Source organism: Parundibacterium terreum, from assembly GCF_014636315.1.
Taxonomy (GTDB): Bacteria; Pseudomonadota; Gammaproteobacteria; order Burkholderiales; family Burkholderiaceae_D; genus Undibacterium; species Undibacterium terreum.
This window is the reverse complement of sequence record NZ_BMED01000001.1, coordinates 114,473-229,815: the sequence shown is the minus strand read 5'-3', so window position 1 is coordinate 229,815 and position 115,343 is coordinate 114,473. Positions and strand designations below refer to the sequence as shown.

Here is a 115,343-nt window from a genome sequence, read left to right as displayed (position 1 = left end):
GCCGGCCTTTTCAACGATAACGCCATGTTCGGCCAGATACTTGGTCACGATGGAGGCAGGGATACCGGTTTCACCGAACTGGCCTTCCAGGGACAGACCAGGGGTGATGATGGTTGCCTTGATCGGGTCCAGCATATTGAAATTCGGCGCCAGTTTGCCGAAGCCATGCCAGTCGTCCTCAGCACGGATAACCCAGTCTTCGCGCGAACCTATGCCGTCTTCGGCAAAGGTGTCCGGGCCCCAAACCTGGAACCACCAATCCTTGCCCCACTCCTGATCGATCTTGCGCATCGCGCGGCGGAAGTCCAGCGCTTCCAGGATCGATTCCTCTACCAGCGCGGTACCGCCCGGCGCTTCCATCATCGCCGCAGCAATGTCGCAGGAAGCGATAATCGCATACTGCGGAGAGGTGGACGTATGCATCAGGTAGGCTTCGTTGAAGCTGTCCTTGTCCAGTTGCACTGTCTCGGATTCACGCACCAGGATTTGCGAAGCCTGCGAGATACCGGCCAGCAGTTTGTGGGTGGACTGCGTGGAGAAAATCATCGACTTCTTCGCGCGCGGCCTGTCCTTGCCGATCGCATGCATGTCCTTGTAGAAGCTATGGAAGGTCGCGTGCGGCAACCAGGCTTCATCGAAGTGCAGCGTATCGATTTCGCCGTCCAGCATATCCTTCAGCGTCTCGACGTTATACACCACGCCGTCATAGGTCGATTGCGTGATGGTCAGGATGCGCGGCTTCTTGTTTTTTGCCTGGCGTGCGAAGGGATTCGCTTCTATCTTCTTCTGGATGCTCTCCATCGAGAACTCTTCCAGCGGGATAGGGCCGATGATGCCGAGGTGGTTACGGGTAGGCATCAGGAACACAGGGATAGCGCCGCACATGATGATGGAGTGCAGGATGGACTTGTGGCAGTTACGGTCAACCACAACGATATCGCCGGGCGCAACGGTGGAGTGCCAGACCATCTTGTTGGATGTGGACGTGCCGTTGGTCACGAAGTAGCAATGATCCGCATTGAAGATGCGCGCCGCATTGCGCTCGGATGCAGCAACCGGCCCGGTATGATCCAGCAACTGGCCCAGTTCTTCTACCGCATTGCAGACGTCCGCGCGCAGCATGTTCTCACCGAAAAACTGGTGGAACATCTGGCCGATAGGCGATTTCAGAAAAGCCACGCCGCCCGAGTGTCCTGGGCAGTGCCAGGAGTAAGAACCGTCATTTGCGTAATGCACCAGCGCGCGGAAAAAGGGCGGCGCCAGGCCATCCAGATAGGATTTTGCTTCACGGATGATGTGGCGCGCCACGAACTCCGGCGTATCCTCGAACATATGGATGAAGCCGTGCAATTCGCGCAGGATATCGTTGGGGATATGGCGCGACGTACGCGTCTCGCCATACAGGTAAATAGGGATATCGGAGTTCTTGTAGCGTATTTCTTCGACAAAGGCGCGCAGTGACTTCAGCGCGTAATCGGTCTCTTCATCGGTGCCGTCGCCAAACTCTTCATCATCGATAGACAGGATGAAGGCGGATGCGCGCGACTGCTGTTGCGCAAACTGGGACAGGTCACCGTAGCTGGTCACGCCCAGCACTTCCATGCCTTCTTTTTCCATCGCGTCGGCAAGCGCGCGGATACCGAGGCCGGAGGTATTTTCTGAGCGGAAGTCTTCGTCAATAATGACGATGGGGAAGCGGAATTTCATGGAGGTCTCCAAAAAACATGAAGGGGAGACGCCTGGGCAAGTTAACCGGGAAGGGATCCAATTCAACCCCGGTTATGGCAACCGCTTGCGCGCCGAAAAATTCAAAGACCGAATTTTCTCAGATATGGGGGCGAAGATGTGAAAAAAAATCCTAAATCCGGCACTTGGACGAAAATTTCATGTTTTCGTCATATTGCGGGCAGCGCTAGCTGCCATATTGGCGGAAAATTAGTGAAATAGAAACGCCAGCCCCTGAGGCTTAGGGCTGGTTAAGGCTGAGCCCAAGGCCCGAGGCCAGGATAGCCAGCCACCCAAGGCAAACGGTTAAAAGCGATAGGTCGCAGCAGAAAATACGCTAACCGGATTCTTTTCCGACACAAACGGACTACGCGCGGCATCGCCCATCAAATGCTTCAAGGATGCGCCGGTAGTCAGGGACCAGTTGGAGTCGATGTTCCAGTTCCATGCCGCGCCCAGGCGGATATCGGTCAAGCCGGCCGATGGCGAGAACTGGGAGTAGCCGCTATTGGCCGACTGCACTGCGTTCACGCCGAAATAAGATTGTTGGTAATTGGAATTGGCCCAATTCGCTCCCACGCTGGCTGACAGCTGGTGCTTCTGGCCCAGGGATTTGTTGAACAATCCGCCTAGACTCAACTGCACGCCATTACGGTCCAGGCCTGAACCATAACGCACTGATGACACCAGGGCATAGTTGGGGCTGGGTACATAGTTGAAAAAAGCACCGGACTCCAGCGTTGTATCGCTATCCAGCACTCCGTGCGAGCGGATAGGGCGCGACAGATCACGGACCGTCTCCGCGCTCAATTGCAAACCATACTGGATGCCGGCGTCTTTGGAAAAATTGTAGCCGAAGCCGGAAAACGCCAGATAGCCAGTCGGTCGGCGCTCATCCTGCGCATTATTGCGTGAAAAACCGGGAATCGCAGCGCCCAGCGAATAGTCTGTGTTTTTTACCACGTAGTTCGGCGCCAGGAACTGGGCAAAATCCGACGTCTGCGCATGCGCAGAAAAAACGCCGAGTAAGAGAACTGAGCACAGGGAAGAACAGAGTATTTTTTTCATTTTTTATACCTCTTGTCGATCTTGTCAGATGTGCAGCCAAGCCAGCGCTGCCAGCACTACCCCCAAACCTGCTACTCCGTATGAACCAATTTGCAGCCACTTCTTCCTTGTCAGCAAGGTGATCGCCGCCAGCGAGATCGCAATTTGCAAGGCTGTTGTGGCCTGCGCCCAGCGATGATGCTGGTGCAGTGCGGCTTCCGATTTGTGCTCAAATTCTGCCGACTCCGCCTCTAAAGATTCCGCTTTCTTCTTGATGACTTCTTTTTCCGATTTATAGCGTTCCAGATCTGCCTTGTACTTGCCAGCATCAACACCCGGCAATGTCATCGCCAACTCAGCCAGATTCTGTTTATTGGATTTAGCCTGATAGTAATTCCACTGGTCTGATGCCTCGGTTTTCCGGATAGCGGCATCATTCTTGAACATGGCTGCATCATTTTGCGTGGCACCGCCCTGGAAGCCAAACAATGCGCCTACGGTCGCCATGATCGCTGTCATTACCGCGATCCTGCTGGCGAAATCATCGTTACCGTGGGCTGCGTGCTCCAGTTCATGGTCATGAGGGCCGTGTACGTGGAAACCTGATTCAGACATATATTCCTCTATTCCTTCAATTTTTGATTTATTTTTACTTGTTTATTTGCTCGCTTACTGCCAGCTTATGACCTTAAACGCGCTGATAAGTTACAAACGCATAGGTAAAATCGTTTTGCTCTGATTGCCGCGCGTCCCGGCTGACTTCCGTCCATTCTTCAGCAGAGATTTTCGGGAAAAAAGCATCGCAATTAAAGCGGCTATGAATTTCCGTTACGATCAACTTGCTGGACAAGGGCAGGGCCTGCTGGTAAATCTGGGTGCCACCGATGACAAACGCTTCTTCTCCGGCGACCAGCTTGCAAGCATCTTCCAGCGAATGCACGCATTCCACGCCTTCATGCTGCCATTCAGGGTTGCGCGAAATAACAATATTGCGCCGCTTGGGCAGCGGTCTTCCTATTGAATCGAAAGTCTTCCTGCCCATGATAATAGGATGGCCGGATGTCGTACTTTTAAAGTGCGCCATATCTTCCGACAGCTTCCACGGCAGGGAATTATTGATACCGATTCCCATATTGCTATCTGTTGCAACAATAATTGTAAGTAATGACATAGTGATGACGGTGAAACAATGCTAGCGTCGCTTTGCGACAAATGCCACCAGTTTTGCCCAGCTTTACATGATGACGACAGACAAGCTATTCAGAGACTGATGTTGCCAAAAGATCCATCCAATTAAACAGCAACAGGTGCTTTTATATGCGGATGGAATTGATAATCCGTGATCTCAAAATCTTCAAATTTATAATCAAAAATCGAATCCGGCTTACGCTTGATGAGCAGCTTGGGTGGCGCAAAAGGCGTACGCGACAATTGCTCCTGGACTTGCTCCATATGATTGGAGTATAGATGGCAATCGCCACCCGTCCAGATAAAATCACCAACCTCAAGACCGGTCTGCTGGGCCACCATGTGCGTCAGCAGCGCATACGATGCAATATTAAAAGGAACGCCGAGGAAGATATCCGCACTTCTCTGGTACAACTGACAAGACAGTTTGCCGTCAGCTACATAAAACTGGAAAAACGCATGGCAAGGCGGCAATTTCATTTGCGGAATATCCGCTACGTTCCAGGCTGAAACGATCAGGCGGCGCGAGTCCGGATTGCTCTTGATCTGTTGTATCAACTGGCTGATCTGGTCGATATGCTCGCCGTTCGGCGCCGGCCAGTTACGCCACTGCGAACCGTAAACCGGCCCCAGCTCACCATTCTCGTCCGCCCACTCATCCCAGATGGAAACGCCATTATCTTTCAGATATTTGATATTGGTTGAGCCGGCCAGAAACCAGATCAACTCATGGATGATGGACTTCATATGCAGTTTTTTGGTGGTCAGAGCGGGAAAGCCCTGGCTCAAATCAAAACGCATCTGATAGCCGAATACCGACAAGGTTCCAGTCCCTGTGCGGTCAGTTTTTTGCGTGCCATGCTGTTGAACATGGCGCATGAAATCGAGATATTGTTGCATGGCGAAAATGAAATTGGTTTACCCAGATTGTACCCCAGACGGGGTGGGCAAGGGTGTCAGCAATGCAATATTGGGATACAGAACGGGAGGATGTACGGCGCAGGCACTGATAAAGCACGCAAAATTTTCAGGATACTGTCAGGCATGTCTCAATTTTGACACGCCCAGCCTTTGTGATCCCCAGGCAAGACTGATGCTTGTCTGGGCATTGCAATTTCATCAATAACTTACTAATGGCTCAGCAGCGGGTTTCCGGATTCCTGGCTGCCCGGCGCTTTCAACGGAATGCTGATTTCAAAACGGGATCCCTGGCCGATTACGCTGGAAACCCTGATTTCCCCACCAAGCACATTGCTGATGATATTGAATGTAATACTCAGGCCCAGGCCGCTACCACCCTGACCAAACTTGGTGGTGAAGAAGGGTTCAAATATCCGGTTGATAATTTCCGGCGGTATACCCTTGCCGTTATCTTCAAACACAATCAGCACATGATCGCCCTGTTGCTGGGCAAAGCAGCGCATGTGGCCCTCGTTACGTCCATCCAATCCGTGCGCAACTGCATTGTTAACCAGATTAGTGAATACCTGGCCCAAGGGGCCCGGATAGCTATCGAGTTCGATATTGGCTGGAATATCCAGCTCCAGCGTGAATGGCGTTTTGCGCAAGCTGGAGTGGAGCAGGGCAGCCAGTTCCTGCAACATCACCAGCAGTGTGAATTGGCGGCGCTGAGCACTAGACTGATCCACTGCCACCTGCTTGAAGTCGCCGACCAGGCGCGCAGATTGCTGCAAGCCGCGCAATAGCAGCTTGGTCGATTCTGCGGCAGTGGCCGCGTAGCGGCTCAGGTCGGAGCGGCGCATTCCGCCATTTTCCAGCAGCGTCAGCAAATTCTTGGTTTCTTCTTCCAGCGTACTGGCCACCAATAGGCAGTTGCCCAGCGGTGTATTCAGCTCATGTGCAACGCCGGCCACCATGGAGCCCAATGCTGCCATGCGCTCCACGCGCGCCAGTTCATTCTGGGCGCTGTTCACGTTGGCGAGCGCGGATTCCAGATTCAGGTTGGCGTTTTCCAGCTCCTGGGTGCGCAGCTTGACCTTGGACTCCAGGGTGCCGGAATACTCCAGCAATTGCTGGTTTTTCACTTCAAGATCAGAGAAAGAACGTTGCAGAGCCTGCCTTGTAGCCTCCAGGCTGAGCGCGAGGTGCCCTAGCTCGTCTTCGCGGTTCAAAGCGATAGGCTCGCCAAGCTCGCCGTTAGCCAGCCGGTCCGATTCGCTCATCAGCACGCGGATAGGCTGGACCAGCCGCCACTGCAGCACCAGCAGGATGAATACGATGGCCATGATCAATGACAGGGCCGCGGTGATTGCATAGCGGTTACGATCGGAGCGCAGGCTTTCCAGCAACAGGTCTTCGGCCATCGTCAGCTTGACTTCGCCTATGATCTGCTCGCCGTGCTTGATTTCATGCGACAAGGTTTTGAACGGCCCGGTCTGGGTCGCCATGCGCTTGTCGTTGGTAATGAAGTTCTTGTGATCCGGCAGCGTGATGACTTCGATTTTTGCTACGCGCTCATCGGAATACACCACTTCGCTGGAAACATTGGCGATCTCCGGCGTGATCTGCCACAAGGGTTCGCTAAGAATAACCGCGAGAATATCCGCAAGGCGCTTATGATCTTCCGCCATGCGCAAGCGGGCGGCATCTTCAATCGTACGCAGATGGAAAGGGATGAGGATAGCGGATGGAAAAATCAATCCTACGCAAACCGCCGAGATAATCGCCGACCTAAGTGTAATTCGACTGCGGATAGCAGATAAGAGATGTCGAAACTGCATTGCAAGATCCTTGTGCATCACTTTCTGATGAGCGAATTTAGAAGGTCAGGTCCGGCAGAAGTATTTCCGTATTGCGCGGAAACGAATTCACAAGACGGAAACTACTCCAAACGCAATGCCACGCATGATCTGCAAAGCCTCCCGCAATATGCACAGCGTGCAATATCTTGAATTTGATAGGCCAGCTACATCTTCTCTTCATTACGGGCAAGCTTGCCAATAGTAGAAGATTTTTTACGTTTCGGCAAGTTATGCCAGCCCAAAAAAGACAAAACCCGCCTGGAAAGAGACGGGTTGTTTTTGAACAGCTATTTGGGTGCTCATTTAAGCATCAGTCGAGATGCCTATTTGGCTTCTTCTATCCAAGCCATTTGTATGGCTTCCAGGATTTTTTCGCCCGAGCGCTGCGGATCATCGTTAAAGCCATCCAGTTCACATACCCACTGATGCAGGTCGGTGAAGCGTATCGTCAGCGGGTCAATATCCGGAAACTTATCGTATAGCGCTTCGGCGATACGTGTCGAATCAGTCCATTTCATAGGATCACCTCTTTAGCCGTCAGGCTCAATGATTTTCGCGGGCGTGGTTGATCGTGTACTTGGGAATCTCTATCGTTATGTCTTCATCGCCGACTACGGCCTGGCATGACAGGCGGGAAGTCGCTTCCAGACCCCATGCTGCGTCCAGCAGATCTTCTTCATCATCGGTGGACTCGTTAAGGGATTTGAAACCTTCCCTGATCACAACGTGGCAGGTGGTGCAGGCACATGACATCTCGCAGGCGTGCTCGATCTCGACGTCGTTTTCCAGCAAGGCTTCGCACAAAGACTTTCCTTTAGGCGCATCAATCACTACGCCTTCAGGGCACAGCACGGGATGGGGCAATACAATAATTTGAGGCATTGTTTTCTCTATTCAATTTTCAGGAGTCATCTCAGACGATGTCGTCCAGTTTTTTTCCGGCCAGGGCCGTGCGCACGCTTTGGTCCATGCGTCGCGCCGCAAACTCTTCCGTTCCGTCCGCCAGGGCTTCTATCGCCTGCTTGAGCTGGGTGTGGTCGGCTGTTGCAGCCAATCCCCGCACCTGCTGCATCAATTGCGAGACGGACTCGCGCTCGGATTCAGACAGCAAATGACTATCCGCATCCATCGCCGATTGGGTCGCCAACAGAATGCGTTCCGCTTCAACCTGTTCCTCCTTTAATGCACGCAACTGCATATCGCCTTCGGCGGATTTAAAGGAATCTTGCAGCATGCGTGTCACTTCGTCGTCACCCAGTCCATAAGAAGGCTTGACGACAATCGACGCCTCGACGCCGGAACGCAGTTCACGCGCAGAGACCGACAGCAAGCCGTCTGCATCCACCTGATAGGTGATGCGGATACGCGCAGCGCCTGCCGCCATCGGCGGAATGCCGCGTAGCTCAAATTTGGCGAGTGAGCGGCAATCGCTGACCAACTCACGCTCACCTTGTACGACGTGGATTGCCAGTGCGGTCTGGCCATCCTTGAAAGTGGTAAATTCCTGCGCGCGCGCGCAAGGGATGGTGGAATTGCGTGGAATGACTTTTTCAGCCAGCCCGCCCATGGTTTCTACGCCCAAAGACAATGGAATCACGTCCAGCAGCAGCCAGTCATCGCCAGGCGCGCGGTTGCCGGCCAGCAGATTGGCCTGCATTGCAGCACCGAGGGCCACTACCTTGTCAGGATCGATATTGGCGAGCGGAGTGGTCTGAAAGAATTCGCCGACGGCTTTGCGCACATGCGGCATACGGGTAGCGCCGCCAACTAGCACGACACCGTCCACATCATCGACTGTCAACCCGGCATCGCGCAGCGCTTTTTTGGAAGGGGTAATCGTCTTGGCCACCAGATGCTGGGTAATTTCAGCAAAAACGGCTGCCTCAATGACGAGATGGACTTCCTCACCGGTGCTGAGTATGGCGTCGAAATGGGTGGAGGTCTGCGAAGACAGGATTTCCTTTGCTTCACGCGCCTTGACCATCAACAGGCTGGTATCTTCATCCGACAGCGGAGGTAACTGCGCCTGCTGCAATACCCAGCAAAACAGCCTGTGGTCAAAGTCATCGCCGCCCAGCGCGGAATCGCCACCGGTGGCCTGCACTTCAAAAACACCCTTGCTCATCCTCAGGATGGAAATATCGAAGGTGCCGCCGCCCAGATCGTAGACCGCATAAATACCCTCAGATGCATTATCGAGGCCATAGGCGATAGCAGCCGCAGTCGGCTCGTTCAGCAGGCGCAGGACATTCAGGCCGGCCAGCTTGGCCGCATCCTTGGTTGCCTGCCGTTGTGCATCATCGAAATAAGCAGGCACCGTAATCACCGCACCCACCAGATCATCGCCCAGCGCATCCTCGGCCTGCTGGCGGAGGGTGGCAAGTATCTGCGCAGAGATTTCCACAGGGCTCTTCAGGCCGGCAACGGTTTTCAACTGCACCATGCCAGGCGCGTCGTGAAAATCGTAGGGCAAGTTTTCCGCGTAGGCGATATCCTTTAAACCACGCCCCATGAAACGCTTGGCCGAGACCACTGTGTTCTTGGGATCTGTAGTTTGCGCTGCTTGCGCCTTATAGCCTATGTGTGCATGGCCATTCGGCAAATAACGCACGACAGACGGCAGCAGAGGGCGGCCTTCTTCGTCATTCAATACTTCGGGAATACTATTGCGAACGGTTGCCACCAGGGAGTTGGTGGTGCCCAGGTCTATCCCTACCGCGAGCCTGTGCTGATGCGGCGCGGTGGACATGCCTGGTTCTGAAATCTGGAGAAGTGCCATTGAATTTTTTTATGGATGTTGCAAACAATATGTGAAGTATAACGCCTGCAGGCTTTTCAGTTACCAGGCCCTGACTCGCTATTCGGCATGAACCGCGATGTCGGCGATGAATTTTTCCAGGAACATGCAGGCACGCACGATTTGCGCCGCCAGAACAAAATTGCCCGCATCCAGTGCCTGTCCGGCAGCATTCAACTCGGACTTCAACGCTGCATGTAGATCCGACTCCAGTTTGTCTAGCGCCGCGATATCGCCGGCCTGGCGCGCATCGTCAAAAGCCTCGCGCCATTCCATCTGCTGCATCAGGAAAGCGGCTGGCATCGACGTATTGGATTCCGACTGCAGGTCCACACCATTCAGCTCACACAGGTAGGTCGCACGCTTCAAAGGTTTTTTCAGCGTCTGGTAAGCTTCATTCGCACGGGTTGCCCATTGCATCGCCACTCGTTTTTCCGCATCGCCGGCTTGCACAAACTTGTCAGGATGTACCGTTGCCTGAACTTCCCGGTAAGCAATATCGAGCTGAGCAAGATCCAGCGCATATTGTTGGGGAAGGTGGAACAGCTCGAAATGATTTTGCATTATGCGTAAAGGCGGTGGAGAGAGGACCGATGGATGAGGGCGCTGGAGAGACAAAGCGCCGTCAATCCATAGTCAATGATGGCAAGCTTTGTATTGTTCCGGCGCCGGAATGGCGTTAAATCCTGAAGCTTTCGCCACACCCGCATTCGTCCTTGACGTTGGGGTTATAGAATTTGAAGCCTTCATTCAGGCCCTCGCGGGCAAAGTCCAGCTCGGTGCCGTCGATATAAGGCAAGCTCTTCGGATCGACAAATACTTTTACGCCATGCGACTCAAACACGCTGTCTTCGTTGCCGACTTCATCTACATATTCCAGCTTGTATGCCATGCCGGAACAGCCGGTGGTGCGAACGCCGAAGCGCAGGCCTATGCCTTTGCCCCGGCGCTCCATATACCGCGTCACGTGCTTCGCGGCTTTTTCTGTCAAGGTGATTGCCATGTTCAGAAGCCTAAATAAATGAAATCGAAATCAGGCAGCCTGATTGGCAACAACTGCATCACCATGCTTGGTCTTGTAGTCCAGCACAGCTGCCTTGATCGCATCTTCCGCGAGGATGGAGCAGTGGATCTTCACTGGCGGCAATGCCAGTTCTTCAGCGATCTGGGTATTCTTGATCGCCAATGCTTGATCCAGCGTCTTGCCCTTGACCCATTCTGTCACCAGGGAGGAAGAAGCGATCGCAGAGCCGCAGCCATAGGTCTTGAACTTCGCATCTTCGATCAGGCCGTTCGCGCCGACCTTGATTTGCAGTTTCATGACGTCGCCGCAGGCAGGCGCGCCTACCATACCGGTGCCGATGGTGTCGTCACCCTTGTCGAAAGCGCCGACATTACGTGGATTTTCATAGTGGTCCAACACTTTTTCTGAGTATGCCATTTTGATGCTCCTTGCCTAATTTATTTGAGTAGGATTAAAACCAGCTTCGTATCTGTCTGCACAGGATTAATGTGCAGCCCATTGGATGGAGCTGATGTCAATGCCATCCTTGTACATGTCCCACAGTGGCGACAGCTCGCGCAGCTTGCCAACTTTGGCTTTCAGTAAATCGATCGTGAAATCGATGTCTTCTTCTGTCGTAAAACGGCCTATCGTAAAGCGGATGGAACTGTGCGCCAGTTCATCGCTACGGCCCAGTGCGCGCAATACATAGGAAGGCTCCAGGCTGGCGGAAGTGCAAGCCGAACCGGAAGAAACCGCGATTTCCTTGATCGCCATGATCAGCGATTCGCCTTCTACGTAATTGAAACTCACGTTCAGATTATGTGGAACACGGTGTTCCATGTCGCCGTTGACGTAGGTTTCTTCGATTTCCTGCAGGCCTTTAGCCAGGCGGTCACGCATTGCCTTGATATGCACCAGCTCGCTATCCATTTCTTCTTTGGCGATACGGAAAGCTTCACCCATGCCGGCGATCTGGTGGGTAGGCAGGGTGCCTGAACGCAGGCCACGCTCATGGCCGCCACCGTGCATTTGCGCTTCAATACGAACACGCGGCTTGCGGCAGATGTACAGCGCACCAACACCTTTAGGGCCATAGGTTTTATGGGCGGTGAAGGTCATCAGGTCGACCTTGGTCTTTTGCAGGTCGATAACGACCTTGCCGGTTGCCTGGGCAGCGTCGCAATGGAAGATGATGCCTTTCTCGCGGCACAGCTCACCGATCTGGTCGATAGGCTGGATGACGCCGATTTCATTATTGACCAGCATCACGGATACCAGAATGGTGTCTGGGCGGATCGCCGCTTTCAACTGCTCGATCGTAATCAGGCCGTTGTCTTGCGGTTGCAGGTAAGTCGCTTCAAAGCCCTGGCGCTCCAGTTCACGCACGGTATCCAGCACAGCCTTGTGCTCAGTCTTTACCGTGATGATGTGCTTGCCCTTGGATTTGTAAAACTGCGCTGCACCCTTGATCGCCAGGTTATTGCCTTCGGTCGCACCGGAAGTCCAGATGATTTCGCGCGGATCCGCATTGACCAGCGCAGCCACATGGCCGCGTGCTTCTTCAACTGCCGCCTCGGCATCCCAGCCATACATATGGCTGCGCGATGCCGGATTACCGAATTGCGCACGCAGGAAAGGAATCATCTTGTCGGCCACGCGCGGATCTACCGGCGTCGTTGCCGAATAATCCATATAAATTGGAAAGTGCGGAGCCTTGATGGCATCAATCAAGCTTTTTTCCAGAGGGGCGTTCATGTATTGCTCCAGTAAAATAATATTGTGTATTCAGTCGTAAAGTCCGCACTAAGGCGTTGCGTGGTTGTGATGCATCACCACCACGCTCTTTTCCGCGTTCTTCTGTCTTTGCTGATTCACCAGATCCTGCAAAGACACAGAATCCAGATAATCCACCATTTTCGCATTCAGCGTTGCCCACAGCTCATGCGTCATACAACGGGCGCCGGTAGCCTGGTCTGCACCGTGGCAGTTTTCCTTGCCGCCGCATTGCGTCGCGTCCAATGGCTCATCGACTGCAATGATAATATCGGCAACAGTGACTTGCTGCGCCTTCCGCGCCAGGCTATAACCGCCGCCGGGGCCACGTACCGATTCAACAATTTCATGCCTGCGTAATTTGCCGAACAACTGTTCCAGATAAGACAAAGAGATATCCTGACGCTGGCTGATACCCGCAAGTGTCACTGGACCCTTGTCCTGGCGCAATGCCAGGTCTATCATGGCCGTTACTGCAAAACGGCCTTTAGTGGTGAGGCGCATGAGTCATTTACTCCAAGCGTTGCCGCTTTGCTATTAATCAACTAGTTGTTCTTAACAAATTAGTTACTTTTGCCCTGAGATGTTGAGCAATTTGATCAAGTATAACAAACTTGAGTGATTCTGTCAGGAATAGCCCTCGTTGCGCTATGGTGAAACCTCCAATTCCTGCCCTTCATATGACCGCTGACATAACAATAATCAACATGAGAAAAGCTTTTATTTACGCCTTAATTGTCTTGACGACAATTTTTGGCAGCATCGCCCACGCCCAGAGCTCTCGCCTGGACGAGGTTTTAAAATCAGGCAAACTCAGGATATGCATGACCGGCGACTACAAGCCATTCACGTATCAGCAGTCCAACGGGGTGTTCGAGGGCATGGATGTCGATCTTGGCCAATCCCTCGCCAAGGCCATGGGTGTGGAAGCTCAGTTCATCAAAACAAGCTGGCCCGGCCTGATGAACGATTTTCTGGAAAAGTGCGATATCGCGATGGGCGGCGTATCCATCACGCTGGACAGACTGAAAAAGGCGGGTTTTGCAGAGTCGCATATGCTGGATGGAAAATCGGCCATTGCACGCTGCACCGATACTGCCAAATTCCAATCCCTGGAAATGATAGACCAGCCAGCGACCAGGGCCATCGTCAATCCGGGTGGCACCAATGAGCGTTTCGCACGCGCCAATTTCAAACGCGCAAAGCTGATTTTACACAACGATAATGTCAGCATCTTTGAGCAGATCGTACAAGGCAAGGCCGACATCATGGTGACAGATAGCAGCGAGACCTTATGGCAAAGCAAGCAGCATACTGAGCTATGTGCGATCAATCCAGACAAGCCATTGCAGTTTGCTGAAAAAGCTTTCATGCTCCCGCGAGGGGATGTGCCCTTTAAAGCCTGGGTGGATGCCTGGATGCATATGCAAAAGGAAACCGGCGCATATCAGCAGGTATTCAATAAGTGGCTCAAATAGGAGCCCGAGCGAATGCTAGCCGGCGCCGCGCGGTTGCAAGTACAGCTCTTCCACCTTGGCCCTGGCCCAAGGGGTTTTCCTGAGGAATGTCAAACTGGATTTGATGCTGGGATCATGCGTAAAGCAGCGTATATCAATACGCCTTCCCATTTCTTCCCATCCGTAAGCTGCAACCAGGTCATTCAGGATGGCTTCCAGTGTCATGCCCTGCAGGGATAACTGCGTATTTTTTTGATTCATCATTCAAACCTTAGCGCCGCTTTGGCCAACCAGCCCTGAAAAGCAGCATACTCAAATTCTTGGCTAGCGCAAGCCTGTATGGCAAAACGCGCCTCGCCAGATTTCATTTTTTGGCATCAAGCAGTGCCTTGCGTTCTTTCGTATAAGCCCACCAAGGCAACGCCGGGGCTCCCTCCATAAAACGCACCGCAGACATGAAGGTATCCAGCACACAGGGGTCGTGCCTGGCATGGGTCCGTTCGCACAAATCCAGATATAGCTGCATAGGATCTTTCCCGACTAATTCCTGCGGGCGGAAGATACCCAGCAAACGGAGATCAGCCGCAGCCGCCTTGCCTATATTCGGCAAATCCTCCAGCTTTTGGACCTCTTCTTTCAGTATCTGAAGTTTCATAGCACTTTTAAATGTTAGGGCTTATACCAGAGCTCGGGACGCTTGCCCGGTAAACTATCCGGCCCCAGCAAAGGATTGCTGAGCTCAAGGACGCGGCGTTTCTGGATATTCGCTTTTTTGATCGCCGGAAGCAAGTGCTTCCGGAATAATCTTTCAAAGCTGCCGTCCGCCACCGCCTTTTCCAGCCCGGCATGCAAGTCTTTCGCCAGTTCAGGACGCCGGGGGCTCACAAAAAAATATAAGGCCGTAGGGTAGTGCAGCACGATGGTTTTTTCCACTTCCAGGTTATGGAAAGGGTGCTCCCTGTACTCCTGCCAGATTTCCATCACCGAGCGAGGGAAATAGTCAAAGCGCTTGCCGTCCAGCATATTGAACAAGGCCTCATAGGAAGTGGCCGTCACCACAGGCAGGCCATTGCTGCGCAGGATAGGCGTGTCCGGCCAATCATGTTCCTGGCCGGCACTGTAAGCCTGCAAATCTTTCGACTTCATGACTGTTTTAAAGATATTGCCGCGACCTCTTTTAACCAGCGCGATACGCCAGCCAAACAAGCCTTTGTCTATCGGTATCTTGACGGCCAGCAGCTGCGCCTCCCGTTCAGCCGTCGTCATGGTCCACAGCAGATCAAGCTGCCCCTGCTCGGAAAGCAGTTCCTGTATCGCGCGTGCCTGCTGCATCTTGGCGCTGCTGGCGACTCGTTGATAGTCTTTGCCGCTGTGCCTGAGTCCCAGATCAAGTGCTGCGAGCACATATTCCTGCAAGGGATCATCATCCGCCATCAGCGTGGGATAGCGCACTATGCGATTCGCGTCTGCCGCGCACGCAGCAGGCTGAAATGGCAACTGGAACGATATCAGAAGGAGGGCGTAAAAACAGCGAAGCAAAAAGGGGGAGCTCATTTTTCTCAGGGCTGGTACCACAGGTCCGCGCGGTGCAAGGGCAATCTGTCACTGCTCAGCAAAGGGTTTTTCAGTTCTATGATACGCCTGTGCTTGATATCTGCGGCGTCTATGGCAGGCTGCATGTATTGCTGGAACAGGCGCTCAAAGCTACGATCTGCGATCGCTTTTTCCAGTCCCGCACGCACATCCTCTGCCAAATCCGGCCGGCGGGGACTGACAAAGAAGTAGAAAGCAGATGGGTAATGCAGGATAACTTCCTTTTCCATAATCAATCCGTGGGCGGGATGCAATTGCAGTTCCGCCTGAATTTCCAAGACCGAGCGTGGAAAATATTCAAAGCGGCCGCCTATCAGCATGCTGAACATCGCATCTTCCGAGCTCGCGGTCACAACTTCCAGGCCATTGCTTTTCAGGATATCCGTGTCAGGCCAGCTTTGCTCCTGGCCGGCTTTGATCCCTCGCAAGTCTTTGATGGTTTTCACTCCATGGAAAAGCGGCGCCTTATCGGGTTTAATCAGCGCGATGCGCCAGCCTATCAAGCCCTTGTCCAACGGAATACGGACGGGTAGCAACTGTGCCTCGCGCTCGTCGGTAGTCATGCTCCAGAACAGATCCACCTGCCCATTGGGTGAAGTCATATCGCGTATGACGCCAGCCTGCAGCATTTTTGTTGATGTAGGAGCCAGCTCGTAGTTTTTTTTGCTGTGGCTGAGAGCCAACTGCAGCAAGGACAAAAAATATTTAACCTGGGGATCATTCGCGAGTGCAGGTTTGGGGTAGTGCACAAGTTCGTCGGCAACGGCGCCGGGGGAGAGCAGGAAACCGCCTAAAATTAAGGCAATATTCAGACAGGCCAGATAGTATGCACGTGCGGCCAGCTTCATTAAGGTCCCCCAGTTAGCCTATCTCGCCGGCTCTAAAGACCAGCGTAAGCTCCTAGTATATCCAGTGCCGCTTGTTTCAAAAAGCAAACATTCTTTAAATCACAACCAATACGTCAGTCATACCAATTCATTACCAAAAAATAAAGCCGGCCTGCTTACGCAAAACCGGCTTTCTGCCCTTGCCTAAAAACGCTCAAATTCAGATATCAAAACTGATGCCTTGCGCCAGCGGCAGTGAGTCGCTGTAATTGATCGTATTGGTGGAACGGCGCATATAGGCTTTCCATGCGTCTGAACCGGACTCACGGCCTCCGCCGGTCTCTTTCTCGCCACCGAAAGCGCCACCGATTTCAGCACCGCTAGGGCCGATATTGACATTGGCGATGCCACAGTCGCTGCCGCTATCCGACATGAAACGTTCCGCTTCACGCACGTCGGTTGTGAAGATACTGGACGACAGCCCTTGCGGTACATCGTTATTCAAGGCGATGGCTTGCTGCAGATCCGTGTAGCGAACGATGTACAGGATAGGTGCAAAGGTTTCGTGCTGCATCACATTGCTTTGTGCAGGCATTTCAACCAGGGCCGGCTGAACATAATAACCGCCCTCGGAGCCGGCTACAGCAACACGTTCTCCACCAAATACCTGGCCTTGCTCTGCGCGTGCTGCGGCCAGCGCGGTTTGCATGCAGTCAAAAGCAGCATGGTCGATCAGGGGACCGATCAGCGTGCTTTTTTGCAAAGGGCTGCCGATAGGCAAACCTGCATAGACTTTTTTCAAGCGCGGTACCAGTGTGTCGTACACGCTGTCATGCACAAACAGGCGGCGCAGGGTAGTGCAGCGCTGGCCTGCAGTGCCTACTGCGGAGAAAGTAATCGCGCGTACAGCCATTTCCAGATCGGCGCTAGGGGCGACGATCATCGCATTGTTGCCGCCGAGTTCCAGGATGGTTTTTGCAAGGCGGGTTGCGCAATCCTGAGCAACCTGGCGTCCCATGCGGGTGCTGCCGGTGGCGCTGACCAATGGAACGCGCTTGTCATTGACCATTTGCGAGCCTGCTTCGCGGTCGCCGATGATCAGCTCAGCCAGGCCAACTGGCGCATCGCTGCCAAAGCGTGCGACCGCTTTCTGGAACAGCGCATGTACGGCAACAGCCGTCAATGGCGTTTTTTCAGAAGGCTTCCAGGTCACGCTATTGCCACATACAAAGGCCAGTGCTGCATTCCAGGCCCATACTGCAACCGGGAAGTTGAACGCCGAGATCACACCTACCACGCCCAGCGGATGCCAGACTTCCATCATCCTGTGACCAGGGCGCTCCGATGCAATAGTCAAGCCATACAGCTGGCGCGACAGCCCTACGGCGAAATCGCAGATGTCGATCATTTCCTGCACTTCGCCCAGGCCTTCCTGCAAAATCTTGCCCGCTTCGAGTGTTACCAGCTTGCCGAGGGCCTCTTTATGCAGGCGCAATTCTTCACCAAACAGGCGCACCAGCTCACCGCGGCGCGGCGCCGGCACATTGCGCCATTGCAAAAAGGCCGCGTGGGCGCGGTCTATCTTGGCTTTTACCTGATCCGCGTTGTCGGCGCGCAGAACGGCGAGCACCTGGCCGTCGATAGGCGAGGTGCTGGTAATATCCTTGCCAGCGTAATCAGCAAGATTGGCTCCCATCTCGGACAGCAGGGCTGCCAGGGTAGCTTGATTTGTTTCCATGTAGGTCTCCGAAAACGGCCCAGTTTTTGCGGGTCGCCTTAAAATTCAATTTCCTTTTTAAATCAAGGTCTTGCCTGATTTAAACAGCGTAGTAACGTCCAAAGCGGTTTGCCAGGAAGTCCGACAGAGTGGCTTGCTCCTGGCGCACCAGTCCGTGTTTCGGTAGTTTACCCTGAACTACCAGATCCACCATAGCGCAAATTCCGGAAGCGGTAGTCAACTGGATCGCAGACAGCAATTGGCCATTGACAACCTGGCTGTATATTTTCTTCGCATAGGTTTCCTGTTCCAGGCGGCCTTCGCGGGTGCCGGCAACGCTGACAAAGACCAGCACTACGTCCTGCTTGGTCATAGGGATGGACGCTTCCATCACTTCTTTCAGGATATGGCGGCGGTCGGGCTGGCCCAATTGCAAGTCGCGTATCAGCATCTTGACGATGTCGCGGTGGCCGGGATAACGCACAGTCTTGTAGTTCAGGTTTTGCACCTTGCCCGCCAGGCTTTCGCACAAGGTGCCGAGGCCGCCGGAGGTGTTAAAAGCCTCGTAATCAACGCCATCCAGAGAGAAGTGCTCGATTTCTTCCAGCGCAGAGGTTTCGCGCAGATCGCCGTCCACAATCGCCTCGCAGGGATTGCAGTATTCATTGATCAGGCCGTCGGTACTCCAGGTCAGGTTGTATTTGAGTGCATTGCTAGGATAAGTCGGCAATGCGCCGACACGCATATTTACATCGCGCAGGCGGTCAAAGCGTTTTGCAACATCATTGGCGACGATAGAGATAAACCCAGGAGCCAGGCCGCACTGCGGCACGAAAGCACAGTCTGCGCCTTCCGCCAGTTGCTTGACCACGCGTGTGCTTTCCACGTCCTCTGTCAAATCGAAATAATGGGAATTCGCTGCCTTGGCCGCACCTGCAATGATGGGGGTGAGGAAGTAAGGGCAGGCGGACAAGGTTACCTGATGGTCACGGATCAATTCCGTGACTGCATTTTTGTCGGACAGATCAGCCTGCACTACCTTCACATTTGGGAACGCAGCTTGCTCGACATACTTCAGGCGCTGCGGATCGCGGTCGGCCACGGTGATCTGATAATCACCGGTGTGCGATAGCAGATTCAGGATGGCGTCGCCGATTTTGCCTGCGCCTAGCAGTATGAGTTTCGTTGTCATGGGGTCTCCAGTATGCAGTGATGAGGGTATTGGTATGTGATGCAACTGGAGTAAGTGTATTGGCAAGTTTTGTCAGATAATAGAGTGTAAAATATCGTCAAGATGACCCACATCGCAACAATATGACCAATTTTTACTACAAAATGACCAAATGAAGCCCAGCCTGGACGATATCGACAATAAAATACTGGCGTTGCTGATGGACAATGCACGCCTGCCGGTAACGACGATCGCCAAGCAGGTAGATATTGCCAGGACAACGGTCATCGCCCGCATCAATGCGCTGGAGAAAAGGGGAGTGATCGCGGGTTACGGCTTGAAGCTGAACCAGGAGATGTTCCAGCCGGCAGTACGTGCCTATGTGGGCTTGTCGGTCGAGGCCCGCTATGCACCCAGTTTGATGAAATTCCTGCAACAACTGCCGGAAGTGGAAACCTTGTGCGCAGTCAGCGGCGCCATTGACTACATGCTGACCCTGCGCTGTGCTACGACAGAAGTACTGGATCGCTTGCTGGATCAGATAGGTGCGCTGGATGGCGTAAGGCAGACCTCTACGTCTATTATCCTGAGCAAACGGATAGACCGCGGGGCTTTATAACGGCAAGGCGAAATAGGACTAATAGAGGAAAACAAGGACAACTACTGGCAGAGCAGGAAATGCTGAAGGCGGGCAGGGTGGAAGGGCAGGATAGTTCTCGCCGGCAAGGCTGTGAAGACATCGGTCCACAGCCTGTTTTTACTGCAGAAGATCAGGATTGACTGGCGGGCTTCATCACAGCACGACCGCCGCTCATTTCATCAGCGGAGTTTTTTTTATCGGGGCAGGTTTCAGCAAAATGCGTCGTCGTTTGCTGCAAAATTTGCAAGTGGATAGACGCTCTGTCTACACCTGTCCTGTCCAGATAGACCGGCTGCGCTACGGCACTGGCAGAGGCCGATGCAGCGGCGGCGCTCAGCGCCTTGCGGCTGTCGAGCTGCGTTGTTTTTTCCGGCATGGTCAGCGCCAGGGCGCTACCGACCATCATGGTGGACAAGGCAATGCCCAATAAAGCGGATTTCTTTAACATGATTATTCTGTCTTCCAGGGTATCAATGATAATAATATGCGAATCTTAGCTAAATTGCGTTGCTACTTTGGCTCTTGCGGCAGAATTCAATGAGATTAAAGAGGCTTGCTCCTGCCGCAGGCTGGCCAGTTTCTCTGATGCCGACAAGCGTTTTGCTGTAAGGACAACAGTCTGTACCTGTTGCGCAGCCTCTTGTGTCGCCATTGCCTGCTTCTGTTCGTTGGACAGGCGCTTTGCCGAAATGATCACTGTATGAACCGTATCGTCCACCATGATAGCAGGTGTTGGGGACATATTGCGAGCAGTTGATGTTGCGGTGAGAGCTATCGTCAGCAAGCTAGTGAAGAATACCGCACACAGGGCGAGCTTGGTGAGAACAGATGGGTGCAGTACAGTGCTGATTTTCATGTTTTTCTCCTGCTGGTAAGCTTGTGTCGATGTCAGCACTGTAGACAAGACTTCTTCTTGTTGCCAATGCAATGCGACGAAATGCCGGAATGCGGGAATAAAGCAGGTGAAAGCAGGGCTGAAATGCAAATAAACTGGCAGTTTTTTCATGACTTATTGATAAGCCACCTATAATAATCAGCAACAATTCTCTAGAGCCAACATGCTTTTATCCTCACAAGGCCGCTTTGCGACAGCTATATTCCTCCTGGCAAGTCTGTGCATCAATCATGTACAAGCAGCGGATTCCGCCGCTCCCGCATGGGGCAAGCCTCCGGCAAGTCCGGTACGCACCGTCGTCAACAATTACTTCGGCACCAAGGTCAATGACCCTTATCGCTACCTGGAGCAACTGACAGATGGGGAAGTCAGCACCTGGATGAAAGCACAGGCCGACTTCACAGGAAATGTGCTGCAGCATATTTCAGGGCGGACTGCCCTGATGCAAAGACTGGCCGAATTGAACAATGCTTCCGACAGCATCGCGAATCTGGTTGAAGTGCGGGGCCAGCAGTTCTACCTGCTGGCCGAGGCGGGCCGTAATGGCCGCCGCTTGTTCGTACGCAATGCCGCAACGGGCGGCCAGAAGCTGCTGCTGGACCCGGACTCAATGTCAAGCCCCGGCAAGACCTATGCGATCGACTTCCTGTATCCTTCACTGGATGCTGCAATGGTCATTGTCGGGCTGTCACAGGGAGGTTCGGAAAATAGCGTCCTGAAAATCATCAAGGTGGAAGATGCCAGCCAACTGCCGGAATCCATAGACAGAGCAGGCCTGAATCACCACGGAATGGCCTGGCTGCCGGATAGCAGCGGCTTCTTCTATAACCGCCTGCCAAAGAAGGATGCGAAAGGCGTCGGCGAGCGCTATAACAAGAGCGTGGTCTGGCAGCATATCATCGCTCAGAGCCCGGACAAGGACCAGGCTTTGATCGGTTTTGGCCTGAACGCACAACGGCCCTTTGCCACCGCTGATCTGCCTCACCTCATCACCGATGCCAACTCGACCTACGTGATAGCGGAAGTCGAGCATGGCGATGCGGTAGACCGCAGCTTGTATGTAGCAAAACTGGCGGATCTAAAAGGTAATGCCACTCCTTGGCAAAAGCTGGCAGCTCCGGCTGACCAGATTCATGCGGCGTGGCTGCATGGAGACCAGCTATATCTGCTGTCCTACCAAAAAGCGCCGCGCGGCAAGATACTGCAGCTTGATTTGAAAAAACCTTATCTCTCCACCGCCAAGACCGTCGTCAAGCCGGGCAGCGACGTGTTGCGCGGCGGTGCAGTCGCCAAGGATGCCTTGTATCTGCATGCACTGGCGAACGGCAGCAGCAAACTCATACGGCTCGATCACAGCAGTTTACAAACCAATGCGCCAGAACTGCCATTTGCGGGAACAATACGCCAGATTGGCGCCGACTCCACCGACGAGGGTGCATCGATTGCACTGGAAGGCTGGACCAGTCCCAAGGCCGTATTCAAGGTTTCGGCAGAAGGGCGTTTCAATGACGTGGGCATTGTTCAACCCTCCAGAGCAGACTTCAGCAACATCGCGACCAGGCTGGTGATGGTCAGAAGCCATGACGGCGTTCAGGTGCCAATGTCTCTGCTATACCGCAAAGACATCAAACTGGATAGCAGCAACCCCACCATCCTGAGCGGCTATGGCGCCTATGGTTTAACCATGTCGCCGAATTTTGATCCGATGCGCCTCGCGTGGCTGGAGCAGGGCGGCGTCATCGCGATTGCCCATGTACGCGGAGGTGGCGAGCTGGGCGAAGACTGGCATCAGGGAGCGCATATCCTGAACAAGGCAAACACCGCGCTGGACTTCATCGCAGCAGCCGAATATCTGATCAAGAACAATTACACATCCAGCACTAAACTGGCAGGGCAGGGGAAAAGCGCAGGCGGAATCACCATAGGCGGCGCCATCAATCGCCGGCCGGAACTGTTTGCGGCTGCCCATAGCGGGGTGGGTTTATCGGATTTGTTACGGGCAGAGCTGACGCCAAACGGGCCGCCAAATATTGCAGAATTCGGTACAGTCAAGAATCCTGCGCAGTTCAAGGCCATGCTATCGAATAGCCCCTATCACAACGTCCGTGACGGCGTGGCGTACCCGGCCGTTATCATCACGACCGGAGCCAATGATCCCCGCGTGGCATCCTGGATGTCGTCCAAGCTTGCGGCCAGACTGCAAGCTGCCTCAAGCAGTGGCAAGCCGGTACTACTGCGCATCGACTATGACGGCGGGCACGGCATGGGATCAAGTAGAGCAAAGATAATTGCCGAAACCGCCGATGTCTGGTCCTTCTTCCTGTGGCAGATGGATGCGCCGGGATACAGCTACAAATAGATCCCGGCCCAAGTGTATTGGCCTGCTTAGATGAGTAGATATTTAAACGCGCACCAGCAGTTTGCCGACGTTTTTTCCTTCGAACAGCATGTTCAACGCCTGTGGCAATTGATCGAATCCATCTACGATGGTTTCATCAAAGACGATTTCGCGGTTCTTGACCCAGGGCGCAACGATGGCGCGCATTTCATCCATCCTGGCTACAAAATCGCGTGCCAGAATGCCTTGTATCGTCGCGCGCTGGAACAGCATATGCTGCAACATGCGCGGAGCCAGGTCAGGATGGTCCAGGCCGCCGTCATACTGGCTGATGGTGCCGCAAATGATGATGCGCGCTCTCAGCTTGATCAAGGGGATGACCGCATCGGTCACCATGCCGCCCACATTGTCGAAATAGATATCGACGCCGCCGGTTTGCTTCTGGATCTCTGCGGCCAGCGCATCTGCACTGGAAAAGGCCTTATAGTCGACGGCTCCGTCCAGGCCCAGCTCATTCAACAGATACGCGCATTTTTTTGCGCCGCCGGCAATCCCTATCACGCGGCAGCCGGCGCGTTTGCCAAACTGCGTAACCAGAGAGCCCACGGCACCCGCTGCGCCCGATACAACCAGGGTTTCCCCCGGGCGAGGGCGGCCAGCCTCCATCAGACCGAACCATGCAGTCCTGCCGGGCATGCCGAGTACACCCAGTGCAGTCGAGACGGGAGCGGCTTCCGCATCCAGCTTTTGCAGATCGTTGGCATGGCATTTATCAAATAACTGCCAGCCGTTATAGCCAAGCACCCAGTCGCCAGGCTGGAAACGCTCGCTGGCAGAAGCCAGCACCTGGGCAACGACGCCTGCCCGCTGCACGATTCCCAGCGGATGCGGCACGTCATAAGTCCTGCGTTCATGCTGCTGGATGCGCATATACGGATCAACGCTGATATAGCGCGCCTGCACCAGCACTTCATTATTGGCCAAGCTATCGTCAATCGCGCTTTCTCGGAGTTCATAGTGCTCGGCGCCCACGCGGCCATCCGGGCGCCTCACATAAAACCATTGTTTATTGTTAAAGATTCTGGTTTGCATAATCACTCCCGAGATTTATCAGATGTGCAAAGTATCGGCGATATCTATATACTTTTGTTCGATAAATATTCCATAATCATGTACTAATATTCAATCATCCATGATAGACCTGAACGAGTTAAAGCATTTTTTATTGATAGCCCGCTATCAGAATCTGGCGCTGGCTGCGGAGCAGATTCATCTTACTCCCGGAGCCTTGTCAAAGTCCCTGAAAAGACTGGAGGAAGAATTGCAGGTGCGCCTGTTCGACCGCGACGGCAGGGCACTGAAACTCAATGCCGGCGGCGAGAAGCTGAAAGAGCGTGCAGCGGACCTGCTGGCAGCCGCAGAGCAATTGCAATCAGAATTTGCAGGCAAAAAGCATACCTTCAAATGCAGGATCGCCGCGCCGGCGCTGCTGCATCTGGGCTGGGGACGCGAGCTGGCAGCCAAAGTAATACACAATTATCCCAAAGCATTGGTCAGTTTTGAGCAAAAGACCGAGCACGCCGCCCTGGCCTCGGTGATCAACGGCGAGGCCGATGTAGCTGTAGTCACTACTACCGTCACAGAAAACCTGGATGCTCGCCTGCTAGGCATGCCCCTAGGCCAAACAGAGTTTAGAGTTGCGATAAGCAATAAGCATGTGCTGGCAAATGGGTATCATGCCTATAAGGCAGCCGTTGAAGAAGTGCTGAAGCATGATTTCGCGGCGCTGCTGACGCCGCCGTTTGTATCGCTGGAACGCCATGCAGCAAGCGACGGTTGGCGCGATGACATTTTTCCCAGGACCATACGCTTCCGCAGCGATGACCTGCTGCTGATCAGCCAATTGCTGGCTGACGGCCAGGCGCTGGCGTATCTGCCTGACTACGTCATCGATGCGCTGGGCATGCAAACGCTGGCAATTACAGGCTGTCCTTACTTCTGCCGGCAAAATGTAGTTCTGGTGAGCAGGAAGAGTAATAGCAGCGGATGGATAGACAAGCTGAGCACTATATACAAAAACTAAACTCTGTTTTGATAGCGCCATCCACAGAAGGGCCGAAATACCCGCAAAAGAAGCCGGCGCCATGCTTTACAATGGGGGCTGCCCGATATTGGCGTAGAACCTGCTTCCGCCTCTTCTCCGATTTTGTTCTTTTTGCATAGCTCCCCCATGAAACGCCCTCGCTTCTTACCCGATAACCTGACCCTGATGCTATTGACCGTGATCCTGACGGCCAGCTTCTTCCCCTGCACAGGCCAGGTCGCGGTCGCTTTTGACTGGCTGACCACGTTGATGATAGGCCTGCTTTTTTTCATGCATGGGGCGAAGCTATCGCGCGAAGCAGTAATTGCCGGCGCATCGCACTGGAGGCTGCACCTGACCGTGTTGCTGTTCACTTTCGCGATATTCCCACTGCTGGGGCTGTTGCTCAAACCTGCGCTGCTGCTGATCATCACGCCAGACCTGTATCTGGGAATACTGTTTTTGTGCGTGCTGCCATCCACCGTGCAATCGTCCATCGCGTTCACGGCCGTAGCGCGCGGCAATGTACCTGCGGCGATATGCAGCGCTTCGGCTTCCAATTTGCTGGGTATCTTCCTGACACCGGTGCTGGTCGGCATGATCGTTGTCGCGCATGGTGCAGGGCACTCTTCGCTGGATTCCATCCTGAAGATAGTCTATCAATTGCTGGTGCCGTTCGTGGCAGGGCAGATCGTCCGTCCCTGGATCGCGCCGTGGATAGAACGCCATAAGGATGTGCTGAAAATGGTGGACCAGAGCTCCATTCTGCTGGTGGTGTATGTCGCCTTTAGCGAAGCAGTGGAGCAGGGGCTGTGGAAGCAATTGCCCTTGTATATGCTGGTAAGCCTGATCGGCATCAGCGCCGTCATGCTGGCCATCATCATGGCGTTGGCAACCTACTCCAGCCGCCGTTTCGGCTTCAACAAGGAAGATGAAATCACCGTCGTATTCTGCGGCTCCAAAAAGAGCCTTGCCAGCGGCGTACCTATGGCCAAGGTGCTGTTTGCCAGCCAATCGGTAGGCATGGTCTTGCTGCCTTTGATGCTATTCCACCAATTGCAATTGATGGTGTGCGCAGTCATGGCGCAAAAATACGCGTCCCGGAAAGGCACGTAAAAGCTGCCCTCGAAAAAAAGCCGTACTGACTACTGATCAGTACGGCTTTTTTATTTCCGGGCTATTTAAGCGCATTTATTCCTGGGCAACCTGCAGTATCAGCTTGCCGAAATTTTTACCTTCAAACAGCATCAACAGCGTATCGGGGAAATTGTCCAGCCCCTGCACGATGTCTTCGCGCGTCTGGAATTTGCCCTGCGCCATCCACTTGCCCATTTCTGCGGCAGCCTCAGGGAAGCGCGCAGCATTGTCAAACACAACGATACCTTCCATGCGGGCGCGATTCACCAGCAGCGACAGGTAATTCGCAGGCCCTTTGACCGGGGTCGTATTGTTGTACTGCGAGATAGCGCCGCAAATAATGATACGTGCCTTCATATTGATGCGGGTCAGCACCGTATCCAGGATCTCGCCGCCAACGTTATCGAAGTAAATGTCCACGCCATTGGGGCAGTGTTCTTTCAGGCCATCCTTGACCGAGCCGCCTTTGTAATCAATGCAGGCATCGAAGCCGAGTTCATTGACGACGAAATCGCATTTGTCCTTGCCGCCTGCGATACCGACTACGCGGCAGCCTTTTTGTTTGGCAACCTGGCCCACTGTCTGGCCCACCGCACCGGCAGCACCTGAGACCACCACGGTTTCACCAGCCTTGGGCATGCCGACATCCAGCAAACCGAAATAGGCCGTCATGCCAGGCATGCCGAGCGCATTCATGAACTTGGGCAGCGGTGCCATTTTAGGATCGACTTTGTAAAATGCCGCAGTCTTGTCGTCAGCCGCGCCCACCCAGTAATTTTGCACGCCGGTAGCACCAGACACATAGTCGCCTACCGCAAATTTGGTAGATTTGGAGGCAACAACCTTGCCTATGCCGCCTGCACGCATTACCTCATTGATGGCAACCGGACGGATGTAAGATTTACCTTCATTCATCCAGCCGCGCATGGCCGGGTCCAGCGACAGATAAATGCTTTGCACGACGATCTCGCCATCGACGATGTCGCGCACCGGTTCAGTGGTCACCGACCAGTCACTGTTTTTAGGCATGCCTACGGGGCGGGCTGCAAGGCGGAACTGCTTGTTGACGAGGGCGCTAGTCATATTGTCTCCTGGATGGTTTTATTAATTGCTACCGGTTTTACGACGCGTTTGCGGCACATAAAGAAGCGCCAAAGTGTGCAACTATACATTATTTAGAACGATCGTGCTTTTTACTTGTGCTTATATTTTTAATCTGCCCGCCATCTTTATGCCTATCTGCAGCCCTCGTGCTAGTCCAATGCGCTCCAGCGTGAGATAATGAGAAGTTAAGTATTTGCTTCATTCTGCAAAACAATATTCGCTTTCAACGCCGAATCAGCCAATGAAGCAATGGCGATTTAAAACAAGAATTCCAAAGCTCCTTCTTTATCATTATGCATCCAGAATACATACTCACCTTGTCTTGCCCTGATCAACGAGGCATAGTTCATAAGGTTTCCGGCTTTTTGGCACAGCATGGCTGCAATATTATCGATTCCGCCCAGTTTGGCGACGGACAATCGAAGCTTTTCTTCATGCGCGTGCATTTCTCGGCGGAAGACTCCCAGATAAGTGATGAAGCGCTGCGTGCCGAGTTCGCGAGCCTGGGCGGCGATATGCAGATGCAATGGCAATTGCACGATGCCCATCACAAGCCACGCGTGATGCTGATGGTATCCAAGATCGGCCATTGCCTGAACGATCTGCTGTTCCGCTATAAGAGCGGCCTGCTACCGGTGGAAATTCGTGCCATCGTGTCCAACCATACTGACTTTTACCAGCTAGCGGCCAGCTACAACATTCCTTTTCATCACTTGGCGCTGGCGGCCGGCGCATCGGCAGAAGCCAAGCGTGTGCAAGAACAGAAGGTGCTGGAAATCGTTGCCGACAACAATATCGAGCTGGTCGTTCTCGCGCGCTATATGCAGATCCTGTCGCCGGAAATGTGCAATGCGCTCAAGGGCAAGGCCATCAATATCCACCATTCCTTCCTGCCCAGCTTTAAAGGTGCAAAACCCTATTACCAGGCGCATGAGCGCGGCGTAAAACTGATAGGCGCGACCGCCCATTTCGTCACCGGCGATCTGGATGAAGGCCCTATCATCGAGCAGGATGTGGAGCGCGTGGATCATGCGATGGAACCGGATACCTTGACGGCGATAGGCCGCGATGTCGAGTGCGTGGTGCTGGCCCGCGCAGTCAAATGGTTTGTCGAGCACCGGATACTGCTGAATGGCCACAAGACCGTGGTCTTCAAATAAGGCTGCTCCAAAACATCCGCTCTAGACATCAATTCAGCATCACAACAGCAAGTCGAACAAAGTAAAAACGAATAGAACATGGCATTAAAATCAATTATCTACAAAGCAGATCTGAGCATCTCCGACATGGACCGCAATTACTATGCGGAACACAATCTGACGATCGCGCGCCATCCCTCTGAAACCGATGAGCGCATGATGGTCAGGGTGCTGGCCTTTGCCATCCACGCCAGCGAAACCCTGACCTTCGCCAAGGGTCTCTCCGATGTGGAAGAGCCAGACCTCTGGCAAAAAGACTATACCGAAGCCATACAATTGTGGGTAGAAGCCGGCCAGCCGGACGACAGGCGCCTTTTGAAAGCCTGCGGTAGATCCGAGAAGGTCGTGGTCTACAGCTATTCCAGCACCAGCGATATCTGGTGGAAGCAAATGAATAGCCGCCTGGACAGAGCCAAGAACCTGAAAGTGATGAATGTGCCGGCAGCCACCAGCGCCGCCCTGGAAAAGCTCGCACAACGCAATATGCAATTGCAATGCACGATACAGGATGGGCAAATCTGGCTGACAGCGGGTGAAGAATCGGTACAGATAGACCTGGAAACCTTCAAGGCGGAAGGCTGATCTTAACTGCTTAGGCTTGCGCGCACCGAATCCAGCGCATTGACCCGTTCCAGCAGCAAATCGGCAATATACCAGCTGGACGGCTGCCACGCGTGAACAATAGGTACATGCACGATCTCATCGGCCCAATCGGCCCTCACTTCGGAAAAGGCGACGATGCAGTCATTGCCTTCGTCGCCAAAGGGGCTGAACCTTCCGTGCAAACCTTTGTTGCCTATCATGGCCGTGGTCGGCACTGATGCGGCGGGCACGGCACGCATGCGTTCTTCAGACCCAAGCAACTGGCCGCAATCGCCGGTCAGCCAGCGGTAAAGAAAGAAATTTCTCAGCCAGACCGCAAGGCGGGCAGGGCTGGTGGGAGAACCTACCAGGAACAGGCGGCGGGGCAGGCGCGTGCCTGCAGGCAACTTGGCGATAACAGCCCTTAGCAATACGCCGCCTAGCGAATGCCCGAGCACCATATAATCGCCTTCAGCAGCAATTTCTTGCAATCGATCGCTCAGGCGCTGGCATATGCCGTCGAAGCTTTCCAGCGCGACGGAGTAGTGAAAACTGTCAAAAACATGGCCGTTCTGACGTAAACGGCTGCGCATGGCAAAACCGGAAACCGGGGAACGTCCCATGCCATGCACGTACAGAATGCGCATTTCTTGTCCCTAACAATCAATATTCAGCCCAGGCGAGAGGTGCCGGCAAAACCTCGGCACTCAATTCAAGGTGGACTACCCGCCGGTTTGAAGTCGCCAAGGCTTTTGACGACGCATGTAGCAGTAATGGTTTCATCAATAGCAAGTCGCCAGCTTGCATACTGAGATAGCTTACAGGTAGTTCTTTTTCAGATGCAAGCCTGATTTGCGCCGAATCCAGTTTTCCCGACAAATGCGAACCGGCAATGACTTTCAATGCGCCGTTGTTTTCATCCGTATCATCCAGCGCAAACCTTAAAGTCAGGATGGAGTTAAGCAACTCCACCGGAGGCTCAACATAATGGGTGTCATCCTTGAACGTCCATTTGGCATACCCGGCCATGTCCGCCTTTTGATTGACGGCAATTGAAAGATCCTGGTGCCAGGGCACCAGCCAATTGTGGCTTTCATTTTTGTTAAAAAACAGGCTTCTTACCGGCACCGCAAAAGGGTAGCCGAAGCTGCGCAGTAATGCATGCAGCTTCGGGGTAAACAGTAACTGCCGGACAAGAGGGAAGCGCTGCAGGAAATTCCTGACGCCATACTGATCTGCGACAGGCTCACAATGCTCAGTCAATAGCCGCAACTCTTCCGAATTCAGGAAATTCCTGGCAATTGCGTAACCATTTACCTCAAACCCAGCCCGCATATCTGCTTGAAGCATGACGGCCAGCAATATCAGGCGGCCAATACGCGGCGCAGCCACGCGCCGATATCATCGATCTCTTCCTGGCAAACCGAGTGCTGCATCATGTATTCATGCCATTCTACTTTGTAACCCATGGATACCAGCAAGTCGCGCGATTGTTCGGCACGCTGGATCTGAATCACCGGATCGCCGCGGCCATGTGCCAGATACACCGGCACATCCTGGTTTGCCGGACTGCGTTCGGCCGCAACGGCATCATGCAAAGGCACATAGCCGGACAGGCACAGCAGGCCGGCCAGCTTTTCCGGATAACGCAGGCCGGTCTGCAAAGTCATCGCGCAACCTTGCGAGAAACCGGCCAGAATGATGCGGTTCGCAGGAATGCCGCGTGACTTTTCGCGTTCTATCAATTGCTCTATCGATGCTTGCGACGCGCGCAGGCCGTTTTCATCTTCCCGGCGGGCGATGTCCGTACCCAGGATGTCATACCAGGCGCGCATCACATAGCCGCCGTTGATAGTTACCGGCATGGTCGGCGCATTCGGGAATACAAAGCGTATGCCGGGGCATCCGCTCAAGTCCAGTTCATTGACGATGGGTACGAAATCATTGCCGTCGGCGCCAAGGCCATGCATCCAGATGATGGAAACGGTAGGGTTAGGGCTGCTTTCCAGCTCTATGGTATCGAGTAATGGATTCATGGTTTTGTGCGTTGGTGGGAGTAGATGTTGATCAAGGAAACAAATACGAGACAAGGCAGCCAGATGGTCACCAACTCCGATTGGATGACCTGCAGGCCCCTGGCCGTCATGAAGTTGTGCAAGCCTATCGGGGAAACCTGGATGAATTGCACTGGAAAGAAATAACGCTGTAAAGAAACTGGCCAGAAAAATTCCACGCCTAGGCCACCGGTCGTCATTGCATCCAGCACGCCGTGCGAGGCCGCTGCAATAAAAATGAAGCCGAATATCCTGGCCTTAGCTGTTTTTAAATACCTGGACAGCAGGGTGAGCATGGCAGCAATCGCCGCTGCAAAGGCCAGGGAGTGCGTAAAACCGCGATGACCAAAAGGAGATTCGTAGGCGACTCCAAATTTGAACATCAGCACATCCAGATCTGGAAGCATCGCACACAACATGCCGGCAATAATCAGCCGCCACGGATATTTGTCCCTGTTTAAAACCAGACCCAGGGATAAAGGGATCAGCGCATGCGAGATAATCGTCGCCATTTATTTGGGACGCACCGCCGACTTCGGCCTGAAGGCCTTGCAGATAGCCTCGTTGGTTTCTATATACGGGCCGCCTATCAGGTCTATGCAATAAGGGACTGCCGCAAAAATACCGGATACCAGTTGCTTGCCATCGGCATCTTTCAATCCTTCCAGTGTTTCCTTGATGGATTTTGGCTGACCGGGTAAATTCAGTATCAGCGCGGCGTGGCTTGCCGTTTCACGCACCACCGCCACCTGCCTGGACAGGATAGCGGTAGGCACGAATTGCAAACTGATCTGGCGCATCTGCTCGCCAAAACCCGGCATTTCCTTGGTAGCAACGGCAAGCGTTGCCTCAGGAGTGACATCGCGGCGAGACGGCCCGGTACCACCCGTAGTAATCACCAGATCACACAGGCAGCTATCCACCAGCTCCTTCAAGGCTTGCTCGATGGCAGGCCTCTCATCCGGTATCAGCCGCGTTTCCATTGTCCACGGTGTAGTCAAGGCCTTGCTGAACCATTCCTGCAGCGCAGGCAAGCCCTGGTCCTGATAGACGCCGCTGGAAGCACGGTCGGAGATAGACACCAGGCCGATTTTCAGGGTTTCGGCAGTTGCGCTAACGCCACTTGGCGCTTGCTGCGCATTTACCTCACTCGTCATCTTCCTCGGCATCCTCGTCTAATTCATCCTCATCGCTGCCGCCCTTTCTGGCCGCGGCGATCTGCTTCAGTATCTGGAATATTTCACGATATGCTTTAGGCGGTTTATTTTCTGCCTGTTCCTTACGGGCATTGCGTATCAGGGTACGCAAATGCTGCACATCCAGCTCAGGATTTTCTTCCAGCAAAGCTGTCAGCGCTTCCGGATCTGTCAGCAGTTTTTCGCGGCGGCGTTCCAGCGCGTGCATTGCTGCGGTATCCGACTTGGACAAACCTTTCCAGCTATCCAGGGTTTTCTGGATGGCAGCGATCTCGTCTTCGTCCAGCGTACGCATTTTTTTGCCGACGTACTGCATCTGCCGGCGACGGCCTTCGTGATCTTTGATCTGCTGGCATTCCAGGATGGCATCGCGCACATCTTCCGGCATCGGTACCCGCTTTACCCTGTCACGCGGTTGCTCGACCAATTCCTGGCCCAGCTTTTGCAGTGCAGTCATTTCGCGTTTTAGTTGCGATTTGGAAGGGCGTTCGTATTCTTGCTCGAACTCGTTGGATTGGAAGCCCACTGAGCCTCTATTTGGATTTGGCATATTTCTGGCGCCTTTATTCTATAAACTTATTGAAACGACTGCTATGATACCCTCTTTATTCGTACACCCCAAATTACACAGCCTATGAGCCAACCAGTTTTTACCCATACCCAGGATCAATTGAAGCAAATTGCGCAGGATGTGCTGCGATTTGCACGCGAAAAGGGCGCCTCTGATGCCGCTGTGGAAGTCAGTGAAGGCGGTGGCTTGTCTGTCAGCGTACGCAAGGGTAAGGTCGAGACCATAGAGCAAAACAAGGACAAGGGCATAGGCGTGACGGTGTATATCGGCCAGAAGCGCGGCAATGCCAGCACATCTGATTTCTCGCAGCAATCCCTGCAGGCAACGGTGGAAGCCGCTTATAACATCGCCCGCTTTACCGCGGAAGACGATTGCGCCGGCTTGCCGGAGGCAGAGTTGCTTGAAATGCATCCCCAGGATCTGAAGCTGTGCTATCCATGGCTGATTTCAGCGGAAGAGGCAATACAAATTGCCACCCGCACGGAAGCGGCTGCGTTTTCTGTGGACAAACGCATAACAAATAGCGAAGGTGCCGGCGTCCATGTGCAGCAATCGCATTTTGTGTCGGCCAATTCCCGTGGCTTCATTGGAGGCTATCCATTTTCCCGCCATACCATCTCGGTAGCGCCGATTGCAGGCAAAGGGTCGCGCATGCAGCGCGATGACTGGTATTCGTCAGTACGCAATGCTAAAAACTTGGCAAAACCGGAAGAAATCGGTGTTTACGCGGCGCAGCGCGCCTTGGCCAGGCTGAATGCACGCAAACTGGATACACGCAAATGTCCGGTCTTGTTTGAAGCACCATTGGCTGCCGGACTACTCGGCGCATTCGTCCAGGCGGTATCCGGCGGCGCGCTGTACCGCAAATCCAGTTTTCTGCTGGACAGCCTGGGCAGCCAGATTTTTCCTTCGCACATACAGGTACTGGAAGACCCGCATGTGGTCGGTGCTGTTGGTTCTTCGCCGTTCGATGATGAAGGTGTGCAGACACGCAAGCGCAGCGTCGTTGAGAACGGCATGCTGCAGGGTTATTTCCTGTCCTGCTATTCCGCGCGCAAGCTGGGCATGCAAACAACGGGTAACGCCGGCGGTTCGCATAACCTGGCAATGACTTCATCGCTGACGAAGCGCAGCGATAACTTCAAGGCCATGCTGAAAAAGCTTGATACCGGCCTGCTGGTGACAGAATTGATGGGGCAGGGTACCAATTACGTGACGGGCGATTATTCGCGCGGCGCATCCGGTTTCTGGGTAGAGAAGGGTGAAATCCAGTATCCGGTGGAAGAAATCACTATCGCCGGCAACATGAAGGAAATGTTCCAGCAGATCGTCGCCATAGGCGCGGATACGCTGATACGCGGCACCAAGGAGACCGGCTCCATCCTGATCGAGAATATGACGATAGCGGGCAGCTAAACCGGGCAGGTCGTTTCAAAAAACCTTTTCCGGTTTCACCATAAAATCCCCGCCCGTTCGCGCGGGGATTTTTTTCGTCTTTTTGTTTCAGGCTGGCTGCACCTGCAGCAGAGCCAGCCTGGACAGCCGCAAGGATATGGCGACGGCGGCCGTCAACAACACGGCAAGCACCATCACCACGCCATTCCAGCCATCCATCTTCCATATCAAGCCGGAGCAGGATCCAATCAGGCTGGACCCAAGATAATAGGCAAACAGGTATAGCGCAGATGCCAGAGCCTGTGGCGGGCGGGCGCGGCGCCCCACCCAGCTACTGGTAATGGAATGTCCGCCAAAGAAACCAAAGGTAAATAATGCGATACCGGCAATGACCAGTATCAAGCCGTGCGCCAGCGTCAGCAGCAGACCGCACAGCATCACGGCAATCAAGGCCCATAACACTCTGCGCCGGCCAAACTTATCAGCCATCTTGCCGGACCATACCGAGCTGAAAATGCCGATCAGATACAGCGCGGAGATGGCGCCGACCGCGCTCTGGCTCAGGCCGAATTCAGGAGAAAGCAGGCGATAGCTGATGTAGTTATACAGGCTGACAAAGCAGCCCATCAACAGAAAGCCTATCAGAAAGAACCAGGGCAAGCCCTCGTCGCTCAGATGCTTGCGCATGGCTGCCGGCATCGCCACAAAACTCAGCGCGCGCTTGCTGAAATTCCTGGATGCAGGCAGGCTGCGCAAGAATTCCGCTGCCGCCGCCAGGCCGGCTACACCAACGATCAGCAGTGCCATGCGCCAACTCAGGTGATCGCTGAGTATGGATGCAACGACCCGGCCCGTCATACCGCCAAATGCACTGCCGCCTATATACAGGCCCATCGCATAGCCTAGCGATTTGGGCTCTATTTCTTCACTCAGATAGGCCATCGCCACGGCAGGTAAGCCAGCCAGCACGATGCCCAGCAAGGCCCGGCATACCAGCAATTGCGCGTAGTTCTGTGCAAAGGCGCACAACACCGTCATCAGTGCAGAACCGAACAAGGCAAAGCACATCAAAGGCTTACGGCCTACCGCATCCGATACCGCGCTGGCAAATAGCAGGCAGAGCGCCAGCGCCGCCGTGGAGACGGACAGCGACCAGCTGCTTTGCGACGGGCTCAGATGGAACTCATGCGAAAACAGCGGCATCAGCGGCTGCACGCAGTACAACAATGCAAAGGTGGAAAATCCGCCGAAAAACAGCGCCCGCCTGACACGCTGGAAATCGCGGGTGCCGATTTGTATCTGCGCCGGACCGGCTTCAACTGCGGGCTGCGCAAGCTGGCTGTTCATGTAAGACCTCGTTCATTCGATCAAATGCCGATAAGACAATACGGCACTACAGCAACACAATCTGGATTGCATATATGCATGCCGCTATGCTAAAACCATGCTTTAATGCAGTCCAATAGATATTTCTATCGCTTTTTATACTTTAAAAAGATTACTCACATGGAATTACGTCATCTGCGCTATTTCGTCACCGTGGCCGAGGAGCTGCATTTCACCCGGGCGGCGGAGCGGTTGCATATAGGCCAGCCGCCGCTGAGCCAGCAGATACAGGCGCTGGAGCAGGAAATCGGCGTGCAGTTGCTGGAAAGGAGCAAACGCTGGGTGCGGCTGACGCCTGCGGGCAAATCCTTTCTGGAAGATGCGCGCAAGATCCTTGCCCTGTCGGAACAGGCAGGCCAGACGGCGAGAAGGGCAGGCCGGGGGGAGATTGGTGAACTGCGGATAGGATTCACGCCCTCCACGCCATTCACGGAGATATTCCCTGCCGTGATCAATCTGTTCAGGACAGAGTTCCCGCAAGTGACCTTGGGCCTGCGAGAGATGCCGACCATGCGGCAATTAGCGGCAATAGAAGAGCGTCAGCTTGATCTCGGCTTTATTCGCCCAACGGAGGTAGAGGTGGGTAAGACCATATCGCTGACCGTGCTCAGTTCAGACCCGCTGATGCTGGTAATGCCCGCCAAACACCGGCTGGCAGGCCATAAATCAGTCCCGTTCGAGGAATTGGCCGCAGAGTCGTTCATCATGTATCCGCACCAGGTGGGCACCGGGCTGTCGCGGCAAGTCCAGCGCCTGTGCCGGGAAGCCGGTTTTGAGCCCCGCATCGCGCAAGAGGCCCAGGAAGCATCCACCATCATAGGCCTGGTCGCGGCCGGTTGCGGCATTTCCATCTTGCCGGAATCATTCAGAAAGATACGGCTGGAGGGAGTAACCTACAGGCCGATGGCAGGCAAATCCTCCAGAACCGCCTTGATGCTGGCCACGCTCGCTGCCGAAAACAATGTGATCACGGATGCATTTCTGCGCTTGGCGGCCTCGGTTGCAGACCAGGGCCGCGCCGCACATGAACCGGCTGTGTCAGGCTCCTAGGTAGGCCTCAATGACCTTGGGATTATGCAACAGGTTTTTACCGCTATCTGCCAGCACGATCTTGCCGTTTTCCAGCACGTAGCCATGCTGGGCAATCTTCAATGCCTGGCGTACATTCTGTTCCACCAGCAGTATCGTCAAACCGGTTTGGTTGATCTCTTTCAGTACACGGAAAATCTCCTGCACCATCAACGGCGCCAGCCCCATGGAGGGCTCATCCAGTAGCAATACCTTGGGCTTGGCCATCAGCGCACGCGCAATAGCCAGCATTTGCTGCTCACCACCGGACAAATTGCCGGCCAGACCATCCTCACGCGTTTTCAGCACAGGAAACAGTGAAAACACCCAGGCCAGATCCTTCAGCATTTCCGGCCGGTCTTTGCGCGTATAGCCGCCCAGTTCCAGGTTTTCACGCACGGTAAGAGTGGTCAGGATGGCGCGGCCTTCTGCAACCTGCACCACGCCGTGCTGCACGATCTGATGCGGAGCCAGCCTGGTGAGGTCCTTGCCGCCGAACACAACCTGGCCGGCGACCGGTTTCAGCAGGCCGGATACCGCGAGCAGAGAAGTACTTTTACCCGCGCCATTGGCTCCCACCAGCGCTGTTATTTCACCTTCGTGCAAGTCCAGGCTGATACCTTTGACTGCCTCTATGTGCCCATAGGAAACGGCGAGGTCTTTAATCTGCAGTATCACTCCCATGCTTCATCCTCCTTACCGAGGTAAGCTTCAATCACGGCAGGGTCGCTGCGGATTTCAGCGGGAGGCCCCTCAGCAATGATCTTGCCGAAGTTAAGCACGGCAATCTTTTCGCACAGCTCCATCACAAAACGCATGTCATGTTCAATCATGAAAATAGTGAAGCCTCGTTGCTTGATGTTGACGATCTCAGCCATCAGCTCGGTCTTCTCTGCGGGGTTCATCCCGGCAACCGGCTCATCCAGCAGCAGCAGCTTTGGCTCGGTCGCCAGCGCGCGGGCAAATTCCAGCTTCCTTTGTTCACCATAAGAAAGATTGTCGGCCAGCATATGCGCCTTGTGATCCAGCCTGACCCAGGATAGCAACTCCAACGCGCGCGCTTTGGATTTTGCTTCAGCCGACTTGAACGATGCCAGATTCAGCAAAATACCTGCAATGCCGTAGTTCAAATGATCGTGCATGCCGACAATCACATTTTCCAGCAGCGTCATCTCCTTGAAGATACGGATATTCTGGAAAGTGCGGGCAATCCCCAGCTTGGTAATCTGATGCGGCTGTACCGACGTCAAGTCCTGGCCGTTAAACTGTATATCGCCGCTAGAAGGCCGGAGCAGGCCGGTAATCAAATTGATGATGGTTGTCTTGCCTGCGCCGTTAGGACCAATCAGGCCGAAGATGCTACCCTGCGCGACGTTGAAATTCACGTCCTGCAGAACATGCAAGCCGCCAAAATTTTTACTGATGCCTTTAAGTTGCAGCATTAGCCAGCCTTTCCTGTGTTTCCAGTGGTCTTCGCCGCATGTTTTTGCAATGCGCGCCGCTCCCAGAAGGCGCGAATGCGCAAAGGATCCCAGATGCCTTTAGGCAGATACAACACGACCAGGATCAGGATCAGGCCATTGGCCGCCAGCCTGAAGTCCTTCAGATAACGCATCAGTTCGGGCAGCAAGGTTAACGTCGTGCTGCCTATGATGGGGCCGATCAGGTTGCTGGTGCCGCCGAACACTGCCATGGTCAGGATATCCACCGCATTTTCAAACGCGTAATTACCGGGGCCTATCGTGAAGGTATAGTGGGCATTCAGGCCGCCGGCGATCCCTGCAATCACGGCACCCAACACGAAGGCCAGCAATTTGTAAGCAGAAACATTCACCCCCATCAGCCGCGCGGCAGTCTCATCCTGCTTGATCGCTTCAAATGCACGGCCTATCTTGGAGCGGCGCAGCCGGGCCAGCACATACAGCGTTGCCGCCAGTATCAGGACGATATGCCACCATTCGGTTTTCAGTGGAATGCCGTTCAGGCCCATCGGACCACCGGTGATTTCCATATTAAGGACGATCACCCGGACCACTTCGCCAAAACCCAGGGTTGCCATCGCCAGGTAGACACCGGACAAACGCAAGGTAGGAATGCCGATAATCAGGGCCACCAGTGCAGGCATGACTGCAGCCGCCAGCAATGCAAGCGGGAAGGGCAGTGCAGTCTGCATGCTGATCATGGAAGCCGCGTACGCGCCTATGCCCATGAAGGCGGCATTGGCCAGCGACAGCAGGCCGCAGGACAAGGTAAGGTAAATCGACAGCGCCAGCATCGCATTGATGCCTATGCTGAATATGACGGTGCTATAAATAGCCCAGAAACCATCCCACCATTCGAGCATGGTCTTAAGCCTTTCTTTCCAAAACCTTGCCAAACATACCGGAAGGACGGACTAACAAGATCAAAAACAGCAGGCCAAACGCCACTGCATCGCGGAAATCACTGGAAAGATAGGCCACGCTCAATACTTCGGCAAAGCCCAGGAACAGGCCGCCTATCATCGCACCGCGGATATCGCCCATGCCGCCCAGAATGATGACGGCAATTCCCTTATGCAGCATGGGCTGGCCCATGAATGGAGAAATCGCGTTAAAGGACAGGCCAACCAGTACGCCGGCAGCACCGCCCAGCGCTGCGGCGGCAAATGAGGTCAGGAAAAACAGGCCTTCCACATTGATACCCAGCAGGTAAGCAGCTTTGGGGGATTCGGCAATGGCGCGCAATGCGCGGCCAAGCTGGGTGCGGCGCATAACAGCGAGCAAGACGATCATCAATGCAAAGGAAATCAGCACAATCGCCAGCTGCACCGCGGTCAGGTGCAAGTTGCCGACAGTGAAACTATCTTCCGGGATAGTGCCAAAAGGAAAACGCTTGTTTTCTGCACCGAATACACCCTGGGCGATATTCGTGATCATGATGGCGACGCCGATGGTGGCGATCATCGGTATCAAATGAGGAGCATTGCGCTTGCGCAGCGGACGCAATACCAGGAAGTCCACGATCAAGCCCACCAGGCCAGTGACCAGCATTGCCAGCAGCATGGCCATCCATAAGGACATTGCAAACTTGTTCACCAGCAGCAGTGCGACATAGCTACCCAGCATGAAGATTGCACCGTGCGACAGATTGATCACGCCCAGCACACCGAATACCAGTGTAAACCCAAGCGCAAACAAGGCATACACGCTGCCTAGCGAAAGGGCATTAATTAATTGTTGTTCTAACATGGCACCTGCTGATGAAAAATAAAAATTCTGCCCGTTTGATGAGCAGGAAAGGTGCGCTATTTCCGTCCGCTGCCTCCCATCAAGGAGACTAGAGAAGGAGGCTCACCCCCTAAACTCTTTCCTGGGACGGTGACGACGGCCACTGCCTGCATTTTAAAACGTGCAGACCGTGGCCATTGATTTTACTTCAACAGGATGAATTTGCCGCCTTTGGCAATATTCACGATTGCATCTTGCTGTGCGTCATAGCCGCCTTCCTTGCCGCCTTGAGGGGCAGCACGGCGGAATGCGAACTTGCCGGTGGCGCCGTCAAATTTCACTGCAGGCAGTGCATCGCGCAGTGCCAGTCTGTCTTTTTCCAGGCTGCCGCTCAGTTTCACTTTGGACAAAGCCTCGGCAACGATGTACATCGCATCGAAAGCCTGGGCTGCAAACTGATCAGGATCGCCGCCAAACTTGGCCTTGTAGTCAGCCATGAATTTCTTGTTGGCTGCAGCCGGGTTTTCGGCCGACCATGGGCTGCCCATCAGCGTATTGTCCGCACCATCTTTGGCGATCTCGAACAGCTTAGGCGAATTGAATCCATTGCCGCCGACGAAGGGCTGTTTCATGCCTAGTGAACGTGTCTGCAAAATGATGTTCGCAGCTTCTTCGGCCAGGCAGGAGCAGATGATCGCGTCCGGGTTCGTGGCTTTGATCTTGGTCAGTTGCGCCTTGAAGTCGACGTCGCCCTTGGCATAGGTTTCAGTATCGGTCACTGCGATTTTTTGCTGTTCCAGCGCTGCCTTGAATACGTCATAGCCGCTCTTGGTGAACGCATCGTCATTACCGTACAAGACTGCCACTTTCTTGATGCCGAACTGCTTGACCGCTGCGCGGGTTGTCACTGGCAGCACGTCTGCTTCCATCACGGAATTACGGAAAGTGAAAGGACCCATATTGGTAATGCCGTCCGCCGTATTGCTGGTGCCGAAGACAACAGTCTTGGATGCATTGGCGATAGGATCGGCTGCAAAAGCAGAATTGGACAAGGTTGGGCCAAAGACCATCAGTACCTTATCCTGGAAAATCAATTTTTTGAAGACGTTGATCGCTTCTTCTTTTTTGCCTTGCTCATCTTCCACCACCAGCACGATCTTGTTGCCGTTGATGCCGCCCTTGGCGTTCAGCTCATCGGCAGCCAGCGTAAATCCATTCTTGATCGCAACGCCATATTTGGCGGCGGGGCCGGTCAAGGCTTCGGCAACGCCAATTTTAATATCGGCAGCAACTGCAACACCGGCAGCGGACCAAGCAAGCAAAGCACTCGCAACCAGCGTTTTCATCTGATAGGACATTCGTCTCTCCTCCTGTTTATAAGTTTTATCTACAAGTTTTTAATAGCTTGTTGCATTTATTATCGCCGGAAATTGTATGTTTGGTTAGAAAGTGCGGCAATAAAACATCATGCGGCAATGCAACATAAACTACTTAAGTAGTACTACGGAGCTCAAAACAACTTGAAAGCGCGCATAAAAAAGGCAAGCCTCGGCTTGCCTTGATTTATCGTATCGCCGACAGACGTACAACCGCGCGAGGTTAATCCAGCTTGCTGCGCGCGCGGGCAATAGCCGCCTTCACCTGGTTCGGCGCAGTACCACCGATATGATCACGTGCCGCTACAGAGCCTTCCAGCGTCAATACGACGAATACGTCTTCGCCTATCAGCTTGGAAAATTGCTGTAATTCAGCCAGGCTCATATCGCTGAGGTCGCAGCCCTTGTCAACGCAAGTCCTGACCGCCAGCGCCACAGCCTCGTGCGCGTCACGGAAAGGCAGGCCTTTTTTAACCAGATAATCAGCCAGGTCAGTCGCAGTGGCATAGCCTTGCAGTGCAGCAGCGCGCATCGCATCTGCCTTGACCGTGATGCCGGTCGCCATGTCGGCAAAAATGCGCAGCGTATCGACGACGGTATCTACCGTATCGAACAGCGGTTCCTTGTCTTCCTGGTTATCCTTGTTGTAGGCCAGCGGCTGGCCTTTCATTAAAGTCAGCAGCGCGATCAGGTGACCGTTCACACGGCCGGTCTTGCCGCGTGCCAGTTCCGGCACATCCGGATTCTTCTTTTGCGGCATGATGGAGGAACCGGTACAGAAGCGGTCGGCAATATCGATAAAGCCCACGCGCGGGCTCATCCAGATTACCAGCTCTTCCGACATGCGCGATACGTGCGTCATGATCAGCGCTGCAGCGGCGCAAAATTCAATCGCAAAATCCCGGTCGGACACCGCATCCAGCGAGTTATGACAGACATCCTCAAAACCTAAAGTCTTGGCAACGCGTTCGCGATCGATAGGGAAGGTCGTGCCGGCCAGTGCGGCGGCGCCCAAAGGCAAGCGGTTCACGCGCTTGCGGCAATCCTGCATACGCTCTGCATCGCGGCTGAACATTTCTACATAGGCCAGCATATGGTGGCCAAAGGTGATCGGCTGAGCCACCTGCATGTGGGTGAAGCCAGGCAAGATGGTTTCTGCATGCTGTTCCGCCAGGTTCAGCAAGGCCAGGCGCAAATCGCCCAGCAAGCCAACTATCGTATCGATGGAGGAACGCACGTACAGGCGAATGTCGGTTGCGACCTGGTCGTTACGCGAACGGCCGGTATGCAGACGCTTGCCGGCATCGCCGACCAGTTCAGTCAGGCGCTTCTCTATGTTCAGATGCACGTCTTCCAGGTCCAGCAGCCATTCAAATTTGCCGGAATCAATTTCAGATTTGATTTGCGCCATGCCGCGCTGGATATCGGCGTAATCCTGCGCGTTGATGATATTTTGAGCAGCGAGCATTTCTGCATGCGCCAGCGAACCCTGGATATCAAAGGCCGCCATGCGGTTGTCAAAGAACACCGAGGCGGTATAGCGTTTGACCAGATCGGAGACAGGTTCGGAGAAGCGGGCAGACCATGCCTCGCTTTTTTTAGAGAATTGTGATGTCATAGTGGTTTCCAGTGTTATCCCTTTATTATAAGACACTGGGCTCCGTTTTCTCACCCGAAGCTGTAATACATAGCTGCAAACCAGGGTAAATCATCGGTATTCATGACTACATCCTTACAGAAAATAGCCGAACGCAGTGACTCCCTGATTCCAGATTGCTGCAATATTGGCATCATTTTTCGGACTCTGATTGCAGTCAACGGCATGGTTATTCTTGCGCTGATGTCACGCGGACAGGCAAAGGCGGACATCCTGCAGGATTTTATAGAAATGGCCATGCTGGTAGAAACGATCAGCCTGTTCTCATTGGTTTTATTATGTGGAATAAGAAGGCTGTCCTTACGCCACCCTTCGCCGGATTGGGTACAAAGGGCAATTTGCGGCGTGGTTCCTGCTGCAGTCTGCGGCATCCTGTTAAGCTATTTCTCGGGTCTGGATTGGTTTGCCAACAGCTATCCGCTGCTGCATGCCGGCTACGCAATGTGCATCTGCTTTGCAGTCGGCCTGGTGTTCCAGCATTATTTTGAACTAAGAACAAGAGCCTATTCTCCCGCATTGGGCGAGGCGCGGTTACAGGCCCTACAAGCGAGGATACGCCCCCATTTCCTGTTCAATAGCCTGAACGCTGTTTTATCGATGATACGCACTGAGCCGCGCCGCGCCGAAACTACGCTGGAGGATCTGGCCGACCTGTTCCGTGTATTGATGCGCGACACCCGCGACATGGCGAGCTTAAGGGATGAGATACGCCTTTGTGAACAGTATCTGGCCATAGAACAGATACGTCTGGGAGAACGGCTGCAGGTCACCTGGAATATCGCCAATCTTAGCGAACAGGACTTGCAACAGGGCGAAATCGCCACCTTGCTATTGCAGCCCCTGCTGGAAAATGCGGTGCATTACGGAGTGGAACCGTCAAGCAAGCCCGCCCACATCGTGGTAGACATACAACGCAAACTGGATAAGGTTGATATTCACATTGTGAATCCTTACCATGACAGCGTAAACGTGCCGGGGGGAAATCATATGGCCCTGGATAATATCCGTGAAAGGCTGAGTCTGCTTTACGATATGGAGGCTCATCTCAGTTTTGGCGTCGTAGCGGACAAGTTCGAGGTGAGATTGCATTTCCCCTATAAAAAGCAAGCAAATGCCCAAGCATAAGATTTTTATCGTTGACGACGAGGCTCCGGCCAGGCAGCGACTGGCTACGCTGCTGCAAGACATCCAGGCGACCTGTCCTTGCGAGTTGGCAGGCGAGGCCGTCAATGCACAAGATGCAATGGATGCAATCACTGCAAACACACCGGACATAGTCCTGCTGGACGTGCAGATGCCTGGCATGACAGGCATAGAGCTGGCGCATCATCTGACCCAGAATATGGGGCCTGCAGCGCCTGCCATTATTTTTATCACTGCCTATGACGAATATGCGGTAAAAGCCTTCGACGTGCATGCGCTGGACTATCTGCTCAAGCCCGTTCGCGCCTCCAGACTGGAAGAGGCAATCAAACGTGCCAGCCTGATCAGGGCCACTATCCAGCAAACCAATACCGTAGCTGCCATTCCGGCAATGCCGGCGCGGCGCGGTCATTTTTCCGTGCTGGAGCGGGGCAGGGTATTACTGGTGCCCGTATCGGAAGTGCTATTTCTGAAAGCGGAACAAAAGTATGTGACCCTGCACACCAGGGAGCGCAGTTACTTGCTGGAAGAGCCGCTGGTGTCCATAGAAGAAGAAATGGCGGATGTATTGGTGCGAGTACACAGGAATGCCCTGATCGCGCGCAATGCCATCAAGGGCGTCGAGCGGGTAAGCCATATCGCAGCACACGCTGCAGACAAAAATGGCCGGCAACAGGCCCAGCAAGTCGCAGATGCGGATAGCGAGCAGGAAAAAGTGACCGAATCCTGGCAAGTCATACTGCGTGATACCGATGAGCGGCTGCCGATATCCCGCCGCCAATGGCAAGTGATCAAATCCCTGGTGCGCTAAATAAATCACCATCTAAGCCACCATCTAAGCCGCCGTCATTACAAACTGCCATCATTTCTGATGCATGCAAGAGCGCAGAAATAAGCGCTCCGCACATCAATTACCTCACCAATTTCAAGTCCATGAATAATATCAACCAGCAAAGACAGCAACTACGCCACCAATGCGAGCTCGTTTTCCCCGGTTTTCACACGCTCAGCCCAGCGGAAGAGTTCCGTGCGATGTCTGCATGGTGCGAGACGAACCATATTGAGCACGATATCTATGGCGAAGGCGAATTGCTCAGCAATTTTGAGCAAAAAATCGCCTCCCTGCTAGGCAAGCCGGCGGCAGTCTTCATGCCCAGCGGTGTGATGGCGCAGCTGATCGCAGTACAGCTATGGGCTGAGCGCAGCGGCCTGCCACGTTTCGGCATGCATCCTACCTCGCATCTGATAGGACACGAGGAACAGGCCTACCAGGCACTGCTGAAACTGCACGGCGTACCGGTCGGCGACAGGCTGACTCCCATACTGGCCGCCGACATCGACGCGGTCAAACAGAGCCTGGCCTGCCTGCTGGTTGAGCTGCCGATACGCCACTCAGGGGGACAGCTTCCGGATTGGGAGCAGTTGCAGGCGCTGAAGGAAAAGGCCAGGGAACGCGGTATTCCACTGCATATGGACGGCGCACGCCTGTGGGAAAGCCAGGCCTTTTATGGCAAGACGCATGCGGAAATCGCGGACGGCTTCGATTCAGTCTATGTGTCCATGTACAAGGGCATAGGCGGCATTGCCGGCGCAGTCCTGGCCGGAGACGAAGACTTCATCGCCACCGCGCGCCTGTGGCAGCGCCGCCTTGGCGGAACCCTGGTACACCAAAGCCCTATGGTCGCATCGTCCGCAATGCGCTTCGACGAGCGCCTGTCGCAAATGGAAGCCTGCCTGCAGCGAAGCCGCGCGCTGGCTGAGGGCTTGCAAAACATCCCCGGCATCAGAGTCAATCCTGCAGTGCCGCAGACCAATATGATGCATATCTATTTTGACGCACACCAGGATAAAGTCATGGCGGTCAGAGACAAGATTGCCGAAGAAGAGAAATGCTGGGTCGTCGGCACAGTGCGCCCGGCCGAAGTGCCGGGCTGGAGCGTCACCGAACTGTATGTCGGTGACAACCTGCTTGCCTTGAGCAATGAACAGGTAATTCCGTATTTTCGGCAGCTGGTGGGATAAGGTCAATGCTGACACAGGCAGGTCCTTAGCCCTGCCTGGTTTTTTGTACCCTCGCTAAGAAAACAAAGATCAGGCCTTCAGTTCAGACAAATCCGGCCTTGTTTTTGCAGATGTATTGCTATTGCCGCTGGTAATCTGATACCAATCAATTTTACGCGTGACAACCATGATCACTGCGAGGATGGCAAATAACAGCAATGAACCCATCGCAAGCGAATTGTCTTCCGAAGCCAGCAAACCGTACAGGGCGCCGTACAAGGCGGTCAGCATCGCTCCGAAACCGAAGCCACGGGCTTTACTCTGCAATACGTGGCTAAGATAGAACACCAGCAAACCTATGCAAGCAACACTGGCAATGAGGTAGGCGTACACAAAGGGAATGTGCTCCGACAAACTCAACAGCAACAAAAAGAAAATAGTCAGGCTTAAACCTACCAGCAGATACTGTATCGGGTGTATCGCCAGTTGCTTGATCAGTTCAAACATGAAGAAGCCGACAAAAGTAAGCAGCACAAACAATAAACCGTATTTGCTGGCGCGGTCCGTCTGCGTATACACATTCACCGGCTCAACCAGATTAACACTCAAAGCATCCATCATCAGCTGAGCGTTGCTGCCGTCGGCAACACCGGGCTTTGATATGACAGAAGCTCTCAAAAATTGGCGTTGGGTATTGGCGGCCAAGGCCGAAATTTCCCAGCTTGCCTGGAAGCCCTGGTCATTGACAGTGCGGGTGCGTGGCAAAAAATCTCCGGCAAATTGCGGGTGTTTCCAACTGGAAGACATAGTGAATTTGTTGCTGTCACCCAGCGGCACCAGTGAAAGACTTTCTGTGCCGGACAAATTCAATTGCAGGCTTACTTGCCCCGAAAACCGTTCGCCGGCAACCAGCGCCGGTACGCGCGCATGAATTCCGCCAAGTGCGGCATAAGCCGAGCCGTTTTTAACGTCCAGGACCTGCTGATTCAGGGTCAGGCGAGGGGAGCCCACAATACCCCGTACATCTTTGATCTGCACACTCAACATGGCAGCTCCGTAGGTACGTCCTGCAGCCTGCGGCAATATATCGCTGAAAGTAGCATTCAGCTTTCCCTGCCATTCATAGACACGTACCCTGTGCAGTCCGCGATACCTGGTTTGCGGCTCCAGCTTGCCATCCATCTGCAACTCCTTGGGAAAGAGGTAAGTCACTCCCTCGGTGCGATTGGTTCGCGTCGTCTGTTTTCCCTGGGCATCGGTATCGGTAATATTCTCCACATCGACATAAGGGGCAATCAGCACAGGGCCCGCCAGAATCTGTTCACCTGCTGAACTCGCAGCGATACTGCTGATTGCCTCTTGACGGCGCTGAACCCTCTCGTTGATGACTCCACGTATCATTTCCAGCGGGATCAGGATCGAGAAGCTCAAGCCCACTACCAATAATACTTTCCCTATAAATGCCCGATTCATGGCTATCTCCATCAAATATGAAGATTCCACTATAGATTGCCACTGTGTTAACAAGATGAAGAAACGGATGACTTTTGTGAAGCCTGTGTGAAGCGAACAATCAGGATTTCGCTGGTAAAGCCAGAGTTGCCGTAACGCCGCCGCCTTTCATATTGTTGGATAATCTAATCTGGCCTCTATGCAAATGGGCAATTTCGCGCACGAAACATAAGCCTAACCCCGTGCTTTTGGCTTGGCCATCCGGCCGAGGCAAGGAATAGAATCGCTCGAAAAGACGCGGCATCGCGTATTCGGGAATACCGCTACCGAAATCACGGATACGGATTTGCAAGATATTCTCAGAAAGCTGCAGGCCAAGCTCAATATGGGAATCCGGTGCAGAGAAAGAAATGGCATTTTCCAAAAGATTGGCGCAAGCCTGTTTTAGCAGGAATTTATCGCCCATGATGTGAATTGCCTTGTCTGGCAATTGCAGATCCAGAGATACACCGGCCTGATTCGCCCTCTGCTCCAGCAGCCCCGCGACTTCAGCCAGCATCGCTTGTATATCCACAGGTTCCGGATGTTCTACAAATTGCCGATTTTCCAGTGCAGCAAGCGCAAGCATTTTTTCTACTAGCTCAGATAGCCTCAGTGACTGTTCCTGTATATTTTTCAAAAAACGTTGCTGCACGCTGGCTGGGACACTCTCCTTGCTTTCATCTGTGAGCAGTTCTGCTGCGCCCCGTATTGCCGCCAGAGGACTCTTCAGTTCGTGGGTCAGCGTATGCATGGTATTTTCCACATACTGCTTGCCTTCCAGTTGCTGCCGCATTCCTTCCAGTTGGCGGCCCAACTCAACCACCTCTTGCGGTCCCCGCTTGGGTGGTTCAGCCCGCTCTCCCGCCGTGACCGCTCGTGCATAGCTTTGCAAATGCCCCAGAGTATTGCTGACCCACCAGGTCATCCCGCCGCCCACCAGCAAAGAAATGACGATAAGACCGACGCTCCAGCGCAGGATAATGCGCTCGCTCTTGTCCAGGGCCGGCTGCAGGCTGCTATTTGGTTTTGCTACGGTCAATACCCCGATCAACTGGTCGCCGTCCCTGATGGCAGCAGCAACGTGCATGACCGAGCTTGAATCGTCGTTCGCATTAATTTTTGTGGAGCGGGCGCCGTATTTTCCGTGCAAGGTTTGATACACGTCATTCCAGCGGGAGTAGTCCTTGCCCAGGTCCTGGCCCGCCGAGTCAAAAACAACCTTACCGCTCTTATCAGTGATATACACGCGGTAGTCCATGCTATTTTTGCGCAGGCCCCATATGCTGGCATCGATGCCGCGCTGGCTGTAACCCTTGATATGCGCGGCAAACTCACCATTTGCGATAGTATTGTTCTTCATATCCGGCACTGCCAGTTCAGCCAGAATATTGGCAGTATCGACAAGAGTGGATTCCATTGCCTGTCTGACGGCAGGTTTTACTTCCTTCAGAAATACCTGCTGAACCACGAGAGCAGCGAGACCCACAATCAGAAAATAGCCGAGAAAGACACGTAGCCCTAGTTTCATGGTCGTATTATGGCGTGATGGAATAGCCCAAGCCGCGGTGCGTGCGGATGGGATCCAATTCCGGAGCGGCACTACGCAGTTTGGCTCTCAGGGTCTTGATGTGAGTATCGACAGTGCGATCTGCGCTGTCCAGCGCATCTTGCCAGACCTTTTCCATTAGTTGGGCCCGCGACAGGATGGCTCCCGGCCTTTCCAGCATCGCCTTCAACAATTGATATTCATACCGAGTCAGGTCGAGGACTTTCCCTGCACAAGAGATGCGCATGGCATCCGCGTCAAATTCAAATGCACCCAGCTTAATGCTGTTGACGGAGCTTGCAAGAACAGAAACGGGCAGGGATTCCGCCTGCAACTGCCGCACTGTTCGGCGTAAAACTACCCGTACCCGCGCCGTAAGCTCTCGGGGAGAGAACGGCTTGACGATATAGTCATCCGCGCCCATTTCCAAACCTGCAACCCGATCTATCTCATGATTGCGCGCAGTCAAGAAGATAACGGGAGCCTGGGTGATGCCGCGCAATTTTCGGCAAAGATCAAAACCATTGGCATCCGGCAAGCCGATATCCAGCAATATCAAGTCCGGCTGCTGGGCCGAAAGGGCAGCCAGCGCGTCACGCCCGAGATGGCAGTGGCGTACCGCAAAGCCTTCTCTTTCCAGGGCGTAGATCACTGTGTCGGCAATGGCTTGCTCATCCTCAACCAGCAATATGAGCGCAGCGGCATCATTTCGGGAAGGCGGCGGCTGTTCATTCATCATGATTTGTCAGGAAGAGTCTCGCACAAAATTATGGCAACAGCGCCATCAGCATTTTTTTAAATTCGTTCGATGAGCAAAGTTGTATATGGACCTGTTGAGTGCCATGCCATTGGGCAAAGCTGGTCAATGCCGCCGCGATATCGGTTGCCAATGCCTGGCTGACTCGGACGCCCGGCTCCAGATGCAAGCTCTTGACCTCGAATATGCCGTCTTTGCGATGCGCCTTTGCGTCCAGGCGGCCAACCAGCAGTCCTTTACGCAAGATAGGCAAGCTAAAGTAACCATAGCGCCGCTTGGCTTCAGGCGTGTAGCACTCCAGCTTGTAGTCAAAATCGAATAGCTCTATCGCACGTTTCCTGTCCCAGACCACAGGGTCAAAAGGGGACAAGATGCGGGTCGCGGTAGCTTTCAATTTTCCTTGTACAGCCATCTCCAGCAGGTCAGTGTGATCCGGATGTACGTAAGCCGGCTTGTCCCAGCCATCCACTTGCACTGTCAGCAGCAAGCCTTGCTCCGCCAGTGCGGCGGCCTGGATGCTGGGATCGAGCTTGCCCATGCGAAAATAATCGGCGATCCAGTTCGCCTTGGCGATGCCCAGTGCACGAACGGCTTTCAACACCTGTTCACGCTGGCCATCCAACTGCGGACGCAGGTCACGCTTGTCTTTCCAGGCCGGGTGAACACGCTCGCGCAAATCGTAGATACGCTGAAAATTATGCCTGCGCGCCACCATCAGTTCGCCGGTAGTAAACAACACCTCCAGCGAGCGTTTTTCTGGCTTCCACTCCCACCAGCCGCCGGCTTTACCATCCTTGCGCTCAAAATCAGCAGAGCGGGCCGCGCCATTTTGCTTGATATGCTTGCGTATCTGCTCGACAGAATCAGCATTATCAGCCAACCATTTGTGATTGTATTTCCAGCCCAGCCCTTGCGGCGAAATCATCTGATGCCGATACAGGCCGTAGTCCTCTATCGGCAAAAAGCAGGCTTCGTGCGCCCAATATTCAAAGAGGGCGCCATCCGCCAGCAACTCATCCAGCCACTCCTGACGATAATCGCCCAGCCGGCTCCACAACACCAGATAGGGGCTGCGGGCGACGACATTGATAGTATCAATCTGCAGCACCGACATATTGCGTATACTGGCGAGCACTTTTTCCTTGCTGGCCTTGCCGCGCGGAGGTGCCAGCAAACCCTGCGCGGCAAGGTGCAGCGCGCGCGCAGAGGCAAGGGATAGCGACGTCATGGGCGGATTAAGTTGAGCGTTTTCCACATCTTGGCCAAGAAATGCTTAGACCGAAGGTTTGGCAGCAGAATGCGGCCAGGACGAGCGCAGCAAACCCATCATCAGGGAATCCGATATTTCGCCGTTCACCAGCCAGCGTTCCTTCAACAAGCCTTCCCGTTGAAATCCCAGTCTTTCCAGCGACGCTATGGATGCAGCATTGCGGGGATCAATGTCCGCTTCTATGCGGCGCAAGCCCATGACTTCAAATGCATAACCCAATATAGCGGCCAGAGCCTCCTGCATATAGCCTTGCCCCCACATTTCGCGGTTCAGGATATAGCCTATGTCTGCGCGCAGGTTATTTAAATCGATTGCGTACATGCTGCATACGCCGATGACCTGATCATCTTCACTTCCACGACGCACCAGTCCCCATCTCAGCTGGGACTTGTCTGCAAAGGCCTGATCCGTTTTCTCAAAATAGGATTGCAGTTCTTCCGGAGAGGAATACGGCCCGCGCGACCAGTAGCGCATGGTTTGCACGTCGCCAAAGATCGCAAACAGTGCATCAATGTCGCTTTTGTCAATAGCGCGCAATTCCAGGCGCTCTGTCTGCAAGCGGGGAAGTACGAACGGAAATGTCCGCATAATAAAGTGTCCAATAAAAAAACGGGCGCTGCAAATGCGCGCCCGATTCTGATTCAGTGAATTTAGAAGTGTTTCAGCCCGATTGCGGCTTTGACTTCATCGGTAGTCCGCGCAGCAATTTCACGCGCTCTTTCAGTGCCTTGCTTCAGCATCTGCAAGACCTGGCCGCGATCCTTTTCGTATTCCTGGCGGCGTTCGCGTATCGGCGCCAGCATGTCCTGCAAGATGCCTTCCAGCCTTTTTTTCACCATGCCGTCGCCCAGGCCGCCACGCACATAATGTTCCTTCATCGCCTGCAGGCCTTCCTTGTCGGTATCGAAGGCATCCAGGTAGATGAACGCGACATTGCCTTCCAGGTGGCCTGGATCTTCTACGCGCAAATGCAGTGGATCGGTATAAACCATCTTGACCGCAGCCTTGATCTCGGCCGACGTTGCGCCCAGGTTGATTGTGTTGCCCAGGGACTTGCTCATCTTGGCCTTGCCGTCGATGCCGGGCAAGCGACCGATTTCCGGGACCAGAGCCTGTGCTTCGACCAGGATATCGCGCTTGGCCAGGCGGTTGAAGCGGCGCACGATTTCATTCGTCTGTTCTATCATCGGAATCTGGTCTTCGCCGACCGGCACCAGGCTAGCCTTGAAAGCGGTGATATCGGCTGCCTGGCTTACGGGATACGTGAGGAAACCTGCCGGAATATCCCTTTCAAAATTGCGTAGCAGGATTTCCTGCTTGATGGTCGGATTGCGCTCCAGGCGAGCAACTGTCACCAGATTCAGGTAATAGAAGGTCAGTTCCGTCAGTTCAGGAATCTGCGACTGGATGAAGATCGTCGATTGAGCCGGATCTATCCCCACTGCGAGGTAATCCAATGCCACTTCCAGCACATTGTTATGTACTTTGGCAGGGTCATCCATATTATCTGTCAGCGCCTGGGCGTCAGCCAGCATGATGAACTGCTTGTATTGGCTCTGGTATTTGACGCGATTGCGCAAGCTGCCGACAAAGTGCCCCAGATGCAATGGTCCGGTAGGGCGGTCGCCAGTCAGGATCAGGTGGTTCTTGTCGCTGGGGACATTGCTGGCTGCGTTGCCGGTTGCATTGCTGCCTGCATTGCTCGCAGTATTCGCTGGAGTAGTCTGTTCACTCATGTTGTTTCCTGTGATGCTGCTGTTCAATGATCTTGATGTTGATCGTGTATGTCTTCGCGCATAAAAAATGCCGCTCGGGAACGGCGGCATTTTTATGAAATGAAATCTGGAGAAATCGCGATTCGTCTGCCGTCCGGTTTTATACCAGGCGCCAATATACGGCTTGCAAAATCGAAAATTTGGTCTTGGTCGCGGAGTTCATCCCGTCATCATGCCTTTTTGCTTGCTCGGTTGTCAAGTTGAATGCCCATTCATTCTACGCAAGCCGCCTCCCTTTATTCATTTAGTTAACAGCTTGATATCCGGTTTCGGCATGTGCATAGCCGAAAACATTCGTTTGTCGGGCATTGGGCTGTCCGTATCATCGGCACCAGTGTTTCAGCATTCATAAGCAAAGCGATCCGGCTTCAACAGAGTCTCCAAAGATCATTTCAAAATCGACCAAGGAAAAGCATTTCATGAGTATCCGTCATCAAAGAAAACCTGCAGGAAAAAATTATCCGCTATCGCTGTTAGCCGTCGCCATCGCCTCTACGTTAGGTATTCAGCAAGCGGCGTGGGCTCAGGAATCCGATAAAAATCAAGGTGATACCGTGATAGTGACCGGCACGCGCACCGTCAAACGTACCGTTTCGGATTCCGAGGCGCCAATTGATGTGCTGACCAGCAAAGACCTGCAGAGCACCGGCTCCAGTGAGCTTGCGACCGTACTGAGCCGCTTGCTGCCTTCGCTTAACTTTCCCCGTCCCGCGGTTGCAGATGCCTCTTCCGCAGTCCGAACTGCCCAGCTACGCGGATTATCGCCCGACCAGACCCTGGTGCTGGTCAACGGCAAACGCTGGCACACCACCGCCGTCGTTAATGTCAGCGGTGCCGCTGGCCGTGGATCTGCTCCGGCAGATTTGAACACGATTCCACTCGCAGCGATCGACAGGATAGAAGTATTGCGCGACGGTGCGGCCGCCCAGTATGGATCTGATGCGATTGCCGGCGTCATCAATATCATCTTGAAGAAGGGTACCTCCGGAGGAGAAATCCAGGGTAGCCTGGGACAATACGACAAGGGGGATGGCGCGCAAGGCAGCCTGAGTGCCAATTTTGGGGTTGCCCTCACCGACAAAGGATGGCTGCGCTTCACGCTGGAACAGCGCAATCAGGAACAAACCAATCGGGCCGGCGCCGACTTCCGCAACAAAGCCGAGCCTTTATATGGCCTGGTAACGCAGGTGCAGGGCGATCCCAAATCAAGGCAAACCAGCTTTGGACTAAATGGCGCCTTGCAATTAACGGATGATGTGGAATTGTATGGTTTCGCCAATGCCAGCCGCAGAAACAGCGACGTTGCCGCTACATGGCGCACCGCTTATACAACGACAACCGGCACCACGCTGCGCTCCAGCCTGTATCCGCAGGGTTTTCTTCCTGTAGAGCAAAGCACTAGCGACGATGTGAATATCGTCGCTGGCGTACGGGGCAGGGCTGACGGCTGGCGCTGGGATGCCAGCGTCAACTATGGCTCCAATACGTTTGACCTGAACATCGCCAACACCGTCAATCTGAGCCTGGGCGCTACCAGTCCTACCCGCTTTCATGATGGAAAACTGAAAAATTCTCAAACTCTGCTCAATTTTGATGCCGCCAAGGAGTTTGATTTTGCCTGGTTGCCGGCGCCGGTGACTTTGGCCCTGGGTGCGGAGGCCAAGCGCGAGAAATATGAAATCAGCGCCGGGGAGGCAGCTTCTTACTCTGGCTCGGGCGCGCAGGGTTTTTCCGGCTTCCAGCCTAGCAACGCCGGCAGCAATGACAGGCATAGCACGGCAATTTACGCCAGCCTGGAAACTGAATTCAGCAAGCAGCTCAGCGCTTCTTTTGCCTTGCGGACTGAAAATTACAGCGACTTCGACAGTGTGACCTCCGGCAAGCTGTCTGCCCGCTATGAAGTCAATAAGGCACTCGCGTTCCGCGCGGCTGTTTCTACGGGATTCCGCGCGCCTTCGCTGGCACAGCAGAATTACACGATTACCACCACCAATATCCTGACTTTGCCTAATGTAGGCCAGCAATTGATCGATACCGGCACTTTCGGTGTCAACACCGCAGCGGCAAAAGCGCTTGGGGCCAAGCCGCTGGAAGCTGAAAAATCACACAATTACAGTGTCGGCGCAGTCATCCAGCCTATACAAAATTTCTCCACCAGCGTGGACCTGTACCAGATTAACATCGACAACCGGATTCTCTATTCCGGCAATCTGGTTCTGCCTGCTTCGTTGCAAGCAACGCTGGCGAGCCAGGGAGTCTTGGTCGGCGCGGCGCGCTACTTCACCAATGCACTGGACACCCGCACGCGCGGTGTCGATATTGTCAGTACCTACCAGTTCAAACTATCCAATGCCGACCGGCTGGCGCTGACTTTGGGCTACAACTATAACGACACCAGTGTCAGCAGCATCGCGGCAAATCCTGCCGTGCTGACGCAAAACAAGCTGACACTCATAGACCGGCAGACTATTAACCGGGCCACTGTCGCTGCTCCCAAAGACAAGTTGAGCCTGGGAGCAGACTATGCTTTCAGCAATTGGGGCGTGCATGGTCTCGCAACGCGTTATGGCAAGTTCACCTCGCCGCAGAACGATCCGACCATAGACCAAACCTTCAGCGCCAACTGGGTGCTGGATGCGTCGGCAAATTATCGTTTCGGCAAATGGACCTTGACCGCTGGCGTAGATAACCTGACCGACAAATATCCCGACAAATTGATTGCTGCCAACAGCCTTTCCGGAACACTGCCTTACAGCACATTTTCACCATATGGGTTTAATGGCCGCTATTACTATGCAAAAGCCGCCTACACGTGGTAACTGGATGAACATCTCCAAACCATCCTGTCATTGCTGTCCGAGAGAGAAACAATGCGGCGCTTGACTACCAAAAAGTTCTTGAATGGCCACCTGATGCACTACACAGTGGATGGTCACGGGCCGTGGCTGGTCCTGATCCATTCACTGGCGACAGACATGACAGTCTGGACGTCCCATGCGAAACAACTGGCAAAACGTTTCAGGGTCCTGCGTTACGACATCCGGGGGCATGGGAAGAGCGGCAATTATGCTCCCATGAACGCCGACAGCTACACGGTGGATTTACTCGCCGGGGATCTGCTCGCAATCATGGATGCGCTGCATATTGGCAGTGCGCATATAGTAGGGATATCTCTAGGCGGCATGATCAGCCAATCGTTCGCCTTGAAATACCCGCAAAGACTGAACTCGCTGACCCTGGTCAGCACGACAGGATCCGTGCATGACCTGCAACAATGGGACGACAGGATTGCGGCGGCTGAGGCACAGGATATGGAAGGGCTTGTGGACGGTTTCCTGACAACATGGTTTACACCGGATTTCCGGAAACGCCACCCTGAGCCCATGTCCCGCATCAGCCGTTTGATCAAAAGCACGGACAAACTGGGCTTTATCCGGGCCTGCCGGGCAATCCGAAGCATGGATCTGGCCCCAAGGCCTGGCAAGGTCAAAGTGCCCGCGCTATTTATCGCAGGCAAAGACGATCCGCAGCGCCATGCAATAGAAGAACATTCGTTCGGCCTGACCGGCGCGGACAAGGTGGAATTTATCAGTTTGCCCAACGCCGCCCAATGGGCTCCATTGGAACAGGCAGATGCTTTCCAGTATTGCCTCAATAATTTTTTGCAAAGCGCCCTGGTCAGGAAGGCTTATTGATTCAATTCCTCTCGCTGCAATACACCTGGGCGCGTTGCACCTCTGCACGCATGATAAAATCTGCTTTGACTGGCTGCCATAGAGCGCAATAAGCGCAAAACAGCCGCATTTCATATCAGCAGAGAGACAGTTTTGAACGCATCCGCTCCAAACAAATTAATTATCGCCTCCCGCGAAAGCCGCCTTGCCATGTGGCAGGCAGAGCATGTCAGGGACAAACTTGCTACACTTTATCCCGCATGCCATATCGAAATTCTTGGCATGACCACCCGCGGCGACCAGATACTGGATAAAGCGCTGTCCAAAGTGGGCGGCAAGGGCCTATTTGTCAAAGAGCTGGAAACGGCCATGGCGGAAGGGCGTGCCGATCTGGCCGTACACTCGCTGAAAGACGTTCCTATGGACTTGCCGGAAGGCTTCGCGCTGGCCGCTGTGCTGGAACGCGAAGATCCGCGCGACGCCTTTGTTTCCAATGACTTTTCCGGACTGGATGAATTGCCGGACGGAGCCGTGGTGGGTACCAGTAGCCTGCGCAGGCAGGCACTTATCGCGGCGCGCTATCCCAAGCTTGTGATTCGGCCTTTAAGGGGCAATCTGGATACGCGTCTCAGGAAGCTGGACCAGGGCGACTACGCGGCCATCATCCTTGCCGCTGCCGGCCTGAAACGCCTGGGCCTCCCGGAAAGAATCCGCGCTTATCTGGAGCCAGAACAAAGCTTGCCGGCTGCCGGGCAGGGTGCGATGGCAATCGAAATTCCCGCCGGCAGGCCGGAACTTCTGGCGTGGCTGGCGCCGCTAAATCATGAAGCAACGGACCAGGCCGTGAGCGCTGAGCGCACCGTCTCGAAAGCCTTCGGAGGCAGTTGCCAGATTCCGCTGGCGGCATTCGCTACGATAGAACAAGGGCAGATGCATTTGCGCGCAATGGTTGCAACGCCGGACGGCAAGCGCATTGCAAAAGCCGAGGTCACTGGCGCGGCCAATGACCCGCTCGGATTAGGGGAGCAGGTTGCGGCCGCCTTGTCGAACCAGGATGCTGATGGGATATTGGCCGCTTGCAAGGCAGAGGCTGCCGAGGCCGCCGATTGAACGCTTAGTGTGTATCGTTAATCGTTTCGAGCAAGCTGACACCGGATTAATGCAAGGCCACCATGAACAAGCGCGATAAAGCCGTCGTTATTACACGGCCGGCCAGTCAGGCTGCGCCGCTAGCGCAGAAAATTGCAGCAATGGGCCGCATTGCGGAAGAGTTTCCCTTGCTGGAAATACATCCACTGGCCGACAGTAGTGCGCTGGATGCTGTATTGGTAACGCTGGATCAATATGCGCTGGTCGCCTTTGTCAGCCCGAATGCCATCGATGCAGTCTTTTCCCGCATCAAAAGCTGGCCGGCGGGCACCAGCATAGGAGTAATGGGCGCAGGCAGCAGGGCGGCATTGGCTGTCCATGGCCTCACCGACACCAATGCCAGGATATACAGCCCCGTTGATGCAGAGCGCACCGACTCGGAAACCCTGCTCGAAGTGCTGGATCTGCCAACGCTGCAGGCGGGCAAGGTCTTGATCATACGGGGAGAAAGCGGTCGCGAACTGCTGGCGGATGCACTCAGGGAGCAGGGCATACCTGTCAGCCAGGTGGCGGCCTATCGCCGGGTGGCTCCGAAGTTTACTGCAGCACGCCAGCAACGCTTATTATCAATGCTGTCCACAGAAAATGACTGGATCGTGACCAGCTCTGAAGCCCTGCGCACGCTGCTGGCATGGGCAAAAAAATTAGCCGAAGAGCAGCGCGGGGATGACGCCGTGGCAAAAATGCAACAGCAGCATTTGATCGTCCCCCATATCCGCATTGCAGAAACCGCACAGTCCCTGGGCTTCCAATCAATTACATTGACAGCTTCAGGCGACGAAAACCTGCTTGTCGCGTTACAATCTTGCCTATGACTGAACAGCAATCACCCCCCGGCACCGTATCAACGGTCAATTCGACAGAAATTCCCGTCCAGCAGACCGTTCCTCCTGCTTACTCCGTGCCTACCCCAAAAGCACCGCTGATCCTGCCTGCCTATGCCTTATCAGGCGTATTGGCCATATTGCTGGGCGCAAGCTGGTGGTATTCGCATTCGCAAATCAGCAGTTTGCGCGAAGAGGTCGCTCGTCGCCTGCAAAGTGCAGATACAGCCAGCAGCGAAACCAAGATACTGGCCAAGACCGTGCAGGAAAGCACCAAGGAAATCCAGGCCAAGGTCATCCTACTGGAAGGCAAGCAACAGGAGGCCACCAGCCAGCAACTGGCGCTGGAACAACTGTATCAGGAGCTGTCCCGCAACCGGGATGACTGGGCTCTGGCGGAAATAGAACAGGTGTTGTCCACTGCCAGCCAGCAATTGCAGTTGGCAGGCAATGTGCAGGGTGCACTGATTGCCCTACAAAATGCCGATAGCCGTCTGGCAAAATCGGATAAACCGCAATTCATCGTCATGCGGCGCGCAATTGCCAAGGATATTGAAAGGCTGAAAGCCTTGCCGGCGCTGGATTTGACCGGCATTGCGCTGCGTCTGGACAGTGTCATCACCCAGGTAGACCATATCCCGCTGTGGTCGGATGAAAAATCGGTCGTCAGCGCCACGCCGCCGAAGGCGCCGCTGCGCGTGCTGCCGAAGTCCAACCCTAATGCAAAAAGCAGCAAGAACACCAAAAACCCAACACCGGAAGACATCCCGGAAAATACCTGGTCCATGCGCGCGCAAGATGCGTGGCAGAGTTTTTACACTGAAATGTTGGGCGAAGTCAGGCAACTGGTGCGCGTTCGCAACGTAGAAACGCCGGACGCCTTGTTGCTGACTCCCAGCCAAGGCTATTTTGCACGCGAGAACCTGAAGCTGCGCTTGCTGAATGCACGCCTGGCGCTGTTATCGCGCAATGAGAGCACCTTCCGCAGCGACATGATTGCGGCCCAGGATGCCATCAACAAATACTTTGACACCAGAGCAAAGCAAACCCAGATGGTGCAAGCCTTGCTGAGGCAGGTACAGAGCAGCAACCTGTCCATAGAAATGCCTACGCTATCGGACAGCCTGAATGCCGTTCGCAACTACAAAGTGAAGCCATAAGCATGCGTTTATTTATTCGGCTTCTGATTATCTTTGCGCTGGCGGTGGGATTGGCGATGGGTACGCGCTATAACCCCGGCAACGTGGTACTGTTTTATCCGCCTTACAGGCTGGACCTGTCGCTCAACTTCTTCCTGTTCCTGGCGCTGGTGTTGTTCGTGCTGGCCTACCTGTTTATCCGGGCCATTGTCACCACGCAAAAAATGCCGCGCAAGGTCGCTGCATACAGACAAAACAAGCGCGAGCGCGATGGCAACAAGGCATTGAGAGAAGCCTTGAAGTCATTGTTTGAAGGCCGCTTCGGCCATGCCGAGAAAGCTGCATTGCGTGCGACCGAATTGCCCGAAAATGCCGGCGTCGCCTCATTGATAGGCGCACGCGCGGCGCATCACATGAGCCAGTTCGAACGCCGCGACTCCTGGTTTGCCAGCATAGAACATGATCCGCTGCATAAAACCGCACGGCTGGTCAGCATGACGGAATTGCTGGTGGACGAGCATAAATCCGACCAGGCTCTGGAGGCCGTCAAGGAACTGAACGCAAGCGGCACTCGCCATATACAAGTACTGCGCTGGGCCTTGAAAGCCAACCAGCAGGCAAAAAGATGGCCGGAAGTGTTGAAACTGGTGCGCACGCTGGACAAGCATAAGGCATTGCATCCGGCACTATCGAACCGCCTGCGCGAATTGGCCTATGAAGACATGTTGAAAGAACATGGGCACGATGCAGAATCAGTGCGCCGGGTATGGTATGAAATACCGGCGGCCGACCGCAAGATTGCTTTTGTCGCCTATTGTGCAGCAATCGCATTCAATGACAGAGGTCTGCATGACGAAGCGCGCAGCGTGGTGGAAAAAGCACTGGCTGAAGAATGGGATACCCGTTTGTTGCGCGCCTATCGCGGCGCAGCGGCCTCGGAAGGCTCTGCCGCCTTGCTGGCCCAGATAGAGAATTGCGAACAATGGGCGCAGAACCGGCCTACCGACCCCGAGTTGGCACTGACGCTGGGCGTCCTGTGCTTCAAGCAAAAACTGTGGGGTAAAGCGCAAAGGCATATGGAGCAAGCACTATCCGATGCATTGGAACCTCGCACCGTGCGCGAGGCCAATTTGAAGCTGGCGCAGATGCATGAGGCGCTGGGACAAGCAGAAGAAGCGGCCTTCCATTATCGTCAGTGCGCTGTCGCAACGACTTTGTAGTCTCCTCCAAGAACCGCTTATTTCATCAGTATGCGCTGTAAAAACTGATGAAATAAGCAAGTCTTCCCCTATTGCAATGCACAATCCCCAAGTGAAAACGGCTATAATTTAGCCCACTAAATTCCGTTCTCCATTTTGAAAGAGCAACATGAGCTTGAATAACGTTCCTGCCGGCCGCGACCTGCCAGTTGATTTCAATGTCGTTATTGAAATCCCTATGAATGCCGATCCGATCAAATATGAAGTTGACAAGGAAACTGGCGCGATCTTCGTTGATCGTTTCATGGGTACAGCAATGCATTATCCGTGCAACTACGGCTATGTGCCGCAAACCATAGCAGGCGACGGCGATCCGGTGGACGTGCTGGTCATTACACCGTTCCCGCTGATCCCAGGCGTTGTGGTCCGCTGCCGTCCTATCGGCGTGCTGAAGATGACTGACGAAGCCGGCAACGACGCCAAAGTATTGGCGGTGCCTGTCGACAAAATCCTGCCTATCTATACCCACTGGCAAAAACCGGAAGACATGAACGAACTGCGCCTGCGCCAGATCCAGCATTTCTTTGAACACTACAAAGATCTGGAAAAAGGCAAATGGGTCAAAATCGAAGGCTGGGGCGGCCCTGAGGAAGCCAAGGATGAAATTCTGGCTGGCGTAGAAAACTACAAAAAGACTCCGGCTTAAGCCTCAATAGGCTCAGCAGTCTGAAATAAGAAAGGCACAAGAAATTGTGCCTTTTTGTTTTTTTCAGATCTCTTTTTGGGCAAGCTCAGTGAGGGACAATCTTTAACCAAAAATTGGCCGTCACCGCCAGCACAGCGACAACCACTGCGGCACAACTCAGCCAGAACAGGGTGCCGCGTTCCGGTGCTTGCTCCTGTATATCCGTCGCAAGGCTGTCAGATGGGCGGCCACGTTTTCTCTTCAGGCGCTTGTCCCGCTCCAGAAACTTATCCAGCGCCTCTCCCATTTCTGCAGCACTGGCATAACGATCCGCCGGGTCTTTCTGCATCGCCTTCATGACAATATTGGATAGCGCAACCGGTATGTTCGAGCTCAGCTCGGAAGGAAATTTTGGCGTTTTATGCGCGATCTGCTGTAGCAACTTATCAATATTCTGTCCCTGAAACGGCTTTTGCTGCGTCAGCATTTCATACATGACCGCGCCCAGCGAATATACATCCGTCGCGGCAGTAACCTGCTGTCCAAGTGCCTGCTCTGGCGACATATAGTTAGGCGTGCCGAGGATATTGTTGTTAAAAAGGGTCTGCTCGGGATTAGCCTGGTCGGACAGGATGCGGTTCGGTGCCCGCGCGATACCAAAATCCACGACCTTGGGCTGGTTATTCGGCAGGATGAAAATATTGGCAGGCTTGATATCCCGATGAATCACGCCATTTTCATGCGCATAGGCCAACGCACCGGCGACCTTGCTGACGATATTGGCCGTCTCCAGGCTCTCAAAACGGCGCCCGCTTGCCAGTGCTTCACGTAAATCCTGCCCCTGCAGGAACTCCATCGCAATAAAAGTCGTTCCGCCTTCACTGGAGGCGTCATAGATCGTCACGATATTCGGATGGGAAAGGCGGCCTGCGGCACGCGCCTCATTGATAAACTGCTGTTCACGCTGTTTTTTTTCGGCAAGCCCGGGTGTGCTGGTCAGGCTCAGCGTCTTGATCGCGACATCTCGGTCGATCACCGGATCGTGTCCAAGAAACACTGCGCCGTTAGAGCCCTTGCCAAGTTCGCTGGTCAGGTAAAACCTGCCGACCCGGCGCTTGGTCAAGCCAGGGGAGGTAGGTATTGTAGGCGGAGTGGTATTTTGCATATCGTGACAGGATGCCTTGCCTTGATGATAATTTCAAGTTTTTCCGTGCATCAAAGCAGTGCGCCATCCAAGAAAAATGTAAGCAGATATAACTGTCCCAACATCCGTGATTATTCCTTTGCTTTTCCGGCGACAACCAGGATGATTTATCGCTATTTCCGGTAAGGGGCACGCTCATTAAGTTCACTGATGTAATCTTCCATGCCGCCAGCCTCCCGCTGCAGGAAGACCGCAACCGCATTGGCAAACTCTTCATGCGCCAGCCAATGCGCCGAATAGGTTTTCTGCGGCAGGAAACCGCGGGCCATCTTGTGCTCGCCCTGGGCTCCGCCTTCAAATACCTGAATGCCTTTGGCAATGCAAAACTCTATCGCCTGGTAATACGCTGTTTCAAAATGCAGGCAGGGGACATGCTCCAGCGCGCCCCAATAACGGCCATAGACTGTTTCCTGCGTATGTATCAACAAGGAAGAAGCAATGGGCTTGCCATTTTTTTGTGCAAAAATCAGATGGATATTGTCCGGCATAGTCTTGCCTATGCTCAGGAAGAACTCCCGATTCAGGTAAGGCGTCGAATAGTGATCGGAATAGGTATGGTCATAGCAGCGTTTGAAAAAATGCCAGTCCGCCTCCGTCATGTCGGCCCCGGCCACGTGGCGAAAATCGACACCGGCCTCGGCCACCTTGCGGCGTTCAGCGCGTATATTCTTACGCTTCTTTTGCTCCAGCGTAGCCAGGAAATGTTCAAAATCCCGATAGCCCTGATTCACCCAGTGAAACTGCACGCCGGTACGCAACAAAAATCCCGATGCGCTGAACTGTGCGGCTTCGGCCTCCGTGGGAAACAACACATGCGTGGAAGATATTCCGCTGGACTCCTGCAGTGTACATAGAGCTTGCAACAACAAGTCTCGGGCGCTTTGGTCAACGGCCAGCAAGCGCACGCCGCTCACCGGAGTAAACGGAACTGCAGAAAGCAGCTTTGGATAGTAGTTCAGGCCATGCCGCTGGTAGGCATCCGCCCAGGCCCAATCAAACACATATTCACCATAAGAGTGCGATTTCTCATAAAGTGGCATCGCTGCGGCAAGCTGATCCTGGTTCCATAGTGTCAGATACACCGGCCGCCAGCCCGTCTTTGCACTGGCGGAACCAGAATCATGCAGCGCGTGCAAAAATGCATAGGACAGGAAGGGATTGCTTTCCTGCTGCGTTGCCAGCAGTCCGTCCCACTGCTCCTGCCCGATTTCGGACAAGGAAGAAAGGATGCGCATGCGATAATGGGGCAGGTCAGAATTGCGGTCCGCAGCGGAATTCGAAGTAAGATTCATTATAATTTACGTGATACCGGCGCCGGAAACCGTCGGGTGATGCGAGACTGCTCCGGCCATTTGTTAAACTCAGGCTGACATCCTGGCTTCTTGATACAAATAAAGCCCAGGCTCATTTTACGCAAAAACGCAAAAAACTTATTGGAGCGTTGGATTAGAACGCTGGTTGAGGCAACTCTTGCAAGCATCCATGCCGGAATTTCAGGATGCCGGGCGCAATGTAAGTATTTAAGTATTGGACAGCGGCACATATAGCCGTAACGTACGGAAGATTTTGATGAAAAAATTATTTAGCAATCTTTATTCCCATGATTTCGCCCGCGTCGCCGTGGCGATTCCGAATTGCAGGATAGCAGATCCCGATTTCAACGCCGCTGAGACGATAAGGCTGGCGCAGCAGGCTCAACAGCAGGGTGCGGCTCTGGTGGCCTTTCCTGAGCTAGGCCTGTCAGCCTACACCTGCGATGATCTTTTTCACCAGCGCGCCTTGCTGGATGCCTGCGAAACGGCTCTGCAATCCATCGTCGCGGCATCTGAGCAATTATCCATTGCCATGATAGTCGGCCTGCCGCTACGGATAGAACATCAATTATTCAATTGTGCCGTCGTCGTTGCCGGCGGCCATATACAGGGCGTGGTACCGAAGAGCTATCTGCCCAATTACGGCGAATTTTATGAAGCCCGCCAGTTCAGTGCCGCTGACTGCGCCTTGGTAACAGAAATTTCCTTGCTTGGGGAGCTCGTCCCGTTTGGCAGCTCCTTGCTGTTTGAAATCGCCGACCTGCCGCTGTTCCGCTTCCACGTAGAGATTTGCGAAGATGTGTGGGTGCCGATACCGCCGTCCTCCTTTGCAGCACTTGCCGGCGCCAGCGTGCTGGTCAATCTTTCGGCATCCAACGTCGTGGTAGGCAAGGCCGGCTACCGCCATCAGCTAGTTGGACAGCAATCTGCGCGCTGCCTGTCGGCCTATTTATACACGTCGGCAGGCAAGGGCGAATCGTCAACCGACATGGCCTGGGATGGCCAGGCATTGATTTATGAGAATGGCGAACTGCTGGCGGAGTCGGAGCGTTTCCTGGATCACTCCCATATCATCTACGCCGACATCGATCTGGAAAGGCTGTCGCGTGAAAGGATGCGGCAGACGACCTTTGGCCAGTCGGTGCGTCGGCATGCAGATGAAGTCGCCAAGTTTGATGTCGTGCGCTTTTATTTGGCGCTGCCGCTGGATCAGCCCTTGCCGCTGGCAAGGAATGTCGAGCGCTTTCCATATGTGCCGTCAGACGTCCGGCGGCGTGACGAACGTTGTACTGAGGTATATAACATCCAGGTGCAGGCACTGGTGCAGCGCATGTCGGCCAGTAACATCTCCAAGCTCGTGATTGGCGTCTCCGGGGGGCTAGACTCCACGCACGCATTGCTGGTGTGCGCAAAAGCCATGGACAGGCTGAACCTTCCGCGCGCCAATATCCTGGCTTATACGATGCCGGGATTTGCCACCAGCGAACGCACGCTGAACCAGGCCAAGCAACTGATGCAGGTCGTCGGTTGCTCCGCAGAAGAAATCGATATCCGCCCAAGCTGCATACAAATGCTGAAGGACCTGGGGCATCCCTATGCGTCTGGCGAAGAAAAATTCGATATCACGTTTGAGAATGTGCAGGCCGGGGAGAGGACCAGCCACCTGTTCAGACTGGCAAACTTCAATCACGCGATTGTGATCGGCACCGGAGACTTGAGCGAGCTGGCCCTGGGCTGGTGCACCTACGGCGTGGGTGACCATATGTCGCATTACAACGTCAATGCCAGCGTTCCCAAAACCCTGATTTCACACTTGGTCAGATGGGTCGCCGAATCCGGTGTAGTCGGCGACTCCGGTTCAGACGTACTGTTGAATATCCTGAATACCGATATCAGCCCTGAACTGGTTCCAGGCAAAGCCAATGGCAAGCCGGAGCAAAAAACCGAAGACGTCATCGGCCCGTATGAGTTGCAGGATTTTAATCTGTACTACATCTTGCGCTATGGTTTCAGCCCTTCCAAGGTCGCCTTTCTCGCATTCTCGGCATGGAAGGACAAGGAAGCAGGGCGCTGGCCTAACGATGAGCATGTCGTCCGTAATGAATACACCTTATCGGAAATTAAGAACAACCTGGGAATTTTCGTAAAACGATTTTTCGGGAACAGCCAGTTCAAGCGCTCTTGCGTGCCGAACTCACCAAAAGTGGGAACGGGGGGCTCCTTGTCGCCACGCGGAGACTGGCGGGCACCTAGCGACTCTGAATCCATCGTATGGGTAAAAGATCTCGCCAACATTCCGGATTAATGCCACTGGAGACAATTCAGCCGGAAAAGAGGAAAACACTGTATTTTGACAAATTAAGTTCAGATTAAAGCGGTCATTGAGGTCATTTATATTAAGAAAACATTAATGAAATGGATTTTTATCGAGATAAAATGACAAATGAACGTTAAAATATCAATAAAGGAGTTACCATGAAGCAAATTACTGCTGTTATCAAACCGTTTAAGCTCGATGAAGTCCGTGAAGCCCTGGCTGATGTAGGCGTCACCGGCCTTACCGTTACTGAAGTAAAAGGCTTTGGTCGCCAGAAGGGTCATACAGAGCTGTATCGTGGCGCTGAGTATGTGGTCGACTTCCTGCCTAAAATCAAGGTGGAAGTAGTTGTAGCCGACAATATCTGCGAGCACGTGGTCGACGCCATCATCAAGGCTGCGCATACTGGAAAAATCGGTGACGGCAAAATTTTTGTGCAAAATGTCGAACAGGTAGTACGCATACGTACCGGTGAAACCGGCCAGGATGCTGTCTAACAGGTTTGCGGTTTAAGCATGCGGTATAAGCCCGCGACTAGTGCATAAGCAATCAATACGTAATCAATAAGCAATCCGATCATCAAGTTTTAGTGCTGCGGCCTCCGCAGCCTCTTGACGCAGCCGGCCAGGCACACCAGGGCCGGTTTGCGACAACAATCAGCAACCCCAAGCATCAAATATTCAAAACAGGTAAGCCCATGTGGAATCGTCGTATTTATCTTTCTTCAGTCTTGGCAGCAATTCTGTCTGTCGCCTCAATGTCATCTGCGTGGTCTGAGCCTGGAGTCACCGAACAAAAAATCACCCTCGGCCAGTCAGCCGCATTTTCAGGTCCTGCTGCTCAGTTGGGAATCCAGTTGCATGCGGGTGCCAAAGCGTACTTTGACCAGGTGAATTCACAAGGTGGCGTATTCGGCCGCAAGATAGAAATCCGCACCATGGATGACAAGTACGAGGCGGATCTGGCCGCTGCCAACACCAAGAAGCTGGTGGACAGCGATGAAGTCTTTGCCTTGTTCGGCTATGTAGGCACGCCGACCAGCAATGCGGCGCTACCCATTTTTACCCAGGCCAAGGTACCGTTCTTTGCGCCTTTCACCGGTGCGCAGTCCTTGCGTGAGCCATTCAACCGCCAGATATTCAATATCCGCGGCAGCTATTTCGACGAGACAGAACACCTGGTAGAGCGCCTGGTGCGCACGGGCATGAAAAACATCTCCGTTTTCTACCAGAACGATGCCTATGGCAAAGCGGGTCTGGCGGGCGTAGAACGCGCGCTGAAGAAAATGAACGTGCAGATGGTGGATACAGCCACCGTTGAGCGCAATAGCGTGGACGTTGGCAAGGCGGTGAGCAAATTGCTGCCTAAGCGTCCGGACGTGATCATACAGATCAGTGCCTATGCTTCTTGTGCTGCATTTATCAAGGAAATGCGTAAATCCGGCTACACCGGCCAGTTTTATAACGTCTCCTTCGTCGGTAGCCAGGCACTGGCTGATGCGCTGGGCAATGACGGCCCCGGCATCGTGATTTCGCAGGTAGTGCCTTTCCCTTGGCATGGCGCAGTTCCCGTGGTCAGCGAATACACCAAGGTAATGCAAAAAGCCGGCGTGAAAGACCTGAATTTCTCCAGCCTGGAAGGTTTTCTGGCAGCCAAGGTATTTGTCGAGGGTCTTAAGCGCTCCGGCCGCAACCTGACGCGCGAGAAACTGATTTCATCGCTGGAATCGATCAATCCTTCGAACTTTGATGTGGGTGGATTCGATGTCGGTTTTTCACCGACCAATCACAATGGCTCGAAGTATGTCGATATGACGATGATTACCAAGGATGCCAAGTTCCGCAACTAGGAACCTGGCGGTAGAGATCAGGGCAGGCTGCTCTTCAGCAGAACGATCAGCGCACCGGAGCCGCCATCGGCTGCGGTGGCCTGGCTGAAAGCCAATACTTCATCTTTCTGTATCAGCCAGTTCTTCACTTTTTGCTTCAGTACCGGCTCCTTGTTCACGGAGCCCAATCCCTTGCCATGAATGATACGCACGCAACGCACACCGTTGCGATTGCATTTACGCAGGAACTCGCCCAGGCTTTCCCTGGCCTCATCACGCCGCAAGCCATGCAGATCAAGCTGCGCCTGGATGACCCAACTTCCTTTACGCAGCTTCCTGACCACGTCGGCACCCACGCCTGGGCGTGTGTAGCTGAGATTGCCGTCGGTATCGAGCAGGGAGTCGGCATCGAATTCGTCCGACAGGGATTCGTGCAGCGCCGCGCGTTCATCCGCCAGATGCTGATAAGCGATAGGTTCTGGACGGGGAATGGCGGCAACGTGCTTTTGTGCCGTTTTTAGCGGTTCAACCTGGCCGATACTTTGCCTGAAAATATCGGCCTCGATCTTCGCCTGCTTTTCGCGTTTGAGCCGTTCGGCCTGCTCACGCAGGCGAACTTCTTCCTGCTGCTTGAGCTGCTGACCCAGATGCTTCAGGTCAGCAAAGTTCTTCAACGAAGACATGATGGTTTCGGAAAAGCGGTTTAATTACTCTTCCAGGAAACGCTGTGCATCCAGTGCCGCCATACAGCCTGTTCCGGCGCTGGTGATTGCCTGGCGATATACATGATCCTGCACGTCGCCGGCGGCAAATACGCCAGGGATATTGGTTGCAGTAGCCATACCTTCCAGGCCGGTTTTGGTTTTGATGTAGCCGTTATGCATATCCAGCTGGCCTTCAAAAATGCTGGTGTTTGGTTTGTGGCCGATCGCAATGAACACGCCATGCAAGGAAATATCCGTCACACTATCGTCCTTGCTGGATTTGATCTTGATGCCGGTCACGCCGGAGTCATCACCGATCACTTCGTCCAGCGTGTGGTTCCATTTGACTTCGATCTTGCCTTCGGCAACCTTTGCCATCAGGCGGTCAATCAGGATCGCTTCAGCGCGGAATTTCTCGCGCCTGTGGATGACTGTTACCTTGCTGGCAATATTGGACAGGTAGAGCGCTTCTTCCACTGCGGTATTACCACCGCCGACTACTGCTACTTCCTTGCCGCGATAGAAGAAACCGTCGCAAGTAGCGCAGGCGGACACGCCTTTGCCCATGAAAGCCTGCTCAGACGCCAGGCCCAGGTACTGCGCCGATGCGCCGGTTGCGATAATCAAGGAATCGCAAGTGTATTCACCCTGGTCGCCGATCAAACGGATAGGCTTCTCATTCAGCTTGGCAGTATGAATGTAGTCAAAAATGATTTCTGTATTGAAACGCTCGGCATGCTGCAAAAAACGCTGCATCAGCTCCGGACCTTGCACACCCATAGGGTCGGCCGGCCAGTTTTCCACATCCGTCGTGGTCATCAACTGACCGCCTTGTTCTACACCGGTGATCAGTACGGGCTTCAGATTGGCGCGGGCGGCATATACCGCTGCAGAATAACCAGCAGGACCGGAACCAAGAATCAAGACGTGGGCATGTTTAGGAGTGGACATAGGAAACCTGAGTAATAAGCTAAAGCAAAGAGTAAGACAGCGTAATTTTTATCCTGATGCGTTAATAAAAGTAGTGCCGGAACACAAAATTTCAAGTAAACGGCTAAATCTATTGGCGCGGATCGGAGCAGGGTGAGATTATAGACGAATACGCCCATTGAGACTTGCTACAGCCACGCCCCGAAGCGGAATCTGGCCTCTATTCCAGGAGAAATATTGCCCGTAGGATTAGTCTGATTGGCGAGTACCCCCCTTACATGCTATCTTGTCACCGTTTTGAAACTCTTTGTGTGGCTTTTCCTTCCAAGATTTATGACTACTACTAACGAAGCCTACACACGCAAGCGTACTACTGCCCCTGCGCAACCGTTGCCAAGCCGTGTCGTCGTGCTTCTGACCGAAGCACGCTGGATTGTCGTTGCTGCTCTTAGTGTTTATTTGATACTGATTCTGGTCAGCTATGCAAAGCTTGACCCAGGCTGGTCGCATGCCAGTGTGGTACCGCAAATTCACAACATCGGCGGTCGCGTGGGTGCCTGGATTGCCGATTTATTATTATTCATTTTTGGCTTGTCTGCATGGTGGTTGTGTATTGCCTTATTACGTATGGTCTGGAAGGACTACCGGCAACTTACCAAGCGCCTTGTCGTAGAAACAACAGGCGAGCCTGAGCATCAATACGAAAAGTTTATACAAGCCGCCGGTTTCGCCTTGCTGCTGGCAGGCAGCATGGGCATAGAGTATCTGCGCATGTACAGCCTGAAAACACCGGTGCCGCGCGCGCCGGGAGGCGTCCTTGGAGAGTTGATAGGGCATGGCGCATTTGTCGCCTTTGGCTTCACCGGAGCCACCTTGTTATTGCTGCTGCTGTTTGCCCTCGGCATCAGCCTGTACTTTCATGTGTCCTGGCTGGTCGTCGCCGAAAATCTCGGCCAAGGCATAGAATCTATATTTACCTTCATCCAAAGCAAGATCGCAGCCCGTGAAGACCGCCGGGTAGGGCAGACCGCGGCAGTCAAACGCGAAGAAGTTGTCGTGCATGAAAGGGCCAAGATTGTTGAAGCGCCACCTATACGGATAGAACCTCAGGTTGTCGCCGTGCAAAAATCTGAGCGCGTCGAAAAAGAGCGGCAAGTGTCGTTGTTCAACGATATGCCGGACACCAAGCTGCCGCCATTATCCTTGCTGGATGATCCGCCGCAAGTACAGGAAACAGTCAGCATAGAAACGCTGGAATTTACCAGCCGCCTGATAGAGAAGAAACTGTCCGATTTTGGCGTCGACGCCAAGGTGATCGCAGCCTATCCTGGCCCTGTGATTACGCGCTATGAGATAGAACCCGCCACCGGCGTCAAGGGTAGCCAGATTGTCGGCCTGGCGCGGGATATCGCGCGTTCGCTGTCGCTGACATCGATACGGGTGGTTGAAACCATTCCAGGCAAGAATTACATGGGCCTGGAATTGCCCAATCCCAAACGCCAGATCGTGCGCCTGACCGAGATCCTCGGCTCCAAGGTCTACAACGACAGCAATTCCAGCCTGACGGTTGCGCTGGGCAAGGATATCGCCGGGCATGCGGTTGTAGCCGATCTCGCCAAGATGCCTCACTTGCTGGTTGCGGGTACCACCGGCTCGGGTAAATCCGTGGGCATCAATGCCACCATTCTGTCGCTGTTGTATAAATCCGATCCCAATGATGTGCGGATGATACTGATCGATCCGAAGATGTTGGAAATGTCCGTCTATGAAGGCATCCCGCATCTGCTGGCGCCGGTAGTGACCGACATGCGCCAGGCCGGCCATGCGCTGAACTGGGCGGTAGCTGAAATGGAGAAACGCTATAAGCTGATGTCCAAGCTGGGCGTGCGTAACCTGGCCGGCTATAACGCCAAGATAGCGGAAGCGCAAAAGCGTGAAGAGTTGATCCCCAACCCATTCAGCCTGACACCGGATGCGCCTGAGCCTCTGGAAAAACTGCCGACCATCGTCATCATCATCGACGAATTGGCAGATCTGATGATGGTTGTCGGCAAGAAGGTAGAGGAATTGATTGCGCGTATTGCGCAAAAAGCCCGTGCCGCAGGCTTGCATTTGATCCTTGCGACCCAACGTCCTTCTGTAGATGTGATTACCGGCCTGATCAAGGCCAATATCCCGACCAGGATCGCATTCCAGGTCAGCAGCAAGATAGACTCCCGTACCATTCTGGACCAGATGGGCGCGGAAGCCCTGCTGGGTATGGGCGATATGCTGTACATGCCGCCAGGGACAGGTTTGCCGATTCGTGTGCACGGTGCATTTGTATCGGATGAAGAAGTACACAGGGTAGTAGAGCATCTGAAAGCCCAGGGTGAGCCAAATTACATAGAAGGCATACTGGAGGGCGGTGTGCTGGAAGAGGGCGGAGAGGGCGCAGTTGCAGGCGAGGGAGGCGGCAACGGCGAGGCCGACGCACTTTACGACCAGGCAGTGGCGGTGGTGCTGAAAAACCGCCGCGCGTCGATCTCGCTGGTACAACGTCACTTGCGCATAGGCTACAATCGCGCCGCGCGCCTGCTGGAACAGATGGAACAAAGCGGCCTAGTATCAACGATGCAGTCGAACGGCAACCGGGAAATCCTAGTGCCAGCCGGGAATACCGCAGAATAGGAAAACAGAGTGAAAAAGAGCAACTTGTTTAAAAAAATCGCGACCATCGCCGCCATTGGTGCGCTGGTTTTGCCAATGCTGGCGCAAGCGTCCGGCATGGAACAATTCAAATCCTTCGTCGCCAATACCAAAAGTGCAAAAGGAGAGTTTTCCCAGCAGATAGTCAAGATGGTCGATGGCCAGACCAAGATGTCCAAGACATCCACCGGCACCTTCCAGTTTGCGCGCCCTGGTAAATTCATCTGGTCTTATTTAAAGCCGTATGAGCAGCTATTGCAGGCAGATGGCGACAAACTGTTTATCTATGACAAGGATCTGAACCAGGTCACAATCAAAAAACTGGGCGATGCGCTGGGATCAAGCCCGGCCGCCATCCTGTTCGGCAGCAGCGATCTGGAAAAGAACTTCACGCTGAAAGAAGTAGGCCCCAAGCAGGGCCTGGAATGGTTTGAAGCCATCCCCAAATCCAAGGACAGCAACTTCGACCACATCGGTATAGGCATGAAGGATGGTGCCCCAATGGCGCTGGAACTGCGCGACAGTTTTGGCCAGATTTCCCTGATCACGCTGAAGAATGTAGAAAAAAATCCGGTGCTTAAAGCCGACCAGTTCAAGTTTGTGGTACCGGCCGGCGCGGACGTATTCCAGCAATGAAGTCAGGTTTTAATGCTGGATGCAATACCCTGATTGTTTGGCCTGTCCTGTGCTTTAAGGATGCAAGCCATGTCTGATTTGTTCAAGATAGAGCCCACACCGCCACTGGCGGAGGCGCTGCGCCCCAAAACCCTGGATGAAGTAATAGGCCAGACCCACCTGCTGGGACAGGGCAAGCCACTAAGGCTGGCTTTTGAATCCGGCAAGCCGCATTCAATGATACTGTGGGGACCGCCCGGCGTCGGCAAGACCACGCTGGCGCGGCTTACTGCGAATGCCTTTGAATGCGAGTTCATCGCGCTGTCGGCCGTATTTTCCGGCGTCAAGGATATTCGCGCCGCGATGGAGCAGGCGGAGCAGAACCTGGCGATGGGCAAGCATACGATATTGTTTGTCGACGAAATCCATCGCTTCAACAAATCTCAGCAGGACGCTTTGCTGCCGTATGCAGAGTCTGGCCTGGTGACCTTCATCGGCGCGACCACAGAAAATCCCTCGTTTGAAGTCAATTCCGCGCTGCTGTCGCGCGCCCAGGTGTATGTGCTGAAATCGCTGAGCGAAGAGGAACTAAAGCAACTGGTAGCGATTGCCCAAGCCAAGGTTTTGCAGCATCTGGAATTCGATGAGGCAGCGATTGATACGCTGGTGGGTTACGCCGATGGCGATGCGCGCCGGCTGCTGAACCTTTTGGAACAAACCAGCACCGCATCGGGTGCTGCGCGCACCAACCGGATCACGCCGGAATTCATCCAGAACGCGCTGACACTGAATGCACGCCGCTTCGACAAGGGCGGCGACAATTTCTATGACCAGATATCAGCACTGCACAAATCAGTGCGCGGCTCCAATCCGGACGCCGCACTTTACTGGCTATGCCGCATGCTGGATGGCGGCGCGGATGCCAGGTATCTGTCGCGCCGCATCGTGCGCATGGCATGGGAAGACATAGGCCTGGCTGATCCGCGCGCAATCCAGATCGCCAATGATGCGGCCACCACCTATGAACGTCTCGGTTCACCGGAGGGCGAATTGGCACTGGGGCAGGCCGTCATCTACCTGGCAATCGCCGCCAAGAGCAATGCGGGCTACAACGCCTTCAACCAAGCCATGGCTTTTGTAAAACAGGACAAGTCCCGTGAAGTGCCTGTCCATCTGCGTAACGCACCGACCAAGCTGATGAAGGAACTAGGTTACGGGCACGAGTATCGCTATGCCCATGACGAGCCGCACGCGTACGCTGCAGGAGAAACCTATCTTCCAGACGGCATCGCCGATCCCCACTGGTATCAGCCGGTACCGCGCGGCATAGAAAGCAAGATTGCGGAGAAAATGGTATTTCTTAAAAAGCTGGATGAAGATGCTGGTAAATCCTAGAGCACACTATTACGGCGGCCTTTGCCGCGCTTTAGCTTGAATCTGCCGTCTTTTGGCTTAAAGAGGGCCGTATTCTTTGTTTTTGCAGATATCACAAGGTTTTTCTAAAACCCGCTGTCTATTGGTACAATATGCGGTTCAGATAACAACATCGCATATTGCATAAATCGCCATGATCGACATCCAACTCCTCCGCAAAGACATAGACAAGGTCGCAGCACGTCTGGCCTCGCGCAAGTTTCAACTTGATGTCGCCGCTTTCAATGCACTGGAAGCCGAGCGCAAACAAATACAGACCCGTACTGAAGAGCTGCAAGGCAAACGCAATACCTTGTCCAAGCAAATCGGCATGCTGAAGGGCAAGGGCGAAGACGCATCTGCGGTAATGGCCGAAGTCGGCGGCATCGCTGACGAACTGAAGGCATCCGAGGTGCGGCTGGGCGAATTGCAGACCGAGATCAGCAATTTCATGCTGGCCATCCCCAATCTGCCGGATGAATCTGTACCTGTCGGGGCTGACGAGACCGGCAATGTGGAAGTGCGCAAAGTTGGCACGCCACCGGCATTTTCCTTTGAAGTCAAAGACCATGTGGACGTGGGCGCTACCCTGGGCCTGGAATTTGATGTTGCCGTCAAACTCACTGGTTCTCGCTTTGCCGTGCTAAAGGGCGGCATGGCCCGCCTGCATCGCGCGCTGGCGCAATTCATGCTGGATACGCAGACGCTGGATCACGGCTATACGGAATGTTATACGCCTTACATGGTCAACGCCGACTCCATGCGCGGCACCGGCCAGTTGCCCAAATTTGAAGCCGATCTGTTCGCTGTCAAAAAAGGCGGCCAGGAAGGCGAGGGCGAAACCCTGTACCTGATCCCGACGGCTGAGGTGACACTGACCAACACCGTACGCGATGAAATCGTCGCTGCGGAAGATCTGCCGCTGAAATTGACGGCCCACACACCTTGCTTCCGTTCCGAAGCGGGCAGCTATGGCCGCGATACCCGCGGCATGATACGCCAGCATCAATTCGACAAAGTGGAGTTGGTACAGGTCGTACACCCGGAGAAATCGTTTGAGGCACTGGAAGAAATGGTTGGCCACGCAGAAACCATCCTGAAAAAACTGGGCTTGCCTTACCGTGTAATGAGCCTGTGTACAGGCGATATGGGCTTTGGTGCGACCAAAACCTATGATCTGGAAGTGTGGCTGCCGGCACAGAACACCTATCGCGAGATTTCGTCGATCTCCAACATGGGTGCTTTCCAGGCACGCCGCATGCAGGCACGTTTCCGCAATGCGCAAGGCAAACCTGAGCTGGTGCATACCTTGAACGGTTCCGCGCTGGCAGTGGGCCGCACGCTGGTCGCCGTGCTGGAAAACTACCAGCAAGCGGACGGCAGTGTAACGATTCCTGAAGCCCTGCGTCCTTATATGGGCGGCATAGAAAAGTTGCTGCCGGCATCAAAATAAGCGAGTCACGCAATCAATAAAAAAGCCCGGACATTACAAATTGTCCGGGCTTTTTTTTACCCAACATTTTTCCATTGAGGCCCAACTAGTATCACGCAGTGAGCGTTGAAAATGTAGTTAGCCAGACCAGCAACGGCCAGACCCAGGCCCAGACCTTGCCGTCAGCTTCCCTGTATAGAAACTAGCTAGATCATGCCGGCCGTAGTTCGGCATCGATCCTGCGGTCGACAAAGAGGCTATTGCCATGAATTTTCTTGGCCTGTTTTTTTGCGTCCGATGCTGCAATCGAAATCTGATGATGCGAGTAATGCAGGCTCGCCCTGGATTTCACTACGCCCAAGGACAAGCTGATCAAGGGATAGAACACCTTCTTGCCTTGCCGGTCTTCGCTAATATAACCTCCACGCTCGCGGTCTTCATTGCTGTAAAACTCCTGGATGGCGACAGCAAAGCTATGCAATATGCCCTGGCAGCGCGCTTCCCAGTCGGCACTCTGGAACAGGATGATAAAGTCATCGCCGCCGATATGGCCGATAAAGTCATACTGCGCATCACAATGTTTTTTCAGCACTTCGCTAGTCATCTGTATGATGTCGTCGCCGCGCCTGTAACCATATACGTCATTGAAAGGCTTGAAGTGGTCCAGATCGCAGTAGCAGGCACAAAACGAGGTATGGCTCTGCAATAGCTGGTCTATGTGTTCATTGATAGGCACATTGCCGGGCAGTTGCGTCAGCGGATTCGCATAGCGTGCCGCATTGATCTGCATTTGCGTAATTTCCCGCATCAGATCGGGTCCGGTACCCAGGCCCAGGTAGCGTCCCTGATCGGTGATGATGATGCCGTTGATCAGGTGATCCGGATTGGCTTCGACGATGATATGGCTGACATCCTGCATGCTGGTGTTCTTGTCCACGATGATGGGATGCGGGTCCATGAACACCTTGCAGGGTTTTCTGCCATACAGTTCGCGCTGATAGGGGCGGGCGAAACGATCGATCATGTGATAGCGATTGATCAGGCCTACCGGTATGCCGTTATCGACGACGGGGATGATTTGCAGCTTGGGGTCGCGCAGGAACAGGTCATCCACCTGGTTGTTCAGCATCGATGAATTGATCGTTGTCGGCGTTTTCAGGATTTTCTCTACCGTGACAGCCTGCTCAAAATTATTCGAGGTGCGGCGGTGGATGGCGTTCACGCTCAAGATCTTGGCAACTTCCGCCGACACCGCGCGGCCGGGATTAGGATGTGGCTTGGCGATATGGTAGCCTTGGCCGCAAGCCACACCCAGATCGCGTATCGCAATCAGCTCCGCCTGCGTCTCTATGCCCTCGGCCACTACCTTGGTACCGGATTTTTCTGCAATGCTTTGTATTGAACGGACGAACTGCATCTTCACAGGATCATGGTCTATGCCCTGGATGAAATGCATGTCGATCTTCACATAATCCGGCTTCAGTTCAGACCACAGGCGCAGGCTGGAAAAACCTTCACCCAGATCGTCGATCGCAATCTCAAAACCCATCTTACGGTAATGCATCACAGCTTCGCTGAGCAACGCATAATCGTGGGTAGGCTGGTATTCGGTCAGCTCGATGATCACCCGTGCCGGGTTGATGCCGATATCATGGATATAGTCCAGGGTCTCACCATGCTTGACATCACGCTGCAGCAGGCTCTCCGGGCTCACGTTCAAGAATAGCTTGCCAGGTAGCTCCAACGCAGCAAACTGCTCCAGCACGATACGCCGGCACAAATGCTCCACGGTGACGGTCAAATGATTTTCCGATGCAGCCTTGAACAAGTTGACAGGGGAGTGCAGCGGACTATCCGAGGGGCCTCGGATCAAACCTTCATACCCCAGTATTTCACCGGTATGCATCTGGATGATGGGCTGAAAGCGGGCGGTCAATAGCCTGTGACTGATGATGCGGTTCAGTTGCGCCAGCATCTTCTGGTCCCCATCCTGCACCTGTCTTGAGGCTGAAACAGCGGGAGTCGAAGGAAGTGCCGCTTCATAGGAAGCAAACTCTTCGGAATGGCTTGTCAACACAGCGCCCATGATATCAACCTTTAAAAGGGCGCAAGCAAAACGAAAGCCGCCGACAGCGCCATATGGAATAAGTCGCGCTCCGGCCCCGGCATGAACGGCGCATGCTAGGGACAGAATTTGCTCATATTGCCGAATAGTAATGCCGTTTTATTACCGCAGTGTGTCAACCTTGCTGTAGAGATATTCTTATAGCCACTGGGATCATCCATAAAAATTGAAGCAGGAATTACTTTGCGCTATGAAATGAAATAATTTTTTGCTATACTCTTTGGCTTCGCTGCTCGATGCATAATTGCAGTGGCGAAATTGATTTTTGCGGGAGAGGTGGCAGAGTGGTTGAATGTACCTGACTCGAAATCAGGCTTAGGAGCGATCCTAACGGGGGTTCGAATCCCCCCCTCTCCGCCAAAAAATCAAAGAAGAAAAATTAAAGCTCCGGATTCCGGAGCTTTTTTTATGCCGCTTGCCATATGAGCAGTGGCGATCGCTGCATCGCCAGCCTCACATCTCACGCTGATCAAATTTATTAATTGCCGGGCTTGCGAAAACGCAGGATGAACTGGTCGGTCTTGCCACGGATGCCCGTGTCAAAAACTGCATTGTCATGCGAGTCCGCCGGATTGCGCAGCAATTTTGATTCACCATCAAAAACAAAACCTGCCGCCGTCACTTCTTTTTTGACCAGTGCTTCATCAATGCGGTGCAGCTTTGCCATGCCGGCGTCATCCAACCCTGCGGCCCCCGCATGATCCAACACGACATAGACGCCGCCCGGCTTCAACGCATCAAACACTGCCTTGTTCAATTGGGCTGCGCCTTCGGCTCCTCCCCAGATATGAATGTCATGGTAGTTTTGTGAAGTCCATACCAGATCAGCCTTGGCCGGCACATTGAGTGTGGCGCCAACACCTGTCGCCTCGTGCACAATGCCGCGCCCGGCCTCACCCGAGACTGCAGGCGGAAGAGGGCGGCCCTTCATCTTGTCGATCAATACCTGAGGCGTAACAGCGTACACCGCTCCCTGCGGGCCTACTGCAGTGCTGAAAATGCGGGTGAAATAGCCTTTTCCCGGAAAGTAGTCGATTACGGTCTGACCGGATTTGACTTGTGCGAAGGCGATCATATCTGCCGGTTTGCGGTCCGCATCACGCGCCACATCCTCGGCCGGGCGACTGGTGTCGGCGGCAAGGGCAGCGGCGGGAGTATTATCTGCTGCATGGGCGGCGGCTACCGATATGAGCAGAGCACTCGCCACGCAAACAATACCAAGTGCATGGCCCTTGAGCCGGGTGGACAATAGTTTCATGTCAGGTCTCCAAAGTTTGTTGTAGCCAGATCATATCCCTCTGCAGAAAAGTTTGCTGGGCACACCATTTCGAAAGCCCTTTCGGCCCGCTAAATCCTTGTTGATTTGCGGCTTATGAGGCTCGACATCTTACCCCTGAAGGTTCTCGCTCCCCCCGCACTAAATTTGAGTTGCAGGAACCATCCCCAGTCTCGGTGTTCGCTTGATCAGTTTGGTGAAGATATTCTTCCACCACTGTTTCTTATGTTCGGTACCTAATCCAAATAACCATGAGCCCAAAAGCGCAAAAACTACCATTCCGACCACGCTATAAAAAGAATGCGGGTTGTGGTGAAATACAAAAAGGTAGAAGTCCATCAATGGGCGATGCGCCAAATAGAGTGCAAATGTGAATGATGCCAAATAGACGATTGCCTTGCGCAGCCAAGGTTTGTTCAGAAAGTCCAGTTCAGCATATTTGGCAGCAAACAGATTCGTCGTCATCACCGCTGCAATCATGTAATGCCCCAGAAAGTGTTGCGAATTATGCAGATGCTTTTCGGGATAGCCGCCTAGAATATTACTCATCCATTCGTCCGACATATCGTCGGCTCCCGTCAAGCGGATTGCGAATAATCCCAAAAATGACAAGGCAAACATAATACGCGCAGACATTTTTTTGACGGTGACGCGCTGATGCAATTCATAAAGCCCCACCCCGATTAACCAGATAGGCAAATAAATCAATATTGGAATACCGAGTGCCACCAGCAGGATGGCTGCCAAGGCCCATTTCTTCCAGCCGGACCAATACACCACAATGGCAAAGAGCACGTAATACCAAACCTCATAAGACAGCGACCAAAATGCGACATCCGTCAGCATGCCCTCATGGAAAGGCCCCACATCCGTCAAAAAGGCCAGGAAGAGGGGCATATACTTCCATAGCTGTAAATATTGATAAGCTGGCAAAGGCTTGTCAGTACCCAAGAAATAACAGATGCCATCCAGGAGCATGGTAAGGAGGATTGCAGGAATCGCCACCGAGTAAATGCGCGCCATGCGGCTAACCGCGTAGTCAGTTAGCGTAGTTTCCTTTTCTTTGGATACGAAGCGGATCACATATCCGGACAAAACAAAGAACACTACGACTGCAGCACCCGCCCACGCACCTTGATAAGGGATATTTCCCCCTGTGTACTCCTTAAACGTCATGTGAGCAGCCATGACGGTCAATGCCGCCAGAAAGCGGATGGCATCCAAGTATGTAGAAAAGGTATTGTTCACTACTGTCCCGAGAAACATTGAAATAAATATACTATCTCACAGTTTCCCAAGGTTATTTAATTCCACAATACAATTATTTAAATTTCTCTGTCGCATTTTGAGTTGAAAGCCTCTCAAAATTAAAACTCTGAACTTTCGAGGCCTTAAGCAATTCTTCAGCGAAGCAAAGAGTGTCTCTGCTTCGCGAGTGTTTCCTCTTTTCCGAGACAGGCTGTCAATCTGACTGGCTTAGATTCCTTGCTTCGTCGGCATAACGACGACCTGTTGCAAATTCACATGCTTGGGCAGGCCTGCCAAGAAGCCGACGACTTGCGCCACATCTTCAGGCTGCAGGAATTCTATCGTTTCCTTGGCATTGGCCAGCCAGTCTTTGGCGCCCTGGAAAGTGACGTGGCCTTGCAGCTCTGTCGCGACTATACCTGGCTCTATCATTGATACACGTACGTTCTTTGCACCGAGTTCAACACGCATATGCCGCGTCAGGTGGCTGACATAGGCTTTCGTCGCAGAGTACACGGCGAAATAAGGATAGATGTACTGGCCAGCAATGGAGGAGGTATTGATCAGATCCACAGTCGCACCCTCTGCTGCAGCTTGCGTCAGTTGCGGGATGAATGCATGGATCACACGCATCAGGCCGGTAACGTTCAAGTCGATCTGGCTATCCCATTCTTCCAGCTTACGCTCTTCAATCGCGCCCGGCAGCATGACACCGGCATTGTTGAACACCAGGTCGGCGCGGCCGAACGTTGTGACAACTTTGGCTGCTGCCTTATCCACGGATTCCTGATCGGTCACATCGACTTCGATCGCAATCGCCGTGCCGCCGGCTGCGCTAATTTCCTCAACCAACTGCGCCAGCTTGTCCTTGCGGCGAGCCAGTACGGCGACCTTGGCACCTTTTTGTGCCAGCAGCTTTGCGGAGGCGGCGCCTATGCCGCTGGAAGCACCGGTTACGACAGCAATACGACCAGCCAGAGGTTTGTCTTGTACTTGAGAAGCGTTGTTCATGATATTTCCTTCGAAAGTGATATTAAAAAAATAATTAAATGACAATGAGTGTTAATAAAATTCCGCAAAAAGTCCGAAATGTGGCTCCGGTTGGAGTCGTCCTGCAAGCTGCGTGTCTAGGATGGGATGAACTATAGGACAGCACAACTTCACCGAATAGTCCAAAAAATGGGTTTCATTCACAACTAATGGTTTATAGTCTCAGACATGCTTCGCAATTTTTGCGAGAGAAACAGGGGGCTGTATATGGATGAATTGCGCGCGATCACCGTGTTTGCAAAAGCGGCGGAACTGGCGAGCTTTCACAAAGTGGCGGTAGAGCAGGGCACTACGCCGCAATCGATCAGCAAAACCATACGGCAACTGGAATCCGAGCTGGGGGTGCGGCTATTCCACCGTACTACCCGCCAAAATAGCCTGACGGAAGACGGCAGACGCTTCCTGGAAGCAGTCAAGCCGAATCTGGACGGCATGCTGCGGGCATTGGCGCAGGCCAAGGCCTCCGCAAGTGACGATGAAGGCCTGATACGCATCAGTGCTGCCGGAGCGGTAGGTAAAAAAGTCTTGCTGCCAATGCTGGCGGACTTCCACGCATTGCATCCTAAGATTGAAATAGAACTGCTATTGGAAAATGACTTCACCGATATCGTTGCACAGCGCATTGATGTCGGATTCAGGGCTGGATCGGAACCGGTGGGGGATATGATCGTCAGGCGTCTTTTCGCGATACAGCAACTGGCCTGTGCTTCCCCTTCTTATCTGCAAAATCGCGGCACACCGGCGAGCATCGAGGACCTGGCCCAGCACGCCTGCATAGGATACCGGCAGCCAAGCACAGGGCGCCTGTTTCCGTGGGAGTTTTCCATCGACAATGAAATCAGCTATCGGGACATACATGCAGCTTTTTGCACCAATGATCCGGAAGCGGAACTCGGCGCCGTTACTGCAGGATTTGGCATAGGCTTGATCGACAGTATTAATTCCACCGCACCCATACGCGCCGGCCAGCTTATTCCTCTTTTATGTGAGTTCACCAGCGAACGGTTGGGCTTGTATATCTACTACAAGCAGCGAGTAGACATCCCCAGACGAGTGAGAAAGTTCATCGATTTTTCTATTGCGCATTTGCTCAACAGCAAGGAGTACAGTATTCCGACTGCGGAGTTGCGTCAGCTTCAGCGCACCGGCCTGGGTAGCTGATCTTCGTTTCAAAACGCGGATGTTCAAGTTCGTGCTAGGATAGTCCAAGCGTCAAAAATCAGGAGCTTGCATGCCACATGCCACAACATTTGAAGATGAATACACGCGCAAGGTCAGCGGTGAAAAATTCCAGTACAAGGCTGAATTCAGTTCCGGCGAGAATGCTGTGTGGAAAGCCTTTGTTTATCAGGAAGGTGATTTCAAGGGTGAAATTGGCGGTAGACTGGTCGACAATGCCGCAGTCGGCAATGATCTCCGAATGTATGTCATCTCTTATATAGAGACGATGATAGAAAAAGGGCTGGGCATAGAAGAGTAGCCGCATTGCAATACCGGGCGAACATCCGGAGCCTGCTTGCTTTGGTGAGCGCCCGCATTGTGAACATACTGACTTTCAGGAGTACGCATGAAAGCAAATAATGTCATCAGCATTATCGATTACAGAAATAATCGAGCTGCTAATACCCTGGAACGACAGCTTGAGCAACTCAAGGTGTGCGGCTACACCGAGCTTGCCTATTTTATCGAGTTGGGAAAAGTAAATCACCCATTGAATAAAATCTCTCATGTCCGCGAGGAGCCCTCATCCGGCCTCGCTACCGTGGGCAGATTATTCGACAATCCTAAAGGCAATAATAGTCTTTAAGCTTCGGCGTGTTTGCATCGACGATGCTGACTGGTGATACGCATCGACGATACTCATTGAAAATACTTACACACGCTTTCACTTTTTGTAAGAACTGTACAAGATAGCCACGGTCTGAATGGAACGAACGCAGTAATGTTCGCGCTCGATTGTTAACAGGAGGCTTTTATGAGTACATCATTTGAACGCAACAAAGACCAGCTCCGTGCAGATGCGCAAGTAAAAAATGGAGCCTTGAAAGACGCTGCTGAATCCCGTAAAACAGTACAAGACCCTGAACGCACCGACGCTCCTGCCGACCCTGGTTTTCAGTATGGAGATTGGATAGAAGGAAATGTCGGCTAGCTGACGCTACATCCGGACGAGCCCGGCAGACGAATAAGCGCCGCGGCAGTTTTTCCGCCTGGGAAAAGGCTGCGCTGGCGCCAAGGCTTTCTAGGAATATTCTACGGATGCTACCTTGGACTGTGGCTGGCGCGCCAGAAATGCAGGCCTGGACCGCAGCATCAATTCACTGCCATCATTGAACCTGACTACATACATCTCCTTGATGGGAGTCACGGTATTGGCATGCACTGGGTTGACATACACAATACTGCCTTCGTAGTCAGGTCCGCCCGAGACATTGGGCAAATTTTCCCTCGTTAATATAGGCAGAATGCCGGGTATTTCCTGGAACTCGGTATCCACTGCAATCATGTCGGTCGTGCCTATCATATGGATCAGGCTCTTCCCAATTTGTCGCCTATGGGAAACTTCTATGTATTTGATATTTTCCGCATTAACGAAAATATCGTGCGTGGATTCCAAAGTCGTTACAGCCTTGAAATTAATGTAAGACATAGTTACCTCCAATAGGGTTTTACCAGGATTTGCATTACCTTTGACGGCGCGGAACTTTTATTCACAAATATCATCAACAAGCTTTACTCTCAGGCAAACATTGCCTGGTGAGATAGCCTGTATGTTTCTTATGTGTACTTTATAGCCTAGGTCGGCGCCGTCTTATGTGCGGTAACGTACTTACCTGTTTTTGTAACGAAATATACATTCCCTTTGGCTTGCCGGAATTCATTATGCCTATCAGTACGATGCTTGAGCTTATTAAATCTTCGCCTGTTCCGCCTATTCACTATAGGGCAATGATCACCATATGATGAAAAAATATCACATCGCTTTTCTTTGCTGCGCGCTGGTATTTTGCGGCCTGGATTATTTGTGGCTGGAACATGTGGCCAAAGACTTTTACCGTTCCCAGCTGGGTGACTTATTGGGCCATGTGGATATGGCTGCTGCCGCACTGTTTTACCTGATTTATATTTTCGGGGTCGTCGTATTCAGCGTGCGCCCGGCACTCAAGAGCGGCAATTTCTTCAAGGCCATGGTATACGGGGCATTGCTTGGCATGGTTGCCTATGGCACCTATGACTTGAGCAATCTCGCAACCATCAAGGGCTGGTCCAGACAGTTGGCACTGGTGGATATCGTATGGGGTATGTTTGCCACGTCGATGGCGGCGACGACTGGATTCGTTGGGGCAAGCTGGTTTAAATGAACATCAAGTAGGCGCCAGAGGTAAACCAGCCAGCGTATCAGCAAAAATCCCGGCTGCCTGTCGCCAGGTTGCCAAGCAAGTGCGACATGTCGACCAACCGCTTGGCAACCAGATGCCGTACTTCAGCCTCGCATTGCCAGATGCCATAGACGCCGAGCAAGGGCGCATTCAGCACCTCGCGGCGCTGCTTTTCCAGCAAGGCCGCCCAGATGATCACGTTCACCGGGCCGGTCTCATCTTCTATCGTGATAAAGATAACGCCCTTGGCGGTACCCGGGCGCTGGCGCACCGTCACGATGCCGCAACCACGGGCGAATTGGCCATTTTGAAATGTGTTCAGCATCTCGGCCGGCAAGAAGCGTTTTTCCAGCAGGGAAGGGCGCAGCAGGGCAACCGGATGGCGATTCAGTGTCAAGCCCATGCTGCGGTAATCGCTGACAATTTCCTGTGCCTCAGACGGCGCATTCAGACGCGGCATTTGCTCCGATATCGTGGTTGGCCGCAGCAAATCCTTATCCGGCACCGCACCGACTGCATTCCACAGCGCTTCCCGCCTGTGACCCGCCAGCGCCTGCAGCGCATTCCCGGTAGCCAGCGCCTCCAGTTCTTGCCGTCCGAGTTGCGCCCTGCGCGCCAGGTCGGTCAGGTCGGTAAATGCCTGTATCGCCCTGGCGTCTCCTATGCGCTTGGCAGCCTCGGCCGACATGCCACGCAGTAAGGACATGCCCAGCCTCACTGCCGGCTGTGCCGTACCAGTGAAAGGATTCACCGCATCATCCGCTTCCAGTGAAGAGTCCCAATGACTGCTTGTGATATCAATCGGCAACACCTTGACCTGATGCCTCTTTGCATCCTGCACCAGTTGCGACGGCGAATAGAAACCCATGGGCTGCGAGTTCAATAAAGAGCACAGGAAAATCGCCGGTTCATGGCATTTGATCCAGCTGCTGATATACGCCAGCTTGGCAAAGCTGGCGGAATGGCTTTCGGGAAAACCATAATCACCGAAACCTTTCATCTGTTCGAAAATGGCTTTCGCAAACACCTCTTCATAGCCATTCTTGATCATGGTCTGGACTATCCTGCTTTCATAATGTTCCAGTCCGCCTTTCTTTTTCCACGCCGCCATGGACCGGCGCAGTTCATCCGCCTCGCCAGCCGTAAAGTCAGCGGCCAGCATCGCGATCTGCATGACCTGCTCCTGGAAAATCGGAATACCCAGGGTACGGTCCAATGCCTCCACCATTGCAGGATTTTTGTGTATCTCTATCTTCTCCTTGCCCTGGCGCCGCCGCAGATAAGGATGGACCATGCCCCCCTGTATCGGGCCCGGCCTGACTATCGCCACCTGTATCACCAGATCATAGAATTTCCGAGGCCGCAAGCGCGGCAGCATGCTCATCTGTGCCCGGGATTCAATCTGGAACACGCCTATAGTGTCCGCCTTACAGATCATGTCGTAGGTAACTGGATCTTCACGCGGGACTTCCTCCAATCTTTGGGGCTTGCCCGGAAACTGCGCCATCATATCCAGCGCCCGCCGCAAGGCCGACAGCATGCCCAGCGCCAGCACATCCACCTTCAGCAACTTCAGAGACTCCAGATCGTCCTTATCCCATTCAATCACATAGCGATTTTCCATCGCTGCATTTTCTATCGGCACCAAGCGCGACAACTTGTGCCGGGAAATCACAAAACCTCCACTATGCTGCGACAGATGGCGCGGAAAACGCACCAGCTGCGTGACCAGTCCCGCCCACAGCTCGGCCACGGGGGAGGCGGGGTCAAGCCCGCTCTCGGCAAAGCGGTCCAGCAAATCATTCTTGCTGTCAAACCAGCGTTGCGATTTAGCAACTGCATCGACGATCGCCAAATCAACGCCCAGCGCCTTGCCCACTTCGCGTAGCGCACCGCGCGGCCGATAGGTATGCACAGCCGCTGCCAGCGCTGCGCGGCTGCGGCCGTATTTTTGATAAATATAGGCGATCACTTCATCGCGACGCTGATGCTCAAAATCGACGTCGATATCCGGCGGCTCGCCACGCTCCTTGGACAAGAAGCGTGCGAACAGCAGGGTACTGCTATTTGGATCTACCTCGGTCACGCCCAAACAAAAGCAGACAACCGAATTGGCTGCTGAACCGCGTCCCTGGCAAAGAATGTCTTTGGAGCGGGCAAATTTCACCAGATCATAAACCGTCAAAAAAAAGGCCTCGTAGGCGAGATCATTAATCAGCGTCAATTCTTCCTCTATGCGCTTGATGATCTTGTCACCTGGATCGGTACCGAAACGCCATAGCATGCCTTTCTCCACTTCCTGCCGTAAATATCTGGCAGGCGTATAACCCGGTGGCACCAGTTCATCCGGATACTCGTAGCGCAATTCATCCAATGAAAATTCGCATTTCCCTGCGATTTTTACAGTTTCTGCCAATGCCTGTGCCGGATAAATATTGGCCAGCCGCACCCGCGAGCGCAGATGCTGCTCGGCATTGGGCGCCAGGCCATAGCCGCACTCGGCAATCGGCTTACCCAGCCGGATGGCGGTCAGCGTATCCTGCAGCGGCTTGCGCGAACGCTTGTGCATGCAGACATGGCCGGTTGCCACCACCGGCAAACGATAGTGGCTGGCAACCGCCGTTAGGCGGTCACGGTGCAGTCCATCCATGGTCTGGTACAGCAGGGTCAAGCCCATCCAGGCGCGCTCGGAAAAAACACTGGCTGTCCAGGCGGCCTGGGCTACCAGCGTATCGAGCGGCACTGCATAATCCGGCACCAGGATCAGCAGGCAATCCGGCAAACCGCGCAAATGCTCATAGCCCGCCGGCGGTGCTGCCAGATCATCCGGCGTCAGCAGATAATTTCCTTTAATGGTGCGGGAGCGCGCCAGTGTGATCAGCTCCGACAGATTGCCGTAGCCCTCCCGGTTCTGCGCAATCGCGATCAGCGTCAGGGGAGGAGTATCCACTGCGGCATCTGGAGCGGTCAATTTGAAATAAGTGCCTATCAATAATTTGAATTGCTTTTCCTCATCAGGTTCTGCCTGTTTTTCCACTGCTTTTTTCACCGCGACATGGGCGCGCACTACGCCTGCCAGTGAGCACTCATCCGTCACGGCCAGACCCGAATAGCCCAGCTCCACCGCGCGTTCGACCAGCTCCTCCGCATGCGATGCTCCGTGCAGGAAAGTGAAGTTAGACAGGCAAAACAATTCTGCATAAGCGGGCAGAACACTCGCTGCCAAGGGAATAGCCGCTGTCGTCATCCGAACACTCCCTGCACATACCAGACCGTATGCTCGCCCTCCAGCTTGCCTATGCGCTCCTTATAGATCCAGTAGTGCACATGGTCTTCGCCTTCTGCAATGTGATAGTCGCGGGTGACCAATTGGCCATTCCACCAGCCTGCCTCTATCCTTTCCGCAGGAGAAACCAGCTTCAGCCGTGAATGATAAAAAGGCCGGTGATCCCGTAGCATCAAGGCTATCGGCTTGGCAAACAACCATGCAGGGCGTACCAATTGGGCCGGCAAGCTAGCTGGCTTGCTCTTTTGCAGTACGGGCACCCAGGCATTGGCGACTTCAGGCCTATGGTCTGCCTGTGGCGCTGCATGCAGTACATTGTCGGCACCCAGCCTTGCCACCAGCAACTCCACCAGCCGGTGATGATCTTCTACCGAGCCGCCGGGCTCAGGAAAAAGCGAGTCGCTGGGTGCCTGCATTGCCTCCACCTGGCTGGCCTCCAGGCTGACTGCGATCACAGGGGCAGCCAAATCCAGATGCGCCAGCCGTTCTTTCAACAGGCGCAGCAGATGCTCCTCGCGCCATGTGGCCTCAGCCAGCGCAATCAGCATCGACGTGGGTGGAATGGCCTGGCGCCCACGCTCGTGCTCCAGTTGCACGGTGATTTTTGTTACCGCCAATTGCTTGGCCGTTAACCAGCCGGTCAGTTGCACCAGCAAGCTATGGGCAAACAGCAGAATGTGTTCTGCGTGCTCCATGCGGTCCGGCAATTCCGTCCTGGCACGAAAGCCCGGTGGCGCCTCTATCCAGCTGAATAGTTCATTCTCGTCGCCATAGGCGCAGTCCAGCGTTTGCAATAACTCTTTGCCGCAGCGGCGTTGCAGGCCCGGGCGAGGTAACTGGCGCAAGTGGCCCAGGCGCCGGCAGGCAATGCCATGCAGCCAGCCCAGCCAGGGTGAAGCCGCCGGCAGCAGGGCCAGCGGCAAGCGGTCCAGCATGGGCAGCAGGGTCTTCATCGACAGGCTGCGTTTGCGGCCGCGCCGCTTGCCCAGCGCCGCATTATGCGCCAGCAGCCATGCGCCCCTGGCGGTGATTGCGCAACCCATTTCCGCAGACAGGCCCAGTGCAAGCATGGTCTGGCTGATACGGCGGCACAGCGAGCGGATACCGCCAAACAAGCGCAGGCTGGCGCCGATATCGATCAGCACAGTGGCATCTTCCGCCTCCGCCACCTGTGGCGAATACTGCAATAGGGCCATCGCCACCTTGTGCAAGGCCTCTTGCTCGCGCGCAGTATCCCGCTGATGAAAAATCGCGTCCGGCAGCAGCATCTGTACACCGCCACGGCGCATGTCGGCCTGCACGCCCGCCGCGCGCGCAAGCGCAGACATCGCCGATACGCGATTCTGGTCCAGCACGACCTCTCCCTCGTCACTCAGCCAGCGCGGGCGAAATACTTCCAGCTGGAGTAAAGGCAGGTATAAGGCTATCCATAAGCGCATGATCGGAAAACTGCAGAAGAGGGGACAAGGAAAGAAATAGCGGTACATCGCGTGATGCTCCGCGTCGTTTGGTAAAGCAGATTTGCAGCCCCTGGTGGACAGGTTGCAGGCTCAGCCGCAAGGCCGCCGGCGACGGCTGATCCGCACAAGCCAGCGGCCTCACCATGAAAAACAGCGTTTCATTGCTTTGCGCAGCCAGATGCAGGCGGCGCAAAGCCTCATTACGGGTATGCTCCTGCCATAGCAATAAAGCACCGCAACTACCGGTGCGCAATATCTGTTCACTGGCCCAGAGCGCATCGCCGGGCTTTTTGCTACGTACCCATAAGAATTGCGAGGGGGACAGGCCAAATCCGGATAAGGCCAGGCTCTGCGGCTGATGCGGCGGCTGCACCAGCGCAATCCGGCGGCCGGCAAGCCTGGCCAGCGCCAGCCTCAGCAGGCTCAGTTCGGCAGCGCCATTTTGCTGTATCAGCAATTCAATCAATACCCCGGTAGGCCAGCCACCACCCGGTAACTCCCTGTCCAGTGAAGCATGGCCGCTGCCTACGCATACCGTAGAGCTGCGGGCCAGCTGCGAAGCCCGCCATAGCGACGGGTGAATAGCCTCGGCAGAGAGGATGGATGGCATATGCATGGGAGAATAGGGTGCGATACGAATACTGTATATATGTACAGTATATGCCGATATTCACCAAATTTCCATACTTGTCAGTCTGCAAATTGACTTGCAACTGCAGGCATCAAGTTTTGGCCGCAGCTTTACAAAACTTTACCTGGCGTACATGCCCCAGAAAACCTGCCTGCCTATAGTGACACCATGCAAGCGAATTCCTCGCTATGCAATAGTTTGAGAGGATATGGTATGAACGAGCATCATCAGGCAAACACAGCAACTACATCCAAACCTGCGCGTTCCGGCCGCCGCTGGATCATGGCAGCCGCCATCGCCGGTGTGGTCGGCGTATTGTCCGTCACGGGCATCAGCTATGCGCAGGAAGGAATGGATGGAGGCCACCATCACCATGGCTGGGGCAGGCATGGCGAGGTAACGCCGGAAAACATGTCCAAGCATGTCGATGCGATGGTCAATCGCATCTTGAAAGACGGCACCCCGGAACAAAAAACCAAGGTGGCGGATATCGCCAAGGCAGCCTTCAAGGATATATATCCATTGAGGCAGCAGCATAAGGCCGACCGCCAGCAGGCCGTGAAGTTGCTGACCCAGCCCAAGGTGGACCGCGTCGCGCTGGAACAGGTGCGTGCCGATGAGTTGCGCCTGGCAGACCAGGTTTCCCGCCGCATCACACAAGCACTGGCAGATGCGGCAGAAGTGCTGACGCCGGAGCAAAGGCTCAAGCTCGCCGAGCATATGAAGAAAAGAATGGGCTGAAAATTAGCGGCTACGGCCGCTATGATTTCCTGCAAGACTGGGATATCTTAGCGCAACACATCCATATATAACCGCCCAACGCCATAACGAATGAATCAAAGACTGTTAATGATAGAAGACGACCAGCGCCTGGCAGGCATGGTCGTCACTTACCTTGGGCAAAACGGCTTCGATGTACAGCATGCGGCAAGCGCGCGCGAGGGCCTGGATAAATTGAAAGACAGCCCGGTCTCCGGGGCCTTCTCCATCATCCTGCTGGATTTGATGCTGCCGGATGCCGATGGGCTGGATGTCTGCAAGCAAATACGCTCGCAAGGCGGTGCTATTGCCAATACGCCGGTCATCATGCTGACCGCGAGGGGAGAGCCGATGGACAAGGTGGTCGGCCTAGAACTCGGCGCGGACGACTATCTGGCCAAGCCTTTCGAACCGAGGGAGCTACTGGCGCGCCTGCGCGCCTTGTTGCGCCGGCAACAGGCTACCGCCATCGCCTCCAGCAGCGCGGCACGGGTCTTGCGCTTTGGACGCCTGGAGATCAATCTGGATGCGCGCACCGTCAAGCTGGACGGGCAGGACAGGCCGCTCACTGCCTATCAGTTCAACCTGCTGGCAGCGATGGCCGAGCGGGCAGGACATGTATTATCGCGCGAACAATTGCTGGATGCACTGAAGGGCGAAGCCCTGGATGCCTTTGACCGATCCATTGATGTGCATATAGGGCGCTTGCGCACAGTGATAGAGGACGACCCCAAGCAGCCCAAGCGCATCATCACGGTGCGCGGTGCCGGCTACGTGTTTGCCAAAGTACAGGATGCCTAGCGTGAAAAAACCCTGGACGCAAAGACTGTATGTACGCATCTACCTGGCCATGCTGGCCAGCCTGGCCATCACCGCGCTGCTATTCGGCATCGTGACCCATATCCGTTCTGACCCGGAGCAATTTGCCTCGGGCCTGGAAACTTTTGGCGAGATTGCTTCTGATGTCCTGCCTCCCGCCACGGCACCGCAAGACATGCAGCAAGCTGCGCTGAACCGCTGGCGCGCCAAGGTAAGGGCCGATCTCGCCTTGTATTCGGCCGATGGCCAAAAGATAGCCTCGGTAGGGCGGCCTTTGCCTCCTCGCGAACCGGAACAATCCAGCAGCGGCTGGCAGCCCAGCCACCCCACCGTATTTGCATTGAAGTTGCCCGATGAACGCTGGCTGCTGGCCAGACGCATCAAGCCGCCGCACAAGCCGCCACTGGGCTTGATCGGCTTGCTGGCGCTGATCGCACTGATCATGGCAGTCGGCTCCTATCCTATCGTCCGGCGCCTGACACGCCGGCTGGAACGCCTGCAAAACAGTGTCGACACCTGGGGCAGTGGCCAGCTATCTACCCGGGTGGCAGTCGAAGGCGATGACGAGGTAGCACGTCTGGCGGTCAGCTTTAACCAGTCTGCGGCCAGGATAGAGACCTTGTTGCATGCGCAGAAATCCTTGCTGGCCAATGCTTCGCATGAATTGCGCTCTCCGTTGGCGCGCATCAAGCTCGCCGTCGAATTGATGCAAAGTCAGCCTAAAGATGAAATGCAGCAGGAACTCAGCCGCAATATCAGCGAACTGGATCAACTGATAGACGAAATCCTGCTGACCAGCCGGCTGGATGCCGTACAAGGCGGGCAAGACAAGCGTGAACAGGTAGATCTGACCGCAATGCTGGCAGAAGAGTGCGCCAGGGTAAATGCGCAATTGGACACGGAACTCGTTACGATCAATGCAGATGCCAAACTGATCCGGCGCATGCTGCGTAACCTGCTGGAAAATGCCAAACGCTACGGCGGCAATACGCAGATTGACGTATCGCTGAACAAGCCGGTCAATGGCTTTATCCAGCTGGACATCTGCGATCGCGGCCCCGGCGTGCCGGAAGCGGAGAGGGAACGTATCTTCGAGCCTTTCTACCGTGTGCCCGGAGCACGGGAGAGCGAAGGCGGCGTAGGTCTGGGATTGAGCCTGGTCCGCCAGATCGCAGCCAGGCATGGGGGCAAGGTCGATTGCCTCGACAGGCCGGGCGGCGGGAGTTGCTTCCGGGTTAGCCTGCCGGCCGAAGTCGCGCACTGAATTTCTCATATGCATAGCCGATTATTTTATTTTTTAATCGGCGAATGACGGCATACACTGGTTTGCATGAGGGAACTTTCAGTGGAGGCCGTACATCGATGGATACCCTGGACTGTATTACCGCCGTCTTGACGGCGCTTGCTGTCATCGCCGCACTCATCCATCCGATTGGCGGCGGCAGTGACGACAAGGAATAGCCATTTTTGGCTTTGTTTTGTGGACTTAAAAGCGACAAATATAAAATACTGATTGCTTATACAGTGTTTTATGTTAAAGTACGTTTCATGGACTGCAGTGGAGAAGGAAAACCATGAGTCAGTCACATGTTTCTGTATTTATTCGCTACTCATCAGGGCAATTCCACAGACAGGGAGATTTACCATGGCACAACTCAACAGTTCCTTCGAATCAGGCTTCAGCTTGCAATGCGCACCGACATCATTTTTGATGCGTTTCGGCCGCCGCGAGCTATTCGTTTGCCGTGATTTCCGCCAGCGCTATTATCAAGTCAATCCCTTGCTTGACTGCTCCACCGGCATACAAGCCGGCCATCTGGAAGTGCTGCTGTTCCGCAAATGGCTGGTGATACTGTCCAAAGCACGTTAATTCATCCATGCTCGTGCTCAGCTGCGGCTGCGTCGCCTGCGCACTTTCTGCATACAATTTCTGGTAGGCTAGGCATTCCTTCGGCATGGCTGCACCTGGCTATAACGAGGCAGGCATAAAGCCTGATTCATCTTGTTTCAGCGCAACGGTGAGAAAATGAAGCTGTCTTTTGCACACTTTCCAGTACTAAGCACAGAGCGCCTGGTATTACGGCGAGTGGAAGACAAGGACGTCCAGCAAATATACAGGTTGCGTTCCGATCCGGTAAGCAATGCTTATATAGGCAGGGTCGCGCCGGCAAACGAAGAAGAGGCGGCGGCACATATCCGCATGGTCAACGAAAATGCCAGCAAAGATCAAAGCATCTATTGGGTCATCAGCCTGCAACAGGACCCCACCTTGATCGGGACGATCTGCTTCTGGAATTTTGACCTTGAGCATGCCACGATAGAAATAGGCTATGAAATGCTGGCTGAATTCCAGGGCAAGGGTTTAATGGCCGAAGCGATAAAAAGAGTCATCGCGTATGGCTTTGATGAGATGAAAGCCAGAATCATCCTGGCTTACCCTTCAGCGGATAATGAACGCTCTGTCGCGGTATTAAAAAATACCGGGTTCAAGCTTGATCCCCGGCACTACGCCAATATCCACGATGATGTTAATAATCTGGTGACGTATTCGCAGACACGGCAATAAGGCCATCTGTAATGACCGGCAATCCAGGCATTTTCCAGGACTCCCGAAGCGCATGCCAAGCTTAGCGGTGATGGTGCATGCGCCCACCGCCGGGATCACGCAAGGGATCAGGGCCGTTTTCCATCTTGCGCACGATGTCCGACTTGTCAAAATAGACGGTCATAAAAGAATCCCAGACGCCGCCTTCCTTAAATCCATAAGACCATGCCTGCAAATCTGTCCGCGGATAATAGTCTTTTTCATGCGGCTGGCCGACTATGCGGAGTACCGCCTCTTTATTGGATTCGCCGACCTTGATCTCGGCAAATTTTTGCATCGTCAATACCTGCTCATAAGAAACCAGCTTGCCGTCCGCATCTATGCGGGCCATGTGCGTGGCCTGTGACATGCGTCCGCGCTGATATTCCAGCAAATGCTGACTGCCATCCTGGTATACAGTAGTAGGAGCACCAAGCTCAGCGCGAACCTGTGCCTCAGGTTCACCCGGCTGTACCTTGCCTACGCCCCAGCCGGCACAAGCCGACAGGCTGGCCAACATCAATACCGACAGCAAAGGCCTGCCTGCGGCCTTTAAAATTTGTTTCATTGTTTCCTCCTGGCAGTGATGCCAAACTTCATTTCATTATCTATCTTTTGTCATTGGATTGCAGGCGAGGGAAATTTATCCGGGCTTGCCGGGTTAATTTTCACCTGACTACTTATATCGCAGTGCTGACGGCGCCGACATAACCATCCGGTAAAAGCAGGGATGTCGGCTGGCATTGCGCCAGTGCGCGGGATAGGTCAGCGCTCCATTCGGTAATGGCTAGGCCTAGGCATTTCAAGCCGGCTTCATGCGCTGTCCAGGCCTGGGCAAACGCATGCGCCTGACGGGATGCAGGCTGGCGACCCAGGTTTTCCGCAGCTTCAGCCCCAAGGTAAAGCTGCGCCACCGGCTCCCAATCAAGCGACTCATCAACTCGCATAATATCCACGCCGACAGCGCCGGTAGCGCATATTGCCGCCAATGACAAACCGGGTTCATGACTAAGCGACAGGCCAAACCTGTAGCCGGGAATATCCGCCCGCAAGGCCTGGCCGGGGCTTGAGAAAAACTGCACCTGATGCAAATCGAGCTGGCATGAGAGCGCGAGGATTTCAGCCAGGCTTTGCCGTATGGTTTGCCTGGCGGCCTGCCGCTCCGCATGCTTGCTTGTCCCAGGCGCATCCGAGATAGCCGTTTCAGCAGAAACAACCACGAGCCCATGCTGCTTCAGCGCAGCGGCAGCCGCATGCCGCGCCGCAGGCTGGGCATAAACAGGAATGACGTCCATGCAGGCTACGCCGTTTAGCGTGTTGCTGCTGCCGGACAGCCGCGCCAGCTGGAGCCTGCAGGGATATACTCGCCCTTCATCACCAGCGTCAACGGCCCCAGCCGCGCTCTATCGGCAACAACGGCGCTATACAGTACCGAACTGCGTGCCCCCATATAGACTCGCTCGCCTATGCTGACGTGATCGATTTTCATGACCCGATCTTCAAACAAATGGGTCTGAGGGCAGGCCAGGGCGTTGATTTCACTGTAGTCGCCTATGCTGACGCAATCGAACTCGGTGATGTCGGTAGTATCCATATACACGCCGCGGCCTATCCGAGAACCCAGCAGATTGAAGGCCAGCGGCAGCCACGGCGTGCCGCGCAGATAACGCATGAAATTGGGAATCGCTATACCCTCATACAAATTGGTGATGCCCTCGGACAGCCAGACAAACGGCGTCCACATAGGAACGCTGCTCTTGCGGTAACGGCCTATCAGCAGCCATTTCAAGGCCATCACAAAACCGAAGCTGCCTATGCCATACAGCAAACCAGCGACAACCAGGTAATACACGACTTCTCCCCAGCGATCTTCGCCCGCCAGCGGCATCAGGTTCAATACGATGGTGTAGCCGACTGCAATCACCATCGCATGCGGCGCCACAATGCGGTAAGCCTCGATCAGGCCACGTCCCAGGCGGCGGAAAGGCGAGGGATCGAAAGTCAGGTGCTCAGGAAAACCGGCTACCTCTTCGCGGGCAGGCAAGTGAATAGGTGGAGAACCCAGCCAGGTGTCGCCATTCTTCATCTGCGCATTGTCCGGCGCGCTGGAATGCACGCCTATCAAGACGTTTTCAGGAACAATTGTGCCGTCCGGGATATACGCGCCATTACCGATAAAGCTGCGGCGCGAAATCACGGTAGGCTGCATCGTCATCCAGCCGCCATCTATCTGTTCATCTCCCAGCAGGACGGCATCGGCGATAAAGGTATCCTCACCCAGGGTCAGCATGTCCGGCACTACGCCCAATGCCGTCGAAATCTCAGCCCCTTTGCCCACCTTCGCACCCAGCAGCCGATACCAGAATGGTGCATAGACGGTTGCATACACACCGTGCAGCACGTTCAGGCTGGACTCCTGGATCTGGTTGACCAGCCATTTGCCGCAGTAGGTATTGCTATGTACCTTGTAACTGCCGGCCTTCAGCTTGGGCAAAATACTCCAGCGTATACCCGCGGACAGCAAAGCAGTGCAAACGATCAGTACGGCCGTAGCAGGGAAGGCCAGGATGAAATACTTCAGTAATTGGAAAGAGATATTGGTGCTTTGCATCCAGGGGAAGCGGTCGATATTATCAAACCAGTCGATCAGGATAAAACTAGGAAACACCGGCATGAAAAACAGCGCGGTAATCAGGAAAGCGCCAAACACAAAGAATACCGCCTCGCAGGCAGAACGCAGGTGGCTGACCGACGGCCGTGGCGGATAAGCTGAGGCATCATAAGGACCGACATCGCGCGCAGGCGAGCCACGCCAGATGCGGCCGGCCGGAACCGCCTGCCCCTCACTCAGGGCAGATTGACCTTCCAGGTGGCCGGCATCGCCTATCGCCACATCACCTTCCAGCACCGAGTAAGAGCCGACATACGCCTCATTACCCAGCGTGATACGGCCTAATATCAGTTCGCCGCGCTCTACGCGCGCATTCTCAAAGTTGCTGGCATTACCTATGCTGACGCCATCGCCTATGGTCAGCAAATCGGCGGCGCGCAAGGTCATGGAGCCGACAATGACGTCATTCCCGACTTTAGCGCCCAGCGACCTCAGCCACCATGCATACAGTGATGAGCCGCTCAGCATATAGGTAGGCGCGGCTTCCACCAGCCTGTCCACGAACCACCAGCGGAAATAGGTCAAACCCCATAACGGATAGCGCCCCGGCTTGAGACGACCCACGACCAGCCACTTGCTGACAATCGCGATGCCGAACTCCGCTATCGTCAGCAACAGGAAGACACCAACGGATAATAGCGAGGCCCTGATGATGGAATCATCCGGATCGCCAGTAAAAAAGTGATAGGCAAAAAAGGGCGCCAGCCACTGCACCATGCGCATCGCGACCAGCCACGGAATAACGACGGCTTGCGCAGCACCGCATACCCAACGCTTCCAGGAGGGCGGAGGAGTCCAGTCCACTTCGGCATCGGCAGAAACCACTTGGGTTTCCATCAATACTTCAGCAATCCGCCCGATATGGCGGTTCTGGTAAATATCGCTGATCTTGAAGTAGGCAAAACGTGCATCCGTCCTCAGTGAGGACACCAGGCGCGCGGCGAACAGCGAGTGCCCGCCCAGATCGGCAAAAAAATCAGCATCCCGGCGTATCGGCTGGCCCGGAAACAGCTTGCCCAGCGCGGCAAACAGCACTTCTTCAGCCGGCGTACGCGGCACATCCGATTCAGCGGATTCGGCTGAGGCTTCCAGCGCCTTTTCCTTCAACAGCTTGCGGTCTATTTTGCCGGATGTCAGCCGCGGCATTTCTGCCAAGCTTTCATAGCGCGCCGGCACCATATACGGAGGCAGCACCTCCGCCAGCGCAGAGCGCAATTTTTTTGCAGCGATACCAGACTCGCTGTCCGACACGATAAAGGCGATCAACTGGTCAATGCCTTGTTCCTGCCGCAATATGACGGCAACAGTGCCAACTCCCGGCTGCTTGGCCAATACAGCCTCAATCTCGCCCAACTCTACCCGGAAACCGCGTATCTTTACCTGATCGTCTGCGCGGCCCAGGCATAAGACCTGGCCGTTCTCGTCAATGCGCGCCAGATCCCCGGTACGGTACAGGCGTTGGTCGGTTTGCTGCTCGCTCCATGGATTAGGCAGAAACTTTTCAGCAGTCAGTTCAGGACGGCCCAGATAGCCGGCTGCGATGCCGGGCCCGGTAATGCACAGCTCGCCAATCTCACCGCGCGGCAGCAGGCGCAAGCCGTTTTCCATCGCGGTATCGATGACAAACAGTCCGTAATTGGGCAAAGGCCGGCCTATCGTCACCGGCTCGCCCGCATGCAGTTCCGCCAGACTAGCGGATACTGTCGCCTCCGTCGGGCCATAAGTATTGAAGATCTGCCGTCCTGCTTTTACCCAGCGCTCAACCAGCGCCTCCGGGCACATCTCGCCGCCGAGGTTGATGATGCGCAGGCTCGCGACATCCTGGTTAAACAGGGCCAGCAGGGTAGGCACCGCATGCAATACGCTGATATTGTGTTCCGCCAGAGCGCGCGGCAGCGCATCCGGATCAACGGCAACCTCCTTGGGAGCAATCCACAGCGTCGCACCAACAAGGTAGCTGATCCAGATTTCTTCAAATGACATGTCGAAGGCGACCGAGAACCCCTGATAAACACGGTCAGACGCACGCACGCCCAGCACCGCGTTTTCACTGCGTAAAAAGTGGCAGATGCTGCCTTGGGTGATCGCGATGCCTTTGGGCTTGCCGGTCGAGCCTGATGTATAGATGACATACGCAGGGTCAGACGGCGAGGTGCCTTGGCGCCTTAACAAAGCCCGATCAGAAGCAGCAGGAGAGGGTATCGATTCAGCAGTCCATACCCTGGTAGCCAGCGTTTTTAGCGATGGTGCAAACAATTCACTGCTGACTATGCCGTATGCCTGCGCGTCCTCCAGGCAAACTGCTACCCGATCTACCGGCGTATCGGCATCAAAGGGCAGCCACGCCGCGCCGGTTTTGGCAATACCTGCCTGCATGATCAGCAGCTCTATTCCGCGCGGCAGCCACAGACCCACTATCTGGCCCGGACGGAGGCCAGCCTGTATCAGGTAAGAAGCAACCTGGTCGGCTCGCTCATTCAGTTGCCGGTAGCTGAGACGGCTTTCGCCAAAAATGAGGGCGATCGCATCCGGAGACCGCTGTGCGGTCGCTTCCAGCAAGTCGGCGAGGATTTCATTATTGATGAGATCGGGCCGGTTTGGCCCGTACAGGATATTGGGAGCAATAGCGGGATGACTACCAGGCTTGCCAATGTCATTGTCGGTGCTGTCAACACCGTTATTTTGATCTTCAGTGGACCACGTATAGGTCATAAAACAGGGGGCTGCGAAAAACACTAATGGTAGCACCCGCAACCGGTAACAGGCGTGATTTCTTTGTTATTTTATGTACGCACAGCAACAATAAAAAAGCCTGGGCATACTAGATGCCCAGGCCCGGAAAGCTAGCCCAACCTGTGATCAAATACCAGCAGGACTTAAAACACGCTCTCAGCGATATTCTGTTGCTCTATCACAGCACGCAGCGTGTTATGTGCAGGTTTTTGTTCCGGCTTGCCGGCAAACTCGCATTCGCTGCTGCCATTCAAAAACTCTGCATCACGGCCGCTGAACAATGGGCAGCGTGGGAATAGCTCTGCCACCCAATCTACAAAGGCGCGTACCTTCGGCGACAGATGCCGGTTAGCCAGATACACGACCGAAATAGGCATCGGGGCAGGGGTCCACTGCGGCAATACTTCACGCAGGGCGCCGGATTGCAGGTGCGGCATCAGCATGAAGCGCGGCGCCTGGATCAAGCCAAACCCCTTTACCGCACAATTGATATAGGCTTCCGAGTCATTGACCGAGATTTTACCGTTGACCTTGACTTCGACAGTTTTCCCGTCAACGACAAAATCCCAGTCCAGATTGCGCCCGGTGCGGCTGGAAAAGTAATGCACAACCTTATGATCTTGCAGATCGTCGATGGTTTGCGGCTCGCCATGCTGATCCAGATAGAGGGGCGCAGCACAGGTAACGCTCTGGAAAGTACCGATACGCCGCGCAACCATGCTGGAATCCTGCAGCTCACCCACGCGTATCACACAATCCACCGCTTCCTGAACCATGTCCACCATGCGGTCGCCCATGCCCATCACCAGTTCGATGTCTGGATATCGCTCATAAAATTCGCAGATCTGCGGCAGCAATATCAGCCGGCCTATCGACGCAGGAACGTCGATGCGCAAGCGCCCCTTGGGACCGCGGGCAACATTCTGGAAAGAAGTTTCCGTCTCATCGACATCGGCCAGGATGCGTACGCAACGCTCATAATAAGCCGCGCCATCCGGCGTCAGGCTAAGCCGGCGGGTAGTGCGGTTCAGCAAGCGCACCTGCAACAGGCTTTCCAGACTCTGTATTGTCGTGGTCACCGTCGTGCGCGGCAAGCCCAGGCTATCTGCTGCCCGGGTAAAACTATTGGAATCCACCACCCTGGTGAATACCTGCATTGCTTGAAAACGATCCATTGCTGGCTCTCCCTGAAAACACCTGGCAACTGCAAAAACACTCTTTACGGCTGTTTTAGACGTTTGCGTCCTTTTTAACTGACCGAAGTATAAATGGAATTTGACCGGCGATTAGTCGTCCTGGCCGAATAGTCATGTTCGATTATAGAGGTTTATCCAGAAACGTGTCCGACCTACCATTCGTTCCAATCTCAATCAATGGAGCGGTATTTCCGCGACGACATGGTAGACGCAACAACACCCATTGCCTCAAAAGCAAGTAAAAAGACCGGAAAAGCGCCTGTTTCACCTTTGCTGATCGACAACTTTGTCATTCCCGGCCCCATAGGCTCGATACCGATGCGCCTGTATCGGCCTATCGGCACTGAAATATTGCCTGTCGTGCTGTATTTTCACGGCGGCGGATTTATCAGCGGCTCTTTAAATGACGCCGATGTGCCTGCCGAATTCATCTCAAGAAATAGCAACGTACTGGTTTTATCGGTGGGTTATTCGCTGGCGCCGGCCAAACCCTTTCCGGCGGCCCCGGAAGATGCATACGCTGCCTTGGCCTGGGTGGGCAAGAATGCCGGCAAAATCCAGGCTAACCCTCATCGCCTGGCCGTTGCCGGTGATGATGCGGGCGGCAACCTGGCCACCTGCCTGACTCTGATCGCACGCGATCGCAATGCGCCTCCCATCCTGGCCCAGGCCCTGATCGGTCCTATGCTGGACCCCAGCATGACACGGCTGGGTGATGCAAAACGCCTGGATTCCGACCTCACCGCCCAGGAGTGCGCGAATTGCTACCGCCAGTACCTGCCAATGTCGCTGCAGCGTCTGCACCCTTACGCAGCACCACTGGAATCACGCCGCCTGGGTGGCTTGCCGCCGGCCTTTATCGCCACTGCCGAACATGATGTGCTGCATATAGAAGCAGAAAAATATGCCGCAGCGCTGATCAATGTCGGTGTACCGACCCAGGTTGCGCGCTTCTGCGGCGTCAAGCACGCCTCCTTGCGTGAACACATCCCTACCTTGAAAGACATAGCCGAGTTCCTGCGGCGGCACTTGCAGCCGCCCGCAGAGTTGGCGGCTGTATAGGATCAAGCATCAAAAATAGTCCAGAAAACCAGAAAAGGAGTTTCCATGAATAGATCTGTCGCGCAAAAGAATGTGAGAGCAAGAAGCGAAGTTCGGCATCCGATGCGATCCACTATCTTCCCGCTATCCGCTTTCAGGCAATAACGAACAACAATAATTTTCAGTCTCTTTATCTTGAATCCATCAATGAGGACCATCATGTCTAATTCTCCATCATCACGCAGCCGTCTATCCATCGCCATCAGCGCCGCCGTTGTCGTCCTGATCGCAGCAGCAGGCACGGTAGGGGCCATTCGCGTCCACGCAGGCACACCTGAAGCCAAAGGCGCTCCACCGGCAACCACGGTGGACGTGGCAGAGGTCGTCAGCCGCAACATCGTCGACTGGCAAAGCTATTCCGGCAAACTGGAAGCAGTGGACCGCGTAGAGATTCGCCCGCTGGTGGGCGGCACGCTGACTGCAGTGCATTTCAAGGATGGCGCCCTGGTCAATAAAGGGGATCCGCTGTTTACTATAGATCCACGCCCCTATGCAGCCGAAGTCGCCCGCGTACAGGCGCAACTGGCTGCAGCAGAAGCCCGTGCAGCCTATACGGCGTCTGATGTCGCCCGTGGCGAACGCCTGTTGACCGACAATGCAATTGCCCGCCGCGACTACGAAGAGAAGCAAAACGCATCGCGTGAAGCTGCAGCCAATGTGCTGGCAGCACAAGCCGCACTGAAGGCCGCCAAGCTGAACCTTGAATATACACAGATCAATGCACCGGTTTCCGGCCGCATCTCGCGCGCGGAAGTCACCGTGGGCAATGTGATCGCGGTAGGAGCAAGCTCACCTCCATTGAGCACCCTGGTATCCGTCTCCAAAGTTTATGCGTCATTTGACGTGGATGAGCAAAGCTTCCTGAAATATGTGAATCCGGCCCAGGCCAAAAACACCCAGGTTCCGGTATTTCTGGGGCTGGCCAATGAAGACGGCTACTCCCGCCAGGGCAAAGTCACTTCCATCGACAACCGTGTGGACACCTCTTCGGGAACGGTACGCGTGCGCGCCGTCTTCGATAACCAGGATGGTTTGCTTTTGCCAGGCTTGTATGCACGCATCCGCCTGGGTGGCGGCGCTCCGCATCAAGCCCTGCTGATCGATGAAAAAGCGATAGGCACAGATCAAAGCAAACGCTTCGTGCTGACCGTGGACAAGGAAAACCATACAGCCTACCGCGAAGTACGCCTGGGCGCGAAACAGGAAGACTTGCTGATCGTAGAGGGTGGACTGAAAGCCGGTGAACGCATCGTGGTCAATGGCCTGCAACGCACCCGTCCGGGCGACACGATTACGCCGAACATGGTTCCGATGAGCAAAGTGGCAGTAGCACCTAGTGCAGCTCCAAGCACCAGCAAAACCGTTGCTGCCAACAAGTCTTAAGACCAGCAGACAACGCATATAGACGAGATCCAATATGAATATTTCAAAATTCTTTATCGATCGCCCCATTTTTGCAGGGGTGTTATCGGTACTTATCCTGCTGGCCGGTGCGCTATCCGTATTCCAGTTGCCTATCTCGGAATACCCCGAGGTAGTGCCGCCTTCCGTCGTAGTACGCGCGCAGTACCCGGGCGCCAACCCAAAAGTAATTGCAGAAACAGTTGCCTCGCCGTTGGAAGAATCCATCAACGGCGTGGAAAACATGCTGTATATGCAATCCCAGGCCAATAGTGACGGCAACCTGACAGTGACCGTCAACTTCAAGCTCGGCGTTGACCCGGACAAAGCACAGCAACTGGTGCAGAACCGCGTGTCGCAAGCCTTGCCGCGCCTGCCGCCCGATGTGCAGCGCCTGGGCGTCACCACCATCAAGAGCTCTCCAGCCCTGACCATGGTGGTGCATCTGATCTCGCCGGACAACCGCTATGACATGACCTATCTGCGTAACTACGCGGTATTGAACGTCAAGGATCGCCTGGCCCGTATCAAGGGCGTAGGCGAAGTGGGCCTGTTCGGCTCGGGTAACTATGCAATGCGCGTCTGGCTGGACCCGCAAAAAGTGTCGCAACGCGGCCTGACGGCATCCGATGTCGTCAACGCCATCCGTGAACAGAACGTACAGGTTGCAGCAGGTGTCATCGGTGCGTCCCCAAGTTTGCCGGACACGCCTTTGCAGTTCAACGTGAATGCGCAAGGCCGTCTGAAGACGGAAGCGGAATTTGCCGACATTATCCTGAAAACATCCGCCGACGGTGCAGTAACCCGTCTGGCCGACGTGGCGCGCATCGAGCTGGCAGCATCCGAGTATGGCTTGCGTTCGCTGCTGGACAATAAGCCTGCGGTTGCGATACCTATTTTCCAGGCTCCCGGCGCCAATGCGCTGGAAGTATCGGACCAGGTACGTGCAGCGATGAAGGAACTGTCTGCCGACTTCCCAAGCTCCGTGCAGTACCGTATCGTGTATGACCCGACACAATTCGTCCGTTCCAGTATCCATGCAGTTGTAGAAACTCTGCTGGAAGCGATTGCACTGGTTGTGGTCGTGGTGATTATTTTCCTGCAAACCTGGCGCGCTTCGCTGATTCCTCTGCTGGCGGTACCAGTGTCCATCGTTGGTACTTTTTCGCTGATGCTCGGTTTCGGCTACTCCATTAATGCCTTGTCCCTGTTCGGGATGGTGCTCGCCATAGGTATTGTGGTCGACGATGCCATTGTGGTGGTGGAGAACGTGGAAAGGAATATCGCGGCGGGATTGACGCCGAAAGAAGCGACTTATCGTGCCATGCGTGAAGTCAGCGGTCCTATCGTTGCTATCGCCTTGACTCTGGTTGCCGTTTTCGTACCTCTGGCTTTCATGACGGGCCTGACCGGCCAGTTCTACAAGCAGTTTGCGATGACTATTGCCATCTCGACCGTGATTTCCGCGTTCAACTCGCTGACTCTGTCGCCGGCACTGGCTGCCATCCTGTTGAAAGGCCATGACGCAAAACCAGATTGGCTGACCCGCGTGATGAACCGCTTGTTCGGTAAATTCTTTGCGCTGTTTAACCGTGTATTCGATCGCGGCTCGGAAAATTACTCCAAGGGCGTGACAGCGGTTATCTCGCACAAAGCTTCGATGATGGGGATCTATGCGGTACTGCTGGCCCTGACCGTAGGCGTGTCCTATATCGTTCCAGGCGGCTTCGTACCGGGACAGGACAAGCAATACCTGATCAGCTTCACGCAATTGCCTAACGGCGCTACGCTGGACCGCACTGAAAAAGTCATCCGTGACATGTCTGAAATCGCCTTGAAAGAACCCGGCGTGGAAAGCGCTGTTGCCTTCCCGGGTCTGTCCATCAATGGTTTCACGAATAGCTCCAGCGCCGGTATCGTCTTTGTGACGCTGAAGCCTTTCGAAGAACGCCGCAGCAAGGAACTCTCTGCGGGCGCCATTTCAGACAAGCTGAACCAGAAGTATTCCGGCATCAAGGACGCTTTCATCGCCGTCTTCCCACCTCCACCTGTGATGGGGCTGGGAACGGTAGGGGGCTTCAAGATGCAGATCGAAGATAAAGGGGCTCTGGGCTATGCCGAGCTGGATGCGGCTGCGCAATCCTTTATCGCAGCAGCCAAGACAGCACCGGAACTGGGCCCCATGTTTTCCAGTTACCAGATCAATGTTCCGCAACTGGATGTGGATCTGGATCGTGTAAAAGCCAAACAACTAGGCGTTCCCGTGACCGACGTGTTCGATACCATGCAGATCTATTTGGGTTCACTGTATGTCAATGACTTCAACCGCTTCGGCCGTGTGTATCAGGTGCGTGCGCAGGCTGACGCTCCTTACCGCGCAAAACCGGAAGATATCCTGCAACTGAAAACCCGCAATACTTCGGGTGAGATGGTGCCGCTGTCATCGCTGGTCAAAGTTACGCCAAGCTTCGGTCCTGAAATGGTGGTTCGCTATAACGGCTATACCGCTGCCGACATCAACGGCGGCCCGGCTCCTGGCTACTCTTCCAACCAGGCGCAGGCTGCAGCAGAGCGTATCGCTGCCAAAACCCTGCCTGCCGGTATCAAGTTTGAATGGACGGACCTGACTTATCAGCAAATCCTGGCAGGCAATGCCGGCATGTGGGTTTTCCCTATCAGTGTCTTGCTGGTGTTCCTGGTGCTGGCTGCGCAGTATGAAAGCCTGACCTTGCCATTGGCTGTGATTTTGATCGTGCCTATGAGTTTGCTGGCCGCACTGACCGGTGTATGGCTGACCGGTGGCGACAACAATATCTTCACGCAAATCGGCCTGATGGTCCTGGTGGGGCTGGCGTCAAAGAATGCGATCCTGATCGTGGAGTTTGCGCGGGAACTGGAATTGCAAGGTAGTACTCCGTTGCAAGCTGCGATTGATGCAAGCCGCCTGCGTCTGCGTCCTATCCTGATGACTTCCATTGCTTTCATCATGGGCGTGGTACCTCTGGTTACTTCCAGCGGTCCTGGCTCTGAGATGCGCCATGCAATGGGTATCGCGGTGTTCTTCGGCATGCTGGGCGTCACCTTGTTCGGCCTGTTCCTGACACCAGTGTTCTATGTATTGCTGCGTTCCTTCAAGGGCAGCCGCAAGCTGCACTCGGCAGTCGTGCATGAGGCACCGGCCGTAGCTCATGGAACCCATGCATCACATGGAGCACACGGAACACATGCGCCAGCAGCAACAACCCCTGCAGCACCGCTGTAATCTTGAGAAAGTTTGGAGCAAAAAGATGATTAATACAATCAAACCCCTGAAATCGGCTTCATCGCTATTGATGGTGTTACTGGTGCTGGCGGGCTGTTCGGTGGCGCCGACCTATGAACGGCCTGAGATTTCCACGCCGGCAGCCTATAAGGAGGCCCCGGCCTCTCAGGCAAATGCGAATTGGAAAGAAGCGCAGCCTTCAGAAGAATTCGCCCGCGGCGAATGGTGGAAGATATTTGCCGACGCCAGCCTGAATGATCTGGAAACGCAAGCCCTGGCAGCCAACCAGAACCTGAAGGCAGCAGCGGCCCGATTGAAACAGTCGCGGGCCTTGCGGCAGGATGCGCGTTCCGGCCTGTTCCCGCAGGTGAATGCGGGATTGGGCGCCAGCAGAGGGAGGCCATCGCCGGTTTCACAGGGCTTGCCGGACAATAGCCCTGTGTCGACAGGCAACACCTTCAGTGCGCAATTGGGTGCATCTTATGAACTGGATCTGTTTGGCCGTGTTTCATCGACAGTAGATGCTGCCAATGCGGACACTCAGCAGAACGAAGCACTGTTCCAGTCTGTGCAATTGGCATTGCAGGCAGATGTCGCCCAGGCTTACTTCCTGCTGCGGGAACTGGATTCTGAGCAGGCTTTGTATTCCGGCACAGTGGAATTGCGCTCGCAAACTCTGAAACTGGTGCAGAGGCGTTTTGATGAAGGCGATATCAGCGAACTGGATCTGGCGCGCGCCAAGGCAGAGCTGGCGTCGGCCCAATCGGAATCGCTGGGCGTGGCCCGTACCAGGGCCGTGGCGGAACATTCACTGGCAGTTTTGCTCGGCAAGACGCCGGCTGAGTTCAGTTTTCAGCCGCGTCCCTTGTCCCGCACCACAGTGGCCATTCCGGCTGGATTACCTTCGTCGCTGCTGGAGCGCCGTCCCGACATTGCCGCGGCAGAGCGTGGCATGGCGGCGGCTAACGCAAGAATAGGGGTAGCACGTTCAGCCTTCTTCCCGCGCCTGGATATCACCGGCGCCTTCGGCTACGAATCCGCTGGACTGGGAGAGTTGTTCAACTGGAGCAGCCGTACCTTCCTGCTTGGCCCTTTGCTGTCCATGCCGCTGTTTGACGGCGGCCGCCGCCAGGCCGGCGTAGACAAGGCAAGGGCTGTTTACGAGGAAGATGTGGCCAACTACCGCCAGACCGTACTGAATGCCTTCAAGGAAGTGGAAGACAATCTGGCCGACCTGCGCATCCTGGGCGACCAGACTCAGGCACAAGACAACGCGGTACAGGCGGCAGAACGTGCGGCTAAGTTGTCACATATCCAGTATCGCGAAGGTTCGGTCAGCTATCTGAACGTGATTGACGCCGACCGCACCGTGTTGCAACAGCAACGCGTGGCGGCGCAACTGGATGGTGCACGCGCCAAGTCTGCAGTCGGCCTGATCCGCGCGATAGGCGGCGGCTGGAATGCTCCTGGCGCCAAGCAGGCAAGCTCCACAGCAAGCGCAGCAGCATCGGTAACACCGGTAAGTACGGCAAGCGTGGCGCAAGTCAACTAATCACTATTGTTTCCCTTGTCCAGAGCATATTCTGGGTTTGCGGCGTATCCCCTCCCGGATACGCCGCTTTTTTATATGATTATGGCTGTGCCCGCAGGACTAGGTGTTGCGCCGAAACACAAATCGTCCGCGCCTCTGCTGCGAAGTTGAAAACGTTGTATTGTTATAGGTAACGAAGTCGTTTCTTTGATTTTCCGGGAAATTTTTCGTTTCACCAACACCGTACCCTGGGAAATTCCATACCGAATCTGCTTCCATTTCCAGTGCCTGACGCTGGAGCCCCTATCTGAAAATCCGGGGCAGGGCTATCCATCAGGCTAGGCCAATAGCAAGCCTGGACATTGCCCGACTTGCTTTTTTCTGGAGGGTAAAAGTGTTTTTGGAACATAAACTTGAAGAATGGGTTCGCAACGTCACCAACAAGATGGCACTGCCTTTGCGTGTTGAGCTATGGAACGGAAAGCATTTCGATCTGAGCCAGGCCCCGCCCAAGGTCATCATCAAGGTCCCGCAAGCGTCCGCCCTTAGTTATCTGCTGACACCATCCCTGTCCAATCTTGGCTCTGCGTATGTCGACGGTAAAATCGATATCGTCGGCAAACCCAGTGAAATTATTTCCATAGGCGGCGAGCTGGCCTCGAATACGCTGAAGCAGGAAGGCAAATTTGCCAGGATCAAACGTTCCTTCGGACGTAGCAAGGCCAAGGATGCAGAAGCCATACGCTATCACTACGATGTATCCAATGACTTCTACAAGTTGTGGCTGGATGAAAACATGCTGTATTCCTGCGCCTATTTCGAGAATGGCGATGAGGACCTGGCCACGGCACAACTGAAGAAAATTGACCATATCCTGACCAAGATACGGGTGCGGCCCGGCGATAAATTGCTGGACATAGGTTGTGGCTGGGGCGGCCTGGTCATCCGGGCTGCCCAGAAATACGGCGCTCAGTGTATAGGCGTCACCCTGTCGGAAAACCAGGCCGAGCTGGCAAGGCAAAGGGTTGCAGAGGCGGGCCTCAGCGATAAGATAGAAATTCGCCTGCAGGATTACCGCGATGTCACCGGCAGCTTTGACAGAATCACCAGCGTGGGCATGTTTGAACATGTGGGCCTGCTGAACCTATCCAGCTATTTCAGCAAGATTCGCAGTCTGCTGGCGGATGACGGCATTGCCATGAATCACGGCATCACGTCCACTGATGCGGATAGCGGGGAGACGCCGTACGGGGGAGGGGAGTTCATTGAGCGCTATGTGTTTCCGCACGGTGAATTGCCGCATATAGGCCTGGTGCTGAAAACCATGCAGGAAGGCGGCCTGGAGGCGCTGGACGTGGAAAACCTGCGGCGGCATTACGCAAAGACCTGCGGTATCTGGGCAGAGAATTTTGAGCAGCACGCGCTGCAAATACAAGATATTGCGGGGGACAGGCGCTATCGCATCTGGCGGGTTTATCTGGCCGGCTGCGCCTATGCCTTCGAGTCTGACTGGATTTCCCTTTACCAGGTGATCTGTACCAAGGCAGGCCGCAACCAGGCAGATTTGCCGTGGTCGCGAAAATATATCTACAAGGCTTAAAAACAAAGGCTGCATTTGCAGCCTTTGTTTTTACAGCATATTCGGATCGAAATCCGGCATGGCCTGCTCCAGTTGCGAGCTGGAGCCGGGTCCTTTTGCCTTCGCCGCTTCCAGCGCCTCCAGCGCGCGGCGGATCATTTCTTCCGCAGTATCGCCCTGGGCATTGGTCGTCAAGCCTGTAGAAAAGCTGACAATCAGATCAGGCGCAATGCTGACCCAGTCCACCGCTGACACCGCATTGGTCAGCCGGGCAATCGCCTTTTCGCTCTGGTCCAACCAGGTGGTCGGCAATACAATCGCAAACTCGCTGTCGCTGATGCGGCCGAAGGAGTCCAGCGAGCGCAGCAGCTTAAGTGCTGCCTGCGTCAGGCTCCGGAGTATCTGGTCGCCGATTGCGCTGCCGTATTGCTCGTTGTGTCCATGGAAGTGGTCCACCGCAATCACGGCAAAGGAGAAGGGATGACCGGTGCGCTTGGCGCGATCGAGCTCAGCCTCCAGTTTTTGCACCAGGCCGCGGCGGTTCAAGGCGCCAGTCAGTCCATCATGGGTCGCCACCGCGCGCAGGATTTCCAGCGCAGCTTGCAGCTCCTGCACAACGGCATCACCGGACGCGCCGTTTTTGACCTTGTCTACCAGATGGGTCAATTGCATGGTCAGGTCCTGAATATCCTGTGTAGGATTGGTTTGCACATCGGTCTCCGTGTTAATGTTAAACAAAATGAAATAAAACAGACCCACTGAAGCAGCAGGGCCTCGGTTAATGCTTAGTTATTGCTCAGTTACTGGATTGATCTTCGTCGCTCGCAATATTTGAACGCATCCGGCCCAGCAATTCAATCAGGGACGCTCTTTCTTTTGCATCGAAATCAACCATCATTTCTTCCGCTATTTTTTGCTTGTGCTTATGCACCGTTGCTTGCAGGGCTTTCCCGGCTGCGGTGAGCTGTATCTGGTGCGAGCGTTTATCCTCTGCATCCAGCTCCCGGCTGATCAGGCCTCGTTCCTCCAATTGTTTCAGCAGGCGGGTGACTTGCGCCTTGTCGCGGCCAAAATAGCGAATTAGGTCGCGTTGGGTTCCTTTGGGATGCATTTCAAAAAAAGCCAGTGCCTGCGCGCCGAAAGGACCCAGCTCAAAATTATCAGTACTTAATGCCTGGTGCATCTGTGATTTGAAATGGTGCATCAAACCAAAAAACTGCTCCAGCACGGCGTCGTTTAAGTTTTTCATATTTTTCGTTGACATAGTCAACATTAATTCATAAACTAGTTGATAGTATCAACAAAAAGCTTAGCATAGATACGGCAAAAGATCCCATATTTCCACTATGGATCTATTATGACCAAATTAAGGGCTTTGCTACCAATTTTCTTGATGGTGCCGTTTTTTTTGTAAGGTGCAGAAGATGATCAATACGCAAAAGGAAATCGAGGCCGATATGCTGACCTGGGACGAATATCAAGCGCTCGCACAGCAGTTGGATGAGCTTTGGAATAAGCCGACCACGGCAGGGGACAGGCTGGAGATAGAGCGTTTGTTGAGGCTCATAGAGCCGAGCGATGCAATCGCATTGAAATGCCTGGGAAAACGATGACCGGACCTGGTCCGGCCATTTTGTCAGCAAACCGCCAATTGCAGCCAAGTTAAAAGAGATAGCCAGCCGCCATTCCTGCCAGCCCCCTCAACTCGTCATACCAGCTATACCAGCAGCGCCGCCGTTAGTGACTCAATTTCTTCTTCGGCGTCCTCCAGGATGCTGTGCAGCGTACCGCCTTCAACTTCGAAATTAATCGCCGCGGCGGTCTGCTTGATCGTGACGCCTTCTTTTTGATGCAAAGGCGAGACAACGCGGGCCAGGTCGTTCGCCAACAACAAAGTGTCCCCCAGCGTTTCCGGCGGCATCGCGCGCACGCCATGCCACAAGGCTTCTACTGCAGTCATTACGCCATCCGGCACACCAAGTTTTTTTAGTACACCACGGCCTATCAGCTTCTCGCCATATTCCACCCAGTCTTCCGGATCACCGTCCAGCAGGCCGGGGAATTCTTCTGCGCGCGAGATCAGATAAAAGCCGCCGACTTCATGCACAATGCCGGCAAACATCGCGGTATCCGGATCTACCTTGGTAATGCGTTTGGCAATTACCTGCGCCAGTGCGGCCACATGCGCCGAGTGTTCCCAGAGCTGCGCCGCCTTGGCTTTCAATGCCGGATCGGTGACCTTGCTGTTGAGCTGGCGCACGATGACCGACGCCACCATGGATTTGAGTGTACGAAATCCCAGTCGGCTGACCGCAACCTTGACATTGGTTACTTCGTTATTCGAGCGATTGTAGGCGGCCGAATTGGCAATCGCCACCGTACGGGCAGACAATAGGGGTTCGGCCATGACCATCTTGGCCGCAGCATCAATATGACAATCCGGATCTTCCAGCGCTTGCTGCAATTTCAGCGTAGCGTTGACATTGGTTGGAAAGGTCAGATCACCTTTGCTCGCCTCTGTGGCAATTCCCCTAAAAATTTCAAGCCTGTCCATCGTCGTCTCCTCATTGTTATCGTATTAGTGCAGCCAACAGACTGCCCCAAGCTCTGAACATCTGCGCACCTCGCTGGAGGAGGGGAGCTACGCCGGCCAGACTCAAGCCAGGCGTCTCATTATCATGCCAAATACTGCCGTCACGTCCTGTTAAATTTCAATTGAGCTTTGTCTGCGCCAGGCAGGTCTTTCCCAAATAGCTCAAAAAACATTCCTTGCAGCAATAAATTTATTATATACCTCTATGTGTGAGTTGTTGGCGTCAAATTCACCACTGCAAAGCTGGCGGGCAAAGCTGTATTGCAGCGATGTTTCTATATAGTCCAACGGACTTTATCGTAAGCATTGCACTTGAAAGTGAAACATTTCACCGATAGGCCGACATATAAAAACAACCATTACACGGAGGTCAACAATGATTCACACTTTTAATCAGCGCAGTATTTGATTTTCCTGGGCCGCCAAGGTTAGAATAATTGATATGAAAATTCTAATATCAATCTTGCTACTGGGCATGTCCAGCCTGGCCTCCGCAGCAGTGATGAACACCTGCATAGACGCGGAAGGCAAAAAAATCACAACGGACCAGCCCTGTGAAAAAGTGTCCAATAAGGATGCTGGTAAGGACGCCAATCCAGCAAATGTCGCGGCAGTCGACACCGCAATGGCTACCGCCGCCTCTGCCATGCAACCAACAACATCAACACCGGCTTCGCCAGACAATGCAGCGGCATCAGAAAATGCCAATGCGGCAGCCGCACTGGCAACGGAGAGCAATGCGCCTTTCCTGGTGCCGCCCATGCCCAAGGTAATGGTAGAACATAAGATTCCTCCACCGCCACCTCCCAATCAGTGGATGGAACTCATTCATGACGACTATTCGATACTGATCATGATAGGCGCTTGTCCTTTCCTGTTTGCCTTCTTCTGGTATGTCTTTGAATACAGGCTACGCCGTAGCTGATTGAAAGCGCTGCGTTCGCATCCGGCAATAAAGTCATTCAAAAGCAGCACAGATTCTCTCGTATATGCCGGGCGCCAATGTCGCCCGCATGAGATGCCGCCCCGGTAGCTGGCGGCACTCCCGAGCCCCCTTCCCAAATCACCATCAACGCCTTTTTTTCATTGAGCGGCATTTTTTGCTGCATACTTCCGCAACATACGCTATATTTATAAAAACATAGCGAAATACTTGCTGCTAAAGCAGACGCTTTTGTACTCACCCCTTTTGTTCATTCCATTGATCAGGTCTTCAATATGGACGATGTACAACAGATATTGAACCGTATCAAAACATCCGGCGATGACTTTTTTGAAGAGTTGAGCAGGGTGAGGGCGCTCAATGTTGCGCTGGAAGCGCAATTGCAGCGAAAACATGAGGAAAAAATCGGTCTGCAAGAAGAAATCGCTGCGTTGAAAAGAGCGTTTACTGCGGACATCTTCCAGCTCCTCGCTGCGAATGAGCTGGCGCAAGAAAAAGTCCGTCTGTCAGAAGCGGCTCTGCACGCTGAGATCCTGCATAATCGAGAACAACACCATTCCGAGCTTTCCAGATAGTTCTGCCCCTGGCATCACGTATCTTCTCCATCATCCCCTGCGTATCAGCTACGTAAATAATCCCGGCCGCTTCGACTACGCATCTTGCATGCGTCACGCAATGCTGCGAGCTCGCACACAACTTGCTTCAAATTTCGAATTACTGCTAAAGTAAAGCCGGAACAAATATTCTCCCTCTATAGCTACGTTCTTCCCTGAAAGCTTCTTCACGTGGATCTCCGCTGACATGACCAAGATACCCAGATCCAATACCAAATCGATGCTGATCGACGAAAGCCGCATGCATCAGGTTTTTCCTAAGTTAAACGAATACCAGATATCGCTGGCAAGCCGCTATGGCGAGCGGCGTATGATGGCGGCCGGCGAAATCCTCTATCGGCAAGGCGACCGGCATGTCGATTTCTATGTCGTTGTTTCAGGCGAAATAGAAATTGAACGTAGGTCGGCGATCAAGTCGCATATTCTGGGCGTGCATGGCGCGGGGCTGTTTACCGGTGAAATCGGCACGCTGGCCGGGCGCGCCGCTGTTGCCACCTGCAAGGCCATCAAAGATTCCGAGGTCATCGTCATCAAGGAAGCCGCGCTGCGCACCCTGATTATTTCCGAGGCTGAATTGTCCGAGACAATGATGCGGGCCTTCATCCTGCGCCGCGTCGCCTTTATTGCAGACGAAGATAGCGGCGGCATCATCCTGATCGGTTCCCGGCATTCAGACGGCATCTTGCGCATGCGCGAATTTTTGTCACGCAACGGCCAGCCTACCGCCTACTTCGATATCGACCTGCATGAAGAAACCGCCGACCTGATGCAGCGTTTTAATATCAGTGTAGAAGATATGCCGGCTGTAGTGACGTCGCATGGCGTGGTGCTCAGCAAACCGACCATACGCGAACTGGCGGATGCCATAGGCCTGAGCCCGGACAAGCTGGACGGCAAGCACTTTGACCTGGCCGTCGTTGGCGCCGGCCCTGCTGGGCTTGCCGCAGCCGTATATGGCGCATCGGAAGGCCTGAACGTCGTCGTGCTGGATGGCAAGGCAGCAGGCGGGCAGGCCGGCACCAGTTCTAAGATTGAAAACTACTTTGGT

General features: G+C 54.1%; 108 protein-coding genes and 1 tRNA gene (2 of these 109 running past the window's edge). 47 read left to right on the top strand and 62 right to left on the bottom strand.

The features are described 5' to 3' along the window. The 14 genes from IEW12_RS01065 to iscR all read right to left on the bottom strand — a co-directional run. Positions 1–1,707, bottom strand: the 5' portion of a protein-coding gene (locus IEW12_RS01065) for an arginine/lysine/ornithine decarboxylase (protein WP_188564152.1). It extends 564 nt beyond the left edge of the window; 1,707 of the gene's 2,271 nt are visible here — the first part of the coding sequence; it begins with the start codon at positions 1,705–1,707; its stop codon lies beyond the left edge, outside the window. Between the two features lie 324 nt (positions 1,708–2,031). After that, positions 2,032–2,793 carry a MipA/OmpV family protein gene (locus tag IEW12_RS01060; protein ID WP_188564151.1) on the bottom strand — a complete coding sequence of 254 codons (762 nt, stop codon included), beginning with the start codon at positions 2,791–2,793 and terminating at the stop codon, positions 2,032–2,034. A 24-nt stretch (positions 2,794–2,817) separates the two neighbouring features. Then, positions 2,818–3,387 (bottom strand): DUF4337 domain-containing protein, encoded by a 570-nt coding sequence (locus IEW12_RS01055; protein WP_188564150.1) that lies wholly within the window; start codon positions 3,385–3,387, stop codon positions 2,818–2,820. Positions 3,388–3,460: 73 nt separating this feature from the next. Then, the gene (locus tag IEW12_RS01050) at positions 3,461–3,943 is read right to left on the bottom strand and encodes a dihydrofolate reductase (RefSeq protein ID WP_188564149.1); all 483 of its coding nucleotides are present in this window, start codon (positions 3,941–3,943) and stop codon (positions 3,461–3,463) included. A gap of 122 nt (positions 3,944–4,065) precedes the next feature. Then, a complete protein-coding gene (locus IEW12_RS01045; protein ID WP_188564148.1) occupies positions 4,066–4,860 on the bottom strand; it encodes a thymidylate synthase in 795 nt (264 codons plus the stop codon). Between the two features lie 230 nt (positions 4,861–5,090). Continuing rightward, positions 5,091–6,620, bottom strand: a complete 1,530-nt coding sequence (locus IEW12_RS01040; RefSeq protein ID WP_188564147.1) for a sensor histidine kinase — start codon at positions 6,618–6,620, stop codon at positions 5,091–5,093. Positions 6,621–7,045: 425 nt separating this feature from the next. Further along, a complete protein-coding gene (gene iscX, locus IEW12_RS01035; RefSeq protein ID WP_188564146.1) occupies positions 7,046–7,240 on the bottom strand; it encodes a Fe-S cluster assembly protein IscX in 195 nt (64 codons plus the stop codon). A gap of 25 nt (positions 7,241–7,265) precedes the next feature. Continuing rightward, positions 7,266–7,604, bottom strand: coding sequence for an ISC system 2Fe-2S type ferredoxin (gene fdx, locus IEW12_RS01030; RefSeq protein ID WP_188564145.1), 339 nt, complete (start codon positions 7,602–7,604; stop codon positions 7,266–7,268). Positions 7,605–7,635: 31 nt separating this feature from the next. Further along, positions 7,636–9,501 (bottom strand): Fe-S protein assembly chaperone HscA, encoded by a 1,866-nt coding sequence (hscA, locus tag IEW12_RS01025; RefSeq protein WP_188564144.1) that lies wholly within the window; start codon positions 9,499–9,501, stop codon positions 7,636–7,638. A 78-nt stretch (positions 9,502–9,579) separates the two neighbouring features. Then, entirely contained in the window at positions 9,580–10,083 is a 504-nt protein-coding gene (hscB, locus tag IEW12_RS01020; protein WP_188564143.1) for a Fe-S protein assembly co-chaperone HscB, read from the bottom strand. Between the two features lie 115 nt (positions 10,084–10,198). After that, entirely contained in the window at positions 10,199–10,522 is a 324-nt protein-coding gene (iscA, locus tag IEW12_RS01015; RefSeq protein WP_188564142.1) for an iron-sulfur cluster assembly protein IscA, read from the bottom strand. Between the two features lie 30 nt (positions 10,523–10,552). Beyond that, positions 10,553–10,960, bottom strand: a complete 408-nt coding sequence (iscU, locus tag IEW12_RS01010; RefSeq protein ID WP_188564141.1) for a Fe-S cluster assembly scaffold IscU — start codon at positions 10,958–10,960, stop codon at positions 10,553–10,555. Between the two features lie 66 nt (positions 10,961–11,026). Next, the gene (locus IEW12_RS01005; RefSeq protein ID WP_188564140.1) at positions 11,027–12,280 is read right to left on the bottom strand and encodes an IscS subfamily cysteine desulfurase; all 1,254 of its coding nucleotides are present in this window, start codon (positions 12,278–12,280) and stop codon (positions 11,027–11,029) included. A 48-nt stretch (positions 12,281–12,328) separates the two neighbouring features. After that, on the bottom strand, positions 12,329–12,802 hold the full coding sequence (gene iscR / locus IEW12_RS01000; protein ID WP_188564139.1) for a Fe-S cluster assembly transcriptional regulator IscR: 474 nt from the start codon (positions 12,800–12,802) through the stop codon (positions 12,329–12,331). A 203-nt stretch (positions 12,803–13,005) separates the two neighbouring features. Here iscR and IEW12_RS00995 point away from each other — a divergent pair, with 203 nt between their 5' ends. Then, positions 13,006–13,776, top strand: coding sequence for a transporter substrate-binding domain-containing protein (locus IEW12_RS00995; RefSeq protein WP_188564138.1), 771 nt, complete (start codon positions 13,006–13,008; stop codon positions 13,774–13,776). A 15-nt stretch (positions 13,777–13,791) separates the two neighbouring features. Here the strand turns inward: IEW12_RS00995 and IEW12_RS00990 are convergent, their stop codons facing one another. From IEW12_RS00990 to IEW12_RS00965, 6 genes are all read right to left on the bottom strand, one after another. Beyond that, positions 13,792–14,019, bottom strand: coding sequence for a VF530 family protein (locus IEW12_RS00990; RefSeq protein WP_443098501.1), 228 nt, complete (start codon positions 14,017–14,019; stop codon positions 13,792–13,794). A 100-nt stretch (positions 14,020–14,119) separates the two neighbouring features. Further along, complete coding sequence (locus IEW12_RS00985) at positions 14,120–14,410, bottom strand: helix-hairpin-helix domain-containing protein (protein WP_188564137.1); 291 nt, start codon at positions 14,408–14,410, stop codon at positions 14,120–14,122. A gap of 14 nt (positions 14,411–14,424) precedes the next feature. Then, entirely contained in the window at positions 14,425–15,207 is a 783-nt protein-coding gene (locus IEW12_RS00980; RefSeq protein ID WP_188564136.1) for a transporter substrate-binding domain-containing protein, read from the bottom strand. A gap of 107 nt (positions 15,208–15,314) precedes the next feature. Continuing rightward, a complete protein-coding gene (locus IEW12_RS00975) occupies positions 15,315–16,196 on the bottom strand; it encodes a substrate-binding periplasmic protein (protein ID WP_188564135.1) in 882 nt (293 codons plus the stop codon). Between the two features lie 199 nt (positions 16,197–16,395). Further along, on the bottom strand, positions 16,396–17,913 hold the full coding sequence (gene amaB / locus IEW12_RS00970) for an L-piperidine-6-carboxylate dehydrogenase (protein WP_188564134.1): 1,518 nt from the start codon (positions 17,911–17,913) through the stop codon (positions 16,396–16,398). Positions 17,914–17,992: 79 nt separating this feature from the next. After that, a complete protein-coding gene (locus IEW12_RS00965; RefSeq protein WP_188564133.1) occupies positions 17,993–19,084 on the bottom strand; it encodes a saccharopine dehydrogenase family protein in 1,092 nt (363 codons plus the stop codon). Between the two features lie 151 nt (positions 19,085–19,235). Here IEW12_RS00965 and IEW12_RS00960 point away from each other — a divergent pair, with 151 nt between their 5' ends. Continuing rightward, positions 19,236–19,682, top strand: coding sequence for an Lrp/AsnC family transcriptional regulator (locus IEW12_RS00960; RefSeq protein ID WP_188564132.1), 447 nt, complete (start codon positions 19,236–19,238; stop codon positions 19,680–19,682). 151 nt (positions 19,683–19,833) lie between these two features. Here IEW12_RS00960 and IEW12_RS00955 read toward each other — a convergent pair whose 3' ends face one another. Together IEW12_RS00955 and IEW12_RS00950 are read right to left on the bottom strand one after the other, a co-directional pair. Continuing rightward, complete coding sequence (locus IEW12_RS00955) at positions 19,834–20,151, bottom strand: hypothetical protein (RefSeq protein WP_188564131.1); 318 nt, start codon at positions 20,149–20,151, stop codon at positions 19,834–19,836. 45 nt (positions 20,152–20,196) lie between these two features. Beyond that, positions 20,197–20,709, bottom strand: a complete 513-nt coding sequence (locus IEW12_RS00950) for a hypothetical protein (RefSeq protein WP_188564130.1) — start codon at positions 20,707–20,709, stop codon at positions 20,197–20,199. A 52-nt stretch (positions 20,710–20,761) separates the two neighbouring features. Here IEW12_RS00950 and IEW12_RS00945 point away from each other — a divergent pair, with 52 nt between their 5' ends. Continuing rightward, the gene (locus IEW12_RS00945) at positions 20,762–22,957 is read left to right on the top strand and encodes a prolyl oligopeptidase family serine peptidase (RefSeq protein WP_188564129.1); all 2,196 of its coding nucleotides are present in this window, start codon (positions 20,762–20,764) and stop codon (positions 22,955–22,957) included. A gap of 42 nt (positions 22,958–22,999) precedes the next feature. On the opposite strand, the gene IEW12_RS00940 is transcribed toward IEW12_RS00945, so the two are convergent. Continuing rightward, the gene (locus IEW12_RS00940) at positions 23,000–24,028 is read right to left on the bottom strand and encodes an NADP-dependent oxidoreductase (protein ID WP_188564128.1); all 1,029 of its coding nucleotides are present in this window, start codon (positions 24,026–24,028) and stop codon (positions 23,000–23,002) included. Between the two features lie 100 nt (positions 24,029–24,128). Between IEW12_RS00940 and IEW12_RS00935 the strand changes: the two genes are divergently transcribed. Continuing rightward, positions 24,129–25,019: a LysR family transcriptional regulator gene (locus IEW12_RS00935; protein WP_188564127.1), complete on the top strand. Its 891-nt coding sequence runs from the start codon at positions 24,129–24,131 to the stop codon at positions 25,017–25,019. A 147-nt stretch (positions 25,020–25,166) separates the two neighbouring features. Continuing rightward, positions 25,167–26,135 (top strand): bile acid:sodium symporter family protein, encoded by a 969-nt coding sequence (locus IEW12_RS00930; protein ID WP_188564126.1) that lies wholly within the window; start codon positions 25,167–25,169, stop codon positions 26,133–26,135. Positions 26,136–26,210: 75 nt separating this feature from the next. Here the strand turns inward: IEW12_RS00930 and IEW12_RS00925 are convergent, their stop codons facing one another. Then, positions 26,211–27,239 carry an NADP-dependent oxidoreductase gene (locus IEW12_RS00925; protein ID WP_188564125.1) on the bottom strand — a complete coding sequence of 343 codons (1,029 nt, stop codon included), beginning with the start codon at positions 27,237–27,239 and terminating at the stop codon, positions 26,211–26,213. Between the two features lie 311 nt (positions 27,240–27,550). On the opposite strand from IEW12_RS00925, the gene purU reads away from it, so the two are divergent. Both purU and IEW12_RS00915 read left to right on the top strand, forming a co-directional pair. Further along, complete coding sequence (purU, locus tag IEW12_RS00920) at positions 27,551–28,420, top strand: formyltetrahydrofolate deformylase (protein ID WP_188565575.1); 870 nt, start codon at positions 27,551–27,553, stop codon at positions 28,418–28,420. Between the two features lie 78 nt (positions 28,421–28,498). Continuing rightward, a complete protein-coding gene (locus IEW12_RS00915) occupies positions 28,499–29,041 on the top strand; it encodes a YaeQ family protein (protein ID WP_188564124.1) in 543 nt (180 codons plus the stop codon). 2 nt (positions 29,042–29,043) lie between these two features. Here the strand turns inward: IEW12_RS00915 and IEW12_RS00910 are convergent, their stop codons facing one another. Genes IEW12_RS00910 through yjgA form a run of 6 tightly spaced genes read right to left on the bottom strand, consistent with a single transcriptional unit; the run spans position 29,044 to position 32,841 of the window. After that, a complete protein-coding gene (locus tag IEW12_RS00910; protein WP_229750842.1) occupies positions 29,044–29,688 on the bottom strand; it encodes an esterase/lipase family protein in 645 nt (214 codons plus the stop codon). 16 nt (positions 29,689–29,704) lie between these two features. Then, on the bottom strand, positions 29,705–30,403 hold the full coding sequence (locus tag IEW12_RS00905) for a phytanoyl-CoA dioxygenase family protein (protein ID WP_188564123.1): 699 nt from the start codon (positions 30,401–30,403) through the stop codon (positions 29,705–29,707). 2 nt (positions 30,404–30,405) lie between these two features. Continuing rightward, positions 30,406–31,077 (bottom strand): alpha/beta hydrolase, encoded by a 672-nt coding sequence (locus IEW12_RS00900; RefSeq protein ID WP_188564122.1) that lies wholly within the window; start codon positions 31,075–31,077, stop codon positions 30,406–30,408. Continuing rightward, a complete protein-coding gene (locus IEW12_RS00895; RefSeq protein WP_188564121.1) occupies positions 31,074–31,607 on the bottom strand; it encodes a metal-dependent hydrolase in 534 nt (177 codons plus the stop codon). Before IEW12_RS00895 ends, IEW12_RS00900 begins: the two co-directional genes overlap by 4 nt. Next, complete coding sequence (gene mog, locus IEW12_RS00890) at positions 31,608–32,252, bottom strand: molybdopterin adenylyltransferase (RefSeq protein WP_188564120.1); 645 nt, start codon at positions 32,250–32,252, stop codon at positions 31,608–31,610. Beyond that, positions 32,242–32,841: a ribosome biogenesis factor YjgA gene (gene yjgA, locus IEW12_RS00885; RefSeq protein ID WP_188564119.1), complete on the bottom strand. Its 600-nt coding sequence runs from the start codon at positions 32,839–32,841 to the stop codon at positions 32,242–32,244. The genes mog and yjgA overlap by 11 nt, the downstream gene beginning before the upstream one ends. Before the next feature lie 84 nt (positions 32,842–32,925). Between yjgA and pmbA the strand changes: the two genes are divergently transcribed. Next, a complete protein-coding gene (gene pmbA, locus IEW12_RS00880; protein ID WP_188564118.1) occupies positions 32,926–34,278 on the top strand; it encodes a metalloprotease PmbA in 1,353 nt (450 codons plus the stop codon). A gap of 87 nt (positions 34,279–34,365) precedes the next feature. Here pmbA and IEW12_RS00875 read toward each other — a convergent pair whose 3' ends face one another. Beyond that, positions 34,366–35,604: an MFS transporter gene (locus IEW12_RS00875; protein WP_188564117.1), complete on the bottom strand. Its 1,239-nt coding sequence runs from the start codon at positions 35,602–35,604 to the stop codon at positions 34,366–34,368. A gap of 159 nt (positions 35,605–35,763) precedes the next feature. Between IEW12_RS00875 and IEW12_RS00870 the strand changes: the two genes are divergently transcribed. Beyond that, positions 35,764–36,693, top strand: a complete 930-nt coding sequence (locus IEW12_RS00870) for a LysR substrate-binding domain-containing protein (protein ID WP_188564116.1) — start codon at positions 35,764–35,766, stop codon at positions 36,691–36,693. Here IEW12_RS00870 and IEW12_RS00865 read toward each other — a convergent pair. The 6 genes from IEW12_RS00865 to argH form a co-directional block, all read right to left on the bottom strand. After that, positions 36,682–37,395, bottom strand: a complete 714-nt coding sequence (locus IEW12_RS00865; protein ID WP_188564115.1) for an ABC transporter ATP-binding protein — start codon at positions 37,393–37,395, stop codon at positions 36,682–36,684. The two genes, IEW12_RS00870 and IEW12_RS00865, sit on opposite strands and share 12 nt — an antisense overlap. After that, entirely contained in the window at positions 37,386–38,153 is a 768-nt protein-coding gene (locus IEW12_RS00860) for an ABC transporter ATP-binding protein (RefSeq protein WP_188564114.1), read from the bottom strand. The genes IEW12_RS00865 and IEW12_RS00860 overlap by 10 nt, the downstream gene beginning before the upstream one ends. Then, complete coding sequence (locus tag IEW12_RS00855) at positions 38,153–39,055, bottom strand: branched-chain amino acid ABC transporter permease (RefSeq protein WP_188564113.1); 903 nt, start codon at positions 39,053–39,055, stop codon at positions 38,153–38,155. Before IEW12_RS00855 ends, IEW12_RS00860 begins: the two co-directional genes overlap by 1 nt. Positions 39,056–39,059: 4 nt before the next feature. Further along, positions 39,060–39,941, bottom strand: coding sequence for a branched-chain amino acid ABC transporter permease (locus tag IEW12_RS00850; protein ID WP_188564112.1), 882 nt, complete (start codon positions 39,939–39,941; stop codon positions 39,060–39,062). Positions 39,942–40,123: 182 nt separating this feature from the next. Beyond that, entirely contained in the window at positions 40,124–41,266 is a 1,143-nt protein-coding gene (locus tag IEW12_RS00845) for an ABC transporter substrate-binding protein (RefSeq protein WP_188565573.1), read from the bottom strand. Positions 41,267–41,519: 253 nt separating this feature from the next. Then, the gene (argH, locus tag IEW12_RS00840; RefSeq protein ID WP_188564111.1) at positions 41,520–42,914 is read right to left on the bottom strand and encodes an argininosuccinate lyase; all 1,395 of its coding nucleotides are present in this window, start codon (positions 42,912–42,914) and stop codon (positions 41,520–41,522) included. Positions 42,915–43,016: 102 nt separating this feature from the next. On the opposite strand from argH, the gene IEW12_RS00835 reads away from it, so the two are divergent. The 3 genes from IEW12_RS00835 (at position 43,017) to IEW12_RS00825 (ending at position 46,118) form a co-directional block, all read left to right on the top strand. Beyond that, positions 43,017–44,078 (top strand): sensor histidine kinase, encoded by a 1,062-nt coding sequence (locus tag IEW12_RS00835; protein WP_229750841.1) that lies wholly within the window; start codon positions 43,017–43,019, stop codon positions 44,076–44,078. Next, positions 44,065–44,907: a LytR/AlgR family response regulator transcription factor gene (locus tag IEW12_RS00830; RefSeq protein ID WP_188564110.1), complete on the top strand. Its 843-nt coding sequence runs from the start codon at positions 44,065–44,067 to the stop codon at positions 44,905–44,907. Before IEW12_RS00835 ends, IEW12_RS00830 begins: the two co-directional genes overlap by 14 nt. Before the next feature lie 122 nt (positions 44,908–45,029). Continuing rightward, positions 45,030–46,118 carry a threonine aldolase family protein gene (locus IEW12_RS00825; RefSeq protein ID WP_188564109.1) on the top strand — a complete coding sequence of 363 codons (1,089 nt, stop codon included), beginning with the start codon at positions 45,030–45,032 and terminating at the stop codon, positions 46,116–46,118. A gap of 69 nt (positions 46,119–46,187) precedes the next feature. Here the strand turns inward: IEW12_RS00825 and creD are convergent, their stop codons facing one another. From creD to trpS, 6 genes are all read right to left on the bottom strand, one after another. Beyond that, the gene (gene creD / locus IEW12_RS00820; protein ID WP_188564108.1) at positions 46,188–47,570 is read right to left on the bottom strand and encodes a cell envelope integrity protein CreD; all 1,383 of its coding nucleotides are present in this window, start codon (positions 47,568–47,570) and stop codon (positions 46,188–46,190) included. A 100-nt stretch (positions 47,571–47,670) separates the two neighbouring features. After that, positions 47,671–49,119, bottom strand: coding sequence for a two-component system sensor histidine kinase CreC (gene creC, locus IEW12_RS00815; protein WP_188564107.1), 1,449 nt, complete (start codon positions 49,117–49,119; stop codon positions 47,671–47,673). A 7-nt stretch (positions 49,120–49,126) separates the two neighbouring features. After that, positions 49,127–49,876: a two-component system response regulator CreB gene (gene creB / locus IEW12_RS00810; protein WP_308789102.1), complete on the bottom strand. Its 750-nt coding sequence runs from the start codon at positions 49,874–49,876 to the stop codon at positions 49,127–49,129. Between the two features lie 28 nt (positions 49,877–49,904). Beyond that, positions 49,905–51,122, bottom strand: coding sequence for a winged helix-turn-helix domain-containing protein (locus IEW12_RS00805; RefSeq protein ID WP_188564106.1), 1,218 nt, complete (start codon positions 51,120–51,122; stop codon positions 49,905–49,907). 45 nt (positions 51,123–51,167) lie between these two features. Beyond that, positions 51,168–51,752, bottom strand: a complete 585-nt coding sequence (locus IEW12_RS00800) for a GNAT family N-acetyltransferase (RefSeq protein WP_188564105.1) — start codon at positions 51,750–51,752, stop codon at positions 51,168–51,170. A gap of 62 nt (positions 51,753–51,814) precedes the next feature. Next, complete coding sequence (gene trpS, locus IEW12_RS00795; protein WP_188564104.1) at positions 51,815–52,900, bottom strand: tryptophan--tRNA ligase; 1,086 nt, start codon at positions 52,898–52,900, stop codon at positions 51,815–51,817. A 458-nt stretch (positions 52,901–53,358) separates the two neighbouring features. On the opposite strand from trpS, the gene IEW12_RS00790 reads away from it, so the two are divergent. The 7 genes from IEW12_RS00790 (at position 53,359) to ppa (ending at position 61,630) form a co-directional block, all read left to right on the top strand. Then, positions 53,359–55,758, top strand: a complete 2,400-nt coding sequence (locus IEW12_RS00790; protein WP_188564103.1) for a TonB-dependent receptor plug domain-containing protein — start codon at positions 53,359–53,361, stop codon at positions 55,756–55,758. Positions 55,759–55,818: 60 nt separating this feature from the next. After that, on the top strand, positions 55,819–56,634 hold the full coding sequence (locus IEW12_RS00785) for an alpha/beta fold hydrolase (RefSeq protein WP_188564102.1): 816 nt from the start codon (positions 55,819–55,821) through the stop codon (positions 56,632–56,634). A 132-nt stretch (positions 56,635–56,766) separates the two neighbouring features. Continuing rightward, positions 56,767–57,723: a hydroxymethylbilane synthase gene (hemC, locus tag IEW12_RS00780; protein WP_188564101.1), complete on the top strand. Its 957-nt coding sequence runs from the start codon at positions 56,767–56,769 to the stop codon at positions 57,721–57,723. A gap of 62 nt (positions 57,724–57,785) precedes the next feature. Continuing rightward, complete coding sequence (locus IEW12_RS00775) at positions 57,786–58,577, top strand: uroporphyrinogen-III synthase (protein WP_188564100.1); 792 nt, start codon at positions 57,786–57,788, stop codon at positions 58,575–58,577. Further along, complete coding sequence (locus IEW12_RS00770; RefSeq protein ID WP_188564099.1) at positions 58,574–59,746, top strand: uroporphyrinogen-III C-methyltransferase; 1,173 nt, start codon at positions 58,574–58,576, stop codon at positions 59,744–59,746. The genes IEW12_RS00775 and IEW12_RS00770 overlap by 4 nt, the downstream gene beginning before the upstream one ends. 2 nt (positions 59,747–59,748) lie before the next feature. Then, positions 59,749–60,945, top strand: coding sequence for a heme biosynthesis HemY N-terminal domain-containing protein (locus IEW12_RS00765; RefSeq protein WP_188564098.1), 1,197 nt, complete (start codon positions 59,749–59,751; stop codon positions 60,943–60,945). A gap of 148 nt (positions 60,946–61,093) precedes the next feature. Next, positions 61,094–61,630 (top strand): inorganic diphosphatase, encoded by a 537-nt coding sequence (gene ppa, locus IEW12_RS00760; RefSeq protein ID WP_188564097.1) that lies wholly within the window; start codon positions 61,094–61,096, stop codon positions 61,628–61,630. A gap of 85 nt (positions 61,631–61,715) precedes the next feature. Here the strand turns inward: ppa and IEW12_RS00755 are convergent, their stop codons facing one another. Both IEW12_RS00755 and IEW12_RS00750 read right to left on the bottom strand, forming a co-directional pair. Further along, positions 61,716–62,774, bottom strand: a complete 1,059-nt coding sequence (locus tag IEW12_RS00755) for a serine/threonine protein kinase (protein WP_188564096.1) — start codon at positions 62,772–62,774, stop codon at positions 61,716–61,718. 152 nt (positions 62,775–62,926) lie between these two features. Next, positions 62,927–64,105 (bottom strand): GNAT family N-acetyltransferase, encoded by a 1,179-nt coding sequence (locus IEW12_RS00750; protein ID WP_188564095.1) that lies wholly within the window; start codon positions 64,103–64,105, stop codon positions 62,927–62,929. A 277-nt stretch (positions 64,106–64,382) separates the two neighbouring features. Here IEW12_RS00750 and IEW12_RS00745 point away from each other — a divergent pair, with 277 nt between their 5' ends. From IEW12_RS00745 to IEW12_RS00735, 3 genes are all read left to right on the top strand, one after another. After that, a complete protein-coding gene (locus tag IEW12_RS00745; RefSeq protein WP_188564094.1) occupies positions 64,383–66,431 on the top strand; it encodes an NAD(+) synthase in 2,049 nt (682 codons plus the stop codon). Positions 66,432–66,601: 170 nt separating this feature from the next. Beyond that, positions 66,602–66,940 (top strand): P-II family nitrogen regulator, encoded by a 339-nt coding sequence (locus IEW12_RS00740; protein ID WP_188564093.1) that lies wholly within the window; start codon positions 66,602–66,604, stop codon positions 66,938–66,940. Positions 66,941–67,140: 200 nt separating this feature from the next. Continuing rightward, positions 67,141–68,292 (top strand): ABC transporter substrate-binding protein, encoded by a 1,152-nt coding sequence (locus IEW12_RS00735; protein WP_188564092.1) that lies wholly within the window; start codon positions 67,141–67,143, stop codon positions 68,290–68,292. A 17-nt stretch (positions 68,293–68,309) separates the two neighbouring features. On the opposite strand, the gene IEW12_RS00730 is transcribed toward IEW12_RS00735, so the two are convergent. After that, a complete protein-coding gene (locus IEW12_RS00730) occupies positions 68,310–68,954 on the bottom strand; it encodes a Smr/MutS family protein (protein ID WP_188564091.1) in 645 nt (214 codons plus the stop codon). A gap of 24 nt (positions 68,955–68,978) precedes the next feature. Continuing rightward, positions 68,979–69,926 carry a thioredoxin-disulfide reductase gene (trxB, locus tag IEW12_RS00725; RefSeq protein ID WP_188564090.1) on the bottom strand — a complete coding sequence of 316 codons (948 nt, stop codon included), beginning with the start codon at positions 69,924–69,926 and terminating at the stop codon, positions 68,979–68,981. 312 nt (positions 69,927–70,238) lie between these two features. On the opposite strand from trxB, the gene IEW12_RS00720 reads away from it, so the two are divergent. From IEW12_RS00720 to serS, 4 genes are all read left to right on the top strand, one after another. After that, positions 70,239–72,575 (top strand): DNA translocase FtsK, encoded by a 2,337-nt coding sequence (locus IEW12_RS00720; protein WP_188564089.1) that lies wholly within the window; start codon positions 70,239–70,241, stop codon positions 72,573–72,575. A 9-nt stretch (positions 72,576–72,584) separates the two neighbouring features. Continuing rightward, a complete protein-coding gene (gene lolA, locus IEW12_RS00715; protein WP_371874476.1) occupies positions 72,585–73,229 on the top strand; it encodes an outer membrane lipoprotein chaperone LolA in 645 nt (214 codons plus the stop codon). Positions 73,230–73,298: 69 nt separating this feature from the next. Continuing rightward, complete coding sequence (locus IEW12_RS00710; RefSeq protein ID WP_188564088.1) at positions 73,299–74,603, top strand: replication-associated recombination protein A; 1,305 nt, start codon at positions 73,299–73,301, stop codon at positions 74,601–74,603. Positions 74,604–74,775: 172 nt separating this feature from the next. Next, the gene (serS, locus tag IEW12_RS00705) at positions 74,776–76,074 is read left to right on the top strand and encodes a serine--tRNA ligase (RefSeq protein WP_188564087.1); all 1,299 of its coding nucleotides are present in this window, start codon (positions 74,776–74,778) and stop codon (positions 76,072–76,074) included. A 190-nt stretch (positions 76,075–76,264) separates the two neighbouring features. On the opposite strand, the gene IEW12_RS00700 is transcribed toward serS, so the two are convergent. Then, positions 76,265–78,028, bottom strand: a complete 1,764-nt coding sequence (locus IEW12_RS00700) for a GGDEF domain-containing protein (RefSeq protein WP_188565569.1) — start codon at positions 78,026–78,028, stop codon at positions 76,265–76,267. Positions 78,029–78,448: 420 nt separating this feature from the next. Here IEW12_RS00700 and IEW12_RS00695 point away from each other — a divergent pair. Then, a tRNA-Ser gene (locus IEW12_RS00695) sits at positions 78,449–78,538 on the top strand. Between the two features lie 118 nt (positions 78,539–78,656). Here IEW12_RS00695 and IEW12_RS00690 read toward each other — a convergent pair. The 3 genes from IEW12_RS00690 to IEW12_RS00680 form a co-directional block, all read right to left on the bottom strand. Continuing rightward, complete coding sequence (locus tag IEW12_RS00690; protein ID WP_188564086.1) at positions 78,657–79,436, bottom strand: class I SAM-dependent methyltransferase; 780 nt, start codon at positions 79,434–79,436, stop codon at positions 78,657–78,659. A 159-nt stretch (positions 79,437–79,595) separates the two neighbouring features. Beyond that, positions 79,596–80,702, bottom strand: a complete 1,107-nt coding sequence (locus IEW12_RS00685) for an acyltransferase family protein (RefSeq protein WP_188564085.1) — start codon at positions 80,700–80,702, stop codon at positions 79,596–79,598. A 228-nt stretch (positions 80,703–80,930) separates the two neighbouring features. Then, on the bottom strand, positions 80,931–81,713 hold the full coding sequence (locus IEW12_RS00680; protein WP_188564084.1) for an SDR family oxidoreductase: 783 nt from the start codon (positions 81,711–81,713) through the stop codon (positions 80,931–80,933). A gap of 246 nt (positions 81,714–81,959) precedes the next feature. Here IEW12_RS00680 and IEW12_RS00675 point away from each other — a divergent pair, with 246 nt between their 5' ends. The 4 genes from IEW12_RS00675 to IEW12_RS00660 all read left to right on the top strand — a co-directional run bounded on the left by IEW12_RS00675 (position 81,960) and on the right by IEW12_RS00660 (position 83,904). After that, positions 81,960–82,913 carry a LysR family transcriptional regulator gene (locus tag IEW12_RS00675; protein ID WP_188564083.1) on the top strand — a complete coding sequence of 318 codons (954 nt, stop codon included), beginning with the start codon at positions 81,960–81,962 and terminating at the stop codon, positions 82,911–82,913. Between the two features lie 70 nt (positions 82,914–82,983). Continuing rightward, positions 82,984–83,232 carry a hypothetical protein gene (locus IEW12_RS00670; protein WP_188564082.1) on the top strand — a complete coding sequence of 83 codons (249 nt, stop codon included), beginning with the start codon at positions 82,984–82,986 and terminating at the stop codon, positions 83,230–83,232. Positions 83,233–83,319: 87 nt separating this feature from the next. Then, positions 83,320–83,559 carry a hypothetical protein gene (locus IEW12_RS00665; RefSeq protein WP_188564081.1) on the top strand — a complete coding sequence of 80 codons (240 nt, stop codon included), beginning with the start codon at positions 83,320–83,322 and terminating at the stop codon, positions 83,557–83,559. 168 nt (positions 83,560–83,727) lie between these two features. Continuing rightward, the gene (locus IEW12_RS00660; RefSeq protein ID WP_188564080.1) at positions 83,728–83,904 is read left to right on the top strand and encodes a hypothetical protein; all 177 of its coding nucleotides are present in this window, start codon (positions 83,728–83,730) and stop codon (positions 83,902–83,904) included. 90 nt (positions 83,905–83,994) lie between these two features. Here the strand turns inward: IEW12_RS00660 and IEW12_RS00655 are convergent, their stop codons facing one another. Continuing rightward, a complete protein-coding gene (locus tag IEW12_RS00655; RefSeq protein ID WP_188564079.1) occupies positions 83,995–84,402 on the bottom strand; it encodes a hypothetical protein in 408 nt (135 codons plus the stop codon). A 310-nt stretch (positions 84,403–84,712) separates the two neighbouring features. Between IEW12_RS00655 and IEW12_RS00650 the strand changes: the two genes are divergently transcribed. Beyond that, positions 84,713–85,114, top strand: coding sequence for a DUF2177 family protein (locus IEW12_RS00650; RefSeq protein WP_229750840.1), 402 nt, complete (start codon positions 84,713–84,715; stop codon positions 85,112–85,114). Between the two features lie 37 nt (positions 85,115–85,151). Here IEW12_RS00650 and IEW12_RS00645 read toward each other — a convergent pair whose 3' ends face one another. The 3 genes from IEW12_RS00645 to imuA are packed head-to-tail and all read right to left on the bottom strand — an operon-like array spanning position 85,152 to position 90,494. Further along, positions 85,152–88,379, bottom strand: a complete 3,228-nt coding sequence (locus IEW12_RS00645) for an error-prone DNA polymerase (protein WP_188564078.1) — start codon at positions 88,377–88,379, stop codon at positions 85,152–85,154. Continuing rightward, positions 88,376–89,857, bottom strand: a complete 1,482-nt coding sequence (locus tag IEW12_RS00640; protein ID WP_188564077.1) for a Y-family DNA polymerase — start codon at positions 89,855–89,857, stop codon at positions 88,376–88,378. The genes IEW12_RS00645 and IEW12_RS00640 overlap by 4 nt, the downstream gene beginning before the upstream one ends. Beyond that, positions 89,787–90,494 carry a translesion DNA synthesis-associated protein ImuA gene (imuA, locus tag IEW12_RS00635; RefSeq protein WP_188564076.1) on the bottom strand — a complete coding sequence of 236 codons (708 nt, stop codon included), beginning with the start codon at positions 90,492–90,494 and terminating at the stop codon, positions 89,787–89,789. The genes IEW12_RS00640 and imuA overlap by 71 nt, the downstream gene beginning before the upstream one ends. A 228-nt stretch (positions 90,495–90,722) precedes the next feature. On the opposite strand from imuA, the gene IEW12_RS00630 reads away from it, so the two are divergent. The 6 genes from IEW12_RS00630 to IEW12_RS00605 all read left to right on the top strand — a co-directional run bounded on the left by IEW12_RS00630 (position 90,723) and on the right by IEW12_RS00605 (position 94,653). Next, positions 90,723–91,250, top strand: coding sequence for a Spy/CpxP family protein refolding chaperone (locus IEW12_RS00630; protein ID WP_188564075.1), 528 nt, complete (start codon positions 90,723–90,725; stop codon positions 91,248–91,250). Between the two features lie 90 nt (positions 91,251–91,340). Then, positions 91,341–92,069 (top strand): response regulator, encoded by a 729-nt coding sequence (locus IEW12_RS00625; RefSeq protein ID WP_188564074.1) that lies wholly within the window; start codon positions 91,341–91,343, stop codon positions 92,067–92,069. Position 92,070: 1 nt separating this feature from the next. Beyond that, positions 92,071–93,351 carry a HAMP domain-containing sensor histidine kinase gene (locus tag IEW12_RS00620; protein WP_229750839.1) on the top strand — a complete coding sequence of 427 codons (1,281 nt, stop codon included), beginning with the start codon at positions 92,071–92,073 and terminating at the stop codon, positions 93,349–93,351. Between the two features lie 44 nt (positions 93,352–93,395). Next, complete coding sequence (locus tag IEW12_RS00615; RefSeq protein ID WP_188564073.1) at positions 93,396–93,548, top strand: hypothetical protein; 153 nt, start codon at positions 93,396–93,398, stop codon at positions 93,546–93,548. A 184-nt stretch (positions 93,549–93,732) separates the two neighbouring features. Next, complete coding sequence (locus IEW12_RS00610) at positions 93,733–93,957, top strand: hypothetical protein (protein ID WP_188564072.1); 225 nt, start codon at positions 93,733–93,735, stop codon at positions 93,955–93,957. 156 nt (positions 93,958–94,113) lie between these two features. Then, on the top strand, positions 94,114–94,653 hold the full coding sequence (locus IEW12_RS00605) for a GNAT family N-acetyltransferase (protein ID WP_188564071.1): 540 nt from the start codon (positions 94,114–94,116) through the stop codon (positions 94,651–94,653). Between the two features lie 61 nt (positions 94,654–94,714). Here the strand turns inward: IEW12_RS00605 and IEW12_RS00600 are convergent, their stop codons facing one another. The 4 genes from IEW12_RS00600 to IEW12_RS00585 all read right to left on the bottom strand — a co-directional run bounded on the left by IEW12_RS00600 (position 94,715) and on the right by IEW12_RS00585 (position 101,250). After that, a complete protein-coding gene (locus IEW12_RS00600) occupies positions 94,715–95,239 on the bottom strand; it encodes a hypothetical protein (RefSeq protein WP_188564070.1) in 525 nt (174 codons plus the stop codon). Between the two features lie 112 nt (positions 95,240–95,351). Further along, the gene (locus tag IEW12_RS00595) at positions 95,352–95,966 is read right to left on the bottom strand and encodes a 4'-phosphopantetheinyl transferase family protein (RefSeq protein WP_188564069.1); all 615 of its coding nucleotides are present in this window, start codon (positions 95,964–95,966) and stop codon (positions 95,352–95,354) included. Between the two features lie 14 nt (positions 95,967–95,980). Further along, positions 95,981–100,054, bottom strand: coding sequence for a Pls/PosA family non-ribosomal peptide synthetase (locus IEW12_RS00590; protein ID WP_188564068.1), 4,074 nt, complete (start codon positions 100,052–100,054; stop codon positions 95,981–95,983). 164 nt (positions 100,055–100,218) lie between these two features. Beyond that, positions 100,219–101,250 (bottom strand): LysR family transcriptional regulator, encoded by a 1,032-nt coding sequence (locus IEW12_RS00585; RefSeq protein ID WP_188564067.1) that lies wholly within the window; start codon positions 101,248–101,250, stop codon positions 100,219–100,221. 222 nt (positions 101,251–101,472) lie between these two features. On the opposite strand from IEW12_RS00585, the gene IEW12_RS00580 reads away from it, so the two are divergent. The 5 genes from IEW12_RS00580 to IEW12_RS00560 all read left to right on the top strand — a co-directional run bounded on the left by IEW12_RS00580 (position 101,473) and on the right by IEW12_RS00560 (position 110,166). Beyond that, entirely contained in the window at positions 101,473–102,333 is an 861-nt protein-coding gene (locus IEW12_RS00580; RefSeq protein WP_188564066.1) for an alpha/beta hydrolase, read from the top strand. 198 nt (positions 102,334–102,531) lie between these two features. Then, a complete protein-coding gene (locus IEW12_RS00575; RefSeq protein WP_188564065.1) occupies positions 102,532–103,755 on the top strand; it encodes an efflux RND transporter periplasmic adaptor subunit in 1,224 nt (407 codons plus the stop codon). 34 nt (positions 103,756–103,789) lie between these two features. Further along, positions 103,790–107,035 carry an efflux RND transporter permease subunit gene (locus IEW12_RS00570; RefSeq protein ID WP_188564064.1) on the top strand — a complete coding sequence of 1,082 codons (3,246 nt, stop codon included), beginning with the start codon at positions 103,790–103,792 and terminating at the stop codon, positions 107,033–107,035. 25 nt (positions 107,036–107,060) lie between these two features. After that, the gene (locus IEW12_RS00565; protein WP_188564063.1) at positions 107,061–108,587 is read left to right on the top strand and encodes an efflux transporter outer membrane subunit; all 1,527 of its coding nucleotides are present in this window, start codon (positions 107,061–107,063) and stop codon (positions 108,585–108,587) included. Positions 108,588–108,960: 373 nt separating this feature from the next. Next, complete coding sequence (locus IEW12_RS00560) at positions 108,961–110,166, top strand: class I SAM-dependent methyltransferase (protein WP_188564062.1); 1,206 nt, start codon at positions 108,961–108,963, stop codon at positions 110,164–110,166. 30 nt (positions 110,167–110,196) lie between these two features. On the opposite strand, the gene IEW12_RS00555 is transcribed toward IEW12_RS00560, so the two are convergent. Continuing rightward, positions 110,197–110,856 carry a GGDEF domain-containing protein gene (locus IEW12_RS00555; protein ID WP_229750838.1) on the bottom strand — a complete coding sequence of 220 codons (660 nt, stop codon included), beginning with the start codon at positions 110,854–110,856 and terminating at the stop codon, positions 110,197–110,199. Between the two features lie 85 nt (positions 110,857–110,941). Continuing rightward, complete coding sequence (locus tag IEW12_RS00550; protein WP_188564061.1) at positions 110,942–111,394, bottom strand: MarR family winged helix-turn-helix transcriptional regulator; 453 nt, start codon at positions 111,392–111,394, stop codon at positions 110,942–110,944. A 175-nt stretch (positions 111,395–111,569) separates the two neighbouring features. Here IEW12_RS00550 and IEW12_RS00545 point away from each other — a divergent pair, with 175 nt between their 5' ends. Further along, positions 111,570–111,758, top strand: coding sequence for a hypothetical protein (locus IEW12_RS00545; RefSeq protein ID WP_188564060.1), 189 nt, complete (start codon positions 111,570–111,572; stop codon positions 111,756–111,758). A gap of 104 nt (positions 111,759–111,862) precedes the next feature. Here IEW12_RS00545 and IEW12_RS00540 read toward each other — a convergent pair whose 3' ends face one another. Further along, positions 111,863–112,699 (bottom strand): HDOD domain-containing protein, encoded by an 837-nt coding sequence (locus IEW12_RS00540; RefSeq protein ID WP_188564059.1) that lies wholly within the window; start codon positions 112,697–112,699, stop codon positions 111,863–111,865. A gap of 481 nt (positions 112,700–113,180) precedes the next feature. On the opposite strand from IEW12_RS00540, the gene IEW12_RS00535 reads away from it, so the two are divergent. From IEW12_RS00535 to IEW12_RS00525, 3 genes are all read left to right on the top strand, one after another. Continuing rightward, complete coding sequence (locus IEW12_RS00535) at positions 113,181–113,663, top strand: DUF4124 domain-containing protein (RefSeq protein ID WP_188564058.1); 483 nt, start codon at positions 113,181–113,183, stop codon at positions 113,661–113,663. A 314-nt stretch (positions 113,664–113,977) separates the two neighbouring features. Then, complete coding sequence (locus tag IEW12_RS00530; protein WP_188564057.1) at positions 113,978–114,256, top strand: hypothetical protein; 279 nt, start codon at positions 113,978–113,980, stop codon at positions 114,254–114,256. A gap of 226 nt (positions 114,257–114,482) precedes the next feature. Continuing rightward, positions 114,483–115,343, top strand: partial view of an FAD-dependent oxidoreductase gene (locus IEW12_RS00525; RefSeq protein ID WP_188564056.1) — the 5' portion only. The gene runs 819 nt beyond the window's last position; only the first 861 of its 1,680 coding nucleotides appear in the window; it begins with the start codon at positions 114,483–114,485; the stop codon falls past the right edge of the window.

What these genes read in the sequence shown, in the direction of transcription:
- IEW12_RS00825 (WP_188564109.1), top strand. Translation starts at nt 45,030, where the DNA reads ATGAATAATATCAACCAGCAAAGACAGCAACTACGCCACCAATGCGAG.
- IEW12_RS00595 (WP_188564069.1), bottom strand. Translation starts at nt 95,966, where the DNA reads ATGGACGTCATTCCTGTTTATGCCCAGCCTGCGGCGCGGCATGCGGCT.
- amaB (WP_188564134.1), bottom strand. Translation starts at nt 17,913, where the DNA reads ATGGAAACAAATCAAGCTACCCTGGCAGCCCTGCTGTCCGAGATGGGA.
- IEW12_RS00650 (WP_229750840.1), top strand. Translation starts at nt 84,713, where the DNA reads ATGATGAAAAAATATCACATCGCTTTTCTTTGCTGCGCGCTGGTATTT.
- IEW12_RS00745 (WP_188564094.1), top strand. Translation starts at nt 64,383, where the DNA reads ATGAAAAAATTATTTAGCAATCTTTATTCCCATGATTTCGCCCGCGTC.
- IEW12_RS00610 (WP_188564072.1), top strand. Translation starts at nt 93,733, where the DNA reads ATGGCACAACTCAACAGTTCCTTCGAATCAGGCTTCAGCTTGCAATGC.
- mog (WP_188564120.1), bottom strand. Translation starts at nt 32,252, where the DNA reads ATGACGAGTGAGGTAAATGCGCAGCAAGCGCCAAGTGGCGTTAGCGCA.
- IEW12_RS00765 (WP_188564098.1), top strand. Translation starts at nt 59,749, where the DNA reads ATGCGTTTATTTATTCGGCTTCTGATTATCTTTGCGCTGGCGGTGGGA.
- argH (WP_188564111.1), bottom strand. Translation starts at nt 42,914, where the DNA reads ATGACATCACAATTCTCTAAAAAAAGCGAGGCATGGTCTGCCCGCTTC.
- IEW12_RS00565 (WP_188564063.1), top strand. Translation starts at nt 107,061, where the DNA reads ATGATTAATACAATCAAACCCCTGAAATCGGCTTCATCGCTATTGATG.
- hscB (WP_188564143.1), bottom strand. Translation starts at nt 10,083, where the DNA reads ATGCAAAATCATTTCGAGCTGTTCCACCTTCCCCAACAATATGCGCTG.
- IEW12_RS00710 (WP_188564088.1), top strand. Translation starts at nt 73,299, where the DNA reads ATGTCTGATTTGTTCAAGATAGAGCCCACACCGCCACTGGCGGAGGCG.
- IEW12_RS00835 (WP_229750841.1), top strand. Translation starts at nt 43,017, where the DNA reads ATGACTACATCCTTACAGAAAATAGCCGAACGCAGTGACTCCCTGATT.
- creD (WP_188564108.1), bottom strand. Translation starts at nt 47,570, where the DNA reads ATGAATCGGGCATTTATAGGGAAAGTATTATTGGTAGTGGGCTTGAGC.
- IEW12_RS00690 (WP_188564086.1), bottom strand. Translation starts at nt 79,436, where the DNA reads ATGAAACTATTGTCCACCCGGCTCAAGGGCCATGCACTTGGTATTGTT.
- IEW12_RS00700 (WP_188565569.1), bottom strand. Translation starts at nt 78,028, where the DNA reads ATGCTGGCGCAACTGAACCGCATCATCAGTCACAGGCTATTGACCGCC.
- IEW12_RS00800 (WP_188564105.1), bottom strand. Translation starts at nt 51,752, where the DNA reads ATGCGGACATTTCCGTTCGTACTTCCCCGCTTGCAGACAGAGCGCCTG.
- IEW12_RS00775 (WP_188564100.1), top strand. Translation starts at nt 57,786, where the DNA reads ATGAACAAGCGCGATAAAGCCGTCGTTATTACACGGCCGGCCAGTCAG.
- IEW12_RS00590 (WP_188564068.1), bottom strand. Translation starts at nt 100,054, where the DNA reads ATGACCTATACGTGGTCCACTGAAGATCAAAATAACGGTGTTGACAGC.
- IEW12_RS00600 (WP_188564070.1), bottom strand. Translation starts at nt 95,239, where the DNA reads ATGAAACAAATTTTAAAGGCCGCAGGCAGGCCTTTGCTGTCGGTATTG.
- iscR (WP_188564139.1), bottom strand. Translation starts at nt 12,802, where the DNA reads ATGCGCCTCACCACTAAAGGCCGTTTTGCAGTAACGGCCATGATAGAC.
- IEW12_RS00645 (WP_188564078.1), bottom strand. Translation starts at nt 88,379, where the DNA reads ATGACGACAGCGGCTATTCCCTTGGCAGCGAGTGTTCTGCCCGCTTAT.
- IEW12_RS00545 (WP_188564060.1), top strand. Translation starts at nt 111,570, where the DNA reads ATGATCAATACGCAAAAGGAAATCGAGGCCGATATGCTGACCTGGGAC.
- IEW12_RS00995 (WP_188564138.1), top strand. Translation starts at nt 13,006, where the DNA reads ATGAGAAAAGCTTTTATTTACGCCTTAATTGTCTTGACGACAATTTTT.
- imuA (WP_188564076.1), bottom strand. Translation starts at nt 90,494, where the DNA reads ATGCATATGCCATCCATCCTCTCTGCCGAGGCTATTCACCCGTCGCTA.
- trxB (WP_188564090.1), bottom strand. Translation starts at nt 69,926, where the DNA reads ATGTCCACTCCTAAACATGCCCACGTCTTGATTCTTGGTTCCGGTCCT.
- IEW12_RS00940 (WP_188564128.1), bottom strand. Translation starts at nt 24,028, where the DNA reads ATGCAAACCAGAATCTTTAACAATAAACAATGGTTTTATGTGAGGCGC.
- IEW12_RS00570 (WP_188564064.1), top strand. Translation starts at nt 103,790, where the DNA reads ATGAATATTTCAAAATTCTTTATCGATCGCCCCATTTTTGCAGGGGTG.
- iscU (WP_188564141.1), bottom strand. Translation starts at nt 10,960, where the DNA reads ATGGCATACTCAGAAAAAGTGTTGGACCACTATGAAAATCCACGTAAT.
- IEW12_RS01045 (WP_188564148.1), bottom strand. Translation starts at nt 4,860, where the DNA reads ATGCAACAATATCTCGATTTCATGCGCCATGTTCAACAGCATGGCACG.
- creC (WP_188564107.1), bottom strand. Translation starts at nt 49,119, where the DNA reads ATGAAACTAGGGCTACGTGTCTTTCTCGGCTATTTTCTGATTGTGGGT.
- IEW12_RS00945 (WP_188564129.1), top strand. Translation starts at nt 20,762, where the DNA reads ATGCTTTTATCCTCACAAGGCCGCTTTGCGACAGCTATATTCCTCCTG.
- yjgA (WP_188564119.1), bottom strand. Translation starts at nt 32,841, where the DNA reads ATGCCAAATCCAAATAGAGGCTCAGTGGGCTTCCAATCCAACGAGTTC.
- IEW12_RS00655 (WP_188564079.1), bottom strand. Translation starts at nt 84,402, where the DNA reads ATGTCTTACATTAATTTCAAGGCTGTAACGACTTTGGAATCCACGCAC.
- IEW12_RS00985 (WP_188564137.1), bottom strand. Translation starts at nt 14,410, where the DNA reads ATGAAACTTCAGATACTGAAAGAAGAGGTCCAAAAGCTGGAGGATTTG.
- IEW12_RS00580 (WP_188564066.1), top strand. Translation starts at nt 101,473, where the DNA reads ATGGTAGACGCAACAACACCCATTGCCTCAAAAGCAAGTAAAAAGACC.
- pmbA (WP_188564118.1), top strand. Translation starts at nt 32,926, where the DNA reads ATGAGCCAACCAGTTTTTACCCATACCCAGGATCAATTGAAGCAAATT.
- IEW12_RS00875 (WP_188564117.1), bottom strand. Translation starts at nt 35,604, where the DNA reads ATGAACAGCCAGCTTGCGCAGCCCGCAGTTGAAGCCGGTCCGGCGCAG.
- IEW12_RS00855 (WP_188564113.1), bottom strand. Translation starts at nt 39,055, where the DNA reads ATGCTCGAATGGTGGGATGGTTTCTGGGCTATTTATAGCACCGTCATA.
- creB (WP_308789102.1), bottom strand. Translation starts at nt 49,876, where the DNA reads ATGATGAATGAACAGCCGCCGCCTTCCCGAAATGATGCCGCTGCGCTC.
- IEW12_RS00910 (WP_229750842.1), bottom strand. Translation starts at nt 29,688, where the DNA reads ATGCGCATTCTGTACGTGCATGGCATGGGACGTTCCCCGGTTTCCGGT.
- IEW12_RS00790 (WP_188564103.1), top strand. Translation starts at nt 53,359, where the DNA reads ATGAGTATCCGTCATCAAAGAAAACCTGCAGGAAAAAATTATCCGCTA.
- ppa (WP_188564097.1), top strand. Translation starts at nt 61,094, where the DNA reads ATGAGCTTGAATAACGTTCCTGCCGGCCGCGACCTGCCAGTTGATTTC.
- fdx (WP_188564145.1), bottom strand. Translation starts at nt 7,604, where the DNA reads ATGCCTCAAATTATTGTATTGCCCCATCCCGTGCTGTGCCCTGAAGGC.
- IEW12_RS00660 (WP_188564080.1), top strand. Translation starts at nt 83,728, where the DNA reads ATGAGTACATCATTTGAACGCAACAAAGACCAGCTCCGTGCAGATGCG.
- IEW12_RS00740 (WP_188564093.1), top strand. Translation starts at nt 66,602, where the DNA reads ATGAAGCAAATTACTGCTGTTATCAAACCGTTTAAGCTCGATGAAGTC.
- hscA (WP_188564144.1), bottom strand. Translation starts at nt 9,501, where the DNA reads ATGGCACTTCTCCAGATTTCAGAACCAGGCATGTCCACCGCGCCGCAT.
- IEW12_RS00950 (WP_188564130.1), bottom strand. Translation starts at nt 20,709, where the DNA reads ATGAAAAAACTGCCAGTTTATTTGCATTTCAGCCCTGCTTTCACCTGC.
- IEW12_RS00770 (WP_188564099.1), top strand. Translation starts at nt 58,574, where the DNA reads ATGACTGAACAGCAATCACCCCCCGGCACCGTATCAACGGTCAATTCG.
- IEW12_RS00670 (WP_188564082.1), top strand. Translation starts at nt 82,984, where the DNA reads ATGCCACATGCCACAACATTTGAAGATGAATACACGCGCAAGGTCAGC.
- IEW12_RS00870 (WP_188564116.1), top strand. Translation starts at nt 35,764, where the DNA reads ATGGAATTACGTCATCTGCGCTATTTCGTCACCGTGGCCGAGGAGCTG.
- IEW12_RS00675 (WP_188564083.1), top strand. Translation starts at nt 81,960, where the DNA reads ATGGATGAATTGCGCGCGATCACCGTGTTTGCAAAAGCGGCGGAACTG.
- IEW12_RS01060 (WP_188564151.1), bottom strand. Translation starts at nt 2,793, where the DNA reads ATGAAAAAAATACTCTGTTCTTCCCTGTGCTCAGTTCTCTTACTCGGC.
- IEW12_RS00585 (WP_188564067.1), bottom strand. Translation starts at nt 101,250, where the DNA reads ATGGATCGTTTTCAAGCAATGCAGGTATTCACCAGGGTGGTGGATTCC.
- IEW12_RS00625 (WP_188564074.1), top strand. Translation starts at nt 91,341, where the DNA reads ATGAATCAAAGACTGTTAATGATAGAAGACGACCAGCGCCTGGCAGGC.
- IEW12_RS00925 (WP_188564125.1), bottom strand. Translation starts at nt 27,239, where the DNA reads ATGACTAGCGCCCTCGTCAACAAGCAGTTCCGCCTTGCAGCCCGCCCC.
- IEW12_RS00830 (WP_188564110.1), top strand. Translation starts at nt 44,065, where the DNA reads ATGCCCAAGCATAAGATTTTTATCGTTGACGACGAGGCTCCGGCCAGG.
- IEW12_RS00540 (WP_188564059.1), bottom strand. Translation starts at nt 112,699, where the DNA reads ATGGACAGGCTTGAAATTTTTAGGGGAATTGCCACAGAGGCGAGCAAA.
- IEW12_RS00735 (WP_188564092.1), top strand. Translation starts at nt 67,141, where the DNA reads ATGTGGAATCGTCGTATTTATCTTTCTTCAGTCTTGGCAGCAATTCTG.
- IEW12_RS00860 (WP_188564114.1), bottom strand. Translation starts at nt 38,153, where the DNA reads ATGCTGCAACTTAAAGGCATCAGTAAAAATTTTGGCGGCTTGCATGTT.
- IEW12_RS00640 (WP_188564077.1), bottom strand. Translation starts at nt 89,857, where the DNA reads ATGCGCTTATGGATAGCCTTATACCTGCCTTTACTCCAGCTGGAAGTA.
- IEW12_RS00865 (WP_188564115.1), bottom strand. Translation starts at nt 37,395, where the DNA reads ATGGGAGTGATACTGCAGATTAAAGACCTCGCCGTTTCCTATGGGCAC.
- IEW12_RS01055 (WP_188564150.1), bottom strand. Translation starts at nt 3,387, where the DNA reads ATGTCTGAATCAGGTTTCCACGTACACGGCCCTCATGACCATGAACTG.
- IEW12_RS00615 (WP_188564073.1), top strand. Translation starts at nt 93,396, where the DNA reads ATGACGGCATACACTGGTTTGCATGAGGGAACTTTCAGTGGAGGCCGT.
- IEW12_RS01005 (WP_188564140.1), bottom strand. Translation starts at nt 12,280, where the DNA reads ATGAACGCCCCTCTGGAAAAAAGCTTGATTGATGCCATCAAGGCTCCG.
- IEW12_RS00990 (WP_443098501.1), bottom strand. Translation starts at nt 14,019, where the DNA reads ATGATGAATCAAAAAAATACGCAGTTATCCCTGCAGGGCATGACACTG.
- IEW12_RS00730 (WP_188564091.1), bottom strand. Translation starts at nt 68,954, where the DNA reads ATGTCTTCGTTGAAGAACTTTGCTGACCTGAAGCATCTGGGTCAGCAG.
- IEW12_RS00845 (WP_188565573.1), bottom strand. Translation starts at nt 41,266, where the DNA reads ATGAAAACGCTGGTTGCGAGTGCTTTGCTTGCTTGGTCCGCTGCCGGT.
- IEW12_RS00720 (WP_188564089.1), top strand. Translation starts at nt 70,239, where the DNA reads ATGACTACTACTAACGAAGCCTACACACGCAAGCGTACTACTGCCCCT.
- IEW12_RS00895 (WP_188564121.1), bottom strand. Translation starts at nt 31,607, where the DNA reads ATGGCGACGATTATCTCGCATGCGCTGATCCCTTTATCCCTGGGTCTG.
- serS (WP_188564087.1), top strand. Translation starts at nt 74,776, where the DNA reads ATGATCGACATCCAACTCCTCCGCAAAGACATAGACAAGGTCGCAGCA.
- IEW12_RS01050 (WP_188564149.1), bottom strand. Translation starts at nt 3,943, where the DNA reads ATGTCATTACTTACAATTATTGTTGCAACAGATAGCAATATGGGAATC.
- IEW12_RS00930 (WP_188564126.1), top strand. Translation starts at nt 25,167, where the DNA reads ATGAAACGCCCTCGCTTCTTACCCGATAACCTGACCCTGATGCTATTG.
- IEW12_RS00975 (WP_188564135.1), bottom strand. Translation starts at nt 16,196, where the DNA reads ATGAAGCTGGCCGCACGTGCATACTATCTGGCCTGTCTGAATATTGCC.
- IEW12_RS00550 (WP_188564061.1), bottom strand. Translation starts at nt 111,394, where the DNA reads ATGAAAAACTTAAACGACGCCGTGCTGGAGCAGTTTTTTGGTTTGATG.
- IEW12_RS00630 (WP_188564075.1), top strand. Translation starts at nt 90,723, where the DNA reads ATGAACGAGCATCATCAGGCAAACACAGCAACTACATCCAAACCTGCG.
- IEW12_RS00935 (WP_188564127.1), top strand. Translation starts at nt 24,129, where the DNA reads ATGATAGACCTGAACGAGTTAAAGCATTTTTTATTGATAGCCCGCTAT.
- IEW12_RS00575 (WP_188564065.1), top strand. Translation starts at nt 102,532, where the DNA reads ATGTCTAATTCTCCATCATCACGCAGCCGTCTATCCATCGCCATCAGC.
- trpS (WP_188564104.1), bottom strand. Translation starts at nt 52,900, where the DNA reads ATGAGTGAACAGACTACTCCAGCGAATACTGCGAGCAATGCAGGCAGC.
- IEW12_RS00665 (WP_188564081.1), top strand. Translation starts at nt 83,320, where the DNA reads ATGAAAGCAAATAATGTCATCAGCATTATCGATTACAGAAATAATCGA.
- IEW12_RS00680 (WP_188564084.1), bottom strand. Translation starts at nt 81,713, where the DNA reads ATGAACAACGCTTCTCAAGTACAAGACAAACCTCTGGCTGGTCGTATT.
- IEW12_RS00960 (WP_188564132.1), top strand. Translation starts at nt 19,236, where the DNA reads ATGAAGCCCAGCCTGGACGATATCGACAATAAAATACTGGCGTTGCTG.
- IEW12_RS00955 (WP_188564131.1), bottom strand. Translation starts at nt 20,151, where the DNA reads ATGTTAAAGAAATCCGCTTTATTGGGCATTGCCTTGTCCACCATGATG.
- iscX (WP_188564146.1), bottom strand. Translation starts at nt 7,240, where the DNA reads ATGAAATGGACTGATTCGACACGTATCGCCGAAGCGCTATACGATAAG.
- IEW12_RS00750 (WP_188564095.1), bottom strand. Translation starts at nt 64,105, where the DNA reads ATGAATCTTACTTCGAATTCCGCTGCGGACCGCAATTCTGACCTGCCC.
- IEW12_RS00805 (WP_188564106.1), bottom strand. Translation starts at nt 51,122, where the DNA reads ATGACGTCGCTATCCCTTGCCTCTGCGCGCGCGCTGCACCTTGCCGCG.
- IEW12_RS00605 (WP_188564071.1), top strand. Translation starts at nt 94,114, where the DNA reads ATGAAGCTGTCTTTTGCACACTTTCCAGTACTAAGCACAGAGCGCCTG.
- IEW12_RS00535 (WP_188564058.1), top strand. Translation starts at nt 113,181, where the DNA reads ATGAAAATTCTAATATCAATCTTGCTACTGGGCATGTCCAGCCTGGCC.
- IEW12_RS00850 (WP_188564112.1), bottom strand. Translation starts at nt 39,941, where the DNA reads ATGTTAGAACAACAATTAATTAATGCCCTTTCGCTAGGCAGCGTGTAT.
- IEW12_RS00915 (WP_188564124.1), top strand. Translation starts at nt 28,499, where the DNA reads ATGGCATTAAAATCAATTATCTACAAAGCAGATCTGAGCATCTCCGAC.
- iscA (WP_188564142.1), bottom strand. Translation starts at nt 10,522, where the DNA reads ATGGCAATCACCTTGACAGAAAAAGCCGCGAAGCACGTGACGCGGTAT.
- IEW12_RS00965 (WP_188564133.1), bottom strand. Translation starts at nt 19,084, where the DNA reads ATGACAACGAAACTCATACTGCTAGGCGCAGGCAAAATCGGCGACGCC.
- IEW12_RS00755 (WP_188564096.1), bottom strand. Translation starts at nt 62,774, where the DNA reads ATGCAAAATACCACTCCGCCTACAATACCTACCTCCCCTGGCTTGACC.
- IEW12_RS00900 (WP_188564122.1), bottom strand. Translation starts at nt 31,077, where the DNA reads ATGAATCCATTACTCGATACCATAGAGCTGGAAAGCAGCCCTAACCCT.